The organism is Neisseria dumasiana (genome assembly GCF_022870885.1).
Taxonomy (GTDB): domain Bacteria; phylum Pseudomonadota; class Gammaproteobacteria; order Burkholderiales; family Neisseriaceae; genus Neisseria; species Neisseria dumasiana.
The window spans coordinates 2,068,795-2,184,137 of the sequence record NZ_CP091509.1; the positions used below are offsets into that span (position 1 = coordinate 2,068,795).

Below are 115,343 nucleotides of genomic sequence, written 5' to 3' on the forward strand. Positions count from 1 at the left end.
CGCTTCGACAATGCCGCCATTTATACCATTCACGGCTTCTGCCAACGCCTGCTGCGCGATTATGCCTTTTTCTGCCAAGCCCCTTTCGACGTAGAACTAACCGAAGACACGCGCGAACGCCTGCTGGTGCCAGCCCAAGACTTCTGGCGCGAAAACGTGTCGCACAATCCTGTATTGGCCAAACTCATGTTCGAGCACCGCCACACGCCCGAAACCATGCTTTCCGAAATCAAAAGCTTTATCGGCCGCCCCTATCTGGCTTTCAGACGGCCTGAAAGCAATATCGAAACCGCACAAAAGACATTGGCGCAATGCTGGGAAAATATCCGCACCCAACTGCCCGAATTGGTGCAAACCTTTTGGACAATCCACCCCGTTTTAAACGGCAACAAATACCGCAAAAATACCTTCCAAAACGTTTTTGCCTTACTGGAAGCCGCAGCAGAAAGCAACACTCTGCCTTCCAACCACGACAAACTCCCCCTGTTTGCCGCCGACGCTCTTGAAGCCGCCACCAAAAAAACCGCCACGCCCGACACCGCCGCCTTTGCCCGCTTAAACATACTCGCACGGCTGGGCGAATGCTTCAACGGTTTGGCCGAAGCCGAACAAAACACCCTGATACAGCTGCAACTCGACATGCTGCAATACATCGGCAATGCGTTGGAGGCTGAAAAAAAATCCCGCCGCGAACGCAGTTTCGACGACCTGCTGCTCGATGTTTACCATGCCCTTATCCGCAGCCCGCACCGCGAACAATTGGCACAAACCGTTGCAGCCGTTTGGAAAGCCGCCCTGATCGACGAATTCCAAGACACCGACCCCCTGCAATACGAAATATTCAAACAACTGTTTATCCGTCAGGGCAACCCGCTGTTTTTGGTCGGCGATCCCAAACAGGCGATTTACAGCTTTCGCGGAGCCGACATCTACGCCTACATGCAGGCCGCCGAAGATGCCGACGCCCGCTACACCTTGACCACCAACTTCCGCAGCCACGCCAAACTGATCAACGGCATCGGCGCCTTGTTCAAACAGAAAAACCGCCCCTTCGTGCTCGACAGCATCGACTATGCCGACGTAAACGCCGCCCGCAGCGAAAGCCGTCTGAATCCGCCCAAAACCGCCGTTTCCATACGCTGGCTCAACCACGAAACCGACGGCGGCGGCAACAAAGACGCGCTGCGCAGCCGTGCGGCGGATAACTGTGCCGACGAAATCGCCGCCGTTCTCAACGATGCCGCGGCAGGCCGTCTGAATTATCAGAAAAACACCGCCGGCCCCGCCGTGCCGCTGCAATCGGGGCAGATTGCCGTACTCGTGCGCACCCACAACGAAGGGCAGATGATTGCCAAAGCCCTGAAACAGCGCAACATCCAAAGCGTGCTGCTGCAACGCGAATCGGTGTTTGCATCAGAAGAAGCCGAGGCCGTTGACGCTCTGATCGGCTTCTGGCTGCAACCGCAACGCACCGAAACATTGCGCTTCGTGCTCGGCGGCATATTGTTCCGCTACACCGCCGCCATGATCCACGAACTCAACCGCAACGAAACCGCCCTGCTCTCGTGGATCAACTCCGCCCAAACCGCCGCCGAAGTATGGCAGCAACACGGCATCTACGCCGCCATCCAGCAGTTTGCCGCCGAACACGGCATCGAAGCCCGCCTGCTCGCGCGCGGCAGCACCCGCAGCCTCACCAACTACCACCAACTGATCGAACGCTTGGCCGAAGAAGACGAACAAAGCCGCTCCCCCGCCGCACTCCGGGAATGGCTCAAAAACCAGATTCAGACGGCCCAAAACGCCGAACATCCCAAAGGCGAAAACAATCTGCTGCGGCTCGAAAGCGACGAAAACCTCGTCAAAATCGTGACCATGCACGCCGCCAAAGGCTTGCAGTATCCGCTGGTATATTGCCCCTTCGTGTGGGATGCGAAAAAGAACACCCCGCAAGGCTGGCAGATTCTGCACCGCCCCCGCCGTCCCACCAAACTGCTGCACGAAACACAGCTCGACGACGCCGACCGCAACCAGCTTGCCGACGAAAACCTAAGCGAAAACCTGCGCCTGCTGTACGTTGCCCTCACCCGCGCCGAAGAACATCTGGTTATCTACGCCGCCCGTTGCAGCAACACGCCCGACAACACCTTCGCCTACCTGCTCGAAGGCACCGCCGACAGCCGCCGCGCCGACATCGCCGCCGCATACGCCGCGGCAAAAAGCGAAGCAGACACCATGCTGAAAAACAACTGGCAGCGGTTCATCGACAACGCTCCCGAAAATACCGACTTCAGCTTTACCGAAACACCTCCCGAACCGGCGGAATATCAAGCCCCCTCCTTTTCAGACGGCTTCTACCAAGCAGCCGGCGTTTCTGCACGCCCGTTCGAGTTCATACGCCATACCAGCTTTACCGGCTTGAGCCGCCACACCCGCAACACCGACGAACATACCCGCGAAGAACTGCAACCGGCCATCGACACAGCGGAAACCGCAACCGACGTACCTTTATCCGCCATGCCGTCTGAACACACCGATACCCGCAGCATCCACACCTTCCCGCGCGGCGCAAGCGCAGGCGTGTGCCTGCACGAAATACTCGAAACCTTCGATTTCGGCTCCCCCGCCGCCGCACAAAACGAAACCGTTGCCGCCACACTGGAACACTACGGTTTCGATGCCGGCTGGCTGCCCGCCGTTACCGCCATGCTCGACCACACCCGCCTCTCCCCGCTCGACGGCCAAACCGCGCTGGCCGACATTCCCGCCACCCAACGCCTTGCCGAAATGGGCTTTACCCTGTTTATGCACGACTTCACTCTCAACCGTTTGCAGCAATGGTTCGCCGAAACAGAACACGGGCTGCCCGCCGAATGCGCCACCGCCGCCAAACTGCTCGACTTCAACGACGTTAACGGTTTTTTAAACGGCTTCATCGATATGGTCTGCCGCGATTCAGACGGCCTCGTTACCGTAATCGACTATAAATCCAACCACTTGGGCTATGCCGCCGAAGACTACACTCAAGCAGCCATGAACGAAGCCGTCGCCCACCACCACTATTACCTGCAAGCCCTGATTTACGCCATTGCCACCGCCCGCCACTTCGCTTCACGCCAACAGCCCCTGCACACCGTTGCCGTGCGCTATCTCTTCCTGCGCGGTTTAAACGGCAGCGGCAACAACGGCATCTGGTCGTGGAACATCGACACAGCCCTATTGCAGGAATGGCTGTAAATACCTGCAAAACCGCCCGCACCATACCCCGTGCAACCGGACGCCGCCAACCCTTTGCCGCCGGAGGTTTTCTTGACAACGCAGCCAAAGAATAAGATAATCCGCCAATTATTGTGCAGCCGTTTGATACGGCTCGTTATTTTTCCGGCACACCCGTCCGTGCCGCCCGTTAGGAGGTGATGTTTACATCACGGCGCGTATCCCGCCAAGCCCGAAGGCCGATAGCGATACAACAAAACCCCATTCACAGGCCGTCTGAAAAACAAGAAGGCCGAAACCAAATTTTAAGGAAATAAAATGCCTGCTATTCGTGTAAAAGAAAACGAACCTTTTGAAGTTGCCATGCGCCGTTTCAAACGCGCTGTTGAAAAAACCGGCCTGCTGACCGAACTGCGCGCCCGCGAAGCTTACGAAAAACCGACTACCGAGCGCAAACGCAAAAAAGCCGCTGCGGTTAAACGTCTGCAAAAACGCCTGCGCAGCCAACAACTGCCTCCGAAACTCTACTAATCACACTTTCTGAAGACGTGATTAAGCAATACACCGTAAAGCCTTGCGCTTTGCGGTGTTTTGGCTTGTATAAGAAACAAACTTTACCAACTAAATCAATCCCACAAACACACCGCCACGAAACCTTTTCATGCTTCGCCACACCAAGAAGCAGCAGCGTCAAACAGCTACATTCAAAACCGCCGCACACACAAACGGCCGTTTGCCCCGCATTTCCGCCCGAAATGCCGAAACAGCTTGTTTTTAAACCAAACAACACCATTAAAATGGTTTGAAACCCCAACAAAGTGAGCCCGCCATGAGCCTGAAAGCGCAACTTTCCGAAGACATGAAAACCGCCATGCGCGCCAAAGACAGCGTTACCCTGTCCACCGTGCGCCTTATTAACGCCGCCATCAAGCAGTTTGAAGTGGACGAGCGCACGGAAGCCGACGACGCCAAAGTGATTGCCATCATTACCAAGATGGTGAAACAGCGCAACGACAGTGCCAAAATCTACACCGACGCCGGCCGAACCGATTTGGCAGAGAAAGAAAACGCCGAAACCGAAGTGCTCAAACGCTACCTGCCGCAAATGATGTCGCCTGAAGAAATCCGCAGCGCGGTAGAGGCCGCCGTTGCCGAAACCGGCGCGGCAGGCATGGCCGATATGGGCAAAGTAATGGGCGTATTGAAAACCCGATTGGCCGGAAAAGCCGACATGGGCGAAGTGAACAAAGTGCTGAAATCAGTGCTCGCCGCCTGATCCGAAAAGGCCGTCTGAAAGAAAACGCCTTCTCAAACGTCTCTTTCAGACGGCCTCGATACATAACCATGATACCGAGTGAATTTATCGACGAACTGCTGGCCAAAGTCGATATCGTAGATATTATCGACGAGCATGTGCCGCTGAAAAAAGGTGGCGCCAACTACATGGCCTGTTGTCCGTTTCATAAAGAAAAATCGCCGTCGTTTTCCGTCAGCCCGCACAAACAGTTTTACCACTGTTTCGGCTGCGGCGCACACGGTTCGGCCATCGGCTTTATCATGGAATATCAGGGCTTGAGTTTTACCGAAGCCGTGCAGTATTTGGCCGACCGCGTCGGCATGACCGTACCGCGCACCCGCGGGCAACAAGAAAACCCCGAGCAGCGTGCCGAGCGCAAGAAAAAACAGCAAACGCTCGAAGAAACCACCGAAGCCGCCGCCGCTTTTTACACAGGCCGTCTGAAACAGGATACGCGCGCGCAGCAGTATCTTGCCAAACGCGGCCTGAGCGACGAAATCATCGCACACTACGGCTTAGGCTACGCGCCCGACAGCTGGCAGCCGCTGGCACAGGTATTCCAGCCCTACCCGAATACACCGTTGGTAGAAAGCGGCATGGTCATCGAGAAAGACGGCAAATATTACGACCGCTTCCGCGACCGCATCATGTTTCCCATCCGCAACCAACGCGGTCAGGTTATCGGCTTCGGCGGCCGCATACTCGACAAAGGCGAGCCGAAATACCTCAACTCGCCCGAAACGCCGCTGTTCGACAAAGGCCGCAATCTCTACGGCCTGCACGAGGCCCGAGCCGCCATTAAAGAAGCCGGGCGTATTTTGGTGGTGGAAGGCTATATGGACGTGGTCGCCTTGGCACAATTCGGCATCGGTTACGGCGTAGCCGCGCTCGGCACCGCCACCACCGCCGACCACGTCAAACTGCTGATGCGCCAAACCGACAGCATTTACTTCTGCTTCGACGGCGACCGTGCCGGCAGAAAAGCCGCATGGCGGGCTTTAGAAAACGCCTTGCCGCAACTGAAAGACGACAAATCGCTGCATTTCCTGTTTTTGCCGGAAGAGCACGACCCCGACAGCTACATCCGCGCTTACGGCAAAACACCGTTTGAAGATGCCCTGCTCAACCAAAGCAAACCCCTGTCGGAATATTTTTGGGAACACCTTTCAGACGGCCTTAATCTGGATACGCAGGAAGGCAAAGCCGAGCTGGTCAAAACCAGCTCGCCGCTGCTGGCACAGATTACCGCACCCGCTTTAGGCTTTTTATTAAGGCAGCGTTTAAGCGAACTGGTGGGCATCGACACCGCCGATCTCGCCCGCCTGATGGGCGAAGAAGCCCCCAAACGCCAAGCCCGGCAGAAAAATTACAAACTGCCCAAAGAAACCTTTAAACAACCGCAAATGTCTACATTGGCGGAACGCCAGATACGCAGCCTCTTGATAAATCCCGCATGGGCTTCATATATAGAGTTGCCCGAGTATCTGACCCTTAGCGGCGATTTTGCCTGTTTGGCCAATCTCGCCGAACTGATTAAAAGCTTGCCGGAGCTGCCCACAAGCGCACACATTTTGGAACACATGCGTGGAAGCCCTTACGAAACCACGATAAACCGTATTTTCCAAAGCGCGCTCAACGATCCGCAAGCCTTGGAAGGCAGCAGCGAAGAGGATTGCGAAAACTTCCAACTCGGCATGACCAAGCTCCTGAACGAGTTGAAAAACACACAAATCGAAGCATTGAAAGAAAAAAACCGGCATACCGGTTTGAATGACAACGAAAAAAAACTACTGCTGGCATTATTGATGCCGGCAACACGATAAAAGCCCAAGGCCGTCTGAAAAACATACACCCTGCTGCAACCGAGTCGTCTTGTACCTACCGCAGAACACCCTACCGATTTGTTTCAGACGGCCTCCCGTTAAACCAAACACCGAGAACATTCTATGTCAAACCAACACAGCAACAATACACACGACAGCGAATATGAAGAACAAGACGACAACCGTCCGCTAACGCTCGAAGAGCAGCGCGCACGGTTGCGCCAGCTCATCATCATGGGCAAAGAGCGCGGCTATATCACCTATTCCGAAATCAACGATGCGCTGCCCGACGATATGTCCGACGCAGAGCAAATCGACAACATCGTCAGCATGATTTCAGGTTTGGGCATCCAAGTGACCGAGCAGGCACCCGATGCCGAAGAAATGCTGATGAGCGACAACACCGCCGCCATCACCGACGATGATGCCGTAGCCGAAGCCGAAGCCGCCCTATCCAGCGTAGACAGCGAATTCGGCCGCACCACCGACCCCGTGCGCATGTATATGCGCGAAATGGGTCAGGTTGACCTGCTGACCCGCGAAGACGAAATCATCATCGCCAAAAAAATCGAAAACGCGTTGAAAAACATGGTACAGGCCATCTCCGCCTGCCCCGGTTCGATTACCGAAATTTTGGAGCTGATCGAGCGCATCCGCACCGACGAAATCAAAGTCGACGAAGTGGTCGAGGCCATTATCGACCCCAACGAAGTGCTGCTCAACGAGTTAGGATTGGGGCATTTGGAAAGCGCGAGCTCTTCCGCAGACAACAGCGAAAACGACGACGCCGACGACAACGACGGCGACAGCGACGACGATGAAGACGACAGCAGCCCCGAAGCCATCGCCGCCACCAATCTCGAAGAGCTGAAACAAAAAGTGCTCGAACATTTTGAACGTATCCAAGAAGATTACGACAAAATGATCGCCGCCCTGAGCAAGCACGACAGCCGCCATGAAACCTATTTGCAGCACCGCGATGCCATCGCTTCCAAACTGCTCGAAGTGCGTTTTGCCACCCGCCAAATCGAAAGCCTGAGCAGCAACCTTCGCGAACGGGTGGAAAACATCCGCCGCCTCGAGCGCGAAATCCGCGATATCTGCCTCGACCGCGTGCACATGGACAGAGACTACTTCATCAATTACTTCCTGCCCGAAATCACGCGCCTTGATTGGGTGGAAGAAGAAGTTGCAAAAAACAACGTATGGAGCAACGCTCTCGACCGCTTCCGCCATGCCATCATCGAAAAACAAGCCAAGCTGGCAGAAATGGAAACCGAAACCCGCATTTCCATCGAAGAATTGAAAGAAATCAATAAAAACATGGTCATCAGCGAAAAAGAAACCGCGGCGGCCAAACAGGAAATGATTCAGGCCAACTTGCGGTTGGTGATTTCGATTGCGAAAAAATACACCAACCGCGGCTTGCAGTTTCTCGATTTGATTCAAGAAGGCAATATCGGTTTGATGAAAGCGGTAGATAAATTTGAATACCGCCGCGGTTATAAATTCTCTACTTACGCCACATGGTGGATTCGTCAGGCCATCACCCGCTCGATTGCCGACCAAGCGCGCACCATCCGTATTCCGGTTCATATGATTGAAACCATCAACAAAATGAACCGCATTTCGCGCCAATATCTGCAAGAAACCGGCGAAGAGCCTGATTCTGCCAAACTGGCCGAACTGATGGAAATGCCTGAAGACAAAATCCGCAAGATCATGAAAATCGCCAAAGAGCCGATTTCTATGGAAACGCCGATCGGTGACGACGACGATTCACATTTGGGCGATTTTATCGAAGACGTAAACAACGTCGCTCCGGCAGATGCGGCCATGTATTCGAGCCTGCACGAAGTTACCAAAGAAGTGCTGGAAAGCCTGACTCCGCGCGAAGCCAAAGTATTGCGTATGCGCTTCGGTATCGACATGAATACCGACCACACGTTGGAAGAAGTGGGCAAGCAGTTTGACGTAACCCGCGAGCGTATCCGCCAAATCGAAGCCAAAGCCTTGCGCAAACTGCGCCACCCGACCCGCAGCGACCGCTTGAGAAGCTTCTTGGACAGCGAAGAAAACAAACAGTAAGCCGCAGCAACACCATCAAAAAAACCGTCTGATTCATCAGACGGTTTTTTCAGTTAGATTCTCTTTTTCAATACTTGGGCGGCTCTGGCATTACCCTGCTCCGCAGCTTTCTCAAGCCAATATTTGGCTTTTACCCGATTACGCTTCACACCGCTGCCGTTCAAATACATCATGCCCACCTTATATTGGCTGTCGGCATCACCTTTTTCCGCAGCTTGACCGTACCATTCGGCCGCTTTACGCAAATTGCGTTTCACACCTTTACCGGACTCATAAAATGAGCCGAGATTGGCCATGGCCTGCACCTGCCCCTGTGCGGCGGCTTTTTCGTACCATTCGGCTGCCAAACGGGCATCCGGCACTACGCCCCAACCGTTTTCGTATAACAATCCTAAATGATACTGGGCGTTAACATGATTTTGCCCGGCAGCTTTTTCCCACCAATGCTTGGCTTGTTCATAATCCGCCTGACGGCCGATGCCGTCTGAAAACATCAAACCCAATTGGTTTTGGGCGTTTACTTCACCTTTTTCGGCAAGGCCTTTCATGATGGTATAGGCTTGGTCGTAGCGGCCTTTGCTGTATGCCTCTCTTGCCTCTTGATACGTTCCCTGCTGTACGTTTGCGCAGGCTGACAAAGCCAAAACTGCTGCACAGGCGGGTGCGGCGAACCACCGTAAGACTTTCATTATTCTTCCTTTCAGAGTGAGTGCACGTTAAAAAATGACATTATACTAACAACCATCTGAACAACCGTCACTCAATAAACAAACGGCATAATATTCTTACCACAGGTTACTTCAAACGGGTTTTTCCGCTACAATCTACTAAATATCATAAACTTAACAAAAGGAGAGAAGCATGACCCAGCAACCACGCTTGCCGGTGCCCGATCTTACCGAAACCTGTGCCCGCTACCTCAAACAGGTGCGTCCGCTGCTGAGTGATGAAGAATATAAAAAAACCACGGCTTCCGTGCGCCATTTCCAAAGCCGGATAGGGAAAACATTACAAACGCAACTGCAAACATCCGCCGAACAAGCCGACACCAGTTGGCTGCTGGATGCTTGGCTGAAAAGCTATCTCGATATCCGCACACCTCTGCCGCTGGCGAGCAATGTAGGCTTTACCATCCGCACGCACGGTAAAAGTTTGAGCGAATGGGCGTCCGCCATCGCCGCCGTGTGTGCCGATTTCCACCACGGGCGTATTCCCGTGCCCCAAACGCCGCAAGGCACGCCGGTGTGCATGCATCAATGGCAGATTCTGCGCGGTGCGGCACGCATTCCCCAAACCGGCAGCGACGGCTACCGCATTGCCGCAACCGCAAACCGCCATATCGGTGTGCTGCACAACGGGTTTTATTACCGTATTACTGCGCTCGACGACAATTTTGAGGCCTACCACCCCGATACATTCAAGCAGGCGTTCGAGCAGATTTTGTCTGACTACACCTGCAACCCGTATCCCATCGCCATCGCTTCCTATATCGGCGGCAATGCTGCGGCACGGCTTTACCGTGATTTGAAACGTAAAGACGACAACACCGAATTGGCCGAACATATCGAAACCGATTTGTTCCACATCAGCTTGGACGATATTTCATTATGCCCCGATGAAGACCTTGCCCGCGCCACGTTCCAGCCCCATCAGAATGTGTGGTGCTACAAACCCATGACCTTCTGCTACAACAGCTCCACCCAAAACCTGTTCCTGCATTGCGAACACACTTGGGAAGACGGCGGCACACTTAAAAACATCGTTGCACTTGCCGGCGAAAAACTCCGCACGCCGCAAGGCAAAAAAACCGCGCCGGCCATCAGCCGCCATCAATGGAACCTGACACCCGCCCAAAAGAAAAATTGGCCGCAATGGCAGCAGCAATATGCCGAACAAGCCGTCAAAATGCGCGTGAGCAGCCTTCCCGTAACATTTAACGGCAACACCATTCCCAAGGGCATCAGCCACGATGCCTTGATGCAGTTTATGTTCCAATATGCCTTGCTGACTACCTACGGCGAAGTGCGCAACATCTACGAAGCGGTGGATGTGAGCCACTTCCGCAACGGCCGCACCGAATGCGTGCGCCCGATTTCGGAAGAATCGCTGGCATTCGTCGGCAGTTTGCTGCAAGAACAACCCGATCACAGCCTGCTTGATGCCGCACTAGCCGAACACAAGGCCCGCGTTAAAGCCGCCAAACTCGCACAAGGTGCGAACCGCCATCTGCTAGGGTTGAAGCTGACTGCCAAACAAAACGGCAGCAGCCGTGTTCCTGCGGTGTTTAAAGACAAGGGTTACGAAGTGTTCACTACGGATTTTCTCTCAACCTCTACCTTGGGAGACGACAGCATAATCGTTAATTTTGCTTTTGCACCCACATCTGCCGGCGGCTTGGGCATCAACTACACCCTAACTCAAGACGGCTGGTTGTTTACCGCCAGCTATCCCGAACATCAAAAGCATGAAGTGGCGATTTTTCTGGAAGCCTTGAAACAGGGCGCGGAACGCTTGCTGTTTTTCTTCAACCCCACAGTTAAAGAAAACAATAGGGGCTGACGTAGATTAGCAGTCATGATAGGCTGCCAAAATGAAGATAACCCACTGTAAGTTAAAGAAGAGTCTGCAAAGAAAACTGCTTGAATATTTTGTATTGGAAGTAACCGCACGTTCTGCTGCCGATATCTTGGGTATTCAGCCCAATACGGCTATTCTCTTCTACCGTAAAATCCGTCTTGTTATCAGCCATCATTTGGCTTTGGAAGCAGATCAGGTTTTTGAGGGCACTATAGAATTGGATGAGAGCTATTTCGGCGGTAAGCGTAAAGGAAAGCGCGGTAGGGGAGCAGCAGGTAAAGTGGTGGTTTTCGGTATCCTTAAACGTGGAGGTAAGGTTTATACGGTTGTAGTGAATAATGCCCGAAAGGAAAGTTTATTTCCTGTTATTACAAGGAAAATTACACCTGATAGCGTAGTTTATACGGACTGCCTGAGCAGTTACGACGTGTTGGATGTCAGCGGTTTTCACCATCACAGGATTAATCACAGCAAAAAGTTTGCCGACCGACACAACCATATCAACGGCATTGAGAATTTTTGGAATCAGGCGAAACGTGTCTTGCGCAAATACAACGGAATTGACCGAAAATCTTTTCCTCTGTTCTTGAAAGAATGTGAGTTTCGTTTTAACTTCGGGACACCAAAGCAGCAGTTAAAAACTTTGCGGCTTTGGTGTGGTGTTTAGGGCTAATCTACTTCAGCCCCAAACAATAAGCCGCTTTAAACCGATACCCGACGTTAAGGCCGTCTGAAAAAAGCCCCTCCCGATTACACTAACGGGCGGGGCTTTTTTCAGACGGCCTCGATATACGAACCGCGTCAGCGTTCCAACGGTTTCAACTTCAAAGTGAGGTCTTCCGCCTTCACTTTAAACAGCAAATCAATGTTCGGATGTTTGCCGGGATGGGCTTCGGCATCGGCAACATGTTCGGCAAACAAAGCCAAGCCGCGCTCGGCCGCTTCGCGGTTCAATACGCCGTCAAATTCTTGAGCCAAGGCGTGATAGAGCTTAAGCGAACCGAGCTTGCCCGGCGCGGCAGGAATATGGTGGATGGTTTCGCCGTTGTGCAGCACGTCTAAGCCGCTCAAATGGTCGATGGCCGCCAGTACGGCTAAATTATCTTGAAAACTCATGGCTGTTCTTTCTTCAAAATACAAAACGGCAAAAACAGACTTGCCGCATAGGAAACAGGCCGTGCTAGCCTGCCGATAAACCGATGCCGTCTGAAACACTTTTAGCGAAATCCGCAAAGCTCACTTTCAGACGGCATCAAACGATCTCAACGCAATCAGCGCGTGCCGAAAATCTTATCGCCCGCATCACCCAAGCCGGGGATGATGTAGCCGTGTTCGTTGAGATGGCTGTCGAGCGCGGCGGTGTAAATGGTTACATCGGGGTGGGCTTCGTTCACCAGTTTCACACCTTCGGGCGCGGCCACCAGCACCAAGGCTTTGATATTGCGGCAGCCTTTCTGCTTCAGCAAATCAATGGTGGCCACCATCGAGCCGCCGGTTGCCAACATGGGGTCGATAATCAACGCCGGACGCGAATCCATGCTGTCGACGAATTTCTCAAAATAAGAAACCGGCTTGAGCGTTTCTTCGTCGCGTTGCAGGCCGACCACGCTGATTTTGGCGGTGGGAATCAAATCCAGCACGCCGTCGAGCATACCCAAGCCGGCGCGCAGAATCGGCACAACCGTGAGCGTTTTACCTTTAATGCGCTCGCCTTCGATCTGGCCGCACCAGCCGTCGATAATATAATTTTCCGTCGCAAAATCGCGGGTGGCTTCATAAGCCATCAAGCGCGCCAACTCGGTGGTCAGCGTGCGGAATTTAAACGTGCTGCATTCGGCTTCGCGCATCAAGGTGAGTTTGTGTTTGACCAGCGGGTGGTCGATAACGGTAATGTTCATGGTGGCGCTTTCTGCTGTGTCGTTATAGTACGGCGGCTATTATACGGCTTTTCAGAAACGTATTGAAAGAGCGGCCTGCACGCCGCAAAGCCCGCTTTGCCAACGCCCGCCCTTGCCCCAAAAGCGAAAAGCCGCAGGTTTTATAACAAAATCATCTTAAATTAAAACCAACCATTCTTTCCTTTTTTCAGACGGCCTGATTAAAGTAAAGCGCATCGAGGCCATCTGAAAAGAATACATCATGTCTATCCAAAACCACCACCTCAACTGGCTTGAAGCCGAATCCATCTACATCATCCGCGAAGTGATTGCCGAAGCGAAAAACCCCGCGCTGCTGTTTTCGGGCGGCAAAGATTCGGTGGTGCTGCTCGCGCTGGCCGTGAAAGCTTTTCAAATCGAAGGCCGGCCGCTCAAGCTGCCGTTCAAACTGCTGCATGTGGATACCGGCCACAATTATCCCGAAGTGATTGCCTTCCGCGACCAAACCGTCGCCCGCACCGGCGTGGAGCTGGTGGTGGGCAGCGTGGAAGATTCCATCAAACGCGGCACGGTGGTTTTGCGCCGCGAAAACGACTCGCGCAATGCCGCCCAAGCCGTTACCCTTGTCGAAACCATTGAAGAGCACAGCTTCGACGCACTGATGGGCGGCGCACGGCGCGACGAAGAAAAAGCCCGCGCCAAAGAACGCATCTTCTCTTTCCGCGACGAATTCGGCCAATGGGACCCGAAAAACCAACGCCCCGAACTTTGGAATCTCTACAATACCCGCCTCTTCCCCGGCGAAAACATGCGCGTGTTCCCCATTTCCAACTGGACGGAACTCGACATCTGGCAATACATCGCCCGCGAAAACCTTGCCCTGCCGCCGATTTACTATGCCCACGAACGCGAAGTGGTCGAACGCGGCGGTCTGCTCGTGCCCGTTACCCCGCTCACACCCAAACGCGACGGCGAAACCGCGCAAGTGCGCAGCGTGCGCTTCCGCACCGTCGGCGACATTTCCTGCACCTGCCCCGTTGCCAGCACCGCCGCCACACCGGAAGACATCATCGCCGAAACCGCCGCCGCCACCCTTTCCGAACGCAGCGCCACCCGCATGGACGACCGCGTTTCCGAAGCAGCTATGGAAGAGCGCAAAAAAGCCGGCTACTTTTAAATCACATACAGCAAGGCCGTCTGAAAACCAGCCACGCGCGTTTTCAGACGGCCTCAACTCAATCTGCCATCGGATTAATCCGTATCCAGCTTCAACAAGCGGAACACCAATCCCAAACCTATCACACTGCACACCATATACACAATGCTCGACACACCGTGCCACTGGCCGAACGAGCCGCCGATCAAACCGAGCAGCCAATTGGTTTCGCCCGCTTTATGCGCTTCGATAACCGGCGTAATCAAAAACTGGTTCACCGCCAGCAACACCAGCAGCAACACAATCCATTTCGGCGTGTAAGAACGGGTATAACCGCGACCCGTGTGGGTTTTATACACCACATACACCAACAGCCACACCGCCAAACCGAAATACGCCACCACATTGAACAAAACACCGGCCAACCCGCCCGCCTGCATTCTTTCCAAATTTTGGAAAAGCAGCGGTGCCGCCACATAGCCCATACCCAGTTGCAAACCTAGCCACACGCCGGCCAATACTGCCGCCAGTTTTTTCATGAACCCCTCCCTTCGGATATCGAAAATAACGCCCATGATACTGCCGAATCTCTTTATTTGAAAGGCCGGTTTTTTTGCCCTTTTCGGCGGCACATTTCTGCACCGCACCCCGCGCCTACACAGACAAACCCGCCAAATAATGCTATCCTGCACGCTTTCTGTTTGATATTTGACGCAATGAAAAAATTTCTGATATCCGTATTGTTTATCGGCGTATCGGCTCTCGCCGCCCTGCCTTACTATTTGGGCATCAAAGCCGAAGAAAGCCTGGCCTTCCAGCAGAAGCTGCTTGCCGAGTCCAGCTTTCTGACCGTCGAATCGCACCAATACGAACGCGGCTGGTTCAGCGCAACCGAAACCACCGTTATCCGGCTCAAACCCACCTTGCTGCACAACACCCAAAAATACCTGCCCGACAACCTGAAAACCGTTTTAAAAGAACCCATTACGGTTATCAACCATGTTAAACACGGCCCCTTTGCCGGCGGCATTACTCCCGTGCGCGCGCATGTGGAAACCGAATTCAAATACCACCCCGAAACCGCCAAAGTGTTGGCACGCTTTTTCGGTGAAAACGCCCCCGTCAGCATGACCAACACCGTGTATCTCGGCGGCAGCGGCAAGCTGGCCTTAAACGTGCCTGCTTTCGACTACGAAGAACTTTCCGGCATTAAACTCAACTGGAAAGGCTTGAGCGGTTCTACCGCCTACGAATCCGATTTTGCCGCCTACACCCACGATTATGCCGCACCTTCCCTGCAACTCAAGCTGGCCGACAAGGGCAGTATTGCCATGGAAAACCTGCATATCCGCACGGAAACTTCCGAAGGCAGCAACAAACTGGCCTTAGGCAACAGCAGCTTCAAGCTCGGCAAATTCTCCACCCAATGGCAAGAAGGCTTCGACTACAACATCAAAATCAACGAATTGGTAAATATCGTTACCGACTTGCAGATCGGCGCGTTTATCAACCCCACCGGCACCATTGCGCCGTCTAAAATCGTGGTCGACAATCTCCGGTTCGACACCCAAACCGGCGAAAGCGGAGAATGGATCAACAGCGAAGGGCGTTTCCGCTTTGAAACCCTAACCTACGGCGACGACCGCTACGGCCCGCTCGACATCAACATTGCCGGCGAGCATCTCGATGCCAAGAGCCTGCTGGCGGTTAAAAACAAACTGGCCGAACTTTCCTCTAAAGAAATGAGCGAAGAACAGATTCAGGCCGAAATCATCAAAACCGTTAAAACCGATGCTTCGGGGCTGTTTACCCAAAACCCCGTGTTGAAAGTCAAAACCTTCCATTTCACCATGCCCGAAGGCATTGTAGACGTGAAAGGCGAAATGAGCTTTAACGGCCTGCATCAAAACGATTTGAACGACCTGAGCGCAATGCTCAAAAAAACCACCGCACGTTTAGACATGCAAGTGCCGCAGAAACTGCTTGAGCAGCTTGCCATCAACCAAGCCCGCAACATTTTCAGCGTTAACGCTGAAGACTTGGCCGAAGGGCGCGCCGGCATCGACGACATCAACGAAACCCTGCGCCTGATGGTGGACAGCACCGTCAACGCCATGGCTGCGGAACAGTATCTCACCGTTGACGGCAGCAACATCAAAACCCTTATCGAGCTGGCCGACAACCAACTCAAGCTCAACGGCAAACCTTTCCAAGCCGCACCTGAGCCCGAGTTTGACGACAACGCCCTGCCGCCCGATAACGCCGCCGTATCGGCAACCGCTCCGTAACCGTTGTCAAGCGGATACCTTCATCACACATTCCGCTTACCGGCAACACCGGTTTTCAGACGGCCTGCCATCTACCGATGCAGGCCGTCTGAATATATCGGAATATGTTTCGGATTATATGAAAATTAATTTTGCCAAAACGCCCGCCCCCCGCCACAATAGCGTCACCATTCCCCCGAAGGCCGTCTGAATGCCCAAGCTCCATGAAATCATCGAACACCATTGGCAACGCCCCAACCCTGTGTTGGCTACATTGCTGTGGCTGCCGGCCCGCCTGTTTCAGACGGCCTCTGCCCTACGCCGCCTGCTTTACCGCACAGGCCGTCTGAAAAGCAGAAAATTGCTCGTGCCGGTAGTGGTGGTGGGCAATATCCATGCGGGGGGCGCGGGTAAAACGCCGGTGGTGGCCGCCTTGGTTGCGGGCTTGCAGGCGCGGGGCATTCGTGCGGGGATTATCAGCCGCGGCTACGGACGCAGTTCAAGCGGCACGCATGTATTGCACCCAAACAGCACCGCCGCCGATGCCGGAGACGAGCCTTTATTGCTTTACCGCCAAACCCAAGCACCGACGGCGGTGGGCAGCAACCGCATCGATGCCGGCCGCGCACTGCTTGCCGCCCACCCCGACATTCAAGTGATCATTGCCGACGACGGCCTCCAACATTACGCCTTGCAACGCGATCTCGAAATCGTGGTCTTCCCCGCCGCCGATACAGGCCGTCTGAATTTGGATTTACTGCCCAACGGCGGCTTGCGCGAACCGCTGTCGCGCTTGCAGGAAGTTGATGCCGTTGTGGTAAGCGGCGTTACCGACACGCACCGCAACACCCCGTTCGGCCTGCACCACAACGAATTTCACAGCCGCCTCGCCACCGGCAACATCTACCGCCTGCACCGCCCCGACGAGCTTCTCGACACAGGCCGTCTGAACGGCTTGCGCGTGGCCGCCGTGGCCGGCATTGCCAAGCCCGAACGGTTTTTCCACACCTTGCGCAATATGGGCATTGCACCCGCAGAAACCCGCGCCCTGCCCGATCACGCCGCGCTGACTGCGGCGGACTTCCCGCAAGCCGACATCGTGATCATTACCGAAAAAGACGCCGTCAAACTTTCAGACGGCCTGCCGCATTCTGTGTGGGTGCTGCCCGTTTGTGCGATAATCGAGCCTGACTTGGCAGCGTTTGTCGCAGGCCGTCTGAACATTGAATCGAATACCGGAGAAGAAACAAGATGATCAGCACTAAAAAGTATCTATGGGCAGCCGTATTGTGCCTGACGGCAGGTTTGGCTCAAGCCGCACCGGCCAGCAAAGCATCGGTAGAAAAACTGTTTGAGGTACAAAACTTCGACAAAATGATGGACGATACGGCCAAAGCCATGCCCGCCGCCGCAACCGCATCCATTCAGCAATTTCTTCCCGAAGTGCCGGCTGCCAAACGCAAACAAGTTAATGAAATCATCAACCGCTACCTTACCGATTTCTCCAAACACCTTTCCAACCAAGAAATACGCAGCGAAATCCGCCGTGTAGCCATAGCAGGCGCGCAAAAAGTTTATACTCAGGAAGAGGTGGATGCACTGATTGATTTTTCCAGCTCTCCCGTCGGCCGCTCGATTAACGCCAAAATGCCGCAATATCTCGAAGCCACCATGACCCCGTTAATGACGGTAATCCAAGCAGAAACGCAAAAATTTCAACAGCAAAACGGATTGAAAATGCAGCGCGAAATCAACCGCGTCATCTGCGGCAAAAACACCTGTAAATAAGAAAGCACAACCATGGAAAAGAAATTTTTAGACATCCTCGTCTGCCCCGTCAGCAAAGGCAAACTGGAATACCATGCCGACAAGCAGGAGCTTTGGTGCCGCCAAAGCAAACTGGCCTACCCCATCCGCGACGGCATTCCCTATATGCTTGAAACCGAAGCGCGCGAACTCACCGAAGAAGAGTTGCACGCATGAGCGCATTTGTTGTTTTGATTCCCGCCCGCCTTTCGTCTTCACGGCTGCCGGGGAAGGCATTGGCCGACATCCACGGAAAACCGATGGTGGTACGCGTGGCCGAACAGGCCGCCAAAAGCAAGGCGGCGCGCGTCATCGTTGCCACCGACCACGCCGACATTCAGACGGCCTGCCAAGCGCACGGCATCGAAACCGTGATGACGGCCGACACGCACGAGAGCGGCACCACCCGCCTGGCCGAAGCCGCTGCCACGCTGGGTTTGGCCGATGACACCGTGATTGTGAACGTTCAGGGCGACGAACCTCTAATCGACCCCGAACTGATCAACCGCACCGCCGCCCTGCTGGTTGCCAACCAAGTGCCGATGGCCACCGCCGCGCACACTATCGACAATTTGGCCGAATTTCTTAATCCGAACTGCGTAAAAGTGGTGCTCAACACCCACGGCAACGCCCTGTATTTCAGCCGTGCGCCGATTCCCTACCCGCGCGATGCGATGGCTGCCGGCACCGACAAACTGCCCGAAGGCTTAAACCCGCTGCGCCACATCGGTATTTACGCCTACCGCGCCGGCTTCTTGCAGCAATACGCCCAAATGAGCGCTTTCGTGCATGAAACCGCCGAATCGCTGGAGCAGCTGCGTGTGCTGTGGCACGGCTACCCGATTGCCGTCGAAATCACCGACACCGCCCCCGCCGCAGGCGTGGATACGCCGGAAGACTTGGAAAGAGTGCGCGCTGTCTTTCAGGGATAAGAACTTAAGGGTTCACAAACGGCAGCAACAGCCGATAATATTTGCCCGTTGGTAACAGGCCGTCTGAAAAACATCTCCGGCCGCCAACGGGCAAATATCATAATCAACTTAAAAAAGTATGTTCGCCATACTCAGGCTTAACCGAATACAACCCAAACCCATTCAGCCGATTCATCCTAAACCTGTTCAAAATATGCCAAAAGCGTTTGCGGCAACCAGTTCAGATGGCCTCTGCCCGCTCCGCTCACAAAGCCGACATGTCCGCCGTAATCAGGCTGGAGCAAAGTAACCGCAGACGAGACTTCCTTACGGGTAGGCAGAGCCTGCTGCGGCAGAAACGGATCGTTTAACGCGTTAAGCAGCAAGGTCGGCACCGCAATCTTATCCAGCAGCGGCTTGCACGACGAGCGGCGGTAATAATCATGGCGGTCGGCAAAGCCGTGCAAAGGTGCGGTAAAGCGGTCGTCAAAGTCGCCCAAAGTTTTGCAGGCGGCGTATAAATCTTTGCCGTAACCTGCGGCCTTTGCTTTGGGAATAAGCGATTGCAGAAAATAGCGGGTGTAGAGCAAACGGGTAAGGCCGCGGTCGAAGCGCGTTCCGGCAGCGGCCAAGTCCACAGGAGCCGACACTACGGCTGCCGCTTGAGGAACTGCCGCTCCACCGGCTTCGCCGAGATATTTCGCCAACGCATTTCCCCCCAACGACACGCCCGCCACATAAATAACCGCAAAACGCTGCGACAATTGTTCCAGCATATAGGCTATCTCACCGCTGTCGCCGGAATGGTAAAACACGGGCGCGGTATTCGCCACGCCTCCGCAACTGCGGAAATGCGCCACCACACCGTTCCACCCTCGCGCCTGCACCGCCCGCATCAAAGCCACGGCATAATGGCTGCGGCTGCTGCCTTCCAAACCGTGAAACAGCACCACCAGCGGAGCATCGGGGTGCGGGCTGTCGATAAAATCATACGCCACCACCGTGCGCCCCGTGCTGTCGGGCACAAGCTCTCTGCGGTAAACGGGAGCCGGCGGCTGCAATGTTTTGGCGTAAATGGTTTCGAGATTGCCGTTGCGCAACCAAAACGGCGTATCCAAAGGCGGAAACGTCATACCGCTGTTCCCGGCAGCCTGCGGAACAGCACCAGATACAAGCCTACCGAAATGCTCATGCCGGTAATCCAGCCAACCAACACATCGGTTGGGTAATGAACCCCCAACACGATGCGCGAAAAGCCCATCATCACGGCAAATGCCGCTGCGGCCGCCACAATCCATTTTCTGTGCGGCGACTGCCAATAAATCAACACCACCATCGTTGCCAGCGCGGCGGCAAACGTGCTGTGCCCGCTGGGAAAAGATGCACTGGTTTCCTGAACAATCCTCGGCCACAGTTCGGGGCGCGTCCGCCCGAAAAACTGTTTGGCCACCGACATCACCATTGTCGGCAGCAAAGCGGCCAACACCACAAAAACCGCATACCCGCGCTGCTTGCGCAGATAAAACCATGATGCAAACAATAAGGTAATCGGCGTAGCAACCGCTGCCTTGCCGATATGGTGGAGCATCACGGCCGGCAGCTGAAGTGCCGCGCCCCAATGTTGGTGCACCCACAACATCAACGGCTCTTCAAAATGGAAGCGGTCTTTATCCCAAATATCTTCGGCGATAAAACCGGCGATGATCAACGGAAAAATGATACAGAAAGACAACAATGCAATTAGGGGAATACTGGGAATATAAGCGCGTAAAGGCAGCATAGATCATCCACACCGGATAAAAAATAAAATGTCATTTTATAGAAGTGTCACGGTTTATAACAGACCGGGTAAGGGTTAGCGCGCTTTCCCCACCCGACTTTAACGATAAACGGTTATCTTATTTTCATAACTTAACAAATTATGATTGTTTTTATTATTTACAGATGATAACCATTGCAATTTTCACACTGGAAAATTAAGTAAAGGTAAATGATTGTATAGAAATTGTTAGCTATGATGCCCCGTAAGTGCCGGGCGTGAAACGGCATTCATGCCTAAACGGAATCACAGGCCGTCTGAAACCATGCCGTTTAACGCCCTCCCCTACAAAAACAAAAAATGCGCGGCTGCGGCCGCAGCAATGTTCACATCAATACGGAGGTTATTATGTCTGTTTTATTGTTGGAAGCCATTATTCTGGTTAACTGGGCATCTCTGCTGACCATTATAGGTTTGTGGCTGGCGGAATATATAGTTTAAAACTGCCGTTTCAAACGCTGTTCAAAGCGTTTTTGCAGGGCGGAAACCGCAGATTTCGGAAACAGCGTGCCGGATGGAGCTTTTTCGGTGCAGAACAATGCGGCAACGGAAACTTTAAACGGCTGAAACGCTGTGCAAAACCGCTTCATGATCAATATAGTCAATCCACTTAACTTTTACTGCGGCGTTGCTGCCTTGTATTAAAAATTAAGTGGATTGGCTATAGTTTAACCATATAAGAGATCGAGGCCGTCTGAAAAACCGTTTTTCATTTAAAACGTAAAAACTGCCCGCAACATAATTTGAACTTTTTTCCCGACCCGCACAAACAAGGCTGCTTCATTGTCGGCAAGCGGACGCTTGGATCAATAAAATACCACTTTTCATCGATATTAACGAAAGCCGATAACTCTTGGTGCTGCTGCTCATGCCCCGCCGAATCTCTAAAGTAAGCCGTAAACGCCACCTGCGCATGCCTTTTTCCTACTGAGCGGTGATGATGAACCTTCAATCCCAGCCAATGCGTATCCCTGCTCCATTGCCCGATTTCAGCTTTATTGAGCAAACATTGCTGGGCGGGCACGGTTGTGGAAACAATGTAATCAACCAAATGAAGCACATATGCACTATAACGCGAACGCATCAAAGCCTCCGCCGTAGCCGGATTATGCCGGCCGGCATGGAACGGCTTGCAGCAATCTTTATAAGCGGCTCCCGATTGACAACAGCAAAGCCTTTCCTCTTCTTTTTCATGATCGGCAGGCACATGATCATTTTGATTTTGTTTCATTTCCAATCTATTCATCAATTTGTTTCACCCTAAAGCAGATTATCCAATCTCTTTACCTAAATACGGCGCATTTATTTTGCGGCAATCTCAAGCAACCGATAAGCCGCTTGTATAAGTCGATCAACTTAACTTTTACTGCGGCGTTGCTGCCTTATATTAAAAACAGGTTGGCTGACTATCCTGCGCTTTGAACTGCATCCACATCTGGAGATTGTGCAAAGGTTTCAAACTAAAATGCCGTCTGAACATTTTCAGACGGCATCTCAACCTGTTTTGCATTAACGCTCACGCAAAGCCTGCTTCATGCGGGTAATCGGTTTGATCAGGTATTGGAAAACGGTTTTCTCTCCGGTTTTCACATCCACCGTCGCAACCATACCCGGAATAATCGGCATATCTTTGCCGTTGCGGTCTTTCAAGCTGTTACTGTCTGTTTGCACCAAAATACGGTAATACACCTGATTCGGGTCAAGTTTCAAATCGTTGGCACGAGCCTGATTGCTGCTGCTTACGGTATCGGGGCTGATTAAGGTTACTTTGCCGTCCAAACCACCGTAAATTGCATAGTCATAAGCACTCACTTTCACAACCGCCGGCAAGCCCGGGCGCATAAATGCAACATCTTGTGGGCGGATATACGCTTCTACCAGCAGTTTGTCGTCTAAAGGCACAATCTGCAAAATATCCTGCCCCACATTCACCACGCCGCCCACGGTGTTGATTTGGATATTTTTCACAATCCCGCGCATCGGCGAACGAATCTGCGAACGCTCTACCGGGTCTGCACGCATTACCATATTTTCTTTGGCTTGCGCCAATTCGGATTCGGCCTGCACCAGTTCGTTGTTGGCATCGGCCATATAGCGGTTTTTACGCTCGGCAATCTGCAAAGCCAAATCACTTGATTCTCTGCGCATTCTCAACAGTTCAACTTCCGACACCACGCCTTGAGCCACCATCGGAGCAGTGATGCTGATTTCTTTGTCCAGGGTCGCTTTGCTGATGCTCAAATTATGAATGGCTTCGGTAACGGAACGACGGCGCGCCATAAAAGCAGCTTGCTCGCGTTGCTTCAGTTCGTCGCTGATGCCCTGCGGAAAGCTCAAATTCGTACCGTAAGCCTCTGCCTTCAATCTGGCGATCATGGCTTCCAAGTTTTGAACTTTGGCCTCGCTTTCGCGCAAAATGGCCGAACTGCGGGTATCGTCGAGTTTGAGCAAAACCTGATCTTTTTCAACAATATCCCCTTCTTTTACCAGCATTTCCGTGATAATGCCCGGATCCAAACTCTGCACTACCTGCTCGCGGCTGCTGGGAATAACATTACCCTGTCCTCGGGTTACTTCTTCAATCGGGCTGTTATAAGCCCAAATAACAAACACCACCAAAAAAACGAAAAACAGGATAATGATCCAAAACTGCCCACTATGTTTTTCTTTCTGCAATGCGGCATTGAGATCATTCACCAATGCCAAATCTTTGGATTTAATATTGTTTTCACTACTCATAATGACAATTACCTTTTACGGTTTGTTATAGGCCGTCTGAAAAACACAGAGCCGGCATTATTTATCATGTTTTTATCGCATCAGATGCATTGCTTATGCGGCAGACTCAATCTGTTTTTCAGGTTTGTTTTCGCTTTGCATCAATTTTTGCAATACCAGATCACGCGGGCCGTCCATAACGATTTTGCCGTTATCCATCACAATAATCCGGTTAACAATCTGCAGCACTTGAGGACGATGGGTTACTACGATCATGGTACGGTCTTTCGCCCACTGCGCAACCGCATTCAAGGCCATGCGTTCAGTAGCCTGATCCAAACCCGTGGTAGGCTCATCCAACAATACCACTTTGGGATTTCTCAACGTCATTCGGGCCAATGCGATAATCTGCTTTTGACCTCCCGACAAACCCAAGCCGTCTTCGCCCAAAGGCATATCCAAACCTCGGGGATGGCTGCGGATAATGCGGTCCAAACCAAAGCGTTTCAAAGCAATCAATAAATCTTGGTCGGTCGAATAACCGTCTGTTCTGGCTAAATCCATATTTTCGCGCAGCGTACCTAAAAACAGGCGCGGAGATTGGCTTAACAAAACAACCTGATTACGCAGAAAATTCGGGTCAAGTTGGCGCATATCGACACCGTCCAGCATAACACTGCCTTTTTCAGTGTCATACAAACCGCTGGCCAATTTCAGCATCGTGCTCTTGCCGCTGCCGATACGGCCGAGAATACCTACTTTCTCACCCGGTCGGATATTAACGCGCAAATCAGTTACCGCAGCATTACCTTCCTGCTGATATTTGAACGAAACATTTTCAAAGGTAATGTTGCCCTGCACATGATCCAAAGTAATGTACTGACGCTCAGGGCTGCGCTCAATCGGACGCTCGACAATATTATTTACACCCTCCAAAGCAAGCTTCGCCTGCTGGAAGCGTGTAGCCAAACCCGCAATCTGCGCCAAAGGAGCCAATGCACGGCCGGATAAAATAACCGATGCGATCAAAGCACCCATTGTGATCCGCTCCGCCGGATTATCGGCATGTATCAGATAAGTACCCAACAAAACCAAAAATACCGTATTGAGCTGCTGCATACCGGTAGCAAAGTTAATCATAAAGTTGCTGGTATCTTTTACCTTAATGGATGAAGCAGATGTTTTTGCCGTATATTCGTCCCAACGCTGTTGCGCCCAAGATGTGGCATTGTTGGTTTTCAGGGTTTCAATACCTTCTATTGCCTCTACGGCCAAACCGGAACGTTGTGAAGATTCTTTCATCGACTCGTTGATGTGTCGCGAAAGAGGACGCTGAACCAGCAACCCGACAATAACCACAATCGGAATAATGGTTAACGGAACCAATGCCAGTTTTCCGCCTACAATCCCGATAACGGTAATAAACAGCAATAAAAACGGCAAATCCACCAGCGTCAGCAAACTTGCACTCGTCATAAACTCACGCACGGATTCAAACTCACGCAAGTTATTGGCATAAGAGCCTGCTGAAGCGGGGCGGTCGGCCAAACGCAATGCCATAACACGTCTGAATAAAGCAGAACTGATAATTAAATCTGCTTTTTTACCTGCAATATCAGTCAAATGCCCGCGAATCATTTTGGCTGCAAACTCAAATGTAATGGCCAGTATCACGCCTATACTCAGCACCCACAATGTTTCATAAGCTTGGTTCGGAATAACCCGGTCATATACGTTCATAACGTACAGCGAGCTGACCAAGGCTAAGAAGTTAATGATGAATGTCGCCAAAATAACCTGATAGTAATAACTTCTAAAACGCCAAATCACTTTCCAAAACCACGATTTCGGCAAGTGATATTCCGGCAGGTCTGAGCGCACGTCTGAAACCATTTTAGGCTTGATGAACCAACAATAGCCTAAATAAAGAATGGCAAGCTGATCATGATCCAACACTTGAGCGAGCCCGTCTGATTGGCGGACATGGTATTTTCTGTTTTTCCCGGCACCTTCAATTTGGGTAATTACGGCAGCCTCTTCATTGTGAAGAATCAGCACCACGGGAACGGCCAAAGAAGGTATTTCTTCCAAACCGCGCTTGGAAAGTGTATTTTCAAATCCATGACTTCTCAAAACTTCAGAAAGGGAATGAAAATTCACATTCAGTTTTTTATCCCGCACAACTTCTGCAGAAAGCGCCGCTTCAGAAACAGGCACGCCCAACAGGCGGGTAGCCAAAGCAATGTGTTCGATAATAGATTTCATGGTAATGTTTTCACATAAATGATTTATTGAATTTTATAATTTAACGATTTACACCCGCCCAATTGGCAACTTGCGATTGAGAAACCAAATATTCCAAAGCTGCATCTCTGAAATCGTTACGGGCATTCACATTTTCCTGTTCGATATTTGCCAACTCGTTATACGCACCTAAAACGTCCGTCAACGTGCGGCGCGCTATTTTGAATTGCAATTCGTACGATTTCACCACTTCTTTTTGGGCAATGATATGCTGGGCCGTGATATCGGCTCTTTGCTGGCTTTGTGCCATATCAATCTCTGCCGTTCGGGCTTTTTCTGTTACTTCCCTTAAAATCTGTTCGGATTTGGAATCTGCCGCAATTAACGCTTGCGCATTTTTTTCGACATTATGTCTGGAAGCCATATCCAAAACATTCCAAGAAAGGTTCAGATAAAGTTCTTTAGTGTCTTGCGTTGCCATCCCTTCAAGATTAATGGCGGGCAAACGGGCCGCTTTAGATACGTCTAATTCGGCTTTCACACTTTCCCGTTCAGCTTGCTGGGCCAGATAGGAGGGATTAAGCGTTTTTTCTTGATTACTGTATTTTCCGACCAATGTTACTGCAGAATCGCCGGCAAACGGGTCTTTTAAGTCTTTGGGAGATATTGGCTTGGAGGTATACTTTGCCAACCGGCTCAATGCTATCTCCATTGTTCTTTGCAGGTGGGACATGGCCGTCTGAACCTGCAACTGTCGGGAACGCGCCTCAACCAATTCGGATCTGCGCCCCCCATCATATTGAACGATGATACTTAGATCTTTTAGAAGATGATTATGCCGGTTTAAACTTTGACGGCTGACATCCAAAGATTCTTTGGCACGCAAGGCAGTTAGATATAACTTGCCTATCTCGCTGCCAAGCTGTTCCTGTGTTTCAAAAAATTTGTGGCCATAATAAATTTCTTTATTTTTATCGCGCCTTACTGCTGCTTGTATGCCGCCCCAAGAATAAATATTGAGCGAACCTCTGACACCCAGCCCGCTGTCTCTGTCATTGCTGCTGTATTTATGTTTTTGTTTGATCATTTGGGTTCCCGTAAGCGCCAAAACGGGATAATGGCCTGCACGGGTAGCTTTGGTTATGCTTTGGGCTGCGCGCTCATTAGCCTTCGCCTCTAATAAAGCAGGGTCGGCCACTAATGATTTCTGCAAAATATTTTTGAGCCCTTGAGCCGAAGCAGGCTGCAAGCCTAAAAATATTAACATTGGAATAACCGATAATATTTTCAGTTTGCGGGGCAAGGGTAGCGAAGACTTATTATTTTTCATTTTTCAAATCATCGTAATATCTGAGCATTTACTTTATCTGTCCAAGTAAATAAAATTATTCCAATTTCGGAATTAATACTAACTTTGTTAGCATAACACCATATTTAACATTTCTCAGCAACTGTAAGATAAAAGGTAGGTAAAGTACACTAAAAGTACACACTATACGAAATAGTAATCAAATTTACAGTTATTCGAATTCAAGCATGCCAAATCTGTAAAACTTCTCCCTTCTTACTGCCTATACCGCCCCTCCGCCCATCACCACATACCGCATACAAATAAATTCACCCATACCCCAAAAGCAATTTAGGCTGTGCTTTTGTGGGATTATGCAGATAACAATTTAACGAGGGTGAAACGAATCTTAGCTTTCCTGTTAAAAACAATGGTTCAACGATTGGGCTGTATATGCAAAATACTCTAAAGGCCGATAGAGGCCGTCTGAATGTTTTTCAGACGGCCTCTATCGATTTTATTAACATTCCAATGCTTTATGCGTAGCCATGTGACACTTACTTACTGTTGCGCGGCGAGAAAAGCATCTAATTGCTCGGCAGTGGGCATCCCGCTTTGCGCTCCGGCTTTGGTTACAGATAAAGCTGCGGCAGCATTGGCTTTGCGTGTGGCTTCCGCCATGCCCAAATGATAAAAGACGGCAAAGGCACCGTTAAAGGTGTCTCCCGCTCCGGTTGTATCGACGGGGGAAACTTTAAAACTGGGCTGTGTATGCAGCGTACCGTTTTCATCATTATAAAGTACACCTTCACTGCCACGGGTCATCAGCACAGGCACGCCTGCCTGCTTAATCAGGTCTTCGACAGGTGTGTTTTCCGGAAGGCCGAGACTGATGGCCAATTCGTAAGCATTGGGAGTAAGCAGCGTAACCAACTCAAGCAATTCGGCCGGTAGCTTTTGTGCAGGTGCGGGGTTGAGAACAAATGGTTTGTTATGCTTACGGGCAAGCTTGGCCGCGGTAATCACGCAATCCATGGGTATTTCCAGCTGGCCGAGAATGATGTCCGCATCGGCAATACTGGCTTCACAGGCTTCGATGTCGGCCGGAGTTATGCCGAAATTCGCACCTGAAACCACTATGATATGGTTATCGCCCTCTGCCACAGTGATATTGGCCATACCGGTAGGCTGGTCGGACAATGTTTGAATGTGGTCGGTACAAATACCCTCTTTCGCAAGATGGATAAGTGCTTCGCGGCCGAAACCATCATCACCTACGGCACCGATCATGCACACCTCTGCCCCCAACCTTGCAGCTGCAACAGCCTGGTTCGCACCTTTACCGCCCATAAAGCGGTTAAACGATGTGCCCAGCAGGGTTTCTCCGGGATTGGGGAAACGGGGCGAGCCGGTAACCAAATCGATATTGATGCTGCCGATAACAGTAATTTTGGGTGTTTGCATGGTATTTCCTTTATGGTTTTACATGATATGGCAAATATCGAAAATAAACTTAATCCGATGCATCGTTGCCACTCCGTTTCCACAGGAGTCATGACCAAAGCATTCAAGCGGCACCGAAAATTGATTTTCTGCACGAATATGATTGCAGCCTGCAAACTTCCGTTGCGTATTTGTAAGTAAGTTTATTTATTTGCCGTAGGCAGATTAATTAGGGAATACAGTTATCTATGCTGCGTGGCGAGAACCGAAGCGGCATAATCGCAGGAAGCCGTAAGGCGGATATTGTGTTTTGCCGCTTCCGCCATAGCTTCTTCTACTAAAATGCGGGCCAGCCCCTGACCGCGGTAAGCAGGAGAGATTACCGTATGGGTAATATTCCACAGGCCGTCTGAAACATCGTATTTCAGATGGCCTGCTTCTTCTGAATCTTTCGATAAAATAAAAGTATTTTGCTCAGGCAGGTGTGTAACTATGTTCATGGTAACTCCTTATGATGCAGCTTTGTTGTGCCGCCGGAGGCTTTGCTCAAAATTCATGTTTATTTCTTAAACAGCACTTAGATAAGCGGTTAACACGAAAAGGCGTTAAAGCAGCCTATTACGGACATTTCTGTGTAAGTATAATTTTTGCCAGATATATCGCCGGCTAGTGTTGCCACACCTTAGTTTAAAAATCGCCGTGATGTAAGGCTTTCAGGCGGCAACCATCATAGGCAAGATGGCGTTTAAAAGCAAATTTTATAAAACATGCTGCGGCGCAAACAGCAAACTATTTTTTAATCAATGCCATCACTCGTTTCCAATGCTTCAACAAGCAGACATTGATGTAGTATGAGACCTTTGCCCTCGTATGTGGATGCAGTTCAAGGCGTAGCAGTACAGCGGGTGCAGACATATCATATAGACAGGCAAACGAGCGGGCAGCACACAACGCAGAAATGCGCCTTAGATGGTGATTTTGCGAAGATCTCAGTATGGTCATACCTTGGCTAGAAAAGAGCAATCCTATTATCCGCGAAATACCGACAAGACCACTACCGTGCGCCAAGAGCATTTGGCTTCGTTTTAAAACTTTATGCCGTCTGAAAAGGGTTTTTGAGCAACAAATAACTTGCTCAGAAACGACAGGAGGGCATAGTTAAACCACTTACTCAATAAATGCTTCTTCATGCTCGGGCTTAACCCGATTAGCCCAAAACAGTTTGAAACTGAAGATACTGAACTCTAGCCTGAGTATGACGTATGTAATTGTTCTTCAATTCATTGGCCTGTCTGTCGGCAACAGCTTCAATATAATAATGATTCGCTTAAAATAAAAATAGTTCACTTCCGATACTCCGGTTTCCCCGAGTTGAGAAGTGAACTATTTTTAGAACACCGGCTTGAAAAGCAACATTTATTCAGCGCAACAAGCCTGCTGTTAAATATCGCCTTGAGCCTTCATTTTTTCGGCACCGAACTCCAATCTGCTTAAGGCAGAAAGATAGGCTTTGGCAGTAGCCACCAACACATCGGTATCCGCGCCCTGACCGTTTACAATACGGTTTCCACGGGTCAGGCGCACTGCCGTTTCGCCCTGACTTTCCGTTCCTTCAGTTACGGCATTTACTGAATACAATAATAATGTCGCCCCGCTTTGAACCACACTTTCAATGGCTTTGAAAATAGCATCAACGGGCCCTGATCCGGTGGCCGAAGCCTTGTGTTCCACACCGTTTGCCGTAAATACCACTTCGGCTACAGGCTGCTCTCCGGTTTCGGTAGTAATTTTTTGCGAAACCAATTTGTAATTGTCATGCGACAAATTTACCATTTCGTCAGATACCAAAGCATGCAAATCTTCGTCGAAAATTTCACGTTTCTTATCAGCCAATTCTTTAAAACGGGCAAATGCAGCATTCAAGGCTTCTTCGCTACCCAACTCGATTCCCAATTCAGACAATTTCGTCTTAAAAGCATTACGGCCGGAAAGCTTGCCCAAAGTTAACCGGTTGGTTGCCCACCCTACCGACTCTGCCGACATAATTTCGTAAGTTTCGCGGTGTTTCAGCACACCGTCTTGATGAATGCCCGATTCATGGGCAAACGCGTTGGCACCTACAACCGCCTTGTTTGGCTGTACCGGATAACCCGTAACCGTAGATACTAATTTTGACGCGGAAACAATTTGAGTCGTGTCTATACCTGTTTCTAAACCGAACACATCATGGCGCACTTTCAAAGCCATAACGATTTCTTCAATCGCCGCATTACCGGCACGCTCGCCCAATCCGTTCACAGTACATTCCACTTGGCGTGCTCCGCCGCGCAAAGCAGCCAAAGAGTTTGCCACAGCCAAACCCAAATCGTTATGGCAGTGAGCCGACCAAATTACTTTGTCGCTATTAGGGGTTTTGGCAATTAGTTCACGGAAAAACGCTTCTGTGCGGTGAGGGATCGAATATCCTACGGTATCAGGAATATTGATGGTAGTTGCGCCCGCCTCAATAACCGCCCCGCAAATTTCCGCCAGAAAATCAACTTCGGAGCGCAAAGCATCTTCACATGAAAATTCCACATCATCGGTATATTCTTTGGCAATTTTTACCGCTTTGACAGCCGCTTCAATCACCTGCTTCGGCTTCATCTTCAACTTATGCTCCATATGAATGGGGCTGGTAGCGATAAATGTATGGATACGGCGTTTTTGCGCAGGTTGAATTGCTTCTCCGGCTGCACGGATATCACGTTCCACAGCACGGGCAAGCGAGCAAACTGTTGCACGGCTGAGAGATTTGGCAATTTCATTGACTGCTTCGAAATCCCCCGGGCTCGCGGCCGCAAAACCTGCCTCAATCACGTCGACACCCAATCTTTCCAGTTGGCGGGCAATACGGATTTTCTCCTCTTTAGTCATGGCTGCGCCCGGTGATTGCTCACCATCACGCAATGTCGTGTCAAAAATAATAACGCGGTTGTTATTTTGTGGCATGGTTTGCTTCTCCAATGAAGTTTGTTGTTTTAAAAAGGCATTTAAATCCAAAGGCCGACCTTGCGATTCGGCCAATGCTGTCAGCTTTTGCAGCTGAGCCAAAGGAAGCGAACCACGGATGCGCCATTTATAAATAGCTGCAGTGCTCGCTGCATTTTCGGGGTCGCGTTCTCTCAATGCTTCGGCGAGCGCATTCACGCCGCCGAAGTAAGCGATTAAACGGTCAATGTCTAATTGCATAGCAAACCTTGTCTAATAGAATTTTTTTGTTAACAGCATGGTGCGGATTATACACAAATAAGACAAAGTGGCAATAAAATATTTTTAAAAACTAATAAAATAAATTTTATAATTTATAATTATACATTATGTCCAAATCTTTATTATGATGCTAACCATTGATCAGCGAATTATCTTTGCTCTGCAAGTACCGACACATGCAAAAGCCGTCTGAAAATTTCTTTCAGACGGCCGTTTTTTAATCCATCAAAGCTATAGCTCATCAACACTTGCAATACAAGGCAGGTAAATACAAGCGGCAATATTCCTTTTTCTTCAATACATCTTGCAACATCATTAATTTTTAACCTTAACAAACTTATTGGCTTGTCGATGCAACAAATGTGACATCACGTGCAAATCACGCTCAGTCAATTTCAACGCAGCATCTACCCAAATCGTTGTAATATCTATCAGCTCTTTATACGAAACAGGATTACAATAATCTTTCACTTTTCGCATAGCCCGATAACTGTTGGGTGTCTTCTCAACTTTTTCCATATACTGCAACACTGCATCACGTCCGCAACCTTTTTCGGTCAAAATATCTACCACTCCCATTTCAAAAAGCTGCTCGGCAGTATAGATTTTACCGCTCATAATAATTTCTTCAGCCATCCCCGCTCCGACTTTGCGCAACAACATCGAATACGCCCCCATACCCGGGAAAAGGTTAAACATCACTTCCGGCAGACCCATACGGGAACCTTTTTCTGCCACCAAAACATTACCCGCCAAAGCACCCTCAAAACCGCCGCCCAAGGCGTCGCCCGCAACACAATTAATCGTAGTTAACTCTTCACACCCCAAATGAGTCATAACTGCATAAAGAACGTCAATACAATCTGTTGCATAAGCCATTAATGTATCACGATCTCTATTTCTAATTGCCTGAGAAAACAGCTGTAAATCTCCGCCAAGGTTATACACTCCTGTTATAGCAGAAGTTCCTACAATATATCGGTATTTATCTCCGTTCCGTTTCATTTCTGCGCGCACATCGTCAAAATATGCCAGCAAACTTTTTAATAATGTTGACGTAAAACACGGCAAAGGCTTGGCTGCCATTTCAACCCAGTCTGCTTTATATTTTTCATCATATGTTACACACATATGCTGATAGCGATTATTCAACTTAAACCCTTTCTATCCAACACCAGCTATTATAGGCAATCAACTTATTTTTAATACAAAGCAATAAGCCGCTCACAGTATAAGTCGCACGGAACTGATTCCATTACCGCTTTAATGGCTTATACAATCGTTCTACTTGGGCCAAGGCGCAGGAGTGCCGCAATAAAAATTAAGTTGATGCCATATTGCATATAAATTTATTGTTACAGCATGAATACGCGCAGCTCAAAATCAATTTTATGGTTCGATAAATACATTCCACCCAAGCCAAGATGTATCAACCTATTTAGCGGAGTAAATTTATTTGCTATATAGATATACTGATGATGACTCTGCGATAAGAAAAGTTCCCTGATCGATTTTTGTTCAACATAAAGGCAGAAAAACAAAATAAAAAAAGGAAACCGAAGTTTCCTTTTTTAAATTTTAGCAAGCAAATATTAAGCTAAAGCTGCTTTGGCTTTTTCTACCAAACCTGCAAAAGCTGCTTTATCGAATACAGCCAAATCTGCTAATACTTTACGGTCAATCTCAATAGCAGCACGTTTCAAGCCGTTCATGAATTTGCTGTAAGACAAACCGTTTTCGCGGGCACCGGCATTAATGCGAACAATCCACAGTTGGCGGAATTGACGTTTGCGTTGACGACGGTCACGATAAGCGTATTGACCGGCTTTCATTACTGCCTGTTTGGCAACACGATAGACGTTTTTACGACGACCACGATAGCCTTTGGCTAATGCTATTACTTTTTTGTGACGGGCACGTGCGGTAACACCGCGTTTTACGCGTGGCATATTTCAAACTCCTTAAGCGTAGGGTAACATTTTAGCAACAGAAGCCAAATCGCGCTCATTTACCATAGAGGTACCACGCAATTGACGTTTGTTTTTAGTGGTTTTTTTGGTCAGAATGTGACGCTTAAACGCATGAGCGCGCTTCACTCCGCCGTTACCCAGTACTTTAAAGCGTTTTTTAGCGCCCGACTTGGTTTTCATTTTAGGCATGGGAAAACTACTCCATATTATTTATTAGATAAGGCATAAGGGGTTTTAAAACTGTATTTTAAAAACTTGAGACCCAGATACCACGGTTTTTGCCGCAAAAATCAATAATCTTACCCCCGTGCGGCAACGGGAGTAAGCTTTGAATTATAGCTTTATTTCTTTTTAGGCGCAATCATCATAACCATTTGACGCCCTTCCATTTTTGGAAACTGCTCAACGGTTCCGACTTCCGCCAATTCTTCTTTTACCCGCTCCAGCAGTTGTGCCCCCAATTGTTGGTGAGCCATTTCGCGACCACGGAAACGCAAGGTAACTTTTACCTTATCACCATCTGCCAAGAAGCGGTTGATATTGCGCATCTTGATTTGGTAGTCTCCTTCATCGGTACCCGGTCGGAATTTGATTTCTTTAATTTGTACCTGCTTTTGGTTTTTCTTGGCTTCATCGCGCTTTTTGGCTTGTTGGTATTTATATTTACCAAAATCCATAAGCTTACATACAGGAGGCTTTGCGGTTGGTGAAATTTCTACCAAATCCACGTCCTGTTCCTCCGCCATAGATAAGGCTTCTTTCAAAGAAACCACACCAAGCTGCTCGCCTGAGCCACTGATTAAGCGCACTTCTTTAGCGGTAATTTCGCCATTAATTCGTGCTTCGCGTTCTTGTGCGATGATACTTCTCCTATTAAAAGGTTGATTCAGAAATGTGTTGTTTTAACTAAAATAACACATGATGATTTTAAAATTTCGTGGTTTTCAGACGGCACTACTGAATATTACTCTGTTCATAATTTAATGTTGAAAACCACTGTATGTTCAATGTTATCCCAAAACAGCGATTTAAAATTCTGCTTTCAGCTCTTCCTGTAAACGTGCTACAAACTCTTCAATCTGCATACTACCGAGATCTTCGGCCTTACGGCGTACTGCGACTTTACCGTTTTCTTTTTCATTCTCTCCGACTACGATTTGATAAGGATAGCGGTATTGACTATTGTCGCGGATTTTGTAACCGATTTTTTCATTACGCAAATCAAGCTCTGCACGGAATCCAGCTTCACGCAATTTTTCTACCACTTCACGACAGTAATCGGCTTGTTTTTCTGTGATGTTCATTACCACCATTTGAACCGGCGCCAACCATAAAGGGAAGGATCCTGCATGGTTCTCGATCAAAATGCCGATAAAACGCTCCATCGATCCTAAAATGGCGCGATGCAGCATTACCGGTCTGGCACGACCATTGTCTTCGGTTACATATTCTGCGCCCAAACGTTCCGGCAATACAAAATCCAATTGAATGGTGCCGCACTGCCAAGAACGACCGATAGCATCTTTAATGTGATATTCCACTTTAGGGCCGTAGAATGCACCCTCTCCCGGCAACTCTTCCCACTCTATACCGCAAGCCATCAAAGCATCCCGCAAACCTTGCTCTGCCTTGTCCCAAATATCGTCAGAACCTGCCCGCTTTTCCGGTCGAAGGGATAATTTAACGCTAACGTTATCGAAACCGAATTGTTTATAAACTTTCATAACCAATTCGTTAAATGCTTTGGCTTCTTGGGTAATTTGCTCTTCAGTACAGAAAATGTGAGCATCATCTTGAACAAATCCACGCACCCGCATCAGACCATGTAACGCCCCCGAAGGTTCATTTCGATGACAAGACCCGAATTCAGCCAATCTCATCGGCAGGTCACGATACGACCGTAAGCCGTGATTAAAAATCTGCACATGGCCGGGACAGTTCATTGGTTTGACTGCATACTCGCGTTTTTCCGATGCGGTCAAAAACATGTTGTCTTTATAGTTTTCCCAATGTCCGGACTTTTCCCAAAATGATTTGTCCATAATTTGCGGGGTTTTTACTTCGCGATAGCCTGCTTCATCTAACTCGCGACGCATATGCTGTTCGATGATTTGCCATAAAGTCCAGCCACGAGGATGCCAAAACACCATGCCCGGCGCTTCATCTTGAAGATGGAACAAATCAAGTTGCTTGCCTAATTTACGGTGATCGCGCTTTTCGGCCTCTTCCATTCGGATAATGTAGGCTTTTAAGTCTTCTTTAGTGGCCCACGCAGTACCATAAATACGTTGCAACATTTCATTGTTGCTGTCGCCGCGCCAGTAGGCTCCCGCCAATTTGGTTAATTTGACATTCTTTAAAAAGCGGGTATTCGGCACATGCGGGCCACGGCACATATCTACATATTCTTGATGATGATACAAACCCATAGCATCGACTTCAGGCATGTCGTCAATCAGCCGCAACTTATAATCTTCTCCGCGCGCTTCAAAAGTTTTAATGGTTTCTGCCCGAGGCGTCATTACCTTTATCACATCATAATCTTGAGCAATCAGCTCCTTCATGCGCGTTTCGATTTTGGCCATATCTTCCGGCGTAAACGGCTTGTCTGTTGCTATGTCATAATAGAAACCGTCTTCAATTACCGGACCGATTACCATCTTAGCATCAGGATACAGTTGTTTAACTGCGTGACCAACCAGATGTGCGCAAGAATGGCGGATGATTTCCAATCCCTCTTCATCTTTAGGGGTGATAATTTGCACATGTGCATCTGAAGTTATTTTATCGGACGCATCCACCAGTATCCCGTTTACTTTGCCTGCCACGGTAGCTTTTGCCAAACCCGCTCCTATTGACGCAGCCACTTCGGCCACACTGACGGGTTGTTCGAACTGACGGACAGAACCGTCCGGCAAAGTAATATTGATCATCAAGATACTCCAAAACCGACAAAAGGCCTTTTCAGACGGCCTGATAAAATAATAAACAACAAACATAAGCTTGTTGTTATGCAAAATGGTAGGCATGATTGGATTCGAACCAACGACCCCCACCATGTCAAGGTGATGCTCTAACCAACTGAGCTACATGCCTGTAAAGATGTGAATTATATTGGTGTTTGCACGCTTTTACAAGTTTAGACAGTGTACGAAGGAATGTTGGGAGAAATCATCTCAACATAAATTTCTCTAAAATTTTCAATAACCGTTGATAGGGAAAATCGAGCGAGAAAACACTATAAATGCATATTAATCGTAACCACCATTGCAACTAACCCCAAACTCATTCAACACACAAATGCTGGAGCTTGTATCCGCATTAGCTATAATGTTGACACATTTATCAACAAAGGAATCAAGGTTATGAAACTCTATATTTATGATCACTGCCCTTTTTGCGTTCGTGCGCGTATGATTTTAGGCATTAAGGGAATAGATGCCGAACAAATCATTTTACAGAACGATGACGAGGACACGCCAATTGGAATGATTGGTGCAAAACAGGTGCCTATTTTGCAAAAACAAGATGGCTCATATATGGGTGAAAGTTTAGATATTGTCCGATATATCGACGGGCTATCAAATGAAGGCCGTCTGAAAGAGGAAATCAGAACAGAAATACAAACTTGGTTAGATAAAGTTAACTCATACTCATCCAAATTAATCCAGCCACGTACTGTTTTGATCGACTTGCCTGAATTTTCCACTCAAAAAGCCATAGATTATTTTGTGAATAAAAAAGAACAAAATATAGGCAGTTTTCAAAACAACTTAGAAAAAACAAATGAATATTTGCAGCAGATTCATCAAGATTTAGCTACATTGGCAGATTTAATTCAGTCTGAACAAGCTTTGAATAAGGAAATAAGCATGGAAGATATTCATGTATTTCCCATATTGAGAAATCTCACTATTGTGAAAGATATCGTATTTCCTGAAAAAGTCGAGAACTATATAAAGAATATGAGCAATTTAACAGGCATCTCTCTATATACAGAAAAAGCTGTTTAAATAAATCGCTGATGCAAAATTGCCCCCGACCTTAAGAGCGGGGGCATTTTTATTGATAAGCATTACCTATTCTTATTCGACTTTGACATCTACTCGACGACCCGAAGCATCATTACCTTTGGCGGCTGTAATATTTTCAGGTTTTCTCAACTCGATATTTTTTACATCTACGCCTTGAGCTTTCAAAAACGCTTCTACTGCCTGAGCACGCTTTTTAGATAACTCGGCATTAGCTGCCGCATTGCCGGTACTATCGGTATAGCCACTCACAACCAGTTTTTTGCCTTCTTTACCTGCTTTAATTAAGTCCGGCAGCACTTTATCTGCATTGGCTGCAATATCGCTTTTTCCGGTAGCAAAATAGAAAGTAGCAACGGCTTGTCCCGCCTGAGTATCATAAATAACCTCGGCCTTATCCTCTGCCGGAACTGCTTGAGCAGAAATATTAGGGGCAGATGCTTCTACCGGTTGCACAGCTTTGGCTTCTGCTTTTTTATCTGAAACCGGTTTTCCGCCTTTGTTAGATAACCCCCAAACATAAGCAGTCATAATATGCAGCTTATCTTTATCCAAAAAGTTATCCCATGCCGGCATTTGGTTATGGCGACCGTTGGTAATGGTTTCGATAATTGCCTTTTGGGTTCCGCCCCACAACCATACATTGTCAGTTAGATTTGGGCCCAAACCTTGCACACCTTGACCTTTATCGCCATGACAAGTAAAACAGTTGGCGGGCGCACCGTTAAACAATGCTTTACCTCGTTCGGCACGGGCTTCATCATATTGATCTTTGCCCTTAGATAAAGACATTACATAGTTTGCAACATCTTTAACCCGCTCCTCACCCAAAGCAGGACCCCAAGCAGCCATAATACCTACGCGGCCTTTCTTAAGGGTTTCTTTGATTTGCTCAGGTTCTCCACCCCACAACCAATCGTGATCCGTCAAGTTGGGAAAACCTTTGGAACCTTTTGCATCTGAACCGTGACACTGAATACAGTAAGTATCAAAAAGATTTTTGCCGATGCGTTGGGCTTGAGGATCTTTGGCCACGTCTTCAACAGGCATATTGGCGAACTTAGCATACAGCTTGCCATATTGCTCATCGGCTTTTTTAACTTCTTTTTCATACTGGTTTTGGCTTGTCCAATTCAAATAGCCTTTGTAATCACCCAAGCCGGGATACAGAAATAAGTATACAGCTCCGAAAACCCAAGTGCCTACATAAAGCCAAAACCACCAGCGCGGAAGAGGGTTGTTATATTCTTCAATGCCGTCCCACGAATGACCCATGGTTTTAACATCTTCGCCTTTTGGAGGAGCTTTAACTTTATTCTGCGAAAGTAAAAGCCAAGCCAAACCGATAAAGCTGAGTAAAACGATAACGGCAATATAAATATTCCAGAAATTACTGGTAAATTGGGAAGTTGTGTTCATTATTTGCTCCGTTGTCACGGGGTAACCGGGTTAATGCCCGCTTTTATCGTTATCAGGGGTATCGTTATCTTCCATAATGCTGTTGGCAGCATCATCGTAATTACGTTTGTTACGCTTGCTCAATACAATATAAAGAACCAATACGAAACTAATAAATACCCACACCGTAAAAAGCGAGCGAACCCAGTTTATATCCATGATGTTACCTTACATTTTTCAGTGCCAAGCCTAATCCTTGCAGATAGGCAATCACCGCATCAAGCTCTGATTTGTTTTCTAATTCTTGAGGGGCTTTTTCAATTTCTTCATCACTGTAAGGTGTTCCGACTGCACGCAGTGCTTTCATATTGCTAACAGTTGCTTCCACATTAACTTTATTACGAGCCAACCAAGGGAATGCAGGCATGTTAGATTCCGGCACAACATCACGGGGATTCAGCAAGTGGATACGGTGCCATTCATCTGAATAACGACCGCCTACACGGGCCAAATCAGGGCCGGTACGTTTTGAACCCCATTGGAACGGACGGTCATAAACCGACTCTCCACCCACGGAATAATGGCCATAACGTTCGGTTTCAGCACGGAACGGACGAATCATTTGAGAGTGGCAGTTATAACACCCTTCACGTACATAGATATCACGTCCTGCCACTTGTAGCGCAGAGTATGGTTTTACACCCTTAATCGGTTCGGTAACCGACTTGGTAAAAAACAACGGTACAATTTCGATTAAAAGTCCGAAGCTGATAACCAAGAAAGTGAATACAATCAATACTCCGACTTTTTCTTCGACTAATTGTTGCAATTTCATTTTGGTAGCCTGTCTTTCTTGTATTATTTTAGTGGTGTTGCGCTTGTGAAACGGCAGGAATTTCAGCATCAACCGCTTTGCCGCCGATAACGGTACGGTAAACGTTGTATGCCATGATCAGCATGCCGCTAAGATACAGCACACCACCGGCAAAACGGATCATATAGAAAGGCATACTGCGTTTTACAGACTCAACAAAAGAGTAAGTTAAGGTACCATCATCGTTCAATGCCCCCCACATCAGGCCTTGCATCACGCCTGAAATCCACATTGAAGAGATATACAGAACCACGCCGACGGTAGCAATCCAGAAATGCGCCTCAATCAGTTTAATGCTGTGCATTTCTTTGCGGCCGAACAAACGGGGGATCAGGTAGTAAATTGCACCAATAGTAACAAAGCCCACCCAACCTAAAGCACCCGAATGTACGTGACCTACGGTCCAATCGGTATAGTGGCTCAAGGCGTTCACTGTTTTGATAGACATCATCGGCCCTTCAAAGGTAGACATACCGTAGAAAGACAGAGAAACAACCAAAAACTTCAAGATAGGATCGGTGCGCAGTTTATGCCATGCACCTGAAAGGGTCATGATACCGTTGATCATACCGCCCCAAGAAGGTGCAAAAAGAATCAACGACAGAACCATACCCAAAGATTGGGTCCAATCGGGCAATGCAGTGTAGTGCAGATGGTGAGGGCCTGCCCACATATAGGTAAAAATCAGGGCCCAGAAGTGAACCACAGACAAACGGTAAGAATAAACCGGGCGGCCTGCTTGTTTGGGAACGAAGTAATACATCATACCCAAGAAGGCTGCCGTTAAGAAAAAGCCTACCGCGTTGTGACCGTACCACCATTGAACCATGGCATCAATCGCACCTGAATAAATCGGGTAAGACTTCATCATGCCCGAAGGAATGCTGAGGTTGTTTACGATGTGCAGCAACGCCACAGCAAGAATGAATGCACCGTAGAACCAGTTTGCAACATAGATGTGCTTGATTTTTCGGGTGGCGATGGTTCCGAAGAACACAATGCCATAGGCAACCCACACCAAGGCGATCAGGATATCGATAGGCCATTCCAACTCGGCATATTCTTTGCCTTGGGTATAGCCTAAAGGCAACGTGATTGCCGCCAGCACGATAACCAGCTGCCAACCCCAAAAGGTAAAGGCAGGCAGGAATTTGCCGCCGAACAAGCGCACGTTACAAGTACGTTGGACAACGTAATAAGATGTGGCAAACAAACCGCAGCCGCCGAAAGCGAAAATAACGGCATTGGTATGCAGCGGACGGATACGGCCGAAGTGGAACCACGATCCGATATCAGAGAGATTCAGCACAGGAGCAAACAGCTGGGCGGCTGCGATAACGCCGACCAACATACCCACAATGCCCCAAACTACAGTCATGATGGCAAATTGGCGCACCACCTTGTAGTTATAAGTTTGCGTTTCCATAAGGGTCTCCATTAAACATGGCATTTAACACTTATCGGTTTGCTCCGGCTTGCTCATACACACGCAAGATACACCCGATTTTTCTTAATTTAACACCGCCCGTATTTATCATTCATACTCAAATGCGGTTTAACCTTCACATTCTAAATCAAAACCTGTACGACACCAAGTTTAATCGGCAGAATACCGGTTTTGTGCCTGTAAATGCCGGTTGCGTTCCATCATATTTTGTTAGATTATAGATTACCTACATCATCTTTCTTGATTCAGGTCAAACACTTTCAATTAAGAAAAACAAAACTTAACAATCTAAGGCAGTCTCATGCTCCTATATACTATACGCCCGCAAACTTTGTCGCACGAATGGCAGATTTGCCTCAGCTTCGAGCAAAAAAATAACAATCCTTTACAAATCAAACTCCCAAACTGGGTTCCGGGCAGCTATCTTATCCGTGATTTCTCCCGCCACATCGTCAGCATCAAAGCTGTTTGCAACGGAACGCCCCAATCTCTGCGCCAATTGTCTAAAAACTGTTGGCAAACAGAATCTGTGAGCGGCAAGTGGGAAATCTACTACACCGTATATGGTTATGATTTATCGGTTCGCAGTTCGTTCCTTAACCAAGACCGCGGTTTTTTCGACGGTGCGTGCTTGCTGCTGAATGTTTCAGGGTTTGAACACCTGCCCCATCAAATTATTTTTAAAGATCTTCCTGATTCGTGGGATATCGCAACCTCGCTTCCGAAAATTGGTCATCACACTTTTCAGACGGCCTCTTATGCCCGGCTGATCGACCATCCTGTTGAATTGGGTTGTTTTGAAACGCTTTCGTTTGACGCCTGCGGCATTGCGCACCGTATTGTTTTGAGCGGGGTTTACCGTGATTTCGACCGTGAAAGACTGGTCGATGACGTTCGTAAGATCTGTACCGCCCAACTTAACATGTTCCCCTCCCCTGCTCCGTTTGAAGAATATCTGTTCCTGCTTCATGTGGGCGACGATCTTTACGGCGGGCTGGAGCATACCAGCAGCACGGCTTTGCTTGCCGACAGATACAGCCTTCCTTCTTTAAACATGGAGAAACCTTGCGAAAGTTATGTCCAACTGCTGGGGTTGTTCAGCCATGAATATTTCCATGCTTGGAATGTCAAATCCATCAAGCCCGAAGTATTTGCACCTTACCGTTTGGATCACGAAAACTACACCGAGCAGCTTTGGGCGTTCGAAGGCATTACTTCTTATTACGATGATTGGTTTCTGCTGCGCAGCGGCGTGATCGATTCGGAAACTTATCTGAAATTGCTGGCGGCAGGCATAACGCGTGTTCAACTGCACAAAGGCCGTCTGAAACAAACTTTGGCCCAATCCAGCTTTACCGCATGGAACAAATTTTACAAGCAGGATGAAAACAGCCCTAACGCCATCGTTAGCTATTATCAGAAAGGAGCTTTGGCCGCACTGTGTTTGGATTTGCTGATCCGCCAAAAGAGCGGCGGCACCCAAAGTCTGGACACCGTTATGCAGCACTTGTACCGCAACTGGCTCGAACACGGCAAAGGTATTCCCGAACAACAATGGCAAGTGTATTGCCAAGAGATTACCGGCATTGATCTGCAAGCTTTTTTTCAGACGGCCTTATATTCAACTCAAGACTTGCCCTTGGAAGCCTGCCTGAAATATGCCGGCATATCATTAAATTGGCGTACAGCACCACGCAGCCACGGCGGCGGCTTACTTAAAGATGCGCCCCGTGCAGACGAGCCGGCTACCGATTTCGGCGCACGCTTCAAACAAGTTTCAGACGGCATTACCCTTACCCATGTATTCAACGGCGGCAGTGCGGAACAGGCAGCACTTTGCCCTCAAGACAAAATCATTGCATTAAACGGTTTCGCCTGCACCGCTTTTGAAAAACAATGGTCTCAATTTCAGGCCGGCGAACAAATACAGATACATTACTTTAGGCAGGGCGTATTGCGCGAAACGCTGCTCACCGTAGAAAACATTGAGGCGGATACCGCATTTCTGCATATAGCAGACCCCGTACTGTTCGACCAATGGCTGAAATCATGAAGCCTTGCGCCCGATATTCAGCAACGCCCGGAGTCCATCCATATATTTTCAGACGGCCTCACCCCACAACCTGAAACCAACCTCAGAAAGGCACGACATGGCAATCCGACAACTCGCAAACCGGCTGTATGTTTCTCCGCAGTTAACCCAAACAGATATTCAGAACGCCGCCGACCTCGGCATTAAAAGCATTATCTGCAACCGCCCCGACGGTGAAGAAGACGGTCAACCCGCTTTCCAACAAATCAAACAATGGTGCGAAGCAGCAGGCATCCGGCATGTTGTTCATCAGCCGGTGGTTGCTCCGTCTATTAACCGGCAAGATGTTGACCGTTTCCAAGACTTATTGGCAGAAGCACAACAGCCCGTATTGGCTTATTGCCGCACCGGCACGCGCTGCTCTTTGCTTTGGGCTTATCATCAAGTGACCGAAGGCATGCCGGTAGCTGACGCCGTGTCGGCGGCCAAACAGGCCGGTATTGATCTGACCGCTTTTGAAACCCGCTTGAACGAAGCCGCCGCAGGTTCTATGTAAGCCTGCAAGCAAATAAAAAACGGAGTCTGAAACCGGACTCCGTTTTTCAATCATTACAGCAATCATATATTTATCTGATTCAAACTTAATAAAATTGCTCTAAAACAGTTTTTTCAGACGGCCTTAAGAGCCGATACTCTGAGGCCGTCTGAAATATCGTTTGCTTATCCGAATACGCTGCGCAGCACCAAGAAGCAGACAACCGATAACACCGCCGCCGCCGGAAGGGTGATTATCCATGCCAAACCGATCGGCTTCATCAACGCCCAGTTGGCATTGCGGTTAACCAAACCGATGCCCAACACCGCACCCACCAAAATGTGGGTACTCGACACCGGCAAGCCCATCAACGAAGCAAGCATAACAACCGATGCGGCGGCCAACTCGGCAGCAAAACCGGAAGATGGGTGCATTTCCGCCAAACTGGTTCCCACGGTTTGAATCACTTCTTTACCGATAAACCACAAACCTACAATCAGAGCGATACCGAAAGTCAACATGGCCACAGGGGGAACGGGAGCTTGGGCTCCGATGTCTCCGGTACGCAATACATCCATAATAGCCGCAAACGGGCCGATGGCGTTGGCGATATCGTTGGCACCATGGCTAAATGCAAAACCTGCGGCGGTAAACACCTGCATCCAGCTGAATATCAGAAAAGTTGACTTGCCCAAATCTTTACGCTTCAACGTTTTGGCATAGATAAACGTAGCCATCCAGATAGCCGCACCAATCATAAAGATGGTGAGAAAGCTACCCACATTGCTCATACCCAATTCGAGATTCTTCAAACCTTTGAAAATCAGCATCGCCGCAATCATCATGCCGCCCAAAGAAGCGATAATCGGCACCCACGAATGCAGGGCTTTATAAGCATCGATGCTGTTTTTGCGGTTATCTATTTCATATAAGCCTTTGTAGTATAAAGACTCAAGCTCATTAGGATCTAAATCGGATTCGCCGTAAATCTGCGCATCGCGCGCCATAGCCGTGGCACATTCGATTTTGGCGGCTTCATCCAAACTTTCAAAATACAGGCGGTGCTGGGCTTTATAAGCTTTCTTTTCCTGCTTGATGGATTTTAAGTTTTCTTCGGCAGCATAGTTGTAATCCAGCACATGTTTTTTTATTTGTGAAAACAGGATGAAAGACACCAAGCCGCCTAAAACGGGAGAAAGCACCCAAGAGATGGCGATTTCAGCAATGTTGTCCCATTGAACCAATGCAAACGCATTGCTGCCGCCGCTCATCACACCCAAACACAGCGCACTGCCGACGATGCCGCCGATAATCGCGTGGGTTGTCGATACCGGCAAACCTTTCTTGGTGGCAAACAGCAGCCACAAAGCAGCAGCCAACAGAGCCGACATCATGATGTATACAAACTGCATCGGCTCCAAATGCATCTGGTTCAGATCGATGATGCCTTTGCGGATGGTGTCAGTTACCTGCCCGCCGGCAATCACGGCGCCGCTCACTTCAAAAATCGCGGCAATAATCAAAGCTTGGGGAATAGTCAGCGTTCCGGCGCCCACACTGGTGCCGAAAGAGTTGGCAACATCGTTACCGCCGATGTTGAACGCCATAAACACACCGAAAAAAGTAGCCAGCAGAAACAGCGAGGTATGGCTTTGGTTGGTATAACCCAACCCCCAAAAGATAAAATAGCCGACCATGCCCAACAGCAAGGCGGCAAATGCAAAATTGATTTTCTGTATAGATGGTGAGTTCATATAGATTGTGAACCTCGCTGTTTACATTAACAATAAAACGGAACAATAACCGTTGTAAATATTCCCGCCCATTCAAACGGTAACTGCCGAGCGGAATACTTTTTACTCCATCTATTATAAAGATATTGCCGCACGTCGTCATGCAAATACTCTATCGGGTATTTCTAACTGCAGCTATTGTCCGTGCCAAACAAAATCACGTTACAATAATGCTTTTTCAGACGGCCTTATTTACGATGGATAGCCAACTCTATATCGGTTTGATGTCCGGCACCAGCATGGACGGTGTCGATGCCGTGCTGGTACGCATGAACGGCAACCGCTGGCTGGCAGCCGAAGCCCATGCGTTCACGCCTTATCCCGGCCGTCTGAAACAAGATTTGCTGGCGCTGCAAAATGCCGGCTTTAACGAGCTGCATAACAGCATGATGCTGGCACAAGAGTTAAGCCGGCTATATGCCGAAACCGTGCATCAGCTGCTCGACAAAACCCAACTGCACGCCGACCGGATTACCGCCATCGGCTGCCACGGCCAAACCGTGCGCCATGCTCCCGAGTCGGGTTACAGCATCCAATTGGGCAATCTGCCCCTGCTGGCCGAGCTTACCGGCATCACAACCGTAGGCGACTTCCGCAGCCGCGACTTGGCGGCAGGCGGGCAAGGTGCGCCGTTGGTCCCTGCCTTCCACCAAGCTTTATTCCGAAGCGATACAGAAACCCGCGTAGTGCTGAATATCGGCGGTATCGCCAATATCAGCGTGCTCCCGCCCCACCAACCTGCTTTCGGATTCGACACCGGCCCCGGCAATATGCTGATGGATGCTTGGGTGCAGCACATCTGGCATCAACCTTATGACGAAAACGGTATCAAAGCATCGCAGGGCAAGGTGCTGCCCGAACTGCTGGCCACCTTGCTCAGCCATCCTTATTTTTCACAGCCTTATCCTAAAAGCACCGGTCGCGAGCTGTTTTCCTTATCATGGCTGCTGCCCCAACTTTCAGACGGCCTCAACCCTCACGACGTATTAAAAACCCTACTCGAATACACGGCGCAAACCATTGCCGACGCAGTTCTGTATGCCGCCCCCGAAGTGCGCAACATTTTCGTTTGCGGCGGCGGCATACAAAATTCATCGTTAATGGAAAGCCTGAAACAACACTTTTCTGCCCAAAACATCCGTTTGCACAGCAGCCTCGCCCTCAACTTAGATCCGCAATGGATGGAGGCTGCCGCCTTCGGTTGGTTGGCTGCCTGCTGGATTAACCGCATTCCGAGCAATCCTTATCATGCTACCGGTGCGCATAAACCCTGCATTTTAGGAGCAGGTTACTACCCTTAAGGCGCATTATCAAAAAGCGTATGTTTGCCATATCAGGCCGAGACCTTTGCAAAATCCCCGGATGTGGATTCAGTTCAAGGCGTAGCAGCACAGCGAGTGCAGACATATCATATAGATAGGCACACGAGCGGGGCCGCGCACAACGCAAAAATGCGCCGTAGATAGAGGCTTTGCAAAGGTATCAGGCCGTCTGAAAAGGCGGCACCGCCAGCCCCAATGATTGAAGCAGCGCTATCGTTTCAAAAACCGGCAACCCCATCACTCCCGTGAAACTGCCCGACAACCGCTCTACAAATATTCCGCCCAATCCCTGAATACCGTAAGCACCCGCTTTATCCATAGGCTCTCCGCTGGCGATATAAGCGCTGATTTCTTCATCAGCCAAAGGCTTGAACACAACATCGCTCTGCTGCATCAACGCATGGGTTTGCCCTTGCCAATACACGCATACTGCCGTTAACACCTGATGCGTTGTTCCCGAAAGGCGTTTCAGCATGGCAAACGCATCGTCAGCCGATTCAGGCTTTCCCAAAATATGATTGTGCAGAGCCACAGTGGTATCCGCACTCAACAACGGATACTCAGGCACAAAAGGATATTGCCCTTGCCAATGGGCTACCGCCGCCGCATTTTTCTCAAAAGCCATTCGCGCCACATAAACCGCTGCCGATTCGTGCGGATAAGGTGTTTCGTCGATGTCTGCATGTAAACGGGCAACGCGGTATCCCAAATTTTCTAATATTTCCCGACGGCGCGGGCTGCCGGAAGCCAAATAAAGCGTATTCATTTACCCTGCCCCTCTACTGCACTCCGCTGCAAACGGTCGAGCAGCACGGTCGGCAACAAGCGCTTCAAATACCAAAACAACACCGTAGGAAACGTAACCAGATAACGCGCTTTAGGCTTTTCTGCCGTTAATGCCCGCACACATATTTTGGCACAGTCGGGAGAAGACATTGTAAACGGTGCCGCGTCTCCTTCTTGCTCAAGGCGGTTGAGTTGAAAACGATAGTTAGCGGCATGCACGCTGGATGCAATATCAATGTGTTCATGCAGTTTTTTCAAAGCATTTTGACGGAAACGCGTAGCAATCGGCCCCGGTTCGACCAAGCTCACAAAAATCCCGCTGCCATGAGTTTCATGACGCAATGTGTCGCACATGCCTTCCAAAGCAAACTTAGTGCTGTTATAAGCCCCTCTCCAAGGCATAGCGGCAAAGCCCAAAATACTGCTGTTAACCAAAATCCTTCCGTGCCCTTGGCGACGAAACACTTTCATCGCCAACGTAATACATTCCCACGCACCAAACACATTGGTTTCAAACTGTTCTCTCAAGGCTTGCCTCGGCACATCTTCCACCGCACCCACTTGCCCGTAGCCCGCATTACAAAACAAGGCATCCAACGCACCGCCTGTTTGCTGCATGACCGCATCAAAAGCCGAGCGGATACTGCTGCTGTCGGCAACATCCAATTGCAGGGCGTCTATCAATCCTTCCGCGCGCAAGCGTTCCACATCATCCATGTTCCGGCAAGAAGCAAACACCCGCCACCCCGCCTGATGAAGCTGTTTGGCGGTATCGTAGCCGATACCGCTGGAACAGCCGGTTATTAAAATCGTTTTCATCGGTTTTCTCCTGTAAAAAATCATGCCGTATAGCAAATAAAACAGTGGCAGTATATCCCAATATCGAAAAATGAAAACGGCAACCGAAGTTTGCGGAATAAAGCACAAGGTTGGCAATCAATAATCAAAAAGGCCGTCTGAAAACACACTTTTCAGACGGCCTCTTCACAGCCTCACATCAAAATCAGTGTTGCCACGGCACGCACCGATACAGGCAACACCTATTGACTCCAACCTGATTACAAACGCTGAACCCTCTGTTTCAACGCATCAATTTTCATTTTCAAATTCGTTACTTTTGCGTGCCACAGCACCAACCCGGCAGCAACAACCAAATACAGAGCAAGAACCACTCCGCCGGTTCGGTAATCGCCGAAATCTTTCAACGACACCACATTACCCGCCCCGGCAATAATCGAGATACCGGGCGCAATCAAAATAGCAAAAATAACACCGCACACCACCAAACACGCAATCAGCAACAACAGCCCCGAACGGAAACGCCAATTCTTAAACCGGCCCAAAGCCAAAGCCACCACAAACAAAACCGCACCGACGGCAGAAAAAGCCAACAATGCCGACCATTTATCCACCACAGTTTGTGTCGAAATAAACGAAGTCAAACCAAACATATAAAAACAAAACAGCGCACCGGAATAAAATATGACACTTAAAAAACTACGCATTACCTATCCCACCGGAAGTTTGAAAATAAAAATGTGTCCGCGAACGGAACAAAAAATACACGATACAGATAAACAATACCATACCGTAAAGCAGCATCGGCTTATCGGGCGATGCCGTTATATTAAAAACCATGCCGACCGAACCGCACAACACATAAAGCCAACGCCCCCAGTTTTTAGCCCGAAGCATGGCAATACCCGCGACAATGTTGATTACCGTTCCCCAGCCGCCTGCGATATGAATGCCCAACAGCAGAGGCATTTGACGGATTACCTCCTGCATATCGGAATAATTATGGCTTAACGTCATAACCCCAACCGAAAGCAAAGACATAACAATTAAAAACGATGCAAAAACCGTTACAAACATCGGCCGCTTCATAATTCAACTTATCCAACATAAACATAATTTAACAAATGTAATTATGCCAAACAAATTACATACGTAATCATTTTTATGATAAACGGTTAAATAAACGGCTTGAAATTCATGATTCGTTTTGCAAAAAATATTTTTCAGACGGCTTGGAAATTTTGCACACAAATCAAAAATAAATTAATTTTATACATTAAAAACAGAATATTAAAATCAATTCAAACTTTTTTATCAAATCATATTTTCGAACAAAATGCTTCGAAACAACCGGTATGCCGCCAAAATTCGGATTCGTTACAGCTGTAACACATCCGCAACAAACCGTTAAAAAGCCATTCATAATGGCAATTTAACACGATAAACCTAAAAAATAATTTATCTAAAATTAACGTAAAAATACTAAATTGGATTTTATTAATGAAGCATTCTAAAATTTTTGACCATTTTTACAAAACCATCACGCCGGTCAACCTTTGTCATACAGATGGGCTGTGAAACCGCTTAACGGTATCCCCTCCGCGCCCATGTTGCCCATGTGAATGGCTACTCGGTTAAAATAGCGAACTTACTTACCGACTACGCGTTTTAATGGAACTATTTTGGCCTTATCTTACCCTCGCGGCTTCTTCATTCACTTCCGCAACCATACTGCCGGGCACATCAGAAGCCGCCTTCCTTTTATTTATCAACAGCTATCCCACCGCACAAACAGGAGCACTACTCATTGCCGGCTTGTGCAACGGATTAGGCAGCATAGTTTCTTATTATATGGGGCGGTATATCCCACTTAATAAAAGGCCGTCTGAAAAAACCTTCCGCCTGCTTAACCGTTACGGCGTGTGGACGCTTTTATTTGCCTGGCTGCCGATTGTCGGAGATGCACTACCGATCGCCGCAGGCTGGCTGAGATTAAACGCTTGGAAAAGCAGTATGATGCTCATTGCAGGAAAATTTATACGCTACACCATCCTACTCACCGGCTTAAATATTTGGATGTAAATCATTATTTTTATACAAATCCCAATGTATCTTTGCAATCCCCTCCATAGCCTGTTTAGAAGTTTCCTACACCTTAAAAATACCGTAAGATGCCGCTTGAAAACAAACATTAGGATATTCTCATGCCGCGCTTTCTTCCCGAACCGCCCACGCCCCATCACCTTCAAGAAAAAACCGCCGTACTCCTACTAAACCTAGGTACGCCGGAAGCGCCGACTGCAGCGGCCGTCCGGCCGTATCTACGCGACTTCCTCTCTGATCAACGTGTCGTCGAACTTCCCAAACTACTGTGGCAGCCCATATTGCGCGGGCTGGTACTGACTCTACGCCCTAAAAAAAGTGCCCACGCTTATGAAAAAGTATGGCTTCCCGAAGGCTCGCCTTTAGCTGTCTACACAGAAAAACAAGCGGAATTAGTTGCAAAACAAATACCCAACATTACCGTACGCCACGCCATGACTTACGGCTCTCCCAATGCCGCTTCAGTATTGGCAGAACTCAAAGCCCAAGGCATAACCCGCGTGCTGGCCATTCCGCTTTACCCCCAATATGCAGCCTCCAGCACAGGAGCCGCATTGGATAAAATATTTGAAACACTATTGAAACAGCGCAACCAAATCAGCATCCGTACCGTTTCCCGTTTTTATAGCGACTCCGGCTACATAGATGCCATGAAACAACAAATAGAAGCATTTTGGACTCATCACGGACGAGGCGAAAAACTCATGTTGAGTTTTCACGGTATCCCGCAAAAAAACAGCGACGAAGGAGATCCCTATGCCTACGAATGCCAGAAAACTGCCGAACTTTTAGCAGATGCACTGTCTCTCGAAAAAGACGACTACATCGTCTCGTTCCAAAGCCAATTCGGCAAAGCAAAATGGATAGGCCCGAGCACACAAGATTTATTTGACGAGTTACCCAAACAAGGCATAACCAAACTGGACGTATTCTGCCCCGGGTTTGTCAGCGACTGCTTAGAAACGATGGAAGAGATTGCCATAGCAGGCAGAGAGCAGTTTCATGAAGCCGGCGGAAAACAATATCAATACATCCCCTGTCTGAACACCCACCCCGCATGGATTTATGCTTTGTCGAATATAGTTAAACAAAATATTCAAGGATGGGATTAATTTTTCAGACGGCACCCAACCCCTTCTTAATTGTTTTCAAAGACACCTATTGAATTTATACTGAACAGCCTAAATTTAGAAAGCAATATTGGTTGCTGCCAATCACACCATATTAAAGGAATAAATCATGTCAGAAGAAACCCCTATTATTTTTACCGAAAGCTGCTGCACCAAAGTTGCAGATTTGATTGCTGAAGAAAACAACCCCGATTTGAAGCTTCGCGTTTTCGTCAACGGCGGAGGATGCTCAGGATTCCAATACGGTTTTACCTTTGATGAAATCAAAAATGACGACGACTTCGAAATCGAAAAAAACGGCTTAACTTTTTTGGTTGATCCAATGAGTTATCAGTATTTGGTAGGTGCAGAAATCGACTACACAGAAAGTCTTCACGGCTCCCAATTCGTTATACGAAACCCTAACGCAACCACCACATGCGGATGCGGCTCTTCTTTCTCGGTGTAATGCTTTCAGCACAACATGCCAATCAAATAAGGCAGTCTGTCTAGCAGGCTGCCTTACATTTTAAGTACTCCAAAGAAAAACCATACTTGATATTGTAGCGATATCAGAATGTTTTTCACCATACCAACCGCCTGATAAAAAAATTTACATCTTTTAAATACCTAATTTATAATTACAAGAACTTTTGCTGAATTTACAAAAACCCATTGGTAATAGATTTACTAGCCTAAATATTAAACACTAAATCGATTTGATATGTAAGCCATCGTAAATTTATACCGCTTAGATACATTCAACTGACAAAACTCAGTTAATCACATAACCTTATTCTCCGAGACAAAAATCGGATTTTAACTGAAAATTATCTCTGATAATTTATAGCTATACTATTGTTGGAAACACAAAAACCCGAAATCCAACAGCATGATTTTACGGAAGAATAATGCAAAACCAAAAATTATATGATGTTTACGTATCTTATCCGCCAAATGTCGACAGAGAAAGAATAAATGCCTGCTTGGTAGACAACTTGCCGGAAAACGAAGCCAATGACTTGATTCAAGCATTGGCTGAACGTCCTCAAGCGATCATTGCCGAAAATTGCACAAGAGAAGAGCGTGAAAATGCGCAACATTATTTCAGCTATTTAGGGCTTGACGTTATTATCCGCCATTCTCTCGAATTATTACCGGATGAGAGTCAAAACGAAGAAGAAGTTAAAAAAATTGTAGACCAATGTCCTGTCTGCCGAACAATAGTAGAAAACCCGGAAGACACTACAGAATGCCCCACATGCCGTTTACACTTCTCATCTGCCACCGAAGCCGTTATCCAACGTAAACGAATAGAGTGGGAAGAAAAAGTCGCTTTTGAGCATAAAAAACAACAGGAAATCGCTTTAAAGCTACAGCAGGAACAGCAGGCCGAAGAAAAGCGCCTACGCAAACAAATTCGCGCCGAGCTTGAAGAAAAACTTGAGCGTGAACTAGGCCGATCAAGCCTTATATTTTCATTAAAAGGCCGTAAAGTTTTAATGTTAGTTGTTTCTATTGTCTTTATCTGCTTAATTTTAATAGGATTAGGTTATTTCCTTGCTCAATCTATGAAATAAAGCCAATCACTCTAAAAATAAAGCCCTGCTCTAGCATAACCGGAATGCTCGATCAGGGCTTATTACCTTATGAGATCTTAAAAAAAACGCGGCTATTGATACAATTCAAAGCAGGCAGCACAGCGAAAGCAAACATATCACACGATAAATCAATCAACTTAACTTTTACTACCGAGTGCTACTGCTACTTGCCGTACTACCTGTACTGCCTGCGGTTTGCTGCCCTGCATTAAAAATATATTGATTGATGACTATAGAGAGAAAATAAATTTATTCCAAAAAAACTGAACCTGATAATCCTATCAGGTTCAGTTTTGAAACAATTTTTATTAAATTATATCTAGCTCCGGCATACTGCGGATAAATCTCAAACCAGAGATTAATTATTTATTCAACTCGGCAAGCATAGCTTCTGTTTTTTCCAAGATACTTCCATTTGCTTCTTCAAGCAACTCTTGGAGTGTCTCTCTTGCGGCATCAGGATCGCCGATTTCCACATACATTTGTGCCAACTCATATTTAGCTTCAAGCGGAGCGGTCATACCTACCGATTCAGAAATAAAACCGGTTTCACTACGCTCACTATCACCCTCCAGCTCTATGCTTTCCCATTCGATGGTTTCACCATCATCATCAGAAACATTGACCTCAACAGGCTTAGCCAGTTCTTCATCTTGGAAGGCGATAGCGCTGTTATCAGCATCTGCAGTTATCCACGCTTCACCAACTTGGCTGTCTGAGGCTTGATTCGCGAATGATGTAGCTTCGTAAGTTTCAGTAATTTGCTCAACTGATCCGCTTTCGACAGCCTGAGTATCAAACTCGACTATCGACTCTGCAGAATTTGTTTCCGTTACCTCTGCCGAAGCAGCCGGAACTTGATTAAATGTAGAAGACTCACTCTCTGATAAAGCCAATTTATCTGCTTCTGAAGAGTCAGACGCTTCAAATTCAAGTGGTTCAAATTCTACGGTGTTAACCGCAACGCTCTCGTCTTGCTGAGAAGAAATTTCCGAAACATCAGCTTCTTGAACTGTTGAAACTTGATCCTGATTCTCGGTTTCAAACTCGATATTTACCGCATCAGGCTCATCACTCTGCTCAAGCTTGCCTTCATTTGAAGAAATCTCTGCAATCTCAACCACTTCAACAGATTGAGCTGTATCCTCAACAGGCGTAAATTCAACTGCTACATGTTGGTACTCGTTTTCGGGCTCAGGCTCGTAAACACTTTCGGTTGATTCAATAGCATCCCAATTAGCATTTTCACGCTTCTGGGTTTCTTCATCTTGAGTTAATGCGCCGGATACGATACCGTCTTGGGCACGGTCAATCGAACCTAAATCCAAGCTGAAATTGTTTTCAGATTTATCCGCAGGAATAGTTTCGGTTTCGGTAAAGAAAATCTCATCGTCAAAGTCATCTTCTACATCCAAACCTTCTTCAGCAGTTTTAGCTTGTGTTGCTGCGGCAACAGTAGCAGCCGCAGCGCCCGAAACAGCCCCGGGATGCGGCAAGGAAGATTCTGAAGGTTTAACAACTGTAGAAGATGCAGACGAATTCAGATTTTGAGCGTGAAGATGGGTTTCTTCTGCTGCTTCCTTCAAAAGAATCTGATCATTTTCATCTGCCTGTTCAACATGATCTTTCTTTTTGGCAGCCAATCTGAGAAGCAGCCACAACGCAATTGCACCCAAACCGGCAAGAAGAAGCCAACGCCACCAGCCACTATTTTCAGTTTCTGCAACAGCAGGTTTAGTTGAGGGCACTGCTTCAGATTTAGGCGTATTTTCTGTGGCAACAGCTGCAGGAGCGGACGCTTTTTCTTCTTCTGCCTTGGTTACAACAGGCTCAGATGCAGCAGGAGTAACACTGGCAGTTGTTTGGGATTCAGATGTTTTTTCGGCCTCGCCAGGCGCCCCAACCGACACAGCCGGTTGTGAAGCCTGCGCTGTTTGAGCAGGGGTTTCAACAACTGTTTCTTCTGTTTTCTTAACTGCAGCAACACCTTGTTTTGAAAGGTTTCTAAGCTCCGCCGCAGAAGGAATACTTAACGTGCTTCCGGCAATAACGATATCAGGATTGTTATCGGGAAAAACTTTCGGGTTGGCCAAAACCAAAGCGTTAATGGTTTCAGATAAAGTCAGACCTTGAGGACGCACTTTTTCAGCGATGAATGTTAATGTTTCACCATGGCGGACTTTATAATTGCCTTCAAGAGGAACAAATGATTTTTGTTCGGCGGAAGCTGCATCGCGATTTCTCTCGACTTTGGCGTAAGCATTGGATTTTTTATTTTCTTTTCTCTTAGCCTGGTCTTGAGCTTGCTTGATACTCGGTTTTTGTTGTGCCGAACGCGGAGATACGGTACGTTCGCTTGCCGATTGGTCGACAGCGGCGGATCTGTTTTCACCCTGAGATGCTGCCGCACTTCCTGCTGCATAGTCGGCAGGATCGATAATAGCGGTGTATTGACGCGATTGCGAACCGACACCTACTTGGAAAACCAAAACAGGATCGTTTATCGGGGTATTGGAACGGATGTTGATGACGGCTTTATCGCCGGACTTTCTGACGCTGGTGCGCAAATTACTGTCTGAAAGCGATGCATTCCCGCCGTTAAGCAGAACTTTAGTTCTTCCCCTGTAACCGTTACCGTGCCGGAGAACGGCTCGCCCAAATTCGATTGAACATTCAAGCCGCCCAAGCCGCCAACTGCAGATAATGATGTCGTTAAGGCCAAAGAAGCAGCAATCAGTTTGATTCTATGATTGTTTTTCAAATTATTATCCCCTGTTCGAGTTGGCAGCCTGACTGCCTGACTGTATATAATCAGCATGATATATGCTGACTGCCTACTCTGCCAAGTAAATTTGCTAATTTATGTAAACGATAAGCTGGCAATTGCAACTTTATAACCACTCTTTGATTTACTTTAAAGTAAATCCGACAATCGGCCTTTTTTTCAGACGGCCTGACGTGCCTTGTTAGCATTGACATAAGTAATGCAAAAGAGTTCATCTACCTGTATGATTGTGAAATTCTCACGGTTTGATTCATTTTATCCTGCACAAAGATGAAGATTTTAAACGATTTCATTGCCATTATTCTGTTTTTCGTTATTTATACGACTACTAAAAATATTATTTGGGCAACAGCCGTTGCACTGATGGTTGGCATTATTCAGGCAGCCGTAACGTGGTTGAAGCACAAAAAACTCGATACGATGCAGAAAGTTAATTTGGGGTTGATTGTGGTGTTCGGCGGGGCAACCATCTTATTGCGCGATCCCCGTTTCATTATGTGGAAACCCACACTGCTGTTTTGGTTTGGCGCCGCGGCCTTAGCTGTTAGCCATATCATGAAAAAAAACGGTTTGAAGGCCATGATGGGCAAAGAATTGAAGTTGGATGACCGTATTTGGGGCAACCTGACGATTGCTTGGGTGGTCTTTTTAATCTTTATGGGTGCAGCCAATCTGGTAGTGGCCCATAATTTTTCCGAACAACAGTGGGTGAACTACAAGCTTTTCGGAACACTGGGTTTAATGATGGCTTTTGCTTTAGGGCAAGGCGTATATTTGAGCAAGCATTTACCTAAAGAAAGTTGATTATATGGAATATTTTATGTTATTGGCCACCGATGCCGAAGAAGCGCACGAAGCGCGTTTGAACGCCCGCCCCGCTCATTTGGAGCGTTTGGAAAAGCTCAGATCGGAAGGACGTTTGCTGACCGCCGGCCCAAACCCTCTTCCCGACAACCCCGAGCGGGTTTCCGGCAGCCTGATTGTTGCGCAGTTTGCTTCGTTGGACGAAGCGCAGGCATGGGCCGAACAAGACCCTTACGTTGATGCCGGCGTATATGAAGAAATTTTAATCAAGCCTTTTAAAGCGGTGTTTAAATAATGCCTACCATGCAAGAAATGATAGAAGGCCGTCTGAAAAGCTTGCGGCCTGAAATATTCGAGTTCCGCGATGACAGCCATCTGCATGAAGGCCACGCGGGCAACCGCGGCGGTGGGCACTACGCCATATTGTTGGTCAGCGAAGCATTTGCCGGAGTAAGCCGTTTGAACCGCCAGCGCATGGTAAAGGATTTGCTTCAAGACTTTTTTTCAGACGGCCTGATACACGCTTTGAGTGTCAAAGCCGTTACACCTGAAGAATATTTCCATTAGGCCGAGCCGGTTGCAAGCCGGTTCGACCCATTCCCGTTTTATTTGCAAAAGCAGAGAATCGACATGAAAAAATCTTATTTCGCTTCAGCCCTGTTGTTGGCTTTGGTGTCCGGCAGCTTGTGGGCGCAAACGATTGTTACCGTTAACGGCAGCAAAATCGACAGCAAAGATATTGATGCACAAGTAAAAATGCTGCAAAGCCAAAACCCGCAAATCCCCGACACACCGGCTCTGCGCCGCGACTTGACCGAACGCCAGGTTACGGCCATTTTGATCAGCCAAGAAGCCAAACGCCTGAAACTCGACCAATCGGCCGAATACAAAAAAGCCCTTGAGCGCGCACGTTCCGATGCAAAAACCCAAGGAGTAGATAAACAGCCCGGTTTTAAAGAACAATGGACGGCTTTTGAAAACGACTTGCTCAACCAAGCTTATTTTGTATATCTTTTGCGGAACAATCCCATCGGTGAAAACGATTTGAAAACCGCCTACGGCGAATTCAGCAAATTCTATCAAGGCAGCCACGAAGTCCAACTCGGCGAAATCCTGACATCCAATGCCGCCGACGCCCAAAAAGCCATTGCCGACCTTAAAGCCAAAAAAGATTTTAAAACCGTTGCCGCCCAATATACGGTTGACCCGCGCGGCAAAGCCAATAACGGTCTGAACGCCGGATACGTTAATCTTAAAGACTTGGAACAAGGCGCACCCGAAGTTTACGCAGCCGTTAAAAACCTCACCAAAGGCGGATTCACAGCCACGCCCCTGCAAGACGGCAACGGCATGTTCGGCGTTTTCTATATCAACGACAAACGTGCCGCCAACATACCTTCATACGAAACCGCGAAAAACGGCATTGCGCAAGAGCTTCAAGCCGCCCGCATAGACAGCGCCATCGAAGCCCTTTACCGCAAAGCCAATATTCAGACGGCCAAATAACTTCAAAAACACATAAAGCAATATGAAAAAACAAAAAAAGATTATATTTTTTGCCGCAGCCGCATTGGCTGCGGGCATCGCCATCGGCAAAGTTCCCGAAATCGAACGCAGCCGTGTTGATGCTTTGGTGGCGGAAGAGCTTGAAAACGCTTCCCTGATGCCCGACGGCCAAAAGCCCGACGTGGAAAGCCTGCGTAAAAACATTACGCTGCAACTGCAAACCGTTGAAATTCTCAAAAACGAAGCGTTGAAAATAGGCTTGGATAAAAAACCTGAAGTTCAGGCTCATTTTAAAAATGCAGAAGCGCAGTTTTATGCCACACAATACGCATTACACCTTGAGCGCGAAGCACAGGTAAACGAAGCAGACATACGCGCCGCTTACGACAGCCAAACCCGTGCAGTGAAAATCCAGCAGGTTAATTTTGCCACCGCAGAAGAAGCCCGTCAGGCACAACAACTGTTATTGAAAGGTTTGTCTTTCGACGGGTTGATGCAGCGCTACCCCAGCCCCGAGCAAATCGGCGGCTTTATTTCGCCCAATCAACTGCCGCCGGTTTTGGCGGATGTGATCAACCGGATGTCGCGCGGCCAAATTACCCGCGAGCCGGTAGAGATGAACGGCAGATTTTATCTGTTTAAGCTCACGGCTTCCGAACGCAACCCCGACGCGCCGCCTTTCGAGCAAATTAAAGATATTCTGATCCGCAAGGCCAAGCAGGAAAAAATGCAGCAACAGATTGACGAACTGCTGCAAAAAGAAGGCATGACCAAACTGAAGCAGCCTTAAGCCTGCCGCCAGGCATTGCCCGAACGGTAAGGCCGTCTGAACAGCCAAGTTCAGACGGCCTCGTTTTTGTGTGCATGATACTTTACGGTTAGACCACTTCATTGCCAATTCAAAACAGTAAAGCATCTTTCATTGATTCCCACCCGAAAGATTTTCAGGCTTCGGCCTCAAACTTTCTCAACAAACGCGCTTGGCATTGGCCTAGATGGCGTCTCATCATCTTGCAGGCACGGGCTTTTTTGCCTTCCACCAGCAAATCGAGAATCTCGCGGTGCTCGCAATAGGTATGGCGCAAACGGTCTTTCGGGGCATCGAACACGGCAATAATCAGCGAAGAACGCGCGCACAATGTATTAACGATTTCCAGCAGCACATCGTTGTTCAGCAAACGCGCCAGCTCGACATGGAAAGCATTGGACAAGCGGTTCCAGCTTACCCGGTCGCCACGGTTGAAGGCTGCCTCTTCCTGATCGATCAACGCATAAAGAGGCTTGGCTTTTTCCGCCAAGTTTTCTTCTTCAAGCAGCATGTTGATGATGGTTTCTTCCAAGGCGATACGCATTTTGAACACATCTTGCGTTTCTTTGGCATCGGGCACATGCACGAATGCGCCGCGATTGGGCAGCAAATCAACGATTTTATCGTGTGCCAGCAAAGAAAGCGCGCTACGCACGGTGCTGCGCGAGCAAGTCATCTGGCGGCACAGGTCGGATTCGGTCAGCTTATTGCCCGGACGCAGGTTGTGGTCGGTAATGCCGTCTAAAATTCTGGAATATACGCGGAAAAGCTCGGCATCGTGCCGCTCTTCCAGCAAAGACGAGGTTGCGGGTGCTTGCGGAAAATTGTTTTCGTTATCTGTCATACCGGTTCTCCTGCCTGATCAGGCAGTTGGAAGTATTCGAGTAGTTATCGCAAATATACTTAACTGGCTACGGTGTTGCTGCCTTGTATCAAAATTAAGTGGATTGACTATATTGCCGGCCGTGTGAACCATTCTGAATCGTAGGCAAGTCAAGGCCGTCTGAAAACCTTGTTTTCAGACGGCATGTTTTGATTTAAGCCGTTTCGACAATCTCGAAGCTGTGCGTTACTTTGGCCGCCTTGCCCAACATAATCGAAGCGGAACAATATTTTTCGGCAGACATCTGCACGGCTTTTTCAATCGCACTTTCTTTCAGGTTGCGGCCCAGCACTTCAAAATGGATGTGGATTTCGGTAAACACGCGCGGTGTGTCGTCGGCACGCTTGGCGGTAACGGTTGCCCGGCAATCCACTATGTCCTGACGCTGCTTTTCGGCAATCATCACCACATCAATGCTGGAACAGCCCGCCACGCCCAGCAGCAGCATTTCCATCGGGCTGGGGCCGCGCTTGGCCTGCCCTTCTTGCGCCGAACCTTCCATCACCACGCTGTGGCCGGCTTCGGTTGTGCCGACAAAACACATGCCGTCTATCCATTTTGACGTTACTTTCATATCGTTTATTCCTCGTGAAGCGGTTGTTCAGACACCAAGATGCCGTCTGAATCGCTGTATAAATAATGTCCCGGGGTAAATGTTACGCCGCCGAACGTAACCGGCACATCCACTTCGCCCGCGCCGTCTTTCGCACTCTTGCGCGGGTTGGTGCCCAAGGCTTTCACGCCGAACTGCATGGCGTTGATGGCTTCGTTGTCGCGGATGGGGCCGAAAATCACCGCGCCCGCCCAGCCGTTGGCCGCGCCCGCACCGGCAATCATATCGCCCATCAATGCGCTGTATAAATCGCCGCCGCCGTCCACCACCAGCACTTCTCCGTCGGAGTGCGTGTTCATCAGCTTTTTAACCAAGCCGTTGTCGCGGCTGCATTTTACCGTGCGGATTCTGCCGCAGAAACGGTGCCGGCGGCCGAAATGTCGGAACTGTACTTCGCACGAAGGCGTATCGGGGGCGATGTCGATTAGATCGGCAGTTGCAAAATCATTTTTTCCGCTCATGGTTTTCTCCTTTGCTTGTATTGTGTGCGGTTTTCTTTTCCGCTTGTGGCAGCCCGAAAACACCGCAGGCCGTCTGAAAAGCATTATAAAGTATTTTTGCCTTTCAGACGGCCTGCCGTGGGCTTGCGTGGCTTAAAGGTTTTCCATCATCCAATGCACATAGCGGCTTACACCTTCGTCCACATCTAAAAACGCTTCTTCGTAACCGGCTTCGCGCAAACGCGAAATATCGGCCTCGGTAAAGCTCTGGTATTTGCCCTTGAGCGAATCGGGGAACGGAATGTAGCGGATCAGCTCTTCTTTAACCAATTCCTGAAGGCTCATCGCGGGCTTGCCCTCGGCCACGCGGCAAGCGTTGACGGTGGCGGCGGCCAAATCGTTAAACGGCTGGCTGCGGCCGGTGCCCAAGTTGAAAATACCTGATTTTTCAGGGTTGTCGAAGAAGAACAGGTTCACTTTCACCACATCTTCCACACTCACGAAATCGCGGGTTTGCTCGCCGTTGCCGTAACCTTCGTTCTCGCCGAACAAATTCACATAGCCCTGCTCGCGGTATTGGTTGAAATGGTGGAACGCCACCGAAGCCATGCGGCCTTTGTGCTGTTCGTGCGGGCCGTACACATTGAAATAGCGGAAACCGGCCACTTGCGCGGTCAAGCCTTCTTCCATGCGGCGGCGCACCACTTGGTCGAACAGGAATTTGGAATAGCCGTACACATTGAGCGGTTTTTCCAATTCGCGCTCTTCGCGGAAAATCTCGCCTTTGCCGTACACCGCCGCGCTGGAGGCATACAAAAACGGAATACGCTCGTCCTGACACCAATCGAGCAGATCGAGGCTGTATTGATAGTTGTTGTCCATCATATACAGGCCGTTGTGCTCCATAGTGTCGGAACACGCACCGTCGTGGAACACGGCTTCGATATCGTCAAACGGCAGCAGATGCTCGCGCACTTGGCGGATGAATTCGTGTTTGTCGAGATAATGGGCGATTTCGCACTCGGCCAGATTTTTGAATTTCTCGCCGCGGGTCAGGTTATCAACGGCAACAATGTCGGTAATACCGCGTTCGTTCAGGGCTTTAACGATGTTGCTGCCGATAAAGCCGGCGGCACCGGTTACGATGATGGTCATAATCTTTTCCTTTTGGTTTTGAAAACAAGGAGCCGGCCGTCTGAAAGGTTTTTCAGGCTATATTCAGACGGCCTGTTGTTCCTTCAAAGCCGCGCTGAGTTCGTCAAACGAACACACCGCCGTACCCAATTTCGCCACCACCACACCGGCGGCGGTATTGGCAATATGCATGGCCTCGGGCAGGCTGAAACCGGCGGCTATGCCCAAGCCCATGCTGGCAATCACGGTGTCGCCTGCGCCGGATACGTCGTACACTTCTTGGGCGCGGGTGGGCTGGTGGTCGATTTGGCTGCTGCGAAACAGCGTCATGCCTTCTTCGCTGCGGGTAAGCAGCAGGGCTTGCAATTCCAAATTACGGCGCAGGTTTTGGGCTTTTTCGGTCAATTCCGCTTCATCGCGCCAACTGCCCACTACTTCTTTCAGTTCGGCACGGTTGGGGGTGAGCAGGGTGGCTCCGGCGTATTTTTCGTAATCGTCGCCTTTCGGATCGATCAACACGGGCTTGCCTGCCAAACGTGCCCATTCGATCATGCCGGCCACATGCGTCAACCCGCCTTTGCCGTAATCGGACAACACCACCACATCGTATTCCGGCAACAATTGGCGGTATTGCTCTTTAACCGAATCGAGAATCTCACGATGCGGCATTTCTTCAAAATCAAGGCGGATAAGCTGCTGGTTGCGGGCAACCACGCGCAGTTTGACGGTGGTAGAAATTTCTTTGTCGCGCATCAGATACGAAGCCACACCGTCTTGCTGCATCAATTTTTCCAGCGCATTGGCGGCTTCGTCATCGCCGGTTACAGACAGCAACGCCGCTTTGCCGCCCAGCGAGGCGATGTTGCGGGCAACGTTGGCGGCACCGCCCGCGCGTTGGTCGGTTTTAGAAATTTTGGCAATCGGCACGGGGGCTTCGGGGGAAATACGGGCAACGTCGCCGAACCAGTAACGGTCGAGCATCACGTCGCCCACCACCAAAACGCGGGCTTGTGCCAAACGCGACTGTAATTGCTGTATATCGGTGTTGAGTACCATAGGAATATCCGTTTATCTGTGTTTCAGACGGCCTCTTTATCACAAGAGACCGTCTGAACATATTTAAATCGAAATCTGATTGGCTGCCGCATTCACTTCGCGCAACACGGCCACGGGGTCGGCGGCCTGCGTAATCGGCCTCCCCATCACCAAGTAGGTGGAACCCGCCGCCAACGCTTGCGCGGGGGTCATGATGCGGCGTTGGTCGTCGCTGTTGCCGGCGGTATCCAAGCGGATGCCGGGCGTAACCAGCACAAATTCTCCGCCCAACTCGCGGCGCAGCGGTGCGGCTTCGCGGGCGGAACAGACTACGCCGTCCAAACCGGAACTTTGCGCCAGTTTCGCCCAACGCAACACCAATTCTTCTACCGGTTGATTTAGGCCGATTTCGGCAAGGTCGCTCTGCTCCATGCTGGTCAGCACGGTAACGCCGATCAGCAGCGGTTTTTGCGCATGGTTGGCCACGGCTTCGGCGGCGGCTTCCATCATGCGGCGGCCGCTCGAAGCGTGCATGTCCACCATCCACACGCCCATATCGGCCGCTACTTTGCAGGCGTGGGCTACGGTGTTGGGAATGTCGTGGTATTTCAAATCGAGAAACAGCTTGAAGCCTTGGTTGATCAGCTTTTCGGCCAAACTGCGGCCGGTGGCGGTAAACAGTTCTTTGCCGATTTTCAGACGGCATAGGGAAGGATCGAGACGGCGCACAAAGGCAAGCGTGTCGTGTTCGTTGGCAAAGTCCAAAGCCACAATCACGGGCGTGCGGGCGGATTCGGTTTGGAAGTCGGCGATTAATGGGTTCATAACGGGTTCCGTGGCATATTTTCAGACGGCCTGCAGCTCGTGATGTAACAGCTTTGCATGGCTTGCCGCCGCAGGCCGTCTGAAATCATAAAATCGCACAAATTTTAGCAGCTTTCCAACCTGTTTGTCCGCCGTTTGCTCGTGATAAACTGGCTGCCCGCACTATTTTCAGACGGCCTCATTTATGAACTGCCTTGCTTGGAACGCCCCGCCACCGCTTGCCGCACTTGCGGACACTGTCCGCCGCCATGCTAAACCGCTGTATTTGATCGTATGCCTGCCCGACCGCCGCATCCCCGAATTCAGGCCGTCTGAACAACCATGCGCGGAAGAAAGCGCGCTGCGGCAAGCCATAGCGGGCAAGCTCGGCTGCATTCAGTTCAACGGAGCCAACGTGCTGGAAAACATCCTGCCCTGCGTGCATTTATGGCTGATGCCGTCTGAAAACGCCGCACGGCTGGGCGAACATTTTCCGCAGCCCGTGCAATGGCAAACCGAAGCCGTGCCGCAACTGCCGCCGCAACCGGTCAAACCGTGGTTCAGACCGTCTGAACACCGCGCCGAGCCTGTCCGTGCCGTTATCGTCGGCTCAGGCATTGCCGGTGCAGCCACCGCCCGCGCACTGGCGGAACACGGTCTGCCCGTTACCGTGCTGGAAGCCGCCGAACCGGCCAACGCCGCATCCGGCAACCGCCAAGGGCTGCTGTATGCCAAGATTTCGCCGCACAACACCGAGCAGACCGAACTGCTGCTGTGCGGCTACGGCTACACCCGCCGCCTGCTCGAAACCCTGCTGCCCAACCGCGAAAGCTGGGGCGGAAACGGCGTGCTCCACCTCAACCACGATGCCGAAGAAACCCGCCGCAATCAGGCTTTGGGCGCACACAGCCACCACGCCCACCTTTACCGCCCCGTCGATGCCGACGAAGCCGCACAGATTGCCGGCATCGAAACCGCACAAAGCGGCCTGTATTGGCCGCAGGGCGTGTGGCTGAACCCGCCTGCACTCGTCCGCGCCCTGCTCGACCATCCGCTGATCGAACTGCACACCCGCACACCCGTGCTTACCGCCGAACACGACGGCAACGAATGGCAAGTCCGCACGCCCGCGCACACCTTCAGCGGCAGCCATTTGATTTACTGCACCGGCGCACACAGCCCGCAAGCCGCCGACCCCAACGTATCCGCCCTACCCTACCGCTTGGTGCGCGGGCAAACCGACCTTGCCGCCGCCGTGCCGTATTCCGAACAACTGCGCTGCGCCCTTTCCGGCGCCAGCTACATCAGCCCCGCATGGCAAGGCTTGCATTGCTACGGCGCGACCTTCGTCCAGCACGACACCGGCACCGACTGGCGCGAAACCGACCGCCAAACCAACCGCGCCAACCTGCACGAATTAAACGAACAACTGGCCGCTCAACTGCTTTGGCGAAGCTCACAGGATTCGCCTTCAGACGGCCTTGACGGTTCTCACCAACAGCAAAGGCCGTCTGAAACCCGTTCAGACGGCCTCACCCCGCAAGGCCACGCCGCCCTGCGCTGCGACAGCCCCGACCACCTGCCCATCGTCGGCGCACTCGGCAACATCGCCGCCATGCAAAACGTGTACGCCAAACTCGCCCTCGATAAAAACTACCGTCTCAACGCCCCCTGCCCCTACCTGCCGAACGCCTACATCAACACCGCCCACGGCAGCCGCGGGCTGGCCACCGCCCCGATTTGCGCCGCCGCCGTCGCCGCCGACATCCTCTGCCTGCCCAACCCGCTGTCGCCAAGAATCCGCTGCGCCCTCGCCCCCAACCGTACCGTTATCCGCGCCATCGTGCGGCAGCAGCCGTTGTGGGGGAAGGCCGTCTGAAATGGTTTAGGTTTTCAGACGGCCTACATAACCTCCCCGACCGCAAACCTTACCGACCCCATCCGTAGGGGCGGATTACATATCCGCCCGTTGCCGCCACACCCGCCATCGCAACACCAACCAACTCCGCCGACATCCCCATGATAAAAAACACAAACGCCAAATGCCGACGACTTTCCCGCATATAACCTCAATGCACACGCGGGCGGATATGTAATCCGCCCCTACAAACCGCCATGAAAAAAAAATGCCTTGCTACCAAAACCCAAAAGGCCGTCTGAAAAAATTCAGACGGCCTCACGTTATCCCTGCTATTGAAATTTACGCTGTAAAAAACGGCGCACCGCCTGCGGCATTTTGTTTTGCAGCTTCTGCGTATAAACCGCTTCGTTCTTCTGCCACCACACGCCGCTACACACAATCAGCAAACCGATCAGCGTGAGCGAAATCGGAAACAGCCAACTGTCTTTAAAAATCTTATCGGCCAAATGCCAGCAATAACCGAACATCCCCAACGCACCGAACACGGCAAACACGCGGCGGCTGATCAGCGCGCCGGTAAACACCATACCCATGTTTAACAAGAAATAAATAAACTTGTTCCACTCGCTGTCGGACTCCATAAAGCTGAGGCCGCCCCAAAACGTGATCACGCCGAAGAGATACAGCCAAAACGGATAATCACGCTCGCTTTGGTTGCGGAAATCCACCCAAAACGCCAACAGAATCATTGCCGCACCAAACAAAGCCGAAACCTGCTGCTTGAGCGTCCAATCGTACACCCCGTTATGGCCGTAGAAAATCCAATCGGCAATGTCCATCGACATATACCACAGCGTAACGGCCACCGGCATCACCAAAAACGGATAACGGTAACGCCACAGCATCACGGCAGCGGCAGCCAGCGTGGCCAGCTCCATCATCAACCAGCGCCAGTCGATCCAATGATGGTAATCGCGGTAAACCATTGTATCGTCGGGCCAAAAACCCAAAGCCTGCTGCAAGCCGTACACCGCCAGCGGCACCAGCACCACCACAAAAGTAGCGCAAATGCCCGCCGGAATGTGCAGGCTGCGTTTGCGGAAATATTCGGTGAGGGTTATGCCTGCTATGCCGTAAAGCAGACACAGCACCACAATCGCCATGCCGCCGAAGGCTTCCCAACCCAAATTCATAAACAGCGACATCGCGCCGATGGCCAACAGCCCGCCGAGATAATACAAAACATGGGTAAAACCGAATTGCGGCACATGGCTGTTTTGCTGCTGCCACAACGCCCACAAAGCATCGGCCTGCTGCGGGTTGATAATGCGCTGTTCAACTGCCTGTTGTAAGTGGTGTTTGCGGATATCCATCAAGATGCTCCCGATTCGCAAAGCAACTCGCCCTGCCTTAATCTATTCGACCCGATGGGCAGCACATCGGCAAACCGTTCTGAAATCATGCGCGTGTTTATACCTTGCGATTCAACTTAAACGGTTTTGCCCAAGCCCGAACCATCTTGTTTATTTTATAGTAAAACCTTTTTATCTCATTAGATTGGCATCAAACCTTCTTAAAACGCTTTTTCTATCTCCACAAACAAACGGTTGTTTTTGCGCTCCGCCCATTTATGCGTGCTGCGGACACGGCTTTGCTCCCAAGTCAGGCGGGGCATGAATTTGGCTATCGACAGCTTGGGGTGCGCTGCCGAAATACTGTATAAAGTTTCCTTGTTGCGTTGCTGCTGCCATTGGAAGTCGGCATTCAGCGCACTGCCGCGATAACGGCGGTCGGTGTAAGCAGCCCTCAATTGCGTGTTCAGCCCGCCCCATTTCGGCCAAATTGCCAACCAGCCGCCGCTCACACCGCGGCGGTTGTTGCCCGCATTGTTAGTTCGCCCGCCGAGAGCCGTATTGTCGGGGCGGAAAGTGCCGCCGCTTAAGCCTGCATAAACCGTTTGCGTCGGCGTTAAGCGATAAGCCGCCGAACCGAAAAGGCTGTAATGTTTGCCGTCGTTGCGCTCCGCACGTTCCGGCTCGCGGTAGTGCTGGCGGTAAGCCTCGCCCGACACATGCGCCTGCAAGCGGGGGGTAATCTGCCGGCTTAAGGCCGTCTGAAAACCCGCAGCATGAGCGAGCATATCCATATTGAACGTTTGCTCTTTCTGCGTTTTGCGCTGCCATTCGTCGCTGCCCGCAAGCTGCCATTGGTAAAACGGCAGAATATTGAATGTGGTGCGCGCGCTTTGATATTGCCAGCCCAGATAAGCACGCCCAAACGCATTGTCGTATTGGGATTTTTTGTCGAAATAATAGCTGACGCCGCTCAAATTGCTGCGAAACAGCACATTATGATGGCCTTTAACCGGCGTGTTTTTTTCTACCGAAAGCCGGTAATTCAAGCCCGTTGCACTTTCGGCCTGTTGTTTGACGCAACCCAGCGGCGAGCAGTAAGGCGGAGCGGCATCGTTCACATTGTTATCGCGCGTAACGCTAACACCGCCGTTGAAATGCCATTTGTTCGCCTCTTTGCTTTGCTTGCGGTACACCGCGATATTTTCCAGCACGCCCTCCGGCAGCTGCGGCGTGGTGGCGGCTTCGGCAAACAGCCTGTCGGCCTCTTTCCATTGCCTGTCTTCCCATAAAATCGCCGCCGTATCCAGGGTAATGCGCGTATCTTCGGGGTGAGCTTCATGCAGCTTGGTGTAAACCGCCGTTGCCTTCGGATAATCGCCTTTGTACCGCGCAATCATCCCCTCCGCCCGCGCCAGCAAAACGGCATCGGCTTGAGGGTGTTTTCTGTATGCCGCAGTAAGTGATTCCAACAAATGCCGATCACCGCTGTTGATGGCTCTGAGCATTAAGTTGTGCAGCAATTCGGGCTGCGTCATCAAATCTTCATTGGTAACAGGCTTGATTGCTTCTTTTTCTGTTTGTTTTGGTAAAGCATGGTCAGAAGGCGCGGCAATTTGCTCCAGCCATACGTTTTCCTGCATACGCACCGCCGGCTGCTCCTGCTTGAGGCCGTCTGAAGCCCTATCCGGTAAAGCATTTGCTCGAGAATACGGGGAAAAAGCGGCGGATACGGAGATAAATAGAAAGGGAGCAAAAGATAATTTTCTGAAACTGTTCATCGGAATTGTGTAAAAAGATTATAAAAAAATGTTTGTAACAACCATCGTTTTCAGAGTATACTTCATATGGAAATAAAAACAAATATTATTTACTTTCATAATTTTAGTAAAAATAATCCAGTTTATTTTAATTAATGAAACTCTTCAATTAAATAAACGGCATACCAGCCGAATCGACAAATATCCAACCAACGGAGGTAATCCATGCATAACCGGTCTTTCAGACGGCCTTATATCAGTTTGGTTCTGCCATTTATTTTAGCCGCGTGTGCGGGGGGCGGTCATGTCGCTATTCCTGAAACTATTGTGCCTATTCCCACGCTTTCGGCGTTAGACATCAATAGTTCGGAGGTTGTTGGAAAAACACCGGATGTAAAAATTCAAACATTTAATGCGGGCACCGGCAAAGCGGGCAAATTGGAAAGCTGGAGGCTCAAAGAACGAAACTTTTTCAACGACCTTGTTGATAAAGACAACATCGTATATCAAGCTCCCGACGGCAAGCTTTATAAGTTCAACACTTACACCGACCCCATTCTGCCCGACAGCTTCCACCCCAACCAAGCTTTGAAAAACAAACAAGATACACAGCAAACCGATAACGGCGGCAAACTGTTTGCCTGCTGCGTTAAATTCGGCACCGGATTTGCTGCCAGCAAGGTGGGCGACGATCTGCGCTATGGAGCATGGATAAGCAAAGACGGCAAAGCCGATCTGTTTGTGGGCGGCATACTTGCCGACCCTGCACAAATGCAAGGCGCGTCCGCCAATAACGGCCAGGCCACAGGTAAGGCAACTTACGAGATATGGGCTTTGCGCGTGAAAAACGGCCAAGTGGTTTCGTCTTCATATGACCTCAACTCCAAAGAAAACCCCATCAGATCACGCGTTACCGTCAACTTCAATACCGGCAAGCTGGGCGGCAAGATTATCGGCAACAGCGACTTCGGTGCAGATATCGACTTTAAAGATGTCAACGTGAAAGGTAACCGCTTTAGCGGCAGTGCCGAGTCAGACGGCAAAGTCGGCCAAGTAGACGGCGGCTTCTTTGGCAAGGCCGGCTATTATTCGCCGGCAGGCGATAAAATCGGCGGCAAAATCACATTTGATGCCGACCGCAACCTCGACAGCGTATTCGGCGGCTCAATTAACGCCAGATCCAATCGAAATGCCAACGACAAATCCCAAGATTTAACTCCTTTAAACTAAGGCCGAAAACATGAATAAGCATACAACTTTCAAACCAACCATATTATTCATACTCCTAAGCAGCGCCTTCTCTGCCCAAGCATTGGCCGCAGAAACCGGCAAGCCTGATGTAGACAGCAACGTTCAGTTGGAAGCCGTTGAAGTTAAGGGAAACCGCGCCGTTAAAAAATTAGGCAGCGAAAAAGTACGCCGCAAAAACTTGGATGAAAATCTGGTTCAAGACATTCACGACATGGTGCGTTACGACCCCGGTATTTCCGTGGTAGAAGGCGGGCGCGCAGGCTCCAACGGCTTTGCCATACGCGGCGTGGATAAAGACCGCGTTGCCGTAAACGTAGACGGCCTCCAACAGGCCGAAAGCCGCTCTTCGGAAGCATTCCAAGAACTCTTCGGCGCTTACGGCAACTTCAACACCAACCGCAATGCCGCCGAGCTGGAAAACATTTCCGAAGTTGCCATTCTGAAAGGTGCAGATTCCCTTTCTGCCGGCAGCGGTGCCTTGGGCGGTGCGGTACTGTATAAAACCAAATCACCCAAAGACTATCTCAAAGGCGAAAAAGACTACTATATCGGCCTTAAAGGCGGCTATATCAGCAAATCCAAACAATGGATGGGCAGCACAACCTTAGCCGGCCGCGCAGGCGATGTGGACGGTTTATTCGTATTCACACGCCGTCACGGCCATGAAACCAAAAACCACAGCGGCGGTGCGGATACTTCGTTGGATTACACAGATGAAAACAGTTTTTCCCACAAAGGGGTAGCCCGTGCCACACCGGATCCGCAAAATACCGCCAGCAAAAGCACTTTGGTTAAATTAGGCTATCATTTCAATCCTTACAACTATTTAAGCGGCGTGTACGAAGATTACCGCCAAGACCGAAAAACCGACGAGTTATCCAACCTTTTCGGCAGACTTGGCGGCGAAAAACGCTTGCGTAACGATGTGAGTTACCGCAAACGCACGGGTATCGAATACGAAAACCGTTTGGAAAGCGGCCCTTGGGACAGCCTAAAGTTCAATGCAGACAAGCAAAAAATCGAAATGAGCACGATGACTTGGGATCTGCCTCTGAATTATGCAAAACAAGGACGCAATGCCGAAGCGTTTTTCAGACGGCGCGGCCTTTACCAAGATTTGAACCAATTCAAATTATCGGCTGAAAAACATATCGACGGCGAATCCGTTACTTGGGATACTGCTTACGGCATAGGCTTGAACAAGGGCAAATACCGCAGCAGCAACTTGGAATATTTGTCGCTGATCTACTACCCCAAGATTTTGAGCAGCAGCAAGAATACCGACGAATTCTTAGTCAGCACCAAGAGTAAAAACCAACATATTTATTGGGACAACGCCATCCGCTTCGGCAGCAAGCTCAAACTGGGCTTGGGTGCACGCTACGACCAAGTGAGCATGAACACCTTAGAGAGCGACAGTCTCTCACCCAACGTAAAACGCCAATTGGTGTGGAAAGGCATCTGGAACAAACAGGCCAAGTTCAAAGCCCCGAGCTACTCGGTGGGCTTGGATTGGAACGTGGTTCCGTCGCTTACCCTCCAAAGCAAATACAGCACGGCGTTCCGCGCACCGACTACCGATGAAATGTGGTTCTTCTTCCCCAACCGTGATTTCTACGTTCAGCCCAACCCCGATTTAAAAGACGAACGTTCCAAAAACATCGAATTGGGCGCAGACTGGCACGGCAACTGGGGCAATTTGAAATTATCCGGCTTTTACACCCGCTATAAAAACTTCATCGACTTCATCTATATCGGCGGCAAACGCCACGAAAAGCTGGGTGAAGACGGCAAAATAACTCAAGAAAGCTGGATATCGCCCACCTATCAAAACAGAAACCGCAATAAAGCCACAGTCAAAGGTTTGGAACTGCAAAGCATCTGGAATCTGGACAGCATCGGCCTGCCCAAAGGCGCGTTCACTACTTTAGCCGCCAGCTATATTAAAGGTTCGGCCGAAGGCGATATACCGCTGAATGCGCTTCAACCGTTCAACGCCGTTTGGGGATTGGGCTACCGCCACCCTGAAAACCGTTGGAGTGCGGTTACCAATTTCAGCTACTTCGCCAGAAAAAAACCGGAAGATACCACCAGAGCGTACGATCGCCCCAAAGAACTGTGGCCGTATGCCAAACACAGCCGCAACGTATTCTTGGTTGACCTGCTCGGTCATTACCAATTTAATAAAAACGTATCATTACGCGGCGGTATCTTTAACTTGTTTAACAAAAAATATTATACTTGGGACTCTTTGCGCAGCATCAGGGAATTTGGCGCGGTCAACCGGGTAAATAACTGTGTCAACGACAAAGGTATTGCCCAACATGCCTCTTGCGCCCACGACGGCATTCAACGCTTTAGTGCACCCGGCCGCAATTTCAGTGTAGTTTTAGAAGCTAAATTCTGATTGGATAATCTTTTTTCAGACGGCTCTGTAAAGCCGTCTGAAATTGGATTCGAATAATGAAAAAGGAAAACAACATGACAAACGAAGCTCAAACTTTTGCCCAACGTCTGAAAGAAGAAAACCGCACCACCCACGACAGCGTCGATAATTTGGTGATGTCGGTACAGCCTTTTGCCAACAACGAAAATTACTCGAAATTTTTGAAGCTGCAATCGGTGTTCCACAAAATCGTCGACGGCATTTACAAAGACGAAAAACTCAACCAGTCTATTCCGCAACTGGCCGACATGGCCCGTTATGACGCCGTGTTGCAGGATTTGGAAGATTTGAACAGCGAGCCTTACCAATTCTCCGGCGATCTGCCTAAGCCTGAAGGCAACAAGGCCATCGGTTGGCTTTATTGCGCCGAAGGTTCTAACTTGGGAGCGGCATTTTTGTTTAAAGATGCACAGAAGCTGAGCTTCAATGCGGAAAACGGTGCGCGCCACTTGGCTCCGCATCCCGACGGCCGCGGCCAACACTGGCGTGAGTTTGTGGTGTATCTCAACAATCTGGGCTTGGACAAATCCGCCCAAGACGAGGCGATTCAGGGCGCGAAAGAAGCGTTTGCTTTTTATAAAGTGATTCTGCGCGAAATCTTCGGCCTGCCCGAAGGTGCGGAAGCGCCTGCTCAGGTGTAACCAAGGCTGAAAGAGCGGTTTAAAAACCTCGAGGCCGTCTGAAACGATTTTCAGACGGCCTCAAAGTTTTTAGTCAATTAACTTATGTTGAGTAACAAAATCGTAGGGGCGGATGGCATATCCGCCCCTACAACATTGCAGAGAACAATTTTACTGGTTATATCAAGCCACTTCATTAGACGCCGTGCCGTTATGCTTGAGCAAGCCAGAGCATGACGGTTTTTGTTTAAATTTAAGCAGATTAACTATACATACCTGCACATACCTGCTTAATCTTCGCGCTGCACTTTCATGATGCGTCGGACTTCGTGCCAAAATCCGTCGGGCCGCTGCTCAAGCACGGCCAGTATGCCGCTGCGGATTTTGCGGGTTTCTGTTTCGTTGAATGTTCCTTCGGCGCACACTCTGGCGGGGGCGAGCAGACCTAAACGCGGAAGCAGAAAATGGCGGCGCGTAAGGCCGTCTGAAAAATCGTATTCCGCCCAATCTTCAAGATAAAGGCCGTGCCAGCCGTAAGGGTTTAACGGGGCTTCGTCTGCCGCCTGCGGTTGGGACGAGAAGCCGTTGCCGCGCACAATCGAAACGCTGCGTAGTTCTTGGGGATTGAGCTTCAGGCCGTTCAATACTTTCCGCCCTTCTTCACTCTCCAGCAGGCGCAGCTGCTGCGGCAGTTTGGCGGCTTTGTGCATCAGCGTGTCTTGAGTGTCCAATCCGACCATTTCAGACGGCCTTCCCGAACGGCAGCCGTAAAATTTGCAGGTCAATTCGATGTGGTAGGGTTTGCCGTTGAGTGTGGCGATAAAATCGGCGGCTCCGCTTGTTTGCCCTGCGGCATTTTTAACGGTTAGGTTTTGCCCGAGCAAAGAGGCATGGGGTGCGGTTTCAAGCCAGAATGCCAGCAGGTGTTCGGCATAAAATCCGAGGCGGCCGGCGAATGGTTTTTTATGGTGCAAAGCTTCGTGGAGCTGCGTGGGATAATCGTTCAGATCAAGCAGATAGCGGAATCCCGTTTCGCCAAGCAGCTCGCTTACGGGCAGCTCGCAACCGCTCAACCACAAAGGGGGTGCGGTAAGAACGGCGGCCAAATCGCGCACATGCGGGTCGGTGAGCCGCCACCAAAGGGCATCGAGTGCATAATTCATAGTGTTTTGATGTGTGAGTCTGCAAAAGATTATGCAGGCCGTCTGAAAAAGTTATATTGCAATGTGCGGCGCCTGCCAAGCAGGCAACCGCAGGTTATCGTTTGAACGCACGGTGATTAAACAGGTTGTGTGCGTTCTTCCAGCCATGATTTGGCCGCACCTTCCACCAACGGCAACAGTTTTTCGCGCACTCGGGCATGATAGCTGTTGACCCATTCGATTTCGCTTGCCGACATCATGGCAATGTCCATCAGGCGGGTGTCTATCGGGCAGAGAGTAACGGTTTCGAAGCATAAGAATTTGCCGAACGCGGTTTCTTCAGGCTGTGCAACGGGGCGGTTGATCACCAGATTTTCAATGCGGATACCCCACTTGCCGGGGCGGTACAAACCCGGTTCGTTGGAAGTAAACATACCTGCTTTCATGGCGTGGTTGGGGTGGGTGGCAGCGTGATAGGAAATAACTTGCGGCCCTTCATGCACGTTGAGGAAGTATCCGACGCCGTGGCCGGTGCCGTGGCCGTAGTCGCATTGGGCTTTCCACATGGGCGCGCGGCAGATGGCGTCTATCATCGGCGCGGCAATGTTTTCGGGAAACACGGCTTCGGCCAGCGCGATATGGGCTTTCAACACCAGCGTAAAGTCGCGTTTTTGCTCGGCACTCGGCGTGCCGATGGGAATCACGCGGGTAATGTCGGTGGTGCCGTTTTCATACTGGCCGCCCGAATCAATCAGCAGCAGGCCGTTGCCTTCAATCAGGCTGTACGCTTCGGGCGTGGCGCTGTAATGCGGCAACGCACCGTTGGCGTTGTAACCGGCAATGGTGCCGAAGCTGTGCGAAATGAAGTGCGAACGGCGGCTGCGGTGCGCCAGCAGCATGGTGTCGATATCCAGCTCGGACACGGTTTCACCGTCGGCCAGTTTTTGCTCCAACTCGGCAAAGAAGCCGCACAACGCCGCGCCGTCCTGCCGCATGGCTTCGCGGATGTGGGCAATGTCGGCATCTGACTTGATGGATTTAAACAAAGTGCTCGGGTTGATGCTTTCTACCAGTTTCACGCTGTCGGGCAGCTTCTGCACGGTGCTGACGGCGGTTTTGGCCGGATCAATCAACAGCGCGCCGGAAACGGCGGCCAAGGCATCGGCGGCGGTGTGATAATCGGCGGTGCTGATGCCTGCGGCTTCCAAGCCTTGGGCAGAGGCTTCGCTCAAGCCGCTTTGGTTCACAAACAGCGTGGCAGTATCCGCGCCGATCAGCAGATAAGACAAAAACACGGGGTTATAAGACACATCGCTGCCGCGCAGATTGGTCAGCCATGCAATATCGTCGAGCGAAGAAATCAGGTGGTAGTCCGCGCCTTTTTCTTTTACGGCCGCCCGCACGCGCGCCAGTTTTTCGGCGGCGGTTTCGCTCACGCATTCGGCCTTGTGCGGATAAATCTCGCTCGACGGCAACGCGGGGCGGTCTGCCCACAAACCGTCGAGCAAATCGCCTTGATGGTTGAGGCCGATATTTTTTGCCGCAAAGGCCGTCTGAAGCTGACGTTGCGCCGTTAACGACAACATATCCGGCGCAACGCCTACCCGGGCGTTTTCCGGCAGGCTTTGCGCCAAATCTTCCACATGGGTTAATCCGAAACCGAGTTTTTTCAATTCGATGCCGCTGCCCGCAAGCTGCTTTTCCGCCTGCTCCCAATAACGGCTGTCGGCCCACAAATCGGCACTGTCGGCTTTAACCACCAACGTGCCTACCGAGCCGGTAAAACCCGAAACATACACCCTGCCCTGCCAATGTTCGGGCAAGTATTCCGAAAGGTGCGGATCGGCCGAAGGGATAATCCAAGCATCAAACTTCTGCTCCTGCATTTTTTTGCGCAGTGCAGCCAAGCGTTGTGAAGGGGTATTCATCAGGGGGTTCCTTATCCGATAGTGCTTAATCCACGCCTTTGAGCAAACGGTTCAACACCGGCACAAGCAACAACAGCACCCCACCCGCAATCAAACCGGCCATGCCGATTAAGCGGTAGAACGCTGCGGCGGTTTCAGCAGCATAATATTTTTTAAACACGAGGCCGCCCAAAGTAAAGCCGAGCGACAAAGCGAGAAAGTTCAACGCAACCATTTGCGTTTTAAAGTGAGAGGGGGCGATTTTGGTAGCAAGCGACAGCGAAATCGGCGAAAGCAGCAGTTCGGCAATCGTAATACCCAAAATGACCAACGCAAACACGGCCAACGGCATAACCGTGCCGCCGGCAATAAAAGGAACGAAACACCAATACGACACCCCCAACACCATCAGTGCCAAAGCAAATTTCAACGGCGTTTTAGGCTGTTTTTCACCCATTTTCGTCCACATGGCGGCCATCAAGCCCGAAAACACCACTACCCAGAAGCTTTGCAGCGAATCTTTCCACGATACCGGAATCGTAAAACTGCCGACCGCACGGTCGATGGTTTCGTCGAAATACACGGTTACCGAAGTGAATACCTGAAACCACAAAGCCCAAAAAATACAGATGGCCAGAAACAAAGGCACATAAGCCATAATATAACGTTTGTTTTGCTCTTCAACCGAAGGGCTGGCCAACAAGCGCGCAAAATACACCACCGTGGCCGCAATCACCGTGCCCAAGAGCACTTTCGAAAAATTATCCAGATTCAACCAGCCCAAAGCCACCACCGCGAAAATCAACCCTGCAACCGCAACGGCAGCCAGCGCGGCAATCTTGCCCTGCCCCTGCTGTAAAGGAAAAGGTGCGGGCGTATGCGGCAAAAACTTTCTGCCGCGCGCGTATTGCCACAAACCGAAAGCCATGCCCACCGCCGCCGCACCGAAGCCGTAGTGGAAGCCGATGTTGTTTTGCAGCAGACCGGTAATCAGCGGGCCTAAAAAACCGCCGATATTGATCGAAATATAAAAAATCGAGAATCCGGCATCACGCAGCGGGCGCAATTCGTCGCTTTCATATAGAGAACCGACCATCGAGCTGGCCGACGCTTTCACACCGCCGCTGCCCAATGCAATCATCACCAAGCCGCACAGCAAACCGGCAAAACCCGGAATCACCGCCAAAGCGATATGGCCGCCCATCACCAAAATGCCCGAATAAAACAGCGTTCTTTCCGCGCCCCACAGGCGGTCGGCCAACCAACCGCCCAAAATCGTCGAAAGATACACGCTGCCGCCATACGCGCCGACAATGCCGCCCGCTACTGCCTTATCCATACCCAAACCGCCCTGTGTGGTTTGGTAATACAGATAAATCAGCAATATGCCCTGCATTCCGTAGAACGAAAAGCGTTCCCATAATTCGATGTGGAACAGCGTGGAAAGCTGCCACGGATGGCCGAAAAATTTTTTGTGTTCAGGTAACTGTTTTTCCATGATTCTCTCCTCTCAAACACACCTGTACGGCGTTTTCTTTTTTATCATGCCCCCGTTTTATCATTTTCATCTGCGGCCTGCAATAACCATTCAATCCGAACGCCCGCAAACCTCGGTGCGGACTTCAGGCATGGCGTCAACGGGCACGGCAGCGGTTTTTGCAAAAATATCGGAGCGGTACGAAACCGTCTCTCTAAGCTAAAGCGCAACAACGCCGCAGCAAAATAAGTTGATTGGCCGTGCCCGACACCCGAACAGATTTGAGGCCGTCTGAAAGCATTTCAGACGGCCTCAACGATTAATCTTTCAAATTGCGTTTCACGGTATTCAAAAAGCCGCGCAGGATATCGATGTCTTCGGTTTGCGTATCCGCCCGCATAAACAGATTCTGCATGCGGCGCATCAGGCGTTCGCTGTTGCGGCGGTTGAAAAAGCCGATGTCGTTCATCACGCTTTCCATATGGCCGACCATACCGGCAATCTGTTCGTGGGTGGCCGGTCGGGTGTCCTGCTGCAAATGCGTCATCGGCATATCGGTTTGGCTGAACAGCTCGTAACACACCACCTGCACGGCTTGCGCGAGGTTGAGCGAGAAATAGTCGGGGTTACCGTTGATGGTCATCAGGCGGTTGCAGTTTTGCACTTCTTCGATGCTCAGGCCGAAGGTTTCGTTGCCGAACACCAGCGCAACCTGTTGGCCGTCTGAAGCGGCTTGCAGCAATTCGGGCACAAGTTGGCGCGGGGTTTGCAGCGGCGCGGTCAGTTCGCGTTTGCGGCTGGTTAAGGCGCAACTCAGGGTGGTGTGCGCCAACGCTTCGTCGAGCGTAGCCACAATGCGGGCGTTTTCCAACACGTCCGCCGCGCCGGATGCCAGCACGAAGCTCTCTTCGGGCAGTTTGAAATCCTGCGGCTCGGCGGCATCGAACAGCGGCGGGTTTTCGGTCATCGGCGTGGCAATCAGTTGCGGCGCAACCAAAGTCAAACGGTGCAGCCCCATGGTTTTCATGGCACGGGCGGCGGAACCGATATTGGCGGGATGGCTGGTGCGGGCGAGCACGATATGGATATTGTCGAGATAAGCGGGAACGGCGGGCTTGGGATTCATCATGTTTTATTTTCGGAACAGGGGTATAATGTGCGCCTGAATATTTTTTCAGACGGCCTCAAGGCCGTCTGAATGCTCTTTAACAACATTGGAAACAGCGTAAACGCAGCGTTTTACGTTTTGCCTTATTGTACCCGATTAGAAAGAATGCCATGAACCCGATTTTAAACACCGCCCTCAAAGCCGCGCGCAAAGCAGGCGATATGATGATCCGCGCATCGCGCAATCTCGATGCCGTGAAAACCGACAGCAAAGCGTTTAACGATTTTGTTTCCGATGTTGACCGCACCGCCGAAGCCATTTTGGTCGACGCGCTCAAAGAAGCCTATCCCCATCACAAAATCACCGCCGAAGAAGGCGGCTCGCAAGGCAAATCCACCGCCGAATACGAGTGGATTATCGACCCGCTCGACGGCACCACCAACTATCTGCACGGCCATCCCCAATACGCCATCTCTATGGCGCTGCTGCACAAAGGCGTGTTACAGGAAGCATTGGTGTACGCGCCCGAACGCAACGATTTATACATGGCTTCACGCGGCAAAGGCGCATTACTGAACGACCGCCGCATCCGCGTTTCTTCCCGCATCGAACTTAACCGCTGCTTAATCGGCACCGGCTTTCCGGTTGTCGACCAAAGCATGATGGACACCTATCTCGCCATTCTGAAAGACTTCTTAGCCAAAACCGCCGGCGGCCGCCGCGAAGGTTCCGCCGCGCTCGACCTGTGCGCCGTAGCCTGCGGACGTTTGGACGGCTTTTTCGAGTTCAACCTCAAACCGTGGGACATCGCTGCCGGAGCGTTGCTGGTGCAGGAAGCAGGCGGCATCGTAACCGACATGCAGGGTAACGAAAGCTGGCTGGAAAGCGGCGACATCGTGGCCGGCAACCCGAAAGTATTGGGCCAAATGCTGCAAATCATTGCACCTCATGTGAAGTAAGGCAGCCCCGAACATCAGGCCGTCTGAAAATATGGTTCAGACGGCCTGAAACATTCGGCAAGCAAAGCCCGCCAAAAACCGATAAACTAATGAATATCAAACACATAACACAAACCATCCGAAGCCGACTGCCATGAACCTCGTCCAACGCCTCGACCAAATCCTGCCGCAAACCCAATGCAGAGAATGCGGCTACCAAGGCTGCCTGCCCTACGCAGAAGCATTGGCCGACGGTTCCGCCAATATCAACCTGTGCGCACCCGGCGGCGAAACCGTGATGCTCGACATTTCCGCCCTGCTCGGCAAACCGCCCGTCGCACCGGCCAAAATCCAAGAAAAAGCACTCGCTTGGATAGACGAATCCGTGTGCATAGGCTGCACCGCCTGCATCCGCGCCTGCCCCGTCGATGCCATCATGGGCGCATCCAAACAAATGCACACCGTCATCAGCAGCGAATGCACCGGCTGCGGCCTCTGCGTCGCCCCCTGCCCCGTCGACTGCATCTACATGCAGCCGGTTGAAGCCGACCATCTGCCCCAAGCCCGTTTTCTGAGCAGCAGCAACGAAGCCCGCTTTGCCGCCGCCGAACACGCCCGCAAGCGTTACCATTGGCACGAAGCCCGCAAATCACGCGACCAAGAAGAAAAACGCGCCTATCTCGCCGAACGGGAAGCCGCTGCAAAACAAGCACAAACCGCCCCAAACGCAACCGCTCCCAAGCCCGCATTCAACCCTGCCGACTTAATCGCCCAAGCCATGGCCCGCGCCCAAGCGCAACAAGCCCAGCGCGTCGTCCCCGCCAACCGCGAAGCCTACCAAGCCCAACAGCTTGCCGACGCCCAAGAACGCGCCACCTACCGCCGCGCCCAAAGAGATTTGCAATACGGCAACGAAGAAGAAAAAGCCGCCGCGTTGGCCTACTTGCGCAAATACAAAGCCGAACAAGAAGCCAAAGCACTCAAATCGTAACCCGACACCCACCATCAAACATGAGGCCGTCTGAAAACGTTCAGACGGCTTAAAACTTTTGTACTCTCTTCCGTATATAGCAAATAAACTTATTTTTGATACAAGGCAGCAACGCCGCAGCAGAAATGAAGTTTATTTGCCATAGGCCATAGAAAGTCTCTGCACAAAAAATACCCGATTCAATAAAGAATCGGGTATTTTATTGATATCCGAAGCCTTGCCGTGCACACCACAGTTTTCAAGGCCGGCGGAATCATTTAGTGGTGATGGCCGTGCTCGCCGTGAACATGGCCGTGCTCGATTTCTTCAGGCTCCGCATCACGCACGCTTTCAACCGTGGCTTTGAAACGGATTTTCATGCCCGCCAGCGGGTGGTTGCCGTCCACCACGGCTTTACCGTCGGCCACATCGGTTACACGGTACACCCATACGTCGCCGGTTTCAGGATCGTCGGCTTCAAACATCATGCCTACTTCAACCTCAACCGGAAAAACATTAACATCTTCAATACGCACCAGCTCGGGGTCTTGTTCGCCGAAAGCATCGTCGGGAGCAAGCACTACATCTACAACATCGCCCACTTCCTTACCGTGCAGCGCTTCTTCAACTAAAGGGAAAATACCGTCGTAACCGCCGTGGAGATAAACAATAGGCTGTTCGGTTTTATCGAGAAGTTGGTCGTTCGCATCAAACATTTCATAATGGAGCGAAACAACAGAATTTTTTTGGATGGCCATGCCGTGAAGTCCTATCAGTTTTAAAATGTGAATCGATTTTAACACATTAATACATATTCCGAGGGGCAACGGGTATGTTATTTTGAATAAAAAATCAATCAAACACAGCCTTTTATTCCATAAACATGTTGTTTTTTTACTACCAACCACAAAAAATAGCAAAAAAATGCGTAATACCCGCAAAAATAGTTTTTATTGTTATAAAACATATTAATTTTTTGAAATTTCAATGCAAATTTGAATTTTATTACATAAAAAAAGCAAAAATTTGCACCGTTTATTGAACTAATCGGCGCGTTAATATGACTAAGCATCCATATTCTTGCCGAACATCATGGCTGGTTACATTGCATTGGCTTTTAGGGTCGGGCATAATTAGCAAAATTCAGCAATGAATTTCTACAACAAACCGGGGTCGATTCCCGACGTTTAACAATTAATTTTTAAGTCGATTTAAAAGGTATTTAAAATGAAAAAATCTCTGTTTGCCGCTGCTTTGATGTCTTTGTTCTTGGCTGCTTGTGGCGACAATGCCAGCAAAGCCCAAGACGCTGCCGCTAAAGCTTCTGAAGCCGTAGTTGAAGCTGCATCTGCTGCTACCGAAGCTGCTTCTGAAGCTAAAGAAGCTGCCGTTGAAGCTGCTTCTGATGCCAAACAAGCTGTTGCCGAAGGTGCTAAAGACGCTTCTGCCGCTGTTGCCGAAGCCGCTTCTGCTGCTCAAGCTGCCGAAAATGCTTCTGCTGCCGCTTCTGCCGCTGCTTCTGCCGCCAACTAATTTCTGTTTTTCAGAATCAGAGCAAAAAGCAGGATACACAAGTATCCTGCTTTTTGCTTTTTCACAATCTTAAACCTGAAAACAATCGGCAATCGTCGTACAATTTCCGTGTTTACCGCAAACAACCCTATTTTGATACAAACCGGCAAGCCGCAGGCAGTATGCGTAGTACGAAACGGCTCCCACAATCATTACTCTTTGAGCTAAGGCGCAGCAACGCCTTAGCGAGTTAAGTTGATTTGCGATAAAACTTAATCCGGGCGTTAACTTCATAATCTTTCGTTTATTATTCGATACATTTTTTCAGACGGCCTCTTTGCGTATTATGAATCCCCAAGCCATTAAACAAGCCTTTCAAGGCATACTTTCTCCCGCTGAAATTCTCGAAGACGGTTCGGCTTTGCTGACAGACCAACGCCGCCGTTATACCGGCTCTGCCGACCTTATCGTTCAACCCGCCGACGTTGCCGCTGTTCAGGCAGTGATGCGTTTTTGCTTTGAACACCGCATTCCGGTTACGCCCCAAGGAGGCAACACCGGCTTGTGCGGTGCGGCTGTTCCCTCCGGCGGCATATTGCTCAATCTCTCCAAGCTCAACCGCATACGCCATATTGAACCGGCAGATAATGCCATAACGGTAGATGCCGGTGCGGTTTTGCAATGCGTTCAAGAAGCTGCGGCCTCTGCCGGCAGGCTGTTTCCTTTGAGCCTTGCCAGCGAAGGGTCGTGCCAAATCGGCGGCAATATTGCCTGCAATGCGGGAGGGCTGAATGTGTTGCGCTACGGTGCCATGCGTGATTTGGTGCTGGGCTTGGAAGTGGTATTGCCTAACGGAGAACTTATCTCACATCTGCACCCTTTGCACAAAAATACCACCGGATATGATTTGCGCCATTTGTTTATCGGCAGCGAAGGGACTTTAGGCGTGATAACGGGTGCAACACTCAAACTGTTTGCCCGCCCCCAAACCGTTGAAACCGCTTGGGTGGGGGTCGATTCCATTAAACAAGCCGTTGCACTGCTTACCGCTGTTCAAGGCAAATTTGCCGAACGCTTAACCAGTTTTGAATTGGTGAGCGGTTATGCTTTAGAGTTGTCTTCAACATTCAGCCGCATCGGCAAGCCGGTAGAATCTGCGTGGCATGTGCTGTTGGAATTAACGGATTCCATTCAGCACGAAAGCCTTACCGATTTGCTGGCGGAATTTTTGATGGCCGAGGGGTATGAAAATGCAGTCATCGCCCACTCGGAAAGCGAACGCAATGAGCTTTGGACGCTGCGCGAGAATATTTCCGCATCACAGCGCAATCTGGGCACGAGTATCAAACACGACATCGCCGTGCCGATTGCACAGGTAGCCGATTTTGTGGAACGTTGTGCCCAAGCCCTTCAGACGGCCTTTAACGATATTCGGATTGTAGTGTTCGGGCATTTGGGCGACGGCAGCCTCCATTACAATACATTTCTGCCGCATGTTTTGGACAATCAAGTGTATGAGTATGAGGACAAAGTGAACACCATCGTGTATGAACATGTTTTGGCGTGCAACGGAACGATTGCCGCCGAACACGGCATCGGACAGGTAAAAAACCACTGGCTGCCAAGCGTGCGTACAGAAACCGAAATCGCCCTGATGCGTGCCATCAAAGCCCAGCTCGATCCTCACAACATCATGAATCCCGGCAAACTTTTGCCGTAATTTTATTTCAAATCAAGGCCGGATAGCTTTGATACACAAGCTATCCGGCCTTATTGGTTAATATATGGGCATTGTGCAACATGTAGTCAATCCACACCTGCAGACTTCCAACCTGAATCAAACGCACAGCATAGTTTTCTTATTTTACGCCTGCCGACTTTCTTTTTGTAGTTGGGAAACACATTATTTTAAAAACTACATTCTGTTTCCTGACCTATATCAATAAGTAATTTTATTCCATACAAATCAACATCCAAACTTCTTGAATAAGTGCTATTCTGCCCATAACCAACAAATATGCCTATTTCTTTTCTATTTGAAAATTAAGGAGTTTGAATATGACAGCCACCACACAAGAGCGCCCTGCCGCTTGGGCCGGTTTTCAATCGGGCGACTGGGAAAACAGCATTAATGTGCGCGATTTCATTCAGAAAAACTACACCCCTTATGAAGGCAAAGGCGATTTCTTAGCCCCTGCCACCGAAGCCACCACCAAACTGTGGGCAGAAGTGATGGAAGGCATCAAAGTAGAAAACCGCACCCATGCACCGTATAAAATCGATGCGCAAGTGGTTTCCGGCATTACCAGCCACGGCCCGGGCTACATCGACAAAGAGTTGGAAACCGTGGTCGGCCTGCAAACCGACGAGCCTTTAAAACGCTCCATCATGCCTTTCGGCGGCCTGAAAATGGTTCAAGATTCCTGCAAAATCTACGAAGTGGAACTGAACCCTACCGTTACCGAAATTTTCAGCAAATACCGCAAAACCCACAACCAAGGCGTGTTTGACGTTTATACGCCCGATATCCGCCGTTGTCGAAAATCAGGTGTGCTGACCGGCCTGCCCGATGCCTATGGCCGCGGCCGTATCATCGGCGACTACCGCCGCGTTGCCTTATACGGTATCGACCGTTTGATGGCCGATAAAGTTGACCAATTCAATTCGCTGCAACCTGATTTGGAAGCCGGTAAAAACTTAGAAGATGTAATCCGCCGCCGCGAAGAAATCAACGACCAATACAAAGCATTGGCTCAAATGAAAGAAATGGCCGCAAGCTACGGCTTCGATATTTCCGGCCCGGCCAAAAATGCCCGCGAAGCCGTTCAATGGACTTACTTTGCTTATCTGGCAGCCGTGAAATCGCAAAACGGTGCGGCCATGTCGTTCGGCCGTGTAGCCACTTTCTTGGATATTTTCATTGAGCGCGACCTGCAAAACGGTACGCTGACCGAAAGCGAAGCCCAAGAGTTGATCGACCATCTGGTGATGAAACTGCGTATGGTACGCTTCCTGCGTACGCCCGAATACGACCAATTGTTCTCAGGCGACCCGATTTGGGCAACCGAATCCATCGGCGGTATGGGTTTGGACGGCCGCACGCTGGTTACTAAAAACAGCTTCCGCTTCCTGCATACGCTGTACAACATGGGCCCGTCTCCGGAGCCGAATATTACCGTGTTGTGGTCTGAGCAATTGCCGGAAGGCTTCAAACATTTCTGTGCCAAAGTATCTATCGACACTTCGTCTATCCAATACGAAAACGACGATTTGATGCGCCCCGACTTCAACAGCGACGACTACGCCATTGCCTGCTGCGTCAGCCCGATGGTGGTAGGCAAACACATGCAGTTCTTCGGTGCGCGCGCCAACTTGGCCAAAACCTTGTTGTACGCAATCAACGGCGGTGTGGACGAGAAATCGAAAGACCAAGTAGGCCCGAAATCGGAGCCGATTTTGGACGAAGTGTTGGATTTCGACACCGTGATGGCCAAAATGGACAGCTTCATGGATTGGCTGGCAACCCAATATGTTACTGCGTTGAATATTATCCACTACATGCACGATAAATATTCATACGAGGCCGCATTGATGGCATTGCACGACCGCGACATCAAGCGCACCATGGCGTGCGGCATCGCCGGTTTGTCGGTAGCGGCCGACTCGTTATCAGCCATCAAATACGCCAAAGTGAAACCGATCCGCGATGAAGACAATATCGCCATCGACTTTGAAATCGAAGGCGAATACCCGCAATTCGGTAACAACGACGACCGTGTGGACGACATTGCCTGCGACTTGGTGGAACGCTTTATGAAAAAAGTGGCCACCCATCCGATGTACCGCAATGCGATTCCGACCCAATCCGTGCTGACCATCACTTCCAACGTGGTGTACGGCAAAAAAACCGGCAACACGCCCGACGGCCGCCGCGCAGGTGCTCCGTTCGGCCCGGGTGCCAACCCGATGCACGGCCGTGATGTGAACGGCGCAGTCGCTTCGTTGAGTTCGGTAGCGAAACTGCCGTTTGAATTTGCCAAAGACGGTATTTCCTACACCTTCTCGATTGTGCCGGGCGCATTGGGCAAAGACGAACAATCGCGCGAACGCAATCTGGCAGGTTTGATGGACGGCTATTTCCATCACGAAGCCGGCGAAATCGAAGGCGGCCAACACCTGAACGTGAACGTGCTCAACCGCGAAACTCTGATGGACGCGATGGAACATCCCGAGAAATATCCGCAGCTGACCATCCGCGTATCCGGCTACGCCGTCCGCTTCAACTCGCTGACCCGCGAGCAACAGCAAGACGTGATTACCCGCACCTTTACGGCAAACATGTAATCCGGTTCTGGGTTTACCGCAACAATGCCGGGTTCGCAGCCCGGCATTTTTTCAGACGGCTTCAAGCAGCATCAAGGCCGTCTGAAAAAACAACCGCCACCATATAGTAAATAAACTTGTATTTGCTAAAAAACCAACAAGGCAACCCTATGCAATACTACACCATCAAGGCCGAAGAAAATCCGCACCACGAAGGACACCGCGGCTACCACGGCACAGGCATTATCCATTCCATCGAATCCTGCGGCACCGTCGACGGCCCCGGCCTGCGTTTCGTGCTGTTTATGCAAGGCTGCCTGATGCGCTGCCTCTATTGCCATAACCGCGACACTTGGGACATGCATACCGATAAGGCGCAAGAGATGACGGTGGAACAGGTGATGAAGCAGGTATTGTCTTACCGCCATTACCTGAAGGCCACCGGCGGCGGCGTAACGGCTAGCGGCGGCGAACCGTTGCTGCAATACGAATTTATCCGCGACTGGTTCAAAGCCTGTTGGGAGCACAACATCCACACCTGCCTCGACACCAACGGATATGCGCTGCATTACGACGATATTCTCGACGATCTGCTCGACCACACTAATCTCGTAATGCTCGATTTAAAACAAATCGACCCCGAAATCCATCAGGTGCTGGTGGGCATTCCCAACACCAAAACGCTGAAATTCGCCCGCTATCTGGCCGAGCGCAACCAGCCTACGCGGGTGCGTTATGTGCTCGTGCCGGGTTATACCGACGACGACCGTTCCGCCCACCTGCTCGGCGAGTTTATCGGCAACATGGAAAATATCGAAACCGTGGAGCTGCTGCCCTATCACGAACTGGGCGCGCACAAATGGGAATTGTGCGGCGACGAATACAAACTTAAGGGAGTAAAGCCGCCGCCCAAAGAAACCGTGCTGCATATCAAAGAAATTCTCGAAGGCTACGGCAAGAACATTATTTATTAAGATGCCTTATATAAGGCCGTCTGAAAACGAGCTATGCGAGTTTCGCCAAAACGAGCTATGCGAGTTTCGCCAAAACGAGCTATGCGAGTTTCGCCAAAACGAGCTATGCGAGTTTCGCCAAAACGAGCTATGCGAGTTTCGCCAAAACGAGCTATGCGAGTTTCGCCAAAACGAGCTATGCGAGTTTCGCTCAAACCCTTTCAGACGGCCCTATCCGACCGCCCTACACACATCAAAGCAATATCGGAATCAAAACCGGCACCAGTGCAGCAGTCAGCACGCCGTTGAAAATCAAACCCAAACTGGCATAAGCCGCCAGTTTGCGGCTGCGTTCGAGCGAAGCGGCAATGCCCATCGCGTGTGAAGCCGCACCCATCGACATCCCTTGCGAAGTCGGCATGCGTATGGTGCTGACGCTCATCAGCCGGAAACCGATCATCTGCCCCATCATGCCTGCCAAAATCACCGTGGCGGCGGTAATGGCGGGAATACCGCCGATGGTGCGGGTAATCTCAATCGCAATCGGGTTGGTAACGGATTTTGCCGCCAGCGACAGCACCACTTCGTGCCCTGCCCCCATCCACTTGGCAATATACACGCCGGTCACAATGCCCGTTACGCTGCCCGCGGCTTGCGACACCACAATCGGCAACCATTGGCTGCTGATTTTCTTCCAGTTGATATACAGCGGCACCGCCAGCGACACCACCGCCGGTTTCAGCCAAAAATCAATAAACTCGGCTGCATCGTGATAGGTGGCGTAATCGATATCGAACGTTTTCAGATAAGTAATCACCACAATCGTGCTCAACACCACCGGATTGCACAAAAAACTGCCGGTTCGCGCACGCAGCACGTTGGCAATCCAATACACCGTTACCGTGATAAAGAGCATTAAAACGGGATGCGACAACATTTCCATTACCAAAACCTCCGCATCAGTTCGTGCACTTTGCCGGTAACGAACATCACCAAAAATGTGCTGACCACGGTGGCGGTAACGATGGAGAGCAAATCGCGGCCGACGAGATCAAGATAACTCATCACCGCCACGCAAGGCGGCACGAGAAACAGCGAAAGATTGCCCATCAGCACATCAACCATCTGCTGCAACCAAGATGTTTTCACCCAGCCGATATGCAGCGCGCCAAACAGCAAACCCATACCGATAATGCTGCCGGGCAGCTTGATACCGCTGAAATAAATAATGGCTTCGCCTAAAGCCAAAAAGCCGAAAATAATGCTCAACGCTCTGATCATGATATGTGTGTTCTCCTGAAAATCCCCTGTATGGTTCCGTGTAACGCGACTTGAAGATGAGGCCGTCTGAAACCGATTGCACAAACGCAAACGAAAAGCCCCGCCCGTTTGTTAAGTTGTTAATCTGTGTAAATCATAACCCTACGCAGGCCGTCTGAAAAGGCAAAACGGCCGAAAATGCAAAAGAAAAACGGAATCTGACTAAGATTCCGTATTCATCGAAACAATCATTGCGCGCTTGCGGTTTAACATGCGCTTTTATTTGTAGGGGTTTTCCACCCCGTCTATCAAACGGTGCAGATATTCACGCAACTGCGCTTCGCCGCACCCCATCAGCAGCGCATCTTCAAACGCATCTTGTGCCGTTTGAAAAAGCTCGGTCATGTTTTCCGTCATCACCTTGATTTTTTCGGTGCACGAAACGATTTCGCCGTCGTCGCTATACCATTTCGGCATTTCGGGCATACTCATGGCGGCTCACCTCAATTCAAAAAGCGTGAAGGATCGTTTTTCTTTACCCTGCGGCCGAAGGCATATTTCGAGTTCCAATATTTATTGCTCAAGCTGGTGATTTCAATGCGCTTACCCGAGCGCGGCGCATGGATAAAGCGGTTGTTGCCGATATACAGCCCCACATGCGAAATACGCCCGCCGCCCATGGTTCGGAAAAACACCATATCGCCCGGCTGGAGATTGGAGCGGCTCACATGTTCGCCCATTCTCGCCTGCTCTGCCGAAGTGCGCGGCAGGCTGATCTGCATACTGCGTTTGAAAATATGCTGCATAAAACCGCTGCAATCAAAACCGGTGCTGGCCGAAGTGCCGCCGTAGCGGTAAGCCACCCCCAGCAAACCCATGGCACTGCCGATTAAATCGTCGGCATCGCGGCGGGTAATGGGCACGCTTTTTTCATCGTTCACCACTTCAACCGCTTTATACTGCGAATTTTGCTGGCCTTGCAGGCGCAGCAGGCTCTCAATTTCATCGGCTTGCGCCGCACCCATGCCCGACAGCATCAGGCAAACGGTGGCAAAAACTGCGCTACACCATTGTTTCCATTGGTTCATTTATTCATTATTCCGTAAATTTCTTTTCAGACGGCCTGAGGCATCTTTATATGTTATTCTGTGTATAGCAGTTTGACGATCAACTTCTGCATCGTCATACTCGCTGTCGAAGCATAACGGAATGTACATCAATTTTTCGTGAAAATAACTATAGATTCTGAAATCAGCCGCTAAGATACAGCAAAAGCCATGATGATTCCAACTTTACTTGCCATGCGCGATTTCTCCCGTATGCGCGAGATTATCGCCATTCTGACCAAATACGGTTTGGGCGAATTTGTTCAGCGCATCAAACTCTCTTCACAAAGCAGCCACGAAGGCGAATCCGCGCCCGAAAGCCGCTACATGAGCACGCCGCGCCGGTTTCGCATGGCGTTTGAAGAGTTGGGGCCGACTTTCGTCAAACTCGGCCAAGTGCTGTCGACCCGCGTCGATATTTTCAGCGCCGAATGGATTGAAGAATTCGAGCGGCTGCAAAGCAATGTCGCACCGATTCCCACCGCCGATATCCGCACGCTGATCGAATCGCACTTGGGGCAGCCTGCCGAACAGGTATTCCGGCACATCGACCCCCAACCCATCGGCAGCGCATCGATTGCGCAAGTCCACCGTGCCGAGCTGACCAACGGCGAAACCGTAGCCGTTAAAATCAAACGCCCCGACATCGAGCCGACCATACAGGCCGATTTGCGCATTCTAACCCATCTGGCCAATCTAATCGAATCCGAAATCCCCGAAACCCGCCGCTACCAGCCCGTGCAGATGGTGCAGTATTTCGCCCGCAGCCTCGATAAAGAAACCGATTTATCCATCGAACTGCGCTATATGCAGCGGTTTGAAACCACGTTTCAAAACCACCCGTTTATCCATATTCCCAAAGTTTATCAAGAATATTCCAACCGCCACATTCTCGTGCAGGAATACGTTTCCGACACCTTGCTGAAAGACATGCCGTCTGAAACGCTTGATGCCGCCACCCGCCGCACACTCGCCGGCCGCATTACCGACACCCTCTTCATCATGATACTCAAGCAGGGTTTCTTTCATGCCGACCCGCACCCGGGCAATATTTTCCTCAACGGCGACGGCCGCATCACCCTGATTGATTTCGGCTTGGTCGGCCATCTCAGCAGCACCCGCCGCCGCGAAATCATCGACCTCATCAACGCCCTCACCCATCGCGACCAATTCACCATGCAGTATGTGTTGAGCAACTGGGCGCAAGGCGAGCTGCCCGATGAAAACCTGCTCGGCGCCGACGTTTTGGAAATGCTGCTCAACTACGAGCACACGCCCATACGCGATTTACGCATCAGCCAAGTGATCAACGACATCACCCAAATCATGCGCCGCCACGGGCTGACCCTGCCCGGCGACTTGGTGATGCTGTTCAAAACCCTGATTACCCTCGAAGGAGTAGTCAAACGGCTCGACGGCAGCACCGAACTGCTGGAACAGGCCAAGCCGATTGTGGCGGAAGTGTTCGGCGAACGCGCGTCGCCCGAACACATACTGCGTAAAAGCAAAATGCACGCCCAAACCATCGTGCAGGCGCTCGACGAATTGCCGCAAAACCTCTTCCGCCTCAGCCGCCGCCTGCAAAAAGGCCAAGTGGGGCTGAATATCGACTTCAAGCATTTCGACCAACTCAGCCACCAAATCGACCGCGCCACCAACCGCCTGACCATGGGCATTGTTACTGCCGCGCTGATCATCGGCTCGTCTATCGTGATGAGCATCGAAACCGGCCCGAAATTTATCGGCTTTATCGGCTACCTGCTGGCCTTTGCCAACAGCGTGTGGATTATTTGGTCGATTTGGCGGTCGGGCAAACATTAAAGTTTGTTTATCGGTGCATATATAAACCGTTCTCTTTAAATATAAACAGCAATGAGGCCGTCTGAAAAACTGTTTTCAGACGGCCTCATTGCTGAAATAATGACCCACTACGCCAGCCATTTCCATTTCGCCGTGCGCTTTACCGCATGATAAGCAATCAGCATCGACCATGTAAAAACACAGCCATTCACCCAATTGTTACCAATTGAACGCGCCGCGAGCCAATCCGATAAAAAACGGTCGGCAATGTAATACTGCAAGCGCATCAAAATAAACATAAGGAAAACAAATAAAAAAAATTGCCGCCAGTTATTCATAACTTTTCCTCTCATAGCCTTTCTTATTTTAAGGTGCAAAGACAATACTTTTTACAACAAGCAATGTCTTTGCGCTTTAAATTACGATTTAATAATCGGTTCCGGCTTTATTGTTTGAATTCGGCCCGGTTAAGCCGTGCTCGATTTCAAAAATAGGTCTCCTATTATAGGGAGAAGCAAGATTTCCTGCCAAACCTCCCCAACCAGCCCGCCCTTGTCCTGCAACAGATGCTGCTTTGCTAACCTCATCATAGCGAGCAGCTCCCATTCTTCCACCAACAACAAGCTCTAAGTCTTTCAAATTCCATCATATTTTCACTCCTTCGAATAAAATGAAATGACCAAAATATCAACAGCAAGAGGCCGTCTGAAAAACAGTTTTTCAGACGGCCTCTTGCTCTCTATCGTCAAGCCAGAATCTTGCCGACGATTTCCGATACGTCTTTCGACAAGCCGCTCTGCTGTTGAATCTGCTGCAACTGCGCTTTCATCAGCTCTCTGCGTGTCGGCTCCAGCTTGTTGCAGATATTGAATGCCTGCACCAAACGCGATGCCACTTGCGGGTTGAAGCGGTCGATTTCCATCACTTTAGCCGCGATAAAGGCATAGCCCGAGCCGTCTTGGGCGTGGAAATGCGGCACGTTGCGGCTGAACGCGCCCAACAGCGCGCGGGCTTTATTGGGGTTTTCCAAGCTGAATTTCGGGTGGGCTAAGGCCGTCTGAATCTGCTCCGGCGTGTCGTTGCGGTGGCTCGATGCGATCAGCGCAAAGTATTTGTCCATCACCAACGCGTCTTCGCTGAATTTTTCGGCGAAGGCGGCCAGCAGTTGGTTGCGTGTGTCGTGCGGGTTGTGGTTGACGGCAGACAAAATCCCCCATTCGTGGGTCATGTTTTTGGCCATGGCATCGTAGCGTTCGGCCACCACGCGGATATGGTCGGGGTCGGCACGCAGCACAAAGGCGCGGCAAATGTTGCGCAGGCTGCGCCATCCGGCCAGCTCGGGGCTGTATTCGTAGCGCACGGCTTCGTCTGCCGCCTGCTCTTTGGCGGCAGACTGTTCGTTTAAGGCCATAAAATGCTGCTTGAACTGAACGGCCAGCTTGTCGAGCAAGGCTTCGCGGGCGCGGTGGACGAGCAGCGGGTCGATATTCTCGCCGTCGGCCCACAGTTCGGTTTCGGGCGGCACTTGCAACAGCATGGCTTTGAAGCTTGCACTGATGTCGGCATCCAACACATATTCAAACGCTTTCAGCAGCGTGGCGTGTTGCGGCAGCGGCCGACCTTCGCGCAATGCGGCTTCATTGGCGGCAATGGCGCGGCGGTACAGGGTTTGCCCTGCTTCCCAGCGGGCGAAGGGATCGGTATCGGCAGAAAGCAATACGCTCAATTCTTCGTCGCTGTAATCGTAGTTCAAATGCACGGGGGCGGAAAAGCCGCGCAACAGCGAAGGCACGACGGGCACGCCGACGCCGTGCAACACAAACTCTTGCTCGGCTTGCGTTACCGCCAACACCGCTTCTGTTTGAGCGGTATCGCTTTCAGGCCGTCTGAATGCAACGGGGCGGCCTGTTTGGGCATCAAACAAAGCGATTTTCAGCGGCATCATCATCGGTTGTTTTTCGGCCATATCGGGCGTGGGCGGCACGGTTTGCTTAACGTTCAACACATAATCGCCGTTGTCTTTCAGACGGCCTGTTACGTCCAGCACGGGCGTGCCGGCTTGGCTGTACCACAAGGCGAACCGGCTGAAATCGAAACCGTTGGCATCGGCCATGGCGGCGCGGAAATCGTCGCAGGTTACGGCTTGCCCGTCATGGCGTTCAAAATAAAGTTTCATGCCTTTTTGGAAGCCCGCTTCGCCCAAGAACGTATGGTACATGCGCACCACTTCGGCACCTTTTTCATACACGGTCATGGTGTAGAAATTGTTCATCTCTTCATAAAAGGCGGGGCGTACGGGATGGGCGGTCGGCCCTGCATCTTCGGGAAACTGGTGCTGGCGCAGCATGGCCACGTTGTCGATGCGGCAGGTGCCGTGGTCGATACGGTCGGCGGAAAACTCTTGGTCGCGGAATACCGTCAGCCCTTCTTTGAGCGACAGTTGGAACCAGTCACGGCAGGTTACGCGGTTGCCCGTCCAGTTGTGGAAATATTCGTGGGCAATCACGCTTTCGATACCGGCAAAATCGGCATCGGTGGCGGTGCGGCTGTCGGCCAGCACATATTTGGTGTTGAAAATGTTCAGCCCCTTGTTTTCCATCGCACCCATGTTGAAGTCGCCGACGGCCACAACCATGTAGATATCGAGGTCGTATTCGAGGCCGAAGCGGGTTTCGTCCCACTTCATCGCATGTTTGAGCGACTGCACGGCAAAATCGACTTTGCCCGCATCTTCGGCGCGGGTGTAAAACTCAATCGCCACTTCGCGCCCGCTTGCGGTGGTAAACGTGTCGCGCGTAAGGCTCAAATCGCCCGCCACCAAGGCAAACAGATAGCTTGGCTTGGCAAACGGGTCGGCCCATTTCACCCAATGGCGGCCGTCTGAAAGCGTGCCGCCGTCCACTTTATTGCCGTTGGACAACATCACGGGATAACGCGCGGCATCGGCAGTGATGGTTACGGTAAACACCGACATCACGTCGGGGCGGTCGGGGTAAAACGTGATTTTACGGAAACCTTCCGGCTCGCATTGGGTAAACAGGTTGCCGCCGGAAGCATACAGCCCCATCAGCGATTTGTTTTCAGACGGCCTGATCAGGGTTTCGACCGATACGGTAAATGCTTCGGCAGGCACTTGAGCCAACACCAGCTTGTCGTCTTCAAGCGTATAAGCCTGCGTTTCTTCTCCGTTGATTTTAACCGACAGCAATTCGGCCGAACCGTCGAGCACCAACGGCGAACCGGCTTGCTGCGGCTCTATGTTCAAATGCGCCGTTACAACGGTATGGGTGTTTCGGATATCAAAATGCAGTTCGGTTGCCGGCACCAAATAGGCGGGCGCAACATAATCTTTTAAGTAATGCACGGTTTTATTCATATTGTTCTCTGTAATCAAACATAAAGTAGAAATAGGGAAAAGGCCGGAAACGTATGGCTCGAAATCTTGGCAAAACCCTCAGATATGGATGCAGTTCAAGGCGCAACAGCACAGCGAGTGCAGACCTATCAATATAAGGCTGAGACCTTTGCAAAACCCTCAGATGTGGATGCAGTTCAAGGCGTAGCAGCACAGCGAGTGCAGACATATCATACAGATAGGCAAACGAGCGAGCAGCGCACAACGCAGAAATGCGCCGCAGATGGGGGTTTTGCAAAGGTCTCAGGCTAAGCGGGCGGGTATAAATGGGGGTTTTGTAAAAGTCTCGGCTCGGCAAACCGCTATGATACACGACTCGGCTCACACCCGAAGACCCGTTTTGAAATCACATCGGGCCGTCTGAAAACTTTTCAGACGGCCCGATGTGATTCGGATAGAAAGGAATAAGAAAGGAATATATGATGAAATCAGATATTAATCACGTTTGCCGATCACACCGATTTCGCCTTTTTTATGGAACACTTGACCGGCAATTTCTTCTGCTTTCGGGCCGAAGAAGCTCAAATTGTAATCGCCTTCTCCCAATTTTTCAGAATGGGTTTTGCCTTCAATAGCGTGGGTAACTACCACCTTAGAGCTGTCTGCTGCATTACTGATCGCACCATTGCTAAATGCTGTTTCGTGCAAATCAATCGTACCGGTTTCATTAATACCGGTAATCTTACCGCTGCCCACTTTTTTATCGAAATCAACGTTGTAAGTTAAACGGCCGGTTTCACTGTTGCTGAATGCCGCGCCGTTGTAAGTATATTTACCGGCAGTAGGCAGGGTTTGGGTGGCTTCGCCGTTAATCAGCTTAACTTGCATCGGCATTTTCATATCCGGGCTGTTATCGTCGGGATCGCCGCCGGTAGTCGGCTGCAACGCGAACGAACCCGCAACCACAGAATAAGCTTGGCGGTAGGCACGGAAAGCTTCTTTTCCGTTTACTCCCTCAACCAATTCATTTTTGGCCATCTTACCCACATTGTGCTGCACTCCCGCCAATGTAACGGTATAGTCGCTCAAGTTTTGGCTGGTTTTTTTAGCTTCCTCTTTATTAGTATTCTCCGCAGCCAATGCCGCTTTAACACCTTGAATGTCTGCATGGGAAGTTGCTGCCGTTGAAGGGCTGCCGCTACCGCCACCGCCGCAAGCAGCCATACCCAAAGTGATCAAAGTAGCCAATGCGATTTTTTTGTGAATAGACATTTCCGTAATCCTCGTGTTTGTTTTATGTAAAAGTTAATGTGATTCACTGTCACGGGTGCATATTATCAATTCGCAACATATCTTTACAAGACAGAAACATGTAAAAATGCAAAATAGTTATGAATTTTACATTTCAATATCTGCAAATATGAAAAATCGAGCAATTTAAATGCTTTTGTAATATTTAATATAAATAAATAATTTTATAATTTAATGTTTTTATTTAATTTATATAAAATAAAATATTTTTCGATATTTTTATCCCAATATTTTTATCCGTGTACTTTAATTGCAACATTAATAATTTCTTATGAAATAATTATTTTTAATTGCAAATATTTATTTACATTTCTTTTCGATTCGACTTCGAAAAACGAATGTTCGATTTAACAAAAAACGGAAAAACACATGATCTGTTTTTCCGTTTTTTGGCTGCCTGCAAATGTGAAAGAATGAAGTTTTTACCTTAACGATCAGCTTGTTGCGTTTTACGGATTACCGAGGCCAAAGGCTTTGCCGCATATTTGCGAATCGTATCGGTATCGAGCTTGCCGCTGTTTTCACCCCAAATGGCCAATGCCGCTCCCAAAATCTTATCGGTATTCCTTACCGCATTATCACGGTTCTCTCCGTCCCATACGCCCAAGCTCCAACGCTTTTCAATATCTTTACGGGCAAAATCTATATCGTGGCTGAAGTTGCGGTCTTGGGGTACGAGATAAAGATAATAAGAATTGTAATTCAGCACCGAAAACCCTTTATCCATCAAATAGGGCATGCTTGCGCGCAATTTACGCCGTTTTTGTGCCGTATCTTGATTTTGAGTGTCTCCGTCGTAACTCCAATAAGTGATTTGGATGTTGCGGTTCAGTTGATCTACCGTATTTTTAATCAGCCCGTCGTTCCACATTCGGGTGATTAATTTTTTTTGTGCCAAATGATCGTTCAACATATTGGCATAGCGGATAAATTCATGGTTACTCTCTGCGCTGTAACCGAACTCGTCGCCGCCAATATGGAAATGCCTGCTGTTTTTGCCGAAAGCGCCGGCAACTTCGTCGATCAAGGCCTTAACCAAGGCAACGCTTTTCGGGTTGTTGATGTTGATTTCGTCTTCCGCACGCGGCGATTTCAACGCATCGGTATAGGCTTTACCGTGTTTGTGTTCGAGCAGCGTAAAAATACCGTTCATATGGTTCGGGCTGCCGACTTCCGGCACCAGTTCGATTTTGCGTGCGGCCGCATATCGGGCAATTTCATTTACCTGCTCGAAACTCAAAAACGGTTTGCCTGTTTTAGGGTTAACGTACACTCCGTTTTGACCGCGTTTGGCATATTGTGCATTTTGGCCGAGCAGGTTGCTTTCCAAAGCATAATTCTCATGGTCGGAAAAATGCAGATGCAGGAACGTGCCGCCCGATTTAGCCAAATCATCGATAAAATCTTTAATGGTATGAACAGGGTAAAACCGTCTGGCCGTATCCAACATTAAACCGCCCTGCTTGTGCCGGCTATGGGTATGCGCGCCGGCGGCCTCAGAAGTATGAGAACCTGCGTGTGCAAACAACGGTACGGTTAACGAAAAAACGGCAACCAGCAAATGCAAAGTGCGCTTGGAAACAAATTTAGGTAAAAAGCGGATTTCTCTAATCATAAATATTTGATATGTATATTGATTTACTGCTTATTTTTACATTGTAACTTAATTTCAGTGAATTTTTCCCATCATTGCGAGAATCTGGGTTAAATACCCGTTTGTTTTGTTCCGCCCACAGCAGAATGAAAAATTCCCTTTTATTGCTCCCCCGCGCCCAGAAACAAAGAAAACTATTTTAAAACATGATGTTAAAACAGATTTCTGGCTTAAAAAAAACGAATCTATTATAATAACGCCATTTCTACCTCTACAATCAAGCAGGCCGTCTGAAAAGACGGCTTTCAGCAGGAGCTTCCGTCATGATGACACTTTACTCGGGCATTACCTGCCCGTTCAGCCAGCGTTGCCGCTTTGTTTTGTTTGAAAAAGGCATGGATTTTGAAATCAAAGATGTCGATGTATTCAACAAACCTGAAGACTTGGCCATTATGAACCCCTACAACCAAGTGCCGGTATTGGTTGAACGCGATTTGATTCTGCACGAATCCAACATCATCAACGAATATATCGACGAGCGTTTTCCCCACCCCCAATTAATGCCAGGCGACCCCGTTATGCGTGGCCGCGGCCGTTTGGTGCTGTTCCGCATGGAAAAAGAGCTGTTCAGCCATGTGCAGGTATTGGAAAACCCCGAAGCCAGCAGCAAAGAGCAAGCGAAAGCGCGTGAAGCGATTGCCCAAGGCCTGACCATGTTGGCACCTGCATTTACCAAAACCAAATACATCATGGGCGACGACTTCTCGATGATTGACGTGGCTTTGTCTCCGCTGTTATGGCGTTTGGACCACTACGACATCAAACTGGGCAAATCCGCCGCCCCGATTTTGAAATACGCCGAACGCATTTTCCAACGCGAAGCCTTTATCGAAGCCCTTACCCCCGCAGAAAAAGCCATGCGCCGCTGATAAAGGCCGTCTGAACATATCCGCTTTCGCAAAGGAAACCCGATGACCACCAGCACCAAACCCTATCTGCTCCGCGCACTGTACGAATGGTGCCTCGACAACAACCAAACGCCGCACATTGTGGCATGGGTAAACGAACACACGCGCGTGCCCATGCAGTATGTGCGTGAAAACGAAATCGTGTTGAACATCGGCACTACCGCCAGCCATAATCTGACGATAGACAACGATTGGGTGCATTTTTCCGCGCGCTTTGCCGGTGTTTCCCACGAAATTTGGATTCCCGTCGGCCACATCATCAGCATTTTCTCGCGCGAAAGCGGAGAAGGCATGGGGTTTGAGGTCGAACCCTACCAAACCGAAAGCGAGAAAAAGGGGCAAGACCCGCTGCACCTGTTGGAAAAAGAGATCGAACGCAGCCGTGCGGAATCTTCCGACGATCACACGCCCAACGACGACGGCAACAAACCGAAAAAAGGCTTGAAGCTGGTGAAATAAAACCTGCCGTTCCCAAAGCGTTTGTTATCGCCATCAAAACCATGAGGCCGTCTGAAAAATGCCTTTCAGACGGCCTCATGGTTTTGATCTCATCTCTCTAAAAGTCTGCTCAAACTAAACACTTAACTCCGGCTAAACACTCACTCCGGCTGCACGCGCAATCGCCAAACCCTCGTCCACACTCATATATACCGGATGTTCGGGGCGGCTGCGGCGCACAATGTCGCCTTCGCAAAACATCACCAACTCATCCACCGCCAACTGCGACCACGTTTCGTTGCCGGTTAACGGCAGCGTGGCGATAACGGCCACTTTGTCGTTAGGCGTGGTAACTGCGGCAAAATCCACTTTAACATCATCATCAAGCAGATGCGCTTCGCCAAACGGTGCTTTGCGCACAATATAATGCAAGAGCGTGCTGGCATGAACAAACAGGCAATCGCCATTGGACATCATAAAATTAAACAAGCCGTAACGGCGGATTTCAGCCGTTAACTCGGCCACCGCGGCAAACAGAGTATCCGCATCCGGCTTGCGGTCGAAACGGCTGCGCAACTGCTCGAGAATATAACAAAACGCACGTTCCGAATCGGTGTTGCCTACCGCCTGATAAAACGCTCCGGCAGGCGGAAAATAATTTTTCAGATGGCCGTTGTGTGCAAACAGCCAATATTCGCCCCACATCTCGCGCATAAACGGATGCGTGTTCGCCAGCGAAGTCTGCCCCTGCGTGGCTTTACGGATGTGTGCAATCACATTTTCCGACTTAATCTGATAAGCACGAATCAAATCGGCCACCGGCGAATGCGCGCTCGGTTTGTCGTCGTGAAACAGGCGCACCCCTTTTCCTTCAAAAAAACCGATGCCGAAACCGTCGGCATGATGGTCGGTCAAACCGCCGCGGCGGCGGAAGCCCTCAAACGAAAACACAATATCGGTGGGCGTGTTGCAATTCATGCCGAGAAGCTGGCACATAATATTTTTTGCCTTTGATGTTCAGAGAAGCCGTATTGTGCGCGAAATCCGCCGTTTTTAAAAGCCCGGCGGCACACACAAACAGGCCGCAACCGCCGCATTGGCAACGTTTTGATTTTAATCTGCGCGGGCTATTGACACATCCTTTATAATATCAATCCATTAAATATTTTTTCAGACGGCCCGAAGCCTTTCTTTAACGGGGCAAATATTCAAAGGCCGTCTGAAACCATACTCAGAGAACACCATGAAATTTATAGATGAAGCAAAAATCGAAGTAGTTGCCGGCAAAGGCGGTAACGGAGCCGTCAGCTTCCGCCGCGAAAAATTCGTACCGCGCGGCGGCCCCGACGGCGGCGACGGCGGCAAAGGCGGCAGCGTATTTGCCGTGGCCGACGAAAACGTCAACACCCTTGTCGAATACCGTTTCGTCAAACGCTACCAAGCCAAAAACGGCGAAAAAGGCCACGGTTCCGACCGCTACGGCAAAGGCGCGGACGATATCGAACTGCACATGCCCGTCGGCACGCTGATCCGCGACATCGACACCGACGAAATCATCGCCGACCTCACCCACCACGGTCAAAAAGTATGCCTCGCCCGCGGCGGCAAAGGCGGATTGGGCAACATCCATTTCAAATCATCGGTCAACCGCGCCCCCAAACAAGCCACCCCGGGCGAAGAAGGCGAAGCCCGCAGCCTGCAACTCGAGCTGAAAGTATTGGCCGACGTGGGCTTGCTCGGCATGCCGAACGCCGGCAAATCCACCCTGATTTCCGCCGTTTCCGCCGCCCGCCCCAAAATCGCCAACTACCCGTTTACCACCCTGCACCCGAACTTGGGCGTGGTGCGCATGGACGAAAACAACAGCTTCGTCATGGCCGACATTCCCGGCCTGATCGAAGGTGCCGCCGAAGGTGCGGGCTTGGGACACCGCTTCCTGAAACACCTTTCCCGCACCGGCCTGCTGCTGCATGTGGTGGACCTGGCACCGTTCGACGAAAGCGTCAACCCCGCCGAAGAAGCCTTGGCGATTGTGGAAGAACTGCGTAAATACGACGAAGAACTCTACGACAAACCGCGCTGGCTGGTGCTGAACAAACTCGATATGTTGAGCGAAGAAGAAGCCGAAGAGCGCGCCGCCGAATTTTTAAAACAAATCGGCTGGAACCACCCCGCCCCCGACGACCGCTTTGGCTTCGACATGACCACCCCGCGTCTGTTTAAAATCAGCGCATTGTCCCGCCAAGGCACGCAGGATTTGGTTTACCAGATCAACACCTACCTGAACGAGAAAAAACGCTTGGCAGCCGAAGCCGAAGAAGCGGCGAAACAAAACCAAGCGGTTGAAACTGCGGCAGAACAACAAACCGATACTTCGGTATTTAAAGCCGAATAAATTAAAACGAGGCCGTCTGAAATGTTCAGACGGCCTCGTTTTATCTTCTTCATCAACCTAAAGATATATACAGCTTACTTCATAACACAATCGCAGCGGCGGATTGCACCGGCAAGTTGAAACCCTGCCAATCAAACCTCTTCCGGCAACCGGGTAATCTTCACACGCTCGATGCGTTGCCCTTCTTTTTCCGTTACTTCAAAACGCCAGCCGTGGAAGTCGGCATAATCGCCGACGTCGGGAATGCTTTGCAACTCTTCCATGATTAAGCCGGCAACGGTGTGGAAGTCGGCATCTTCTTCTTGCGGTGGTAGGCCGAGCTGTGGGGCAAGCTCCACATATTCGAGCGAGCCGTCAACCGTAAGGCTTTTATCGGTATTTTCCTGCAAGGCCGGTTCTTCTTCGCGTTGGAATTCTTCGGGAAACTCGCCGGCGATGGTTTCGAGCAGGTCTTTCATGGTAACCATGCCCAATACGGCGCCGAACTCGTCCACCACCAAGGCGTAATCGGCACTTTTCTTGCGGAACAGCTCGATAGCGGTGAGCGCGGATGTGCTGTCGGGCAGAATCAGCGGCTGTTTTAAGGCCGTCTGAATATTCATTTCACCCTCGTCGAGCAGCTGGGCGAGCAGGTCTTTTTTATTGATATAACCCAACGGCTCGTCCACGCCCGCTTTGCCGACCACCAGCAAACGGCTGTACGGGGTGCTTTGCAGCTGGGCGTGCTGCTCTTCTTTACTTTGCGAAATATCCAAGCGTTCGATGTCGCGGCGGGGAATCATCACGCCGAGAATGGGGCGTTCCGCCAGCGTGAGCACGCTGCGTATCATCGACTTTTCGTTCTCTTCAAAATGCGAATCGTCTTCGCCTTTGTTGCGCGACTGAGCCAACACGGTTTCACGGATACCCATCATGCCCAACACATTATCGGCCGTGCGTTTGCGCCACGAGCTGCTGATGTAGTCGTTTTTGCGGGCGTTGCGCTGCGATATCTGATTGAACACTTCGATCAGAATCGAGAAGCCGATGGCTGCATAGAGATAGCCTTTGGGGATTTGGAAGTGGAAGGCTTCGGCAATCAGGCTGAAACCGATCATCAGCAGGAAGCCCAAACACAGCATCACCACGGTCGGATGTTTGGCCACAAACTCGGTAAGCGGCTTACTGGCCATAATCATGATGGTCATCGCCACCACAACCGCCGCCATGGCCACAACGATATGGTCGACCATCGCCACGGCGGTAATCACGGCGTCAATCGAAAACACGGCATCCAGCACCAAAATCTGCATCACCACACCCCAAAACGGCGAGTGTTTTTTATGGGTGTCGGCAATGGCAAACTGATTGTGGCCTTCAATGCGTTCGTGCAATTCGGTGGTGGCTTTATACAGCAGGAACAAACCGCCGACGAGCATAATGATGTCTTTGCCCGACACGCTCATGCCGCTGATATGGAACAGCGGTTTCGTCAGCGTGATGATGTGCGCCATAAAGCCCAACATCACCAAACGCATCAATACGGCCAGCACCAAGCCGGTAATCCGTGCCTTATCGCGCAGGGCAGGTTTGACCTTATTGGCCAAAATAGCCACAAAAACCAGATTGTCGATGCCGAGCACGACTTCGAGAATCAGAAGCGTTGCAAAGCCCAACCACGTTTGCGGTTCGGCTAACCAACTGAAATCCATAATGTGTTTTTCCTCGTTTCAAACATACAAACAGGCAGCCCTGACCAAATCAGGCTGCCTGAATAATGTGCATACACGAAGGGCGTGGGGTCGTACTGCTCTGCTCCGCGTCTTTCATAATCAAGTGTATGCCTCAAGTTAAATGGAATCAGCAGTTTATCATTTTCATGCAGATAAGGCAAAGCAGGCCGTCTGAAAGGTTCAGACGGCCTGCTTTGGATAGGGAAACCGGCGGCGTTGCGCCACCATTCAATCTTGAGCTTCACGCTGCGATGAATCTGCACGCCCGAGTATCATCGCATCGCCGTAGCTGAAAAAGCGGTATTGTTGCCCGACGGCATGACGGTAAATACTGCGGATATGTTCTGTGCCGGAAAATGCGCTGACCAACATCAGCAAAGTCGATTTGGGCAGATGGAAATTGGTAATCAAACGGTCGACCACACGGAACCGGTAGCCCGGCGTGATAAAAATATCGGTATCGCCCGTGCCGGCTTTCAGACGGCCTGTTTCCCGCGCCGCCGATTCGAGCGCGCGCATGGAAGTGGTTCCCACCGCCCATATTTTGCTGCCGCGCTGCCGTGCCGCTCCAATCGCCGCCACGGTTTCAGACGGCACGTCAAACCATTCGCTGTGCATGGTGTGCTCGGCAATGTTTTCCACCCGCACGGGCTGGAACGTACCCGCGCCCACATGCAGCGTCACTTCCGCAGTATGCACGCCTTTGGTGCGGATGGCTTCAAGCAGGCCGTCGGTGAAATGCAAACCGGCCGTCGGCGCGGCTACCGCTCCCTGATGTTTGGCGTAAACCGTTTGATAGCGGGCATCGTCGTCATCATCGGCAGCCCGTTCGATGTAAGGCGGCAACGGCAGCTTGCCCACATGTTCTAAAATGTCGTACACGTTGCGGCTGTCTTCAAAACGCAAGCGGAACAATTCCCCCGCCCGCTCTTCCATCACGGCGCGGATGCCGCCTTCAAAAACCAACTCCGTGCCGGGTTTCGGCGATTTGGACGACCGCACATGTGCCAAAGCAGTGTGTTCATCTAAAACGCGCTCGATCAAGGCTTCGATTTTTCCGCCGCTGGCTTTGGTGCCGAACAGACGCGCTTTCATCACTTTGGTATTGTTAAACACCAGCACATCGCCCGCTTCGAGATAATCGGGCAAAGCGGAAAAAACCGCGTCGGCCACGGGCCGGTCGGGCAGCGCAACCAAAAGGCGGCTGCCGCCACGCTCAACCGGCGGATGCTGGGCGATAAGTGCTTCCGGCAGCTCGAAATCAAAATCGGAAATATGCATAAAGTTCGATCAATCGCTTAAAAATAAGGGCGCTATTATATAGCGAAGCAAGCGGATAAGCCTACGCACTTCCCTTAGAAAGCCGTCGGATTCAGACGGCATCGCGTCTGCCACACTCTTGCATAACATGTTTTTCTTATGGGTTGAAATAAAGATCAAACCGTCGGCTGATCATGCAAACAGGCCGTCTGAAAATTATTTTTCAGACGGCCTTAGATACCAAAACTCAATATCAGAACAACCCGTGAATCACGCCGTTTTCATCCACATCAATCTTCTCGGCGGCGGGCACTTTCGGCAGGCCGGGCATTTTCATCATGTTGCCGCACAGGGCAACGATAAAGCCTGCGCCGGCCGACACGGTGATGCCGCGCACGGTGATGCGGAAGCCTTCGGGTTTACCCAAAAGTTTGGCGTTGTCGCTTAAAGAATATTGGGTTTTCGCCATACACACGGGCAGTTTGTCCAAGCCCAATTTTTCCAACGAGGCGATTTCGGCAAGGGCTTCGCTGCTGAAATCGACATCGGCCGCACCGTAAATTTTTTGGGCGATGGTGCGGATTTTGTCTTGCACGCCCAAATCGGTGTCGTAGGCAAACCTGAAATTATTAGGCTGGGTTTCGATGGCATTCACCACCTTTTGAGCCAAGTCGGCACCGCCGGCGCCGCCTTTGCCCCACACTTCGGTTAACGATACTTCAACGCCTTCTTTGGCACAGGCCGTCTGAATCATATCGAGTTCGGCATCGGTATCGGAAACAAAGCGGTTCAGCGCAACCACCACCGGCAAACCGAACACGTTTTTCAGGTTGCTGATGTGTTTGAGCAGGTTCGGCAGGCCTTTCTCGAGCGCGTTCAGGTTTTCTTCGCCTAAATTGGCACGTTCCACGCCGCCGTTATATTTAAGCGCACGCACGGTGGCCACCACTACTGCCGCATCGGGTTTGATTCCGGCCAGGCGGCATTTGATGTCGCAGAATTTTTCCGCGCCCAAATCCGCACCGAAACCGGCTTCGGTAACGGCGTAATCGCCCAGATGACGCGCCAAACGGGTGGCAATCACGGAGTTGCAGCCGTGGGCGATGTTGGCAAACGGGCCGCCGTGTACGAAAGCCGGTGTGCCGTCGATGGTTTGCACCAGATTGGGCTTAACCGCATCTTTCAACAAGGCCGCCATTGCACCGTTGGCTTTCAAATCCCGTGCGTAAACGGGGCTGCCGTCTTTGGTGTAAGCCACGAGAATATTGCCCAAGCGTTCTTTCAAGTCGGCCAAATCTTTGGCCAAGCAGAACACAGCCATCACTTCGGAGGCAACGGTGATGTCAAAACCGTCGGGGCGCATCACGCCGTCGGTAGGCTTGCCCATGCCGTCGATGATGTTGCGCAACTGGCGGTCGTTCATATCGACCACGCGCCGCCACAGCACGCGTTTGGGGTCGATATTGAGTTCGTTGCCTTGATAAATGTGGTTATCGAGCATGGCGGCCAGCAGGTTGTTGGCCGCACCGATGGCATGGAAATCGCCGGTAAAGTGCAGGTTAATGTCTTCCATCGGCAACACTTGCGCATATCCGCCGCCTGCCGCACCGCCTTTCACACCGAACACAGGGCCGAGCGAAGGTTCGCGCAGGGCAATAACGGCCTGCTTGCCGATGTAGTTTAAAGCATCGGCCAAACCGATGGTTACGGTGGTTTTGCCTTCGCCCGCGGGTGTGGGGTTGATGGCCGTTACCAAAATCAGACGGCCTTGTTTTTTCGGCAAGGCAAATACGTCGGCCGGATTGATTTTGGCTTTGTATTTGCCGTAAGGGTCGTATTGGTCGGCATTCAGGCCGAGTTTGGCGGCAATCTCGCCTATCGGTCGTATTGCGGCAGCTTGGGCGATTTCGGCATCGGTTTTATAGCTCATAACGGATTCCTGTAACGGGTTGGTAACGGCGCCATTATATAGTTAATCAACTTAAGTTTAATAACAAAACCGTTACACTCGGGCTTGCTCAAGTATCGCGAAACGGTTTCTAATCAAGTGGTTTGATATACAAATAAAATTTTTCTCTGCAATCATGTAAACACGGGCTGATATATCATTCCCCTACGATTTTGTTACCAAACTCAAGTTGATTGACCATAACGGAACAAGCAAGGGCTTTATCAGCATTTCAGACGGCCAAAAGAAAGCTGCCCGTTATGGTTTAACGGGCAGCCGTTCGGTCTCGACTCATTTGTTTTTCGCTTCGGCTTTGGCTTCTTTTTTCAAAGAGGCATACAAATCCGGCTGGCGGCTTTTCAGCAGTGAGGCAATGGCGAGATCGTCACGGTTTACTTTTGCCAAATCGATTTTTTCGATATGCACCAAACGCAGCAGTTCGCGTACAGGCTTAGGCATGTTGCGACCTGATTCGTAGCGTGAACCACCTGATTGGGTTACACCGATACGGCTCCAAAAATCCATTTGGTTTAAACCGAGTTTTTTGCGGATATCGCGGATATTTTCGATTTTCTCGAACGACTTCATGAAATTCCCTTCTTAATTTAAAGCTCAATCTGGCAACTCACTTATCCCGTCATAATACCCAGCGTGAGAATATTATATTCAGATAAGTATAAACGCTTAGACAGCGATTTCAGGATAAGTTTAATTTAATTTTTCATCAAGCGGTCAAAAAAAACGATAAACGTTATACCCAACTTTCTAAATACTTTAAAAACAACAAGTTATTTTTTAAAGTAATCATTCTAAATTAAAATAATTTACAAAAAAAAACGTAACGAAATCAAGGTTTACCTGTTTGGGGGCTGATAGTGAGGATTTCGTAGCCGGTTTCGGTTACCAAAACCTCATGTTCCCATTGCGCGGAGAGCGAACGGTCTTTGGTTACCACCGTCCATCCGTCGGCCAAAATACGCAAATGGCGTTTACCCTGATTAATCATCGGTTCAATGGTAAAAATCATACCCGGCTTCAGCACCGGCCCTTGGCCTTTTTTACCGTAGTGAAGCACTTGCGGCTCTTCGTGAAAGCCCCGTCCGATGCCGTGACCGCAAAATTCCTGCACAACCGAATAACCTGCATTTTCCGCCACTTGCTGGCACGCATAGCCGATATCGCCCAAAGTGGCTCCGGGCTTCACGGCTTCGATACCGGCCATCATGCTGGCATGGGTTACATCAATCAAACGCTGCGCCTGCGGGCTGATTTGCCCAACCGCAAACATACGGCTGGAATCACCGTGGAAGCCGTCTTTTTTGATGGTAACGTCGATATTGACAATATCGCCGTTTTTCAAAGGCTTATCATCAGGAATGCCGTGGCAGATAACGTGATTGACGGATGTGCAGCACGATTTCGGATAAGGTGGGTTGCCGTAGTTCAGCGGCGCGGGATAACCGCCTTGCACATTGATATGGTAGTCGTGAATCAGTTTGTCGAGCTCGGCGGTGGTAACGCCGGGTTTGACAAATTGGCCGATATAATCCAATGCTTCGGCGGCCAAGCGGCCAAGCTCGCGCATTTTTTCGATTTCTTCGGCTGTTTTGATGATAATCGCCATCGGCTTTCCTTTTTCTGTGTTTTTCAATTCAGACGGCCTTTCGGAAAACGCTCGAAAGGCCGTCTGAAAAATATCATGAGTTATTTTACACGGTTTGCTTAAAACAAATTGTCGGTAACAACGGCTTTGGGTGGCTCACGAGGCGGCTCTTTCGCTACTGCGGGCTGTTCCGCAACGGGCTGTTTGGGCGGCGCAGCGGGTGCATCTTCTGCGCTCTTGGCAGCCGTTACGGAAGTATCGGGGGCTTTAACCGTTGGAAGCGGAGACGGCTCTGCTGCCTGAGCCGTAGCGGGGGGTTCGGCTTCAACCGCTTTTTTCTGCGGTGCTTTTTTACGCTGTGCGCGCTGCGTTGTGGTTTTTTGGGGTTTTTCTGCCGCTACCGGACTGCTTGCCGCCGCTGCTTCGACCGGTGCATCAGGGTCAGATGCTTGGGCAATTGCTTCAATATTCTGTTCTTGCTCCTGCATTTGAACAGGTTGAGCGGGCCGGGCGGAAACCGCCGGGGCAGAGGCACCGCGCGGTGCCCATACTTCCACAGCTCCGCCTGCTGCCGATGCTGCTGCGCGGTTATGTGTATCGGTATGTACGGAAGTTTGCATCAATCCGATCACGGCTCCGCAAACCGCGCCCACCGCCACGGCAAACAGGCCGATGAGCAGATGCTTGGATTTCAAGCCGCCTTTTTTGCTGTGGGGGGTGGTTTTTTGCTTACTCATTGGATTCTCTTGGGTACTTCATAAACAGGCCGTCTGAACCGTTCAGACGGCCTCAAAATAAGATTAAGTGCCGTAAAAAAGGCTTTTACGGCACGCTAGCTTATCATTTATTGTAAGTTTGATAAAGAGTTACCACTTTTCTTACGCCTACTGTGGTGCTTACCCGCTGGGTAACGGCTTCCTGTTCGGCAGGTGTGAGAATGCCCATCACATAGGTTACACCGTCGTAAGTAACGATTTTCACCCGACTGGGAATCACACCTTGAATGCCAAGCAGTGTGGCACGCACTTTTGATGTGCTCCATGTATCGTCTGAAATCGCACCCAAGGTTCTGGGCTGAGAGGATACGCTGATGTGGTTATACACTTGCTGTGCAGAAGGTTCGGCACGCGCAACCTGTTCCACAAACCCTTTTTCCTCTTCGGTGGCAACATGGCCTAAGAGCAAAATGTGCCGGTTGTAGCTGACTACCGAGAGCTTGGGATGGAAGCCGGGCGTTTTGTTGCTGTCGCGCAGATACGTCATTGCGGTGTTTTTAATGCGCACTTCCATCACATTATCGTCGGTTTGCGTGCCGACGGTACGGCGGTCGACTGCTGCTGCGCCGCCTACGGCCGCACCGCCCAATACGGCACCGACACAACCGCTCAACAGGGTTGCGGCAACCGAAAAGGTAATCAGGGTTTTTGCGTATCTTTTGATACTCATCGGTAAGCATCCTTTCTTTATGGATTTCAGACGGCCTGCCGATCACCAACATAACTGTCGTCTGAAAATTTGAACATCAGGCATTTAAGGCTTACATGCCGTCCAATAATGTGCTGTCGATACAGTCGCACAAAGCATGAATCAGCAAAATATGGATTTCCTGAATCCGTGCGGTGCGCTGGTGGGGCACGTTGAGCAGAATATCGCTGTCTTTCAACATGCCCGCTATCTTGCCGCCGTCTCTTCCGGTAAAGGCAATCACATGCATATCGCGTTCGTGCGCGGCTTTGATGGCTTCAATCACATTGGCAGAATTGCCCGATGTGGAAATACCGATGAGAATGTCTCCCGCTCGGCCGAGGGCGCGTACCTGTTTGCTGAACACATGGTCGAAACCGTAATCGTTGCCGATGGCGGTTAAGGCGGATGTGTCGGTAGTCAGTGCCACTGCAGCCAACTCCATGCGTTCTTTCTCGAAGCGGCCGGTCATTTCAGCGGCAAAATGTTGGGCATCGGCAGCCGAGCCGCCGTTGCCGCAAGCTAAAATTTTGCCGTCATTCATCAAACATTGCAGCATCAACTCGGCTGCTTGGGCAGTCGGTTCGCTCAAAACATCTGCCGCCTGCTGTTTGGCTTCGATACTTTGGATAAAATGTGCGGCAACGCGTTGTTGTAAAACAGTCATGCGATTTAACCTGTAATGTTATGTATCCACTGCGGTTCATCATTGCCTTCAATCAAAACCGCATCCAAGCGGCATGACGCATGGCTCAGACCGTGTTGCTGCAAATAATGTTCCGCACTTTTTTGCAATTTCAAAAGTTTGGCCGGAGTGATGCTGTATGCCGCACCGCCAAAACTTTTTCCTGCGCGGTATTTTACTTCAACAAACAGAATCATGTTACCGTTTTTGACTATCAAATCAATTTCGCCGAACGGGCAATGCCAGTTACGGGCAATCGGCCGGCAACCCTGTTTTTTCAAAAAACGCAGGGCGGCATCTTCACCCCTTGCCCCTTGTTTATGGGTTAAGCGCATATCGTGTATCCCCGTTATAATGCCAGTCTTTTCAGACGGCCGTTTATTATGATGATGCAAAAACACTATCAAAAAGCCTGCGACAGTATTTCAGCCGGAACATTATACGTTGTGGCTACGCCCATCGGCAATTTGGCCGACATCACGCTGCGCGCGCTTGCTGTATTGCAGCGCGCCGATGTTGTTTGTGCGGAAGATACGCGCGTAACCGCACAATTACTCAGCGCCTACGGCATACAGTCGAAACTCCTGAGCGTGCGCGAGCACAACGAACAACATATGGCGGGCAAAGTGATTGAAGCACTTTCAGACGGCCTGATTGTTGCGCAGGTATCCGATGCGGGAACTCCCGCAGTTTGCGACCCCGGCGCCAAGCTGGTTGAGCGGGTACGCGAAGCAGGCTTTAAAGTTGCACCGGTTTTGGGTGCAAGTGCCGTTATGGGTGCATTGAGCGTGGCAGGCGTTGTGGAGCCAAACTTTTATTTTCACGGTTTTTTACCTTCTAAAACAGGCGAACGCCGCAAACTGCTGGCCTCGTGGTCTGATGTTGAATACGCCGTGGTGATGTTTGAAACCCCGCACCGCATCGCCGCCACATTGGAAGACATGGCAACCCTGTTCCCCAACCGCAAAGTGATGCTGGCACGGGAAATTTCAAAAACTTTCGAAACCTTCTTGAGTGGAACCGTACTCGATATTCAGACGGCCGTTCAAGAAGATACCAACCAAAGCCGCGGCGAAATGGTTATCGTGCTGCACCCGGATATAAAAGAAAAGCAAACCGAACTCTCGGAACACGCCCAAAATGTGATGAAAATTTTGGCCGCCGAACTCCCCACCAAACAGGCTTCGGATTTAGCCGCCAAAATCACCGGAGAAAGCAAAAAAGCATTATATGATTTGGCATTAACTTGGAAGTAAATGCTTATACTTTTTCAGACGGCCTCACTACCGGGCCGTCTGAAAAAAGTTTGAGAGATATTTATTGTGACTTTAGGCCGAATCCGCCGCCAAGCTGAGCATGTACATTGCTCCAAGCCGTCAGCCATTCCGCCTGATGCTGCGCCAACTGCATTTTCAGGCGCAAAGTTTCGTCCTGCTTGGCCAGATGGGCAAGCCCGTTCTCCAAACCCGCCTGCACCCTTCGCGCAGCCGCCGATTCCGCTTTCACCGAAATCTCAACCATACGCTGCTGCACAGCACCCTGCTTGCTCAGATTTTGATAGTCAGCCACCGCATCCGCAGCAGAGCGCATCGCATTCAAAACCGTTTGATCATATACGGCAACCTGCTCGTTAAATTGGGCATGGCGTCCGGCCAATTTGGATTGCAACGCACCCGAAGTAAACAACGGCAGATTGAGTGCCGGCACCACACCGAGCATTCCCGAACTCTTGCCCTTAACCACATTAAACGCATCAATGTGCGCCAAACCCGCAAGCAGCTTCAATTCAATATTCGGATAGAACTCCGCCTTGGCTTCGCGAATGTCTTCACCCCGTGCTTCCAACAACGCACGTTGCGCCGCAATATCGGGACGCCTGCCTAATAAATCAGCCTTAATCTGACTCACCGCCAACACCGGAACCAACGGCGCAGAAGAAGGTGTCCATCCGTCCAAAGCATTTGGCGACCTGCCGACAGACACGGCCAAACTGTGCCGGATACTGCTGATGTGTTTTTCCAACCCCAACAGTTCCAATTGCAGCCGGTGTTTGCTTAATTCGGTTTGATAAGCTGCCGACGGCGGCAGGATTTTTGCCTTCACGCGGCTGTTGATCAATTTTTCGGAAGACTCAGCAACCTGCATGCGGCTTTGGATGAGATTTTTCTGAGTTTCCAACGACTGCCACACAAAATATTGGGCGGCTACGGCATGAGCGATTTCCAACCGCATTTGAGCCGCTTCGTAACCTACCGCCTGACGCCTGCCTAAAGCCGAACGGATACGCGCCTGATTTTTACCCCAAAAATCAAATGCCCAACTGCCTTGCAAAGCAGTATTGGCAACCAATAAAGTACGATCGGTATCCACATGGCCGGAAGAAGGCTTAGGAGCAACATAAGCACCAATACCTTGCGCGGTTACCCCCAGTTGAAACCGATCGGCGGCCTGCCGCACACCCAACTCTGCCTGAGCCTGTGCAAAACGGGCTTTAACCGCTTTAAGGCGCGGAGAATGTTCGATGGCCAGAGAAATCAAAGTATTCAACTTGGGGTCGCGAAGCTGGGACCACCATGCATCGCGCACCTCTGCGGTTGAATTTCCCTGTGATAATGAATACGCCGTTGGTTGTTCCAACGGCGCTTGTTTACCCAACGGCGCACAGGCGGTTATCACCGATAATCCCAACAAGGATAAACTGCGCGCAATAATTTTCAAATTCATGTCATGTCCGCTGTGGCTGCCACTGCACAACCATCAGGGCAAGCTGCCAAACTGCTAACCCAGTTTGGTCAACAGCTTACCTAAGAGATGTTGCAGCTGGGCATAGTCTTCATTGGTAAAGTCTTCCCAAGCTTCGCCGCTTCTGCTGGAAATTTGCGGCCAAATCTTTTGAATAAACGCCTCACCTTCCGCGGTTAATTTTAACACGATTTGGCGGCGGTCCTGTTGATTAATATGGCGCTCCACCCAACCGCGTTCTACCATTTCATCTGAAAGCCGGGTTGCGCTGGTACGGGTCAGATCCATCAGATCGCTCAGGCGCGAAGGCAGAATTTCACTGTTCGGGCTGACATAAACCGCCATCATGGCAAACCACAGGTTTTCATTGATACCGAACTCTTTCAGACTGTCGTTCAGATGGCTGCTCAAACGCTCGGTTACTACGCGCAACAAACGGCCGGACTGGGTTTGTTGTTCGGAAAATTCTGGCAGACGCCCCGACAATAAACGTAAGGCATTAACCAATTCGGCTTGTGAAAAACTCATTTACATTCTCTTCTTCGGTGATGTTATTCAAGCAGCAACATATTTTAGAAGTTATATGAAGCCAATTTCTTTCAAAATACGGCAAAAGTTATATTCTTCGCTGAAATTTTCAATACGTCTTGCATTGAGATATTTTTATTTTAATCCAGCTGTATATAATTTCTTAAAAAATTGACAATCGGTATAACCATTCAACAAACGGATTGCATTTGGCATAAAAATAAACAGAAAAACCATTCGAACGAACAGCCGATTCATCTTTCACAAACCATGAAACTCCGAATTATTCGGCCATTATCGAACAAAAAAAGCAAACTGTTTGAAATAAAATGGATTAAGTGCCCTGTTTTTGGCAATTGAGCGATTAGAGTGAGGCATCTATGCAATAGTTCGCAAAAAAACATATCTTTACGCATAATGCATGGATGCACGGTTCTGTAAAAGATTTTCTCAAAATGAAAACCGCTCCCATCTCGAAAATCCGAACAATCATTCAAAACAAATCATTTAAAAAACTTTACCCTTTGCAATTATTTACTTTCCATGCAATCTAAGGCGAGACCATCTTCCCGCTCTTCATCCCATGGCCAATCCGTCTATCTGCGCTCTTGAACATCTTGTCATCCAAGCCGTTTGCCTGAACCGCCCCTATTTATTTTCACGCCCTTCAAAATAAAACATACAATTCTGATTTAATGTATTAAAATTCGCCTCCCGAGTGTAGGGTGTGCCGTTAAGAGGGCTTATGCTTATATAGTCAATCAACACATTTTTAATACAAGGCAGCAAGCCGCACATCCTGATATCTGTGGTTCGAAAACCTCCCACATAAAAAAACTAAGGAATATTCATGACCAGAAATACAGACGAATTGCACGGCATCACTTTGCTGGGCAATCAAAACGTATCCTACAAAACCGAATACGCTCCCGAAGTGTTGGAAGCATTCGACAACAAACACCCCGGCAACGACTATTTTGTTAAATTCGTTTGCCCCGAATTTACCAGCCTGTGCCCCATGACCGGGCAACCTGATTTTGCCACCATCTATATCCGCTATATTCCGGATATCAAAATGGTTGAAAGCAAATCGCTCAAACTTTACCTGTTCAGCTTCCGCAATCACGGTGATTTTCATGAAGACTGTGTGAATATCATCAT

General features: G+C 50.0%; 107 protein-coding genes, 1 tRNA gene, 1 pseudogene and 1 riboswitch (2 of these 110 only partly in view). Of the genes and pseudogenes, 42 read left to right on the forward strand and 67 right to left on the reverse strand.

Annotation, left to right across the window (positions count from 1 at the left end; genetic code table 11):
* From recB to rpoD, 5 genes are all read left to right on the forward strand, one after another.
* A protein-coding gene (gene recB / locus LVJ88_RS09675; RefSeq protein WP_244694196.1) for an exodeoxyribonuclease V subunit beta crosses the window boundary here: on the forward strand, nt 1-3,237 show its 3' portion. The gene continues 387 nt to the left of window position 1, outside the view; the window shows 3,237 of its 3,624 coding nt (coding positions 388-3,624); the start codon falls outside the window, past its left edge; it ends in the stop codon at nt 3,235-3,237.
* A gap of 297 nt (nt 3,238-3,534) precedes the next feature.
* Nucleotides 3,535-3,747 carry a 30S ribosomal protein S21 gene (gene rpsU, locus LVJ88_RS09680; protein ID WP_054600191.1) on the forward strand — a complete coding sequence of 71 codons (213 nt, stop codon included), beginning with the start codon at nt 3,535-3,537 and terminating at the stop codon, nt 3,745-3,747.
* A 298-nt stretch (nt 3,748-4,045) separates the two neighbouring features.
* The gene (locus tag LVJ88_RS09685; protein WP_085356931.1) at nt 4,046-4,492 is read left to right on the forward strand and encodes a GatB/YqeY domain-containing protein; all 447 of its coding nucleotides are present in this window, start codon (nt 4,046-4,048) and stop codon (nt 4,490-4,492) included.
* Nucleotides 4,493-4,560: 68 nt separating this feature from the next.
* The gene (dnaG, locus tag LVJ88_RS09690) at nt 4,561-6,336 is read left to right on the forward strand and encodes a DNA primase (protein WP_054600189.1); all 1,776 of its coding nucleotides are present in this window, start codon (nt 4,561-4,563) and stop codon (nt 6,334-6,336) included.
* 123 nt (nt 6,337-6,459) lie between these two features.
* Complete coding sequence (gene rpoD, locus LVJ88_RS09695) at nt 6,460-8,424, forward strand: RNA polymerase sigma factor RpoD (protein WP_085418866.1); 1,965 nt, start codon at nt 6,460-6,462, stop codon at nt 8,422-8,424.
* Nucleotides 8,425-8,477: 53 nt separating this feature from the next.
* Here rpoD and LVJ88_RS09700 read toward each other — a convergent pair whose 3' ends face one another.
* Complete coding sequence (locus tag LVJ88_RS09700) at nt 8,478-9,113, reverse strand: tetratricopeptide repeat protein (protein WP_244694154.1); 636 nt, start codon at nt 9,111-9,113, stop codon at nt 8,478-8,480.
* A 172-nt stretch (nt 9,114-9,285) separates the two neighbouring features.
* Here LVJ88_RS09700 and LVJ88_RS09705 point away from each other — a divergent pair, with 172 nt between their 5' ends.
* Both LVJ88_RS09705 and LVJ88_RS09710 read left to right on the forward strand, forming a co-directional pair.
* Entirely contained in the window at nt 9,286-10,983 is a 1,698-nt protein-coding gene (locus tag LVJ88_RS09705) for a choline/carnitine O-acyltransferase (protein ID WP_085418864.1), read from the forward strand.
* A 31-nt stretch (nt 10,984-11,014) separates the two neighbouring features.
* Complete coding sequence (locus LVJ88_RS09710) at nt 11,015-11,668, forward strand: IS1595 family transposase (RefSeq protein WP_085417784.1); 654 nt, start codon at nt 11,015-11,017, stop codon at nt 11,666-11,668.
* Between the two features lie 134 nt (nt 11,669-11,802).
* Here LVJ88_RS09710 and LVJ88_RS09715 read toward each other — a convergent pair whose 3' ends face one another.
* Both LVJ88_RS09715 and upp read right to left on the reverse strand, forming a co-directional pair.
* Nucleotides 11,803-12,117: a DUF2322 family protein gene (locus LVJ88_RS09715; RefSeq protein WP_085417785.1), complete on the reverse strand. Its 315-nt coding sequence runs from the start codon at nt 12,115-12,117 to the stop codon at nt 11,803-11,805.
* A 155-nt stretch (nt 12,118-12,272) separates the two neighbouring features.
* Entirely contained in the window at nt 12,273-12,899 is a 627-nt protein-coding gene (upp, locus tag LVJ88_RS09720) for a uracil phosphoribosyltransferase (protein WP_054600184.1), read from the reverse strand.
* Nucleotides 12,900-13,140: 241 nt separating this feature from the next.
* Between upp and cysD the strand changes: the two genes are divergently transcribed.
* Nucleotides 13,141-14,055 carry a sulfate adenylyltransferase subunit CysD gene (cysD, locus tag LVJ88_RS09725; RefSeq protein WP_085356927.1) on the forward strand — a complete coding sequence of 305 codons (915 nt, stop codon included), beginning with the start codon at nt 13,141-13,143 and terminating at the stop codon, nt 14,053-14,055.
* 74 nt (nt 14,056-14,129) lie between these two features.
* Here cysD and LVJ88_RS09730 read toward each other — a convergent pair whose 3' ends face one another.
* A complete protein-coding gene (locus LVJ88_RS09730) occupies nt 14,130-14,573 on the reverse strand; it encodes a DUF4149 domain-containing protein (RefSeq protein ID WP_085417786.1) in 444 nt (147 codons plus the stop codon).
* 177 nt (nt 14,574-14,750) lie between these two features.
* Here LVJ88_RS09730 and LVJ88_RS09735 point away from each other — a divergent pair, with 177 nt between their 5' ends.
* The 5 genes from LVJ88_RS09735 to kdsB all read left to right on the forward strand — a co-directional run bounded on the left by LVJ88_RS09735 (nt 14,751) and on the right by kdsB (nt 19,039).
* Nucleotides 14,751-16,322: a YdgA family protein gene (locus LVJ88_RS09735; RefSeq protein WP_085356925.1), complete on the forward strand. Its 1,572-nt coding sequence runs from the start codon at nt 14,751-14,753 to the stop codon at nt 16,320-16,322.
* Between the two features lie 190 nt (nt 16,323-16,512).
* Nucleotides 16,513-17,556: a tetraacyldisaccharide 4'-kinase gene (gene lpxK / locus LVJ88_RS09740; RefSeq protein WP_085417787.1), complete on the forward strand. Its 1,044-nt coding sequence runs from the start codon at nt 16,513-16,515 to the stop codon at nt 17,554-17,556.
* Complete coding sequence (locus LVJ88_RS09745; protein WP_085417788.1) at nt 17,553-18,089, forward strand: DUF2059 domain-containing protein; 537 nt, start codon at nt 17,553-17,555, stop codon at nt 18,087-18,089. The genes lpxK and LVJ88_RS09745 overlap by 4 nt, the downstream gene beginning before the upstream one ends.
* Before the next feature lie 12 nt (nt 18,090-18,101).
* Nucleotides 18,102-18,284, forward strand: coding sequence for a Trm112 family protein (locus tag LVJ88_RS09750; RefSeq protein ID WP_054600178.1), 183 nt, complete (start codon nt 18,102-18,104; stop codon nt 18,282-18,284).
* Complete coding sequence (gene kdsB, locus LVJ88_RS09755; protein WP_085417789.1) at nt 18,281-19,039, forward strand: 3-deoxy-manno-octulosonate cytidylyltransferase; 759 nt, start codon at nt 18,281-18,283, stop codon at nt 19,037-19,039. Before LVJ88_RS09750 ends, kdsB begins: the two co-directional genes overlap by 4 nt.
* Nucleotides 19,040-19,215: 176 nt before the next feature.
* On the opposite strand, the gene LVJ88_RS09760 is transcribed toward kdsB, so the two are convergent.
* The 17 genes from LVJ88_RS09760 to LVJ88_RS09840 all read right to left on the reverse strand — a co-directional run bounded on the left by LVJ88_RS09760 (nt 19,216) and on the right by LVJ88_RS09840 (nt 36,848).
* Nucleotides 19,216-20,151 carry a YheT family hydrolase gene (locus LVJ88_RS09760; RefSeq protein ID WP_085417790.1) on the reverse strand — a complete coding sequence of 312 codons (936 nt, stop codon included), beginning with the start codon at nt 20,149-20,151 and terminating at the stop codon, nt 19,216-19,218.
* A complete protein-coding gene (locus LVJ88_RS09765) occupies nt 20,148-20,798 on the reverse strand; it encodes a phosphatase PAP2 family protein (RefSeq protein WP_085417791.1) in 651 nt (216 codons plus the stop codon). Before LVJ88_RS09765 ends, LVJ88_RS09760 begins: the two co-directional genes overlap by 4 nt.
* Before the next feature lie 476 nt (nt 20,799-21,274).
* Nucleotides 21,275-21,427 (reverse strand): hypothetical protein, encoded by a 153-nt coding sequence (locus tag LVJ88_RS09770; RefSeq protein ID WP_244694155.1) that lies wholly within the window; start codon nt 21,425-21,427, stop codon nt 21,275-21,277.
* 119 nt (nt 21,428-21,546) lie between these two features.
* Complete coding sequence (locus LVJ88_RS09775) at nt 21,547-22,068, reverse strand: YchJ family protein (RefSeq protein ID WP_085417838.1); 522 nt, start codon at nt 22,066-22,068, stop codon at nt 21,547-21,549.
* A gap of 278 nt (nt 22,069-22,346) precedes the next feature.
* On the reverse strand, nt 22,347-23,576 hold the full coding sequence (locus LVJ88_RS09780; protein WP_054600172.1) for an HlyD family type I secretion periplasmic adaptor subunit: 1,230 nt from the start codon (nt 23,574-23,576) through the stop codon (nt 22,347-22,349).
* A gap of 93 nt (nt 23,577-23,669) precedes the next feature.
* Complete coding sequence (locus LVJ88_RS09785) at nt 23,670-25,820, reverse strand: type I secretion system permease/ATPase (RefSeq protein ID WP_054600171.1); 2,151 nt, start codon at nt 25,818-25,820, stop codon at nt 23,670-23,672.
* Nucleotides 25,821-25,860: 40 nt separating this feature from the next.
* Nucleotides 25,861-27,066: a TolC family protein gene (locus LVJ88_RS09790; RefSeq protein ID WP_096777375.1), complete on the reverse strand. Its 1,206-nt coding sequence runs from the start codon at nt 27,064-27,066 to the stop codon at nt 25,861-25,863.
* Nucleotides 27,067-27,648: 582 nt separating this feature from the next.
* Nucleotides 27,649-28,551, reverse strand: a complete 903-nt coding sequence (gene rbsK, locus LVJ88_RS09795) for a ribokinase (RefSeq protein WP_085417792.1) — start codon at nt 28,549-28,551, stop codon at nt 27,649-27,651.
* Between the two features lie 221 nt (nt 28,552-28,772).
* On the reverse strand, nt 28,773-29,030 hold the full coding sequence (locus tag LVJ88_RS09800; RefSeq protein WP_085355937.1) for a GNAT family N-acetyltransferase: 258 nt from the start codon (nt 29,028-29,030) through the stop codon (nt 28,773-28,775).
* Nucleotides 29,031-29,319: 289 nt separating this feature from the next.
* On the reverse strand, nt 29,320-29,532 hold the full coding sequence (locus tag LVJ88_RS09805) for a hypothetical protein (protein WP_085417839.1): 213 nt from the start codon (nt 29,530-29,532) through the stop codon (nt 29,320-29,322).
* A 438-nt stretch (nt 29,533-29,970) separates the two neighbouring features.
* Nucleotides 29,971-31,761: a 2-isopropylmalate synthase gene (locus tag LVJ88_RS09810; protein WP_085355936.1), complete on the reverse strand. Its 1,791-nt coding sequence runs from the start codon at nt 31,759-31,761 to the stop codon at nt 29,971-29,973.
* Between the two features lie 336 nt (nt 31,762-32,097).
* Nucleotides 32,098-32,934 (reverse strand): crotonase/enoyl-CoA hydratase family protein, encoded by an 837-nt coding sequence (locus LVJ88_RS09815; RefSeq protein WP_054599971.1) that lies wholly within the window; start codon nt 32,932-32,934, stop codon nt 32,098-32,100.
* 440 nt (nt 32,935-33,374) lie between these two features.
* Nucleotides 33,375-33,731, reverse strand: a complete 357-nt coding sequence (gene rplT / locus LVJ88_RS09820; protein WP_054599972.1) for a 50S ribosomal protein L20 — start codon at nt 33,729-33,731, stop codon at nt 33,375-33,377.
* A gap of 12 nt (nt 33,732-33,743) precedes the next feature.
* A complete protein-coding gene (gene rpmI / locus LVJ88_RS09825; RefSeq protein WP_004284178.1) occupies nt 33,744-33,941 on the reverse strand; it encodes a 50S ribosomal protein L35 in 198 nt (65 codons plus the stop codon).
* Between the two features lie 152 nt (nt 33,942-34,093).
* Nucleotides 34,094-34,615, reverse strand: a complete 522-nt coding sequence (infC, locus tag LVJ88_RS09830) for a translation initiation factor IF-3 (RefSeq protein WP_082403024.1) — start codon at nt 34,613-34,615, stop codon at nt 34,094-34,096.
* Nucleotides 34,616-34,780: 165 nt separating this feature from the next.
* A complete protein-coding gene (gene thrS / locus LVJ88_RS09835; protein WP_085417793.1) occupies nt 34,781-36,685 on the reverse strand; it encodes a threonine--tRNA ligase in 1,905 nt (634 codons plus the stop codon).
* Between the two features lie 86 nt (nt 36,686-36,771).
* Nucleotides 36,772-36,848: transfer RNA gene (locus LVJ88_RS09840), tRNA-Val, on the reverse strand.
* Between the two features lie 269 nt (nt 36,849-37,117).
* Between LVJ88_RS09840 and grxB the strand changes: the two genes are divergently transcribed.
* The gene (gene grxB, locus LVJ88_RS09845; protein WP_085417794.1) at nt 37,118-37,765 is read left to right on the forward strand and encodes a glutaredoxin 2; all 648 of its coding nucleotides are present in this window, start codon (nt 37,118-37,120) and stop codon (nt 37,763-37,765) included.
* A 72-nt stretch (nt 37,766-37,837) separates the two neighbouring features.
* On the opposite strand, the gene ccoP is transcribed toward grxB, so the two are convergent.
* From ccoP to ccoN, 4 genes are read right to left on the reverse strand one after another with little or no spacing between them, the layout of a single operon-like run.
* Nucleotides 37,838-39,202: a cytochrome-c oxidase, cbb3-type subunit III gene (ccoP, locus tag LVJ88_RS09850; RefSeq protein WP_085417795.1), complete on the reverse strand. Its 1,365-nt coding sequence runs from the start codon at nt 39,200-39,202 to the stop codon at nt 37,838-37,840.
* 30 nt (nt 39,203-39,232) lie between these two features.
* A complete protein-coding gene (locus LVJ88_RS09855; protein WP_054599976.1) occupies nt 39,233-39,400 on the reverse strand; it encodes a cbb3-type cytochrome oxidase subunit 3 in 168 nt (55 codons plus the stop codon).
* A gap of 4 nt (nt 39,401-39,404) precedes the next feature.
* The gene (gene ccoO / locus LVJ88_RS09860; protein ID WP_054599977.1) at nt 39,405-40,016 is read right to left on the reverse strand and encodes a cytochrome-c oxidase, cbb3-type subunit II; all 612 of its coding nucleotides are present in this window, start codon (nt 40,014-40,016) and stop codon (nt 39,405-39,407) included.
* A 28-nt stretch (nt 40,017-40,044) separates the two neighbouring features.
* On the reverse strand, nt 40,045-41,481 hold the full coding sequence (gene ccoN / locus LVJ88_RS09865) for a cytochrome-c oxidase, cbb3-type subunit I (protein WP_172392862.1): 1,437 nt from the start codon (nt 41,479-41,481) through the stop codon (nt 40,045-40,047).
* Nucleotides 41,482-41,803: 322 nt separating this feature from the next.
* On the opposite strand from ccoN, the gene LVJ88_RS09870 reads away from it, so the two are divergent.
* Nucleotides 41,804-43,555: a M61 family metallopeptidase gene (locus LVJ88_RS09870; RefSeq protein ID WP_085417796.1), complete on the forward strand. Its 1,752-nt coding sequence runs from the start codon at nt 41,804-41,806 to the stop codon at nt 43,553-43,555.
* Nucleotides 43,556-43,652: 97 nt separating this feature from the next.
* The gene (locus LVJ88_RS09875) at nt 43,653-44,090 is read left to right on the forward strand and encodes a protein tyrosine phosphatase family protein (protein ID WP_085417797.1); all 438 of its coding nucleotides are present in this window, start codon (nt 43,653-43,655) and stop codon (nt 44,088-44,090) included.
* A 164-nt stretch (nt 44,091-44,254) separates the two neighbouring features.
* Here LVJ88_RS09875 and LVJ88_RS09880 read toward each other — a convergent pair whose 3' ends face one another.
* Complete coding sequence (locus LVJ88_RS09880; RefSeq protein ID WP_054599981.1) at nt 44,255-45,823, reverse strand: inorganic phosphate transporter; 1,569 nt, start codon at nt 45,821-45,823, stop codon at nt 44,255-44,257.
* A gap of 236 nt (nt 45,824-46,059) precedes the next feature.
* On the opposite strand from LVJ88_RS09880, the gene LVJ88_RS09885 reads away from it, so the two are divergent.
* Nucleotides 46,060-47,163: an anhydro-N-acetylmuramic acid kinase gene (locus tag LVJ88_RS09885; protein ID WP_085417798.1), complete on the forward strand. Its 1,104-nt coding sequence runs from the start codon at nt 46,060-46,062 to the stop codon at nt 47,161-47,163.
* A 181-nt stretch (nt 47,164-47,344) separates the two neighbouring features.
* On the opposite strand, the gene LVJ88_RS09895 is transcribed toward LVJ88_RS09885, so the two are convergent.
* The 4 genes from LVJ88_RS09895 to LVJ88_RS09910 form a co-directional block, all read right to left on the reverse strand.
* Entirely contained in the window at nt 47,345-47,950 is a 606-nt protein-coding gene (locus LVJ88_RS09895) for a Maf family protein (protein ID WP_085417799.1), read from the reverse strand.
* Nucleotides 47,947-48,789, reverse strand: coding sequence for an SDR family NAD(P)-dependent oxidoreductase (locus LVJ88_RS09900; protein WP_085357555.1), 843 nt, complete (start codon nt 48,787-48,789; stop codon nt 47,947-47,949). The genes LVJ88_RS09895 and LVJ88_RS09900 overlap by 4 nt, the downstream gene beginning before the upstream one ends.
* A gap of 239 nt (nt 48,790-49,028) precedes the next feature.
* A complete protein-coding gene (locus LVJ88_RS09905) occupies nt 49,029-49,475 on the reverse strand; it encodes a hypothetical protein (RefSeq protein WP_054599985.1) in 447 nt (148 codons plus the stop codon).
* The gene (locus tag LVJ88_RS09910; RefSeq protein ID WP_143773644.1) at nt 49,468-49,857 is read right to left on the reverse strand and encodes a YbjO family protein; all 390 of its coding nucleotides are present in this window, start codon (nt 49,855-49,857) and stop codon (nt 49,468-49,470) included. The genes LVJ88_RS09905 and LVJ88_RS09910 overlap by 8 nt, the downstream gene beginning before the upstream one ends.
* A 582-nt stretch (nt 49,858-50,439) precedes the next feature.
* On the opposite strand from LVJ88_RS09910, the gene LVJ88_RS09915 reads away from it, so the two are divergent.
* From LVJ88_RS09915 to LVJ88_RS09930, 4 genes are all read left to right on the forward strand, one after another.
* Complete coding sequence (locus LVJ88_RS09915; RefSeq protein ID WP_085417802.1) at nt 50,440-50,850, forward strand: YqaA family protein; 411 nt, start codon at nt 50,440-50,442, stop codon at nt 50,848-50,850.
* Nucleotides 50,851-50,972: 122 nt separating this feature from the next.
* Entirely contained in the window at nt 50,973-51,983 is a 1,011-nt protein-coding gene (gene hemH / locus LVJ88_RS09920) for a ferrochelatase (protein WP_085417803.1), read from the forward strand.
* Between the two features lie 127 nt (nt 51,984-52,110).
* A complete protein-coding gene (gene erpA / locus LVJ88_RS09925; RefSeq protein ID WP_054599990.1) occupies nt 52,111-52,449 on the forward strand; it encodes an iron-sulfur cluster insertion protein ErpA in 339 nt (112 codons plus the stop codon).
* Between the two features lie 442 nt (nt 52,450-52,891).
* Nucleotides 52,892-53,560 (forward strand): hypothetical protein, encoded by a 669-nt coding sequence (locus LVJ88_RS09930; RefSeq protein ID WP_054599991.1) that lies wholly within the window; start codon nt 52,892-52,894, stop codon nt 53,558-53,560.
* Nucleotides 53,561-53,943: 383 nt separating this feature from the next.
* Here the strand turns inward: LVJ88_RS09930 and LVJ88_RS09935 are convergent, their stop codons facing one another.
* Nucleotides 53,944-56,148, reverse strand: coding sequence for a FimV/HubP family polar landmark protein (locus LVJ88_RS09935; RefSeq protein WP_085417804.1), 2,205 nt, complete (start codon nt 56,146-56,148; stop codon nt 53,944-53,946).
* Nucleotides 56,149-56,636: 488 nt separating this feature from the next.
* On the opposite strand from LVJ88_RS09935, the gene LVJ88_RS09940 reads away from it, so the two are divergent.
* From LVJ88_RS09940 to LVJ88_RS09960, 5 genes are all read left to right on the forward strand, one after another.
* Nucleotides 56,637-57,170 (forward strand): septation protein A, encoded by a 534-nt coding sequence (locus LVJ88_RS09940; protein ID WP_054599993.1) that lies wholly within the window; start codon nt 56,637-56,639, stop codon nt 57,168-57,170.
* A gap of 4 nt (nt 57,171-57,174) precedes the next feature.
* The gene (locus LVJ88_RS09945) at nt 57,175-57,465 is read left to right on the forward strand and encodes a YciI family protein (RefSeq protein ID WP_085417805.1); all 291 of its coding nucleotides are present in this window, start codon (nt 57,175-57,177) and stop codon (nt 57,463-57,465) included.
* Complete coding sequence (locus tag LVJ88_RS09950; protein ID WP_054599995.1) at nt 57,465-57,737, forward strand: BolA family protein; 273 nt, start codon at nt 57,465-57,467, stop codon at nt 57,735-57,737. Before LVJ88_RS09945 ends, LVJ88_RS09950 begins: the two co-directional genes overlap by 1 nt.
* 63 nt (nt 57,738-57,800) lie before the next feature.
* Entirely contained in the window at nt 57,801-58,676 is an 876-nt protein-coding gene (locus tag LVJ88_RS09955) for a peptidylprolyl isomerase (protein ID WP_085417806.1), read from the forward strand.
* Between the two features lie 22 nt (nt 58,677-58,698).
* The gene (locus LVJ88_RS09960) at nt 58,699-59,466 is read left to right on the forward strand and encodes a peptidylprolyl isomerase (protein WP_054599997.1); all 768 of its coding nucleotides are present in this window, start codon (nt 58,699-58,701) and stop codon (nt 59,464-59,466) included.
* Between the two features lie 154 nt (nt 59,467-59,620).
* Here the strand turns inward: LVJ88_RS09960 and LVJ88_RS09965 are convergent, their stop codons facing one another.
* The 6 genes from LVJ88_RS09965 to pyrF all read right to left on the reverse strand — a co-directional run bounded on the left by LVJ88_RS09965 (nt 59,621) and on the right by pyrF (nt 64,414).
* Entirely contained in the window at nt 59,621-60,328 is a 708-nt protein-coding gene (locus LVJ88_RS09965; protein WP_054599998.1) for a GntR family transcriptional regulator, read from the reverse strand.
* 193 nt (nt 60,329-60,521) lie between these two features.
* Nucleotides 60,522-60,941 carry an OsmC family protein gene (locus tag LVJ88_RS09970; RefSeq protein WP_085355918.1) on the reverse strand — a complete coding sequence of 140 codons (420 nt, stop codon included), beginning with the start codon at nt 60,939-60,941 and terminating at the stop codon, nt 60,522-60,524.
* 5 nt (nt 60,942-60,946) lie between these two features.
* Complete coding sequence (gene rraA / locus LVJ88_RS09975; protein ID WP_085357531.1) at nt 60,947-61,441, reverse strand: ribonuclease E activity regulator RraA; 495 nt, start codon at nt 61,439-61,441, stop codon at nt 60,947-60,949.
* A gap of 132 nt (nt 61,442-61,573) precedes the next feature.
* Nucleotides 61,574-62,575, reverse strand: coding sequence for an ADP-glyceromanno-heptose 6-epimerase (gene rfaD, locus LVJ88_RS09980; protein ID WP_085417807.1), 1,002 nt, complete (start codon nt 62,573-62,575; stop codon nt 61,574-61,576).
* 63 nt (nt 62,576-62,638) lie between these two features.
* Nucleotides 62,639-63,610 (reverse strand): D-glycero-beta-D-manno-heptose-7-phosphate kinase, encoded by a 972-nt coding sequence (gene rfaE1 / locus LVJ88_RS09985; RefSeq protein ID WP_085417808.1) that lies wholly within the window; start codon nt 63,608-63,610, stop codon nt 62,639-62,641.
* Between the two features lie 63 nt (nt 63,611-63,673).
* The gene (gene pyrF, locus LVJ88_RS09990) at nt 63,674-64,414 is read right to left on the reverse strand and encodes an orotidine-5'-phosphate decarboxylase (RefSeq protein ID WP_085417809.1); all 741 of its coding nucleotides are present in this window, start codon (nt 64,412-64,414) and stop codon (nt 63,674-63,676) included.
* Nucleotides 64,415-64,598: 184 nt separating this feature from the next.
* Here pyrF and mnmC1 point away from each other — a divergent pair, with 184 nt between their 5' ends.
* Entirely contained in the window at nt 64,599-66,272 is a 1,674-nt protein-coding gene (gene mnmC1, locus LVJ88_RS09995; protein ID WP_085417810.1) for an FAD-dependent 5-carboxymethylaminomethyl-2-thiouridine(34) oxidoreductase MnmC1, read from the forward strand.
* A 49-nt stretch (nt 66,273-66,321) separates the two neighbouring features.
* On the opposite strand, the gene LVJ88_RS12575 is transcribed toward mnmC1, so the two are convergent.
* The 3 genes from LVJ88_RS12575 to LVJ88_RS10005 all read right to left on the reverse strand — a co-directional run bounded on the left by LVJ88_RS12575 (nt 66,322) and on the right by LVJ88_RS10005 (nt 69,387).
* A complete protein-coding gene (locus LVJ88_RS12575; RefSeq protein ID WP_269844461.1) occupies nt 66,322-66,456 on the reverse strand; it encodes a hypothetical protein in 135 nt (44 codons plus the stop codon).
* Nucleotides 66,457-66,583: 127 nt separating this feature from the next.
* Nucleotides 66,584-67,627 (reverse strand): DUF2157 domain-containing protein, encoded by a 1,044-nt coding sequence (locus LVJ88_RS10000; protein ID WP_085417811.1) that lies wholly within the window; start codon nt 67,625-67,627, stop codon nt 66,584-66,586.
* A gap of 200 nt (nt 67,628-67,827) precedes the next feature.
* Nucleotides 67,828-69,387 (reverse strand): surface lipoprotein assembly modifier, encoded by a 1,560-nt coding sequence (locus tag LVJ88_RS10005; protein WP_085417812.1) that lies wholly within the window; start codon nt 69,385-69,387, stop codon nt 67,828-67,830.
* 204 nt (nt 69,388-69,591) lie between these two features.
* On the opposite strand from LVJ88_RS10005, the gene LVJ88_RS10010 reads away from it, so the two are divergent.
* The 3 genes from LVJ88_RS10010 to LVJ88_RS10020 all read left to right on the forward strand — a co-directional run bounded on the left by LVJ88_RS10010 (nt 69,592) and on the right by LVJ88_RS10020 (nt 73,704).
* Entirely contained in the window at nt 69,592-70,596 is a 1,005-nt protein-coding gene (locus tag LVJ88_RS10010) for a transferrin-binding protein-like solute binding protein (RefSeq protein ID WP_085417813.1), read from the forward strand.
* 10 nt (nt 70,597-70,606) lie between these two features.
* Nucleotides 70,607-73,024 carry a TonB-dependent hemoglobin/transferrin/lactoferrin family receptor gene (locus tag LVJ88_RS10015; protein ID WP_085417814.1) on the forward strand — a complete coding sequence of 806 codons (2,418 nt, stop codon included), beginning with the start codon at nt 70,607-70,609 and terminating at the stop codon, nt 73,022-73,024.
* 74 nt (nt 73,025-73,098) lie between these two features.
* Complete coding sequence (locus LVJ88_RS10020) at nt 73,099-73,704, forward strand: biliverdin-producing heme oxygenase (RefSeq protein WP_085417815.1); 606 nt, start codon at nt 73,099-73,101, stop codon at nt 73,702-73,704.
* A 269-nt stretch (nt 73,705-73,973) separates the two neighbouring features.
* On the opposite strand, the gene LVJ88_RS10025 is transcribed toward LVJ88_RS10020, so the two are convergent.
* From LVJ88_RS10025 to LVJ88_RS10040, 4 genes are all read right to left on the reverse strand, one after another.
* Entirely contained in the window at nt 73,974-74,846 is an 873-nt protein-coding gene (locus tag LVJ88_RS10025) for a DUF1853 family protein (protein WP_054600010.1), read from the reverse strand.
* A gap of 116 nt (nt 74,847-74,962) precedes the next feature.
* Nucleotides 74,963-76,753: an aminopeptidase P family protein gene (locus tag LVJ88_RS10030; protein WP_085417816.1), complete on the reverse strand. Its 1,791-nt coding sequence runs from the start codon at nt 76,751-76,753 to the stop codon at nt 74,963-74,965.
* 25 nt (nt 76,754-76,778) lie between these two features.
* Nucleotides 76,779-78,230, reverse strand: a complete 1,452-nt coding sequence (locus LVJ88_RS10035; RefSeq protein ID WP_085417817.1) for an oligopeptide:H+ symporter — start codon at nt 78,228-78,230, stop codon at nt 76,779-76,781.
* Nucleotides 78,231-78,528: 298 nt separating this feature from the next.
* A complete protein-coding gene (locus tag LVJ88_RS10040) occupies nt 78,529-79,338 on the reverse strand; it encodes an RNA methyltransferase (RefSeq protein ID WP_096777377.1) in 810 nt (269 codons plus the stop codon).
* Nucleotides 79,339-79,487: 149 nt separating this feature from the next.
* On the opposite strand from LVJ88_RS10040, the gene LVJ88_RS10045 reads away from it, so the two are divergent.
* Together LVJ88_RS10045 and LVJ88_RS10050 are read left to right on the forward strand one after the other, a co-directional pair.
* Nucleotides 79,488-80,276 carry an inositol monophosphatase family protein gene (locus tag LVJ88_RS10045; RefSeq protein ID WP_054600625.1) on the forward strand — a complete coding sequence of 263 codons (789 nt, stop codon included), beginning with the start codon at nt 79,488-79,490 and terminating at the stop codon, nt 80,274-80,276.
* A gap of 133 nt (nt 80,277-80,409) precedes the next feature.
* Nucleotides 80,410-81,246: an RnfABCDGE type electron transport complex subunit B gene (locus LVJ88_RS10050; RefSeq protein WP_085417818.1), complete on the forward strand. Its 837-nt coding sequence runs from the start codon at nt 80,410-80,412 to the stop codon at nt 81,244-81,246.
* Nucleotides 81,247-81,503: 257 nt separating this feature from the next.
* Here the strand turns inward: LVJ88_RS10050 and LVJ88_RS10055 are convergent, their stop codons facing one another.
* Nucleotides 81,504-81,983, reverse strand: a complete 480-nt coding sequence (locus LVJ88_RS10055; RefSeq protein WP_054600623.1) for an FKBP-type peptidyl-prolyl cis-trans isomerase — start codon at nt 81,981-81,983, stop codon at nt 81,504-81,506.
* A 469-nt stretch (nt 81,984-82,452) separates the two neighbouring features.
* On the opposite strand from LVJ88_RS10055, the gene LVJ88_RS10060 reads away from it, so the two are divergent.
* The 4 genes from LVJ88_RS10060 to pflA all read left to right on the forward strand — a co-directional run bounded on the left by LVJ88_RS10060 (nt 82,453) and on the right by pflA (nt 88,034).
* Nucleotides 82,453-82,758 carry a hypothetical protein gene (locus tag LVJ88_RS10060; RefSeq protein ID WP_054600622.1) on the forward strand — a complete coding sequence of 102 codons (306 nt, stop codon included), beginning with the start codon at nt 82,453-82,455 and terminating at the stop codon, nt 82,756-82,758.
* A gap of 325 nt (nt 82,759-83,083) precedes the next feature.
* Complete coding sequence (locus tag LVJ88_RS10065; RefSeq protein WP_085417819.1) at nt 83,084-84,457, forward strand: FAD-binding oxidoreductase; 1,374 nt, start codon at nt 83,084-83,086, stop codon at nt 84,455-84,457.
* Between the two features lie 338 nt (nt 84,458-84,795).
* Nucleotides 84,796-87,081 (forward strand): formate C-acetyltransferase, encoded by a 2,286-nt coding sequence (gene pflB, locus LVJ88_RS10070; protein ID WP_085417820.1) that lies wholly within the window; start codon nt 84,796-84,798, stop codon nt 87,079-87,081.
* A gap of 149 nt (nt 87,082-87,230) precedes the next feature.
* Nucleotides 87,231-88,034: a pyruvate formate lyase 1-activating protein gene (gene pflA / locus LVJ88_RS10075; protein WP_085417841.1), complete on the forward strand. Its 804-nt coding sequence runs from the start codon at nt 87,231-87,233 to the stop codon at nt 88,032-88,034.
* A gap of 232 nt (nt 88,035-88,266) precedes the next feature.
* On the opposite strand, the gene LVJ88_RS10080 is transcribed toward pflA, so the two are convergent.
* From LVJ88_RS10080 to LVJ88_RS10095, 4 genes are all read right to left on the reverse strand, one after another.
* Nucleotides 88,267-88,956 (reverse strand): LrgB family protein, encoded by a 690-nt coding sequence (locus LVJ88_RS10080; RefSeq protein WP_054600645.1) that lies wholly within the window; start codon nt 88,954-88,956, stop codon nt 88,267-88,269.
* The gene (locus LVJ88_RS10085) at nt 88,956-89,294 is read right to left on the reverse strand and encodes a CidA/LrgA family protein (protein ID WP_085357495.1); all 339 of its coding nucleotides are present in this window, start codon (nt 89,292-89,294) and stop codon (nt 88,956-88,958) included. Before LVJ88_RS10085 ends, LVJ88_RS10080 begins: the two co-directional genes overlap by 1 nt.
* A gap of 258 nt (nt 89,295-89,552) precedes the next feature.
* On the reverse strand, nt 89,553-89,765 hold the full coding sequence (locus tag LVJ88_RS10090) for a hypothetical protein (protein ID WP_054600647.1): 213 nt from the start codon (nt 89,763-89,765) through the stop codon (nt 89,553-89,555).
* 11 nt (nt 89,766-89,776) lie between these two features.
* A complete protein-coding gene (locus LVJ88_RS10095; RefSeq protein ID WP_054600648.1) occupies nt 89,777-90,361 on the reverse strand; it encodes a C40 family peptidase in 585 nt (194 codons plus the stop codon).
* Nucleotides 90,362-90,550: 189 nt separating this feature from the next.
* Between LVJ88_RS10095 and LVJ88_RS10100 the strand changes: the two genes are divergently transcribed.
* Entirely contained in the window at nt 90,551-92,200 is a 1,650-nt protein-coding gene (locus LVJ88_RS10100) for an ABC1 kinase family protein (protein ID WP_054600649.1), read from the forward strand.
* A 107-nt stretch (nt 92,201-92,307) separates the two neighbouring features.
* Here LVJ88_RS10100 and LVJ88_RS10105 read toward each other — a convergent pair whose 3' ends face one another.
* The 6 genes and pseudogenes from LVJ88_RS10105 to LVJ88_RS10130 all read right to left on the reverse strand — a co-directional run bounded on the left by LVJ88_RS10105 (nt 92,308) and on the right by LVJ88_RS10130 (nt 98,460).
* The gene (locus LVJ88_RS10105) at nt 92,308-92,517 is read right to left on the reverse strand and encodes a hypothetical protein (RefSeq protein WP_085355898.1); all 210 of its coding nucleotides are present in this window, start codon (nt 92,515-92,517) and stop codon (nt 92,308-92,310) included.
* An 88-nt stretch (nt 92,518-92,605) separates the two neighbouring features.
* Nucleotides 92,606-92,818: a hypothetical protein gene (locus LVJ88_RS10110; RefSeq protein WP_125940112.1), complete on the reverse strand. Its 213-nt coding sequence runs from the start codon at nt 92,816-92,818 to the stop codon at nt 92,606-92,608.
* A 106-nt stretch (nt 92,819-92,924) separates the two neighbouring features.
* A complete protein-coding gene (gene pepN / locus LVJ88_RS10115; protein ID WP_085417821.1) occupies nt 92,925-95,555 on the reverse strand; it encodes an aminopeptidase N in 2,631 nt (876 codons plus the stop codon).
* Between the two features lie 136 nt (nt 95,556-95,691).
* A pseudogene (locus tag LVJ88_RS10120) lies at nt 95,692-95,862 on the reverse strand (lipoprotein signal peptidase); the annotation flags it as partial.
* A 167-nt stretch (nt 95,863-96,029) separates the two neighbouring features.
* The gene (locus LVJ88_RS10125; protein WP_085417822.1) at nt 96,030-96,806 is read right to left on the reverse strand and encodes a factor H binding protein domain-containing protein; all 777 of its coding nucleotides are present in this window, start codon (nt 96,804-96,806) and stop codon (nt 96,030-96,032) included.
* A 466-nt stretch (nt 96,807-97,272) separates the two neighbouring features.
* Nucleotides 97,273-98,460, reverse strand: a complete 1,188-nt coding sequence (locus LVJ88_RS10130) for a family 20 glycosylhydrolase (protein ID WP_085417823.1) — start codon at nt 98,458-98,460, stop codon at nt 97,273-97,275.
* A gap of 302 nt (nt 98,461-98,762) precedes the next feature.
* Here LVJ88_RS10130 and LVJ88_RS10135 point away from each other — a divergent pair, with 302 nt between their 5' ends.
* Both LVJ88_RS10135 and LVJ88_RS10140 read left to right on the forward strand, forming a co-directional pair.
* Entirely contained in the window at nt 98,763-99,368 is a 606-nt protein-coding gene (locus tag LVJ88_RS10135; RefSeq protein ID WP_085417824.1) for a glutathione S-transferase N-terminal domain-containing protein, read from the forward strand.
* Between the two features lie 42 nt (nt 99,369-99,410).
* Nucleotides 99,411-99,866, forward strand: coding sequence for a ClpXP protease specificity-enhancing factor (locus LVJ88_RS10140; protein WP_085417825.1), 456 nt, complete (start codon nt 99,411-99,413; stop codon nt 99,864-99,866).
* Nucleotides 99,867-99,998: 132 nt separating this feature from the next.
* Here LVJ88_RS10140 and LVJ88_RS10145 read toward each other — a convergent pair whose 3' ends face one another.
* A complete protein-coding gene (locus LVJ88_RS10145) occupies nt 99,999-100,841 on the reverse strand; it encodes a class II glutamine amidotransferase (protein WP_054599665.1) in 843 nt (280 codons plus the stop codon).
* A gap of 247 nt (nt 100,842-101,088) precedes the next feature.
* Between LVJ88_RS10145 and obgE the strand changes: the two genes are divergently transcribed.
* Nucleotides 101,089-102,240, forward strand: coding sequence for a GTPase ObgE (gene obgE / locus LVJ88_RS10150; RefSeq protein ID WP_085417826.1), 1,152 nt, complete (start codon nt 101,089-101,091; stop codon nt 102,238-102,240).
* Nucleotides 102,241-102,371: 131 nt separating this feature from the next.
* Here the strand turns inward: obgE and LVJ88_RS10155 are convergent, their stop codons facing one another.
* The 9 genes from LVJ88_RS10155 to LVJ88_RS10195 all read right to left on the reverse strand — a co-directional run bounded on the left by LVJ88_RS10155 (nt 102,372) and on the right by LVJ88_RS10195 (nt 111,247).
* Nucleotides 102,372-103,931 (reverse strand): TerC family protein, encoded by a 1,560-nt coding sequence (locus LVJ88_RS10155; protein WP_054599663.1) that lies wholly within the window; start codon nt 103,929-103,931, stop codon nt 102,372-102,374.
* 249 nt (nt 103,932-104,180) lie between these two features.
* Nucleotides 104,181-105,233: a tRNA preQ1(34) S-adenosylmethionine ribosyltransferase-isomerase QueA gene (queA, locus tag LVJ88_RS10160; protein WP_085417827.1), complete on the reverse strand. Its 1,053-nt coding sequence runs from the start codon at nt 105,231-105,233 to the stop codon at nt 104,181-104,183.
* A gap of 232 nt (nt 105,234-105,465) precedes the next feature.
* Nucleotides 105,466-107,142 carry a formate--tetrahydrofolate ligase gene (locus LVJ88_RS10165; protein WP_085417828.1) on the reverse strand — a complete coding sequence of 559 codons (1,677 nt, stop codon included), beginning with the start codon at nt 107,140-107,142 and terminating at the stop codon, nt 105,466-105,468.
* 309 nt (nt 107,143-107,451) lie between these two features.
* The gene (locus LVJ88_RS10170; RefSeq protein ID WP_054599660.1) at nt 107,452-107,748 is read right to left on the reverse strand and encodes a helix-turn-helix domain-containing protein; all 297 of its coding nucleotides are present in this window, start codon (nt 107,746-107,748) and stop codon (nt 107,452-107,454) included.
* A gap of 259 nt (nt 107,749-108,007) precedes the next feature.
* Nucleotides 108,008-108,784 carry a type I methionyl aminopeptidase gene (map, locus tag LVJ88_RS10175; protein WP_085355885.1) on the reverse strand — a complete coding sequence of 259 codons (777 nt, stop codon included), beginning with the start codon at nt 108,782-108,784 and terminating at the stop codon, nt 108,008-108,010.
* Nucleotides 108,785-108,882: 98 nt separating this feature from the next.
* Nucleotides 108,883-109,500 (reverse strand): hypothetical protein, encoded by a 618-nt coding sequence (locus LVJ88_RS10180; RefSeq protein ID WP_085417829.1) that lies wholly within the window; start codon nt 109,498-109,500, stop codon nt 108,883-108,885.
* A 103-nt stretch (nt 109,501-109,603) separates the two neighbouring features.
* Entirely contained in the window at nt 109,604-110,209 is a 606-nt protein-coding gene (locus LVJ88_RS10185; RefSeq protein ID WP_054599657.1) for a BON domain-containing protein, read from the reverse strand.
* 91 nt (nt 110,210-110,300) lie between these two features.
* Entirely contained in the window at nt 110,301-110,894 is a 594-nt protein-coding gene (locus LVJ88_RS10190; RefSeq protein ID WP_085355882.1) for a phosphoheptose isomerase, read from the reverse strand.
* Between the two features lie 5 nt (nt 110,895-110,899).
* Entirely contained in the window at nt 110,900-111,247 is a 348-nt protein-coding gene (locus LVJ88_RS10195) for a YraN family protein (RefSeq protein ID WP_054599655.1), read from the reverse strand.
* Between the two features lie 51 nt (nt 111,248-111,298).
* Between LVJ88_RS10195 and rsmI the strand changes: the two genes are divergently transcribed.
* Nucleotides 111,299-112,168, forward strand: coding sequence for a 16S rRNA (cytidine(1402)-2'-O)-methyltransferase (gene rsmI / locus LVJ88_RS10200; protein WP_085417842.1), 870 nt, complete (start codon nt 111,299-111,301; stop codon nt 112,166-112,168).
* A gap of 61 nt (nt 112,169-112,229) precedes the next feature.
* On the opposite strand, the gene LVJ88_RS10205 is transcribed toward rsmI, so the two are convergent.
* Together LVJ88_RS10205 and LVJ88_RS10210 are read right to left on the reverse strand one after the other, a co-directional pair.
* Nucleotides 112,230-113,636 carry an efflux transporter outer membrane subunit gene (locus LVJ88_RS10205; RefSeq protein ID WP_085417830.1) on the reverse strand — a complete coding sequence of 469 codons (1,407 nt, stop codon included), beginning with the start codon at nt 113,634-113,636 and terminating at the stop codon, nt 112,230-112,232.
* A gap of 54 nt (nt 113,637-113,690) precedes the next feature.
* On the reverse strand, nt 113,691-114,182 hold the full coding sequence (locus LVJ88_RS10210) for a MarR family winged helix-turn-helix transcriptional regulator (protein WP_054599653.1): 492 nt from the start codon (nt 114,180-114,182) through the stop codon (nt 113,691-113,693).
* An 802-nt stretch (nt 114,183-114,984) separates the two neighbouring features.
* A riboswitch (PreQ1 riboswitch) is annotated at nt 114,985-115,029 on the forward strand.
* A 3-nt stretch (nt 115,030-115,032) separates the two neighbouring features.
* On the opposite strand from LVJ88_RS10210, the gene queF reads away from it, so the two are divergent.
* A protein-coding gene (queF, locus tag LVJ88_RS10215) for a preQ(1) synthase (RefSeq protein WP_054599652.1) crosses the window boundary here: on the forward strand, nt 115,033-115,343 show its 5' portion. The gene runs 166 nt beyond the window's last position; only the first 311 of its 477 coding nucleotides appear in the window; the start codon lies at nt 115,033-115,035; its stop codon lies beyond the right edge, outside the window.

What these genes read in the sequence shown, in the direction of transcription:
- ccoP (WP_085417795.1), bottom strand. Translation starts at nt 39,202, where the DNA reads ATGAACACAACTTCCCAATTTACCAGTAATTTCTGGAATATTTATATT.
- lpxK (WP_085417787.1), top strand. Translation starts at nt 16,513, where the DNA reads ATGCCCAAGCTCCATGAAATCATCGAACACCATTGGCAACGCCCCAAC.
- LVJ88_RS09875 (WP_085417797.1), top strand. Translation starts at nt 43,653, where the DNA reads ATGGCAATCCGACAACTCGCAAACCGGCTGTATGTTTCTCCGCAGTTA.
- LVJ88_RS09730 (WP_085417786.1), bottom strand. Translation starts at nt 14,573, where the DNA reads ATGAAAAAACTGGCGGCAGTATTGGCCGGCGTGTGGCTAGGTTTGCAA.
- LVJ88_RS10145 (WP_054599665.1), bottom strand. Translation starts at nt 100,841, where the DNA reads ATGTGCCAGCTTCTCGGCATGAATTGCAACACGCCCACCGATATTGTG.
- LVJ88_RS12575 (WP_269844461.1), bottom strand. Translation starts at nt 66,456, where the DNA reads ATGCGGGAAAGTCGTCGGCATTTGGCGTTTGTGTTTTTTATCATGGGG.
- LVJ88_RS09765 (WP_085417791.1), bottom strand. Translation starts at nt 20,798, where the DNA reads ATGCTGCCTTTACGCGCTTATATTCCCAGTATTCCCCTAATTGCATTG.
- LVJ88_RS09880 (WP_054599981.1), bottom strand. Translation starts at nt 45,823, where the DNA reads ATGAACTCACCATCTATACAGAAAATCAATTTTGCATTTGCCGCCTTG.
- rpmI (WP_004284178.1), bottom strand. Translation starts at nt 33,941, where the DNA reads ATGCCTAAAATGAAAACCAAGTCGGGCGCTAAAAAACGCTTTAAAGTA.
- LVJ88_RS10185 (WP_054599657.1), bottom strand. Translation starts at nt 110,209, where the DNA reads ATGAGTATCAAAAGATACGCAAAAACCCTGATTACCTTTTCGGTTGCC.
- LVJ88_RS09910 (WP_143773644.1), bottom strand. Translation starts at nt 49,857, where the DNA reads ATGAAGCGGCCGATGTTTGTAACGGTTTTTGCATCGTTTTTAATTGTT.
- LVJ88_RS09705 (WP_085418864.1), top strand. Translation starts at nt 9,286, where the DNA reads ATGACCCAGCAACCACGCTTGCCGGTGCCCGATCTTACCGAAACCTGT.
- LVJ88_RS10005 (WP_085417812.1), bottom strand. Translation starts at nt 69,387, where the DNA reads ATGAACAGTTTCAGAAAATTATCTTTTGCTCCCTTTCTATTTATCTCC.
- rraA (WP_085357531.1), bottom strand. Translation starts at nt 61,441, where the DNA reads ATGAGCGGAAAAAATGATTTTGCAACTGCCGATCTAATCGACATCGCC.
- ccoN (WP_172392862.1), bottom strand. Translation starts at nt 41,481, where the DNA reads ATGGAAACGCAAACTTATAACTACAAGGTGGTGCGCCAATTTGCCATC.
- LVJ88_RS09885 (WP_085417798.1), top strand. Translation starts at nt 46,060, where the DNA reads ATGGATAGCCAACTCTATATCGGTTTGATGTCCGGCACCAGCATGGAC.
- ccoO (WP_054599977.1), bottom strand. Translation starts at nt 40,016, where the DNA reads ATGAAATTGCAACAATTAGTCGAAGAAAAAGTCGGAGTATTGATTGTA.
- LVJ88_RS10205 (WP_085417830.1), bottom strand. Translation starts at nt 113,636, where the DNA reads ATGAATTTGAAAATTATTGCGCGCAGTTTATCCTTGTTGGGATTATCG.
- hemH (WP_085417803.1), top strand. Translation starts at nt 50,973, where the DNA reads ATGCCGCGCTTTCTTCCCGAACCGCCCACGCCCCATCACCTTCAAGAA.
- LVJ88_RS10015 (WP_085417814.1), top strand. Translation starts at nt 70,607, where the DNA reads ATGAATAAGCATACAACTTTCAAACCAACCATATTATTCATACTCCTA.
- LVJ88_RS10105 (WP_085355898.1), bottom strand. Translation starts at nt 92,517, where the DNA reads ATGAATAACTGGCGGCAATTTTTTTTATTTGTTTTCCTTATGTTTATT.
- LVJ88_RS09895 (WP_085417799.1), bottom strand. Translation starts at nt 47,950, where the DNA reads ATGAATACGCTTTATTTGGCTTCCGGCAGCCCGCGCCGTCGGGAAATA.
- LVJ88_RS09685 (WP_085356931.1), top strand. Translation starts at nt 4,046, where the DNA reads ATGAGCCTGAAAGCGCAACTTTCCGAAGACATGAAAACCGCCATGCGC.
- LVJ88_RS09950 (WP_054599995.1), top strand. Translation starts at nt 57,465, where the DNA reads ATGCCTACCATGCAAGAAATGATAGAAGGCCGTCTGAAAAGCTTGCGG.
- LVJ88_RS10045 (WP_054600625.1), top strand. Translation starts at nt 79,488, where the DNA reads ATGAACCCGATTTTAAACACCGCCCTCAAAGCCGCGCGCAAAGCAGGC.
- LVJ88_RS10025 (WP_054600010.1), bottom strand. Translation starts at nt 74,846, where the DNA reads ATGAATTATGCACTCGATGCCCTTTGGTGGCGGCTCACCGACCCGCAT.
- LVJ88_RS09940 (WP_054599993.1), top strand. Translation starts at nt 56,637, where the DNA reads ATGAAGATTTTAAACGATTTCATTGCCATTATTCTGTTTTTCGTTATT.
- LVJ88_RS10050 (WP_085417818.1), top strand. Translation starts at nt 80,410, where the DNA reads ATGAACCTCGTCCAACGCCTCGACCAAATCCTGCCGCAAACCCAATGC.
- LVJ88_RS09785 (WP_054600171.1), bottom strand. Translation starts at nt 25,820, where the DNA reads ATGAAATCTATTATCGAACACATTGCTTTGGCTACCCGCCTGTTGGGC.
- LVJ88_RS09970 (WP_085355918.1), bottom strand. Translation starts at nt 60,941, where the DNA reads ATGAAAGTAACGTCAAAATGGATAGACGGCATGTGTTTTGTCGGCACA.
- thrS (WP_085417793.1), bottom strand. Translation starts at nt 36,685, where the DNA reads ATGATCAATATTACTTTGCCGGACGGTTCTGTCCGTCAGTTCGAACAA.
- LVJ88_RS09780 (WP_054600172.1), bottom strand. Translation starts at nt 23,576, where the DNA reads ATGAGTAGTGAAAACAATATTAAATCCAAAGATTTGGCATTGGTGAAT.
- LVJ88_RS10100 (WP_054600649.1), top strand. Translation starts at nt 90,551, where the DNA reads ATGATGATTCCAACTTTACTTGCCATGCGCGATTTCTCCCGTATGCGC.
- LVJ88_RS09960 (WP_054599997.1), top strand. Translation starts at nt 58,699, where the DNA reads ATGAAAAAACAAAAAAAGATTATATTTTTTGCCGCAGCCGCATTGGCT.
- pyrF (WP_085417809.1), bottom strand. Translation starts at nt 64,414, where the DNA reads ATGAACCCATTAATCGCCGACTTCCAAACCGAATCCGCCCGCACGCCC.
- queA (WP_085417827.1), bottom strand. Translation starts at nt 105,233, where the DNA reads ATGCATATTTCCGATTTTGATTTCGAGCTGCCGGAAGCACTTATCGCC.
- rsmI (WP_085417842.1), top strand. Translation starts at nt 111,299, where the DNA reads ATGATGCAAAAACACTATCAAAAAGCCTGCGACAGTATTTCAGCCGGA.
- dnaG (WP_054600189.1), top strand. Translation starts at nt 4,561, where the DNA reads ATGATACCGAGTGAATTTATCGACGAACTGCTGGCCAAAGTCGATATC.
- LVJ88_RS10060 (WP_054600622.1), top strand. Translation starts at nt 82,453, where the DNA reads ATGAAAAAATCTCTGTTTGCCGCTGCTTTGATGTCTTTGTTCTTGGCT.
- LVJ88_RS10035 (WP_085417817.1), bottom strand. Translation starts at nt 78,230, where the DNA reads ATGGAAAAACAGTTACCTGAACACAAAAAATTTTTCGGCCATCCGTGG.
- LVJ88_RS10090 (WP_054600647.1), bottom strand. Translation starts at nt 89,765, where the DNA reads ATGAGTATGCCCGAAATGCCGAAATGGTATAGCGACGACGGCGAAATC.
- LVJ88_RS09750 (WP_054600178.1), top strand. Translation starts at nt 18,102, where the DNA reads ATGGAAAAGAAATTTTTAGACATCCTCGTCTGCCCCGTCAGCAAAGGC.
- LVJ88_RS09810 (WP_085355936.1), bottom strand. Translation starts at nt 31,761, where the DNA reads ATGCAATTAGACATTGACCGTTTAATCGCTTACTTCGGCGGCGTGAAT.
- LVJ88_RS10000 (WP_085417811.1), bottom strand. Translation starts at nt 67,627, where the DNA reads ATGGATATCCGCAAACACCACTTACAACAGGCAGTTGAACAGCGCATT.
- pflA (WP_085417841.1), top strand. Translation starts at nt 87,231, where the DNA reads ATGCAATACTACACCATCAAGGCCGAAGAAAATCCGCACCACGAAGGA.
- LVJ88_RS09790 (WP_096777375.1), bottom strand. Translation starts at nt 27,066, where the DNA reads ATGTTAATATTTTTAGGCTTGCAGCCTGCTTCGGCTCAAGGGCTCAAA.
- upp (WP_054600184.1), bottom strand. Translation starts at nt 12,899, where the DNA reads ATGAACATTACCGTTATCGACCACCCGCTGGTCAAACACAAACTCACC.
- LVJ88_RS10125 (WP_085417822.1), bottom strand. Translation starts at nt 96,806, where the DNA reads ATGTCTATTCACAAAAAAATCGCATTGGCTACTTTGATCACTTTGGGT.
- LVJ88_RS10095 (WP_054600648.1), bottom strand. Translation starts at nt 90,361, where the DNA reads ATGAACCAATGGAAACAATGGTGTAGCGCAGTTTTTGCCACCGTTTGC.
- LVJ88_RS09870 (WP_085417796.1), top strand. Translation starts at nt 41,804, where the DNA reads ATGCTCCTATATACTATACGCCCGCAAACTTTGTCGCACGAATGGCAG.
- LVJ88_RS09930 (WP_054599991.1), top strand. Translation starts at nt 52,892, where the DNA reads ATGCAAAACCAAAAATTATATGATGTTTACGTATCTTATCCGCCAAAT.
- LVJ88_RS10165 (WP_085417828.1), bottom strand. Translation starts at nt 107,142, where the DNA reads ATGAGCTATAAAACCGATGCCGAAATCGCCCAAGCTGCCGCAATACGA.
- LVJ88_RS09965 (WP_054599998.1), bottom strand. Translation starts at nt 60,328, where the DNA reads ATGACAGATAACGAAAACAATTTTCCGCAAGCACCCGCAACCTCGTCT.
- LVJ88_RS10195 (WP_054599655.1), bottom strand. Translation starts at nt 111,247, where the DNA reads ATGCGCTTAACCCATAAACAAGGGGCAAGGGGTGAAGATGCCGCCCTG.
- LVJ88_RS09915 (WP_085417802.1), top strand. Translation starts at nt 50,440, where the DNA reads ATGGAACTATTTTGGCCTTATCTTACCCTCGCGGCTTCTTCATTCACT.
- LVJ88_RS09700 (WP_244694154.1), bottom strand. Translation starts at nt 9,113, where the DNA reads ATGAAAGTCTTACGGTGGTTCGCCGCACCCGCCTGTGCAGCAGTTTTG.
- LVJ88_RS09900 (WP_085357555.1), bottom strand. Translation starts at nt 48,789, where the DNA reads ATGAAAACGATTTTAATAACCGGCTGTTCCAGCGGTATCGGCTACGAT.
- LVJ88_RS09945 (WP_085417805.1), top strand. Translation starts at nt 57,175, where the DNA reads ATGGAATATTTTATGTTATTGGCCACCGATGCCGAAGAAGCGCACGAA.
- LVJ88_RS10010 (WP_085417813.1), top strand. Translation starts at nt 69,592, where the DNA reads ATGCATAACCGGTCTTTCAGACGGCCTTATATCAGTTTGGTTCTGCCA.
- LVJ88_RS10080 (WP_054600645.1), bottom strand. Translation starts at nt 88,956, where the DNA reads ATGGAAATGTTGTCGCATCCCGTTTTAATGCTCTTTATCACGGTAACG.
- LVJ88_RS10170 (WP_054599660.1), bottom strand. Translation starts at nt 107,748, where the DNA reads ATGAAGTCGTTCGAGAAAATCGAAAATATCCGCGATATCCGCAAAAAA.
- grxB (WP_085417794.1), top strand. Translation starts at nt 37,118, where the DNA reads ATGAAACTCTATATTTATGATCACTGCCCTTTTTGCGTTCGTGCGCGT.
- LVJ88_RS09710 (WP_085417784.1), top strand. Translation starts at nt 11,015, where the DNA reads ATGAAGATAACCCACTGTAAGTTAAAGAAGAGTCTGCAAAGAAAACTG.
- LVJ88_RS09770 (WP_244694155.1), bottom strand. Translation starts at nt 21,427, where the DNA reads ATGAAGCGGTTTTGCACAGCGTTTCAGCCGTTTAAAGTTTCCGTTGCC.
- rfaD (WP_085417807.1), bottom strand. Translation starts at nt 62,575, where the DNA reads ATGACCATCATCGTAACCGGTGCCGCCGGCTTTATCGGCAGCAACATC.
- erpA (WP_054599990.1), top strand. Translation starts at nt 52,111, where the DNA reads ATGTCAGAAGAAACCCCTATTATTTTTACCGAAAGCTGCTGCACCAAA.
- LVJ88_RS09800 (WP_085355937.1), bottom strand. Translation starts at nt 29,030, where the DNA reads ATGAACATAGTTACACACCTGCCTGAGCAAAATACTTTTATTTTATCG.
- LVJ88_RS10055 (WP_054600623.1), bottom strand. Translation starts at nt 81,983, where the DNA reads ATGGCCATCCAAAAAAATTCTGTTGTTTCGCTCCATTATGAAATGTTT.
- map (WP_085355885.1), bottom strand. Translation starts at nt 108,784, where the DNA reads ATGGCGATTATCATCAAAACAGCCGAAGAAATCGAAAAAATGCGCGAG.
- LVJ88_RS10190 (WP_085355882.1), bottom strand. Translation starts at nt 110,894, where the DNA reads ATGACTGTTTTACAACAACGCGTTGCCGCACATTTTATCCAAAGTATC.
- LVJ88_RS09805 (WP_085417839.1), bottom strand. Translation starts at nt 29,532, where the DNA reads ATGACCATACTGAGATCTTCGCAAAATCACCATCTAAGGCGCATTTCT.
- LVJ88_RS10130 (WP_085417823.1), bottom strand. Translation starts at nt 98,460, where the DNA reads ATGATTAGAGAAATCCGCTTTTTACCTAAATTTGTTTCCAAGCGCACT.
- LVJ88_RS10210 (WP_054599653.1), bottom strand. Translation starts at nt 114,182, where the DNA reads ATGAGTTTTTCACAAGCCGAATTGGTTAATGCCTTACGTTTATTGTCG.
- pflB (WP_085417820.1), top strand. Translation starts at nt 84,796, where the DNA reads ATGACAGCCACCACACAAGAGCGCCCTGCCGCTTGGGCCGGTTTTCAA.
- LVJ88_RS09715 (WP_085417785.1), bottom strand. Translation starts at nt 12,117, where the DNA reads ATGAGTTTTCAAGATAATTTAGCCGTACTGGCGGCCATCGACCATTTG.
- cysD (WP_085356927.1), top strand. Translation starts at nt 13,141, where the DNA reads ATGTCTATCCAAAACCACCACCTCAACTGGCTTGAAGCCGAATCCATC.
- rbsK (WP_085417792.1), bottom strand. Translation starts at nt 28,551, where the DNA reads ATGCAAACACCCAAAATTACTGTTATCGGCAGCATCAATATCGATTTG.
- LVJ88_RS10085 (WP_085357495.1), bottom strand. Translation starts at nt 89,294, where the DNA reads ATGATCAGAGCGTTGAGCATTATTTTCGGCTTTTTGGCTTTAGGCGAA.
- LVJ88_RS09745 (WP_085417788.1), top strand. Translation starts at nt 17,553, where the DNA reads ATGATCAGCACTAAAAAGTATCTATGGGCAGCCGTATTGTGCCTGACG.
- LVJ88_RS09855 (WP_054599976.1), bottom strand. Translation starts at nt 39,400, where the DNA reads ATGGATATAAACTGGGTTCGCTCGCTTTTTACGGTGTGGGTATTTATT.
- LVJ88_RS09760 (WP_085417790.1), bottom strand. Translation starts at nt 20,151, where the DNA reads ATGACGTTTCCGCCTTTGGATACGCCGTTTTGGTTGCGCAACGGCAAT.
- LVJ88_RS09905 (WP_054599985.1), bottom strand. Translation starts at nt 49,475, where the DNA reads ATGCGTAGTTTTTTAAGTGTCATATTTTATTCCGGTGCGCTGTTTTGT.
- LVJ88_RS10180 (WP_085417829.1), bottom strand. Translation starts at nt 109,500, where the DNA reads ATGAGTAAGCAAAAAACCACCCCCCACAGCAAAAAAGGCGGCTTGAAA.
- LVJ88_RS10155 (WP_054599663.1), bottom strand. Translation starts at nt 103,931, where the DNA reads ATGGATTTCAGTTGGTTAGCCGAACCGCAAACGTGGTTGGGCTTTGCA.
- rplT (WP_054599972.1), bottom strand. Translation starts at nt 33,731, where the DNA reads ATGCCACGCGTAAAACGCGGTGTTACCGCACGTGCCCGTCACAAAAAA.
- LVJ88_RS09735 (WP_085356925.1), top strand. Translation starts at nt 14,751, where the DNA reads ATGAAAAAATTTCTGATATCCGTATTGTTTATCGGCGTATCGGCTCTC.
- LVJ88_RS10140 (WP_085417825.1), top strand. Translation starts at nt 99,411, where the DNA reads ATGACCACCAGCACCAAACCCTATCTGCTCCGCGCACTGTACGAATGG.
- LVJ88_RS09955 (WP_085417806.1), top strand. Translation starts at nt 57,801, where the DNA reads ATGAAAAAATCTTATTTCGCTTCAGCCCTGTTGTTGGCTTTGGTGTCC.
- LVJ88_RS10065 (WP_085417819.1), top strand. Translation starts at nt 83,084, where the DNA reads ATGAATCCCCAAGCCATTAAACAAGCCTTTCAAGGCATACTTTCTCCC.
- rfaE1 (WP_085417808.1), bottom strand. Translation starts at nt 63,610, where the DNA reads ATGGTACTCAACACCGATATACAGCAATTACAGTCGCGTTTGGCACAA.
- LVJ88_RS10030 (WP_085417816.1), bottom strand. Translation starts at nt 76,753, where the DNA reads ATGAATACCCCTTCACAACGCTTGGCTGCACTGCGCAAAAAAATGCAG.
- LVJ88_RS10135 (WP_085417824.1), top strand. Translation starts at nt 98,763, where the DNA reads ATGATGACACTTTACTCGGGCATTACCTGCCCGTTCAGCCAGCGTTGC.
- rpoD (WP_085418866.1), top strand. Translation starts at nt 6,460, where the DNA reads ATGTCAAACCAACACAGCAACAATACACACGACAGCGAATATGAAGAA.
- obgE (WP_085417826.1), top strand. Translation starts at nt 101,089, where the DNA reads ATGAAATTTATAGATGAAGCAAAAATCGAAGTAGTTGCCGGCAAAGGC.
- mnmC1 (WP_085417810.1), top strand. Translation starts at nt 64,599, where the DNA reads ATGAACTGCCTTGCTTGGAACGCCCCGCCACCGCTTGCCGCACTTGCG.
- LVJ88_RS10040 (WP_096777377.1), bottom strand. Translation starts at nt 79,338, where the DNA reads ATGATGAATCCCAAGCCCGCCGTTCCCGCTTATCTCGACAATATCCAT.
- LVJ88_RS09775 (WP_085417838.1), bottom strand. Translation starts at nt 22,068, where the DNA reads ATGAAACAAAATCAAAATGATCATGTGCCTGCCGATCATGAAAAAGAA.
- pepN (WP_085417821.1), bottom strand. Translation starts at nt 95,555, where the DNA reads ATGAATAAAACCGTGCATTACTTAAAAGATTATGTTGCGCCCGCCTAT.
- LVJ88_RS10020 (WP_085417815.1), top strand. Translation starts at nt 73,099, where the DNA reads ATGACAAACGAAGCTCAAACTTTTGCCCAACGTCTGAAAGAAGAAAAC.
- kdsB (WP_085417789.1), top strand. Translation starts at nt 18,281, where the DNA reads ATGAGCGCATTTGTTGTTTTGATTCCCGCCCGCCTTTCGTCTTCACGG.
- rpsU (WP_054600191.1), top strand. Translation starts at nt 3,535, where the DNA reads ATGCCTGCTATTCGTGTAAAAGAAAACGAACCTTTTGAAGTTGCCATG.